Origin of the sequence: Marinobacter bryozoorum (genome assembly GCF_023156245.1) — a bacterium.
GTDB lineage: Bacteria > Pseudomonadota > Gammaproteobacteria > Pseudomonadales > Oleiphilaceae > Marinobacter > Marinobacter bryozoorum.
This window is the reverse complement of sequence record NZ_JAKZAH010000016.1, coordinates 1-95022: the sequence shown is the minus strand read 5'-3', so window position 1 is coordinate 95022 and position 95022 is coordinate 1. Positions and strand designations below refer to the sequence as shown.

Sequence of the window (95022 nt, the reverse complement as noted above, 5' to 3'; positions counted from 1 at the left end):
GGACACTCCTTTGCACTAGGTCTATGCCTAGGCCTTTGCTTCTACCAAGGTGTCCGGTTTAAATGGGGGCCACTACAAGGCCGCAGTTGCCCCTACCATGTCACCGGCCTGGATACTGATTTCCTTGCTGGATGAAATGAGCTTGACCTCGCCGCCTTCCACCCTGGCCTCAATGCCAACGAGCGACTCGTCCTGTCTGCCATTAATCATCGCGGCAAGTTCATCCATGCCCTCACTGCCATCGAACACAAACTCGGCGTCGTTGATCTTTAGCGAGTTGCCGTTTTCAGGATCAAAGCCCGTAATACTGGCCGCTTCCGGCTGTTTCGGGAGGTTATCCAGACCATAAATCAACTTCTCGACAGTGCGGAAGATCGATTGCTTGTCACTGGTGTTAACCCGGAATTCATCCCCGTCGGCAGCCCCCGATATTTCGAACTGCATTCCCTGGTAGCGAATACTGTCTCCACTGACATACTCACCAGTATCCAACACAGGACCGGCAGGATCATTCTTATCGCGGATATCGTACCGGAACCCAGACGCCTGCGACGCGTCCTGCTCGATAGTCACCAGGTAATCCGTGGGTGAAGCATCGGCAACCCGCTCAGGCTCCAGCACCACACCGCTACTGATACGCGCCCCGGATTGAACATTAGGGCCCACCTCAGTAAAGAACGTCGGCTCGCCGGCCGGCACGTTCACAAACAGGTCCTTGCCATGATCGCTGATGGCCACGTTCACACCATCATCGATTTCCAGCTTTCGCTGGCCTTCGTCACCCTGGTACACCCAGTCGCCGTTTATATTCTTTGCGAATGCGGGACTCTCCCCCTGAAAACCGCTGAAGATGTAGGAGCCAGCGCTGTCCTGGGTATTGGCCTGGGACGCGAGTTCCTGCAAGCGCTGCTTGAGCTCAGCGGAGATGGACTGGCGATCGTTGGCACTCAGGGAGCCGTTACCCGCCTGCACCGTCAGCTCACGTACCCGCTGGATAATATCGGTCATACTGGAAAGCGAGCTTTCTTCCAGTTGCAGCCGGTTCTCGGCCAGCCCCACATTGCGCTGGTATGTCTCGATACGCCCCACTTCCTGATCCAGTTTCAGGATACGTGCCGCCGCAACCGGATCATCCGAAGGCCGGTTAACCCGTTTACCGGTGGAAACCTGCTCCTGGGTCTGGTTCAGGTTGACGTTCAGGTCCTGCAGGCGGTTGATGCCACCGGAAAAAATCTGCTGAGAAGAAATTCTGATCATGTCACATCACCTCAAACCCGGCCTATCGGAAAGTGCCAAGCAGTGTGTCAAACAGTTCCTGGGCCACGCCCATAACCCGGGCGGAGGCGTTATAGGCAGCCTGGTACTGAATCAGCTTGCCGGCTTCTTCGTCCAGGTTGACGCCGGATACCGCTTCCCGCTGGTTCACCGACTGATCCAGCAGGGTTTTGCCGGAATCGCTGTCCAGCTGCGCCTGGCGGGTTTTTACCCCCACCTGTTCGACCAGGCCAGCGTAGCCTTCGGTAAAGCTCTGGCTACCGTTGTTCATGGTGTTTTTCGTGGCCAGGGCCGCCATCAGTTCAGCGTTGCGATTGTCGGCGGTACCGTTGCTGTTGTAGCGAATAGTAAAGCTGTCACCGTGCTTCGGGTTGCCACTTATCTCGAACTGGAAGCCGCGATAGTCGGGATCCGAAGGGTTTTCTGAAAACAATTTGTTGCTGATGCCCGGTCGATAGATATTCTGCGGGTCTGCGGTAACGCCATCCTGCACCAGCGCGCCGGTATCAGCGTTATACAGGTCGTAGTACATAACCCCGTCAGAGGTCCCGTCTCCATCAATATCGTCCCTGAACCTCACTTCCAGTGGTGGTGTCAGGTTGTTCCGAACGCTGAACTCTGACAGTGGCGCGTTGGTCAGGGGATTGCGCACATCGAACATCAACCCCTGGTTGATCTTCGCGTCGCCACTGTTACCACTGTCAGCCTCCGCCCGCACCGGGCTGGCAAACGCCAGGTCCTCTTCCCGCTCCACCTTGAGGTCAATATTGGATGCCTCAAAACGGGTCGGCTGGATCTGGAACCTGTCACCCTTGCTGAAGTCCCCGGACTCCACAAACACATTGAAGCCCGGCATAGTGATTTCAGCCGGTAACTCATCCGGCAGGCGCCCCTGGTTCACGACCTTGCCACTTTTCTGGTCGATCAGCTCATAGCTGCGGCCGTTTTCCTCAGTAAACAGCAGGGTCCAGGAGCCGGCAGGCAGTTCCGAGGTATCCGTAATGTCCACGCCCACCACCGAGTTCTGGGGCGGCTGATTGTTGCCACTGGCAATCGCCCGGGCCAGCTGCTTGTCGCGACTGTTGACCTCGCTGAAAAAAAGCCCGCCCAGATCGCCTTCCAGGTCCATACCAATCTGGTGCTGGTGGTTGACCGATCCCTGCAGGGCAATGGCCACCCGGCCCAGCTCATCAAACGCCGGGCCCAGGCCTTCGCTCTCAAAACGCCGCAGGCCGCCTAGTTTGCCGCCGGTCACCTGGTCGTCGATAACCTGTGTGCGATTGCCCACAGTCAGGGTGAACTCCAGTCGTGCAGGGTCATCCGCATTTCGGCGGGTACCCAGCTGGGATGCGTCAGCGCCCACTACCAGGGCCTGGCCATTGGCCAGCGAGACATTCAGCTGACCACCCCCGGCCTGGTTCACTCGTACCTGAAGTATTTCGGACAGCTTGCGGATGGCTTCATCCCGCTGATCCGCCAGGTCGTTGGGCAGGCGCCCCTGGGCCACACCCGGAGACTCGGAAATGGCCAGGTTCAGTTCCGCTACGGTATTCAGCAGGGTATTGGCATCCGCCACGTTCTCGGTCTGTTGGGTCTTGACCAGCTCCCGCTGCTGGACGAACTCCTCATGCAGGGCCTGGAACCGGTTGACCACACTCTGGGCCTCACTCAACACCAACTGGCGCTGAGGTAATGAGCCCGGGTCTTCTGCGGCGTTCTGCATGGCAGCGAAGAAATTGTTCAGGCTTTTGGACAGGCCTGTGTCTTCCCCGCCCAACAGGTCATCGAGACGGGACAGTTCCTTGCGAAGGGTTTCCTGCTCGCTGTAGAGAGCGGTATCCGAACGCACCTGGTCCACGAGGTACTGGTCCGCCAGCCGACGGATATTGGCAACATCCACCCCTGTACCGACAGAACCATTACTGGTGTAACGGGTCGGGCTGGACTCGAACTGCACTTCCTGCCGGCTGTAACCGGGGGTGTTGGCATTGGTGATGTTGTTGCCCGTGGTGTTAAGGGCAGACTGATGCCCCAGAACCCCGCTCAGACCGATACCAATCAGACCTGCCATGGTGGTTACTCCTCACCGACCATGGAAACGGTCGGGAACTGGTTCAGGGCCGCCTCGAAGGGCTCCCCTTCCATAATGCTGCGAATCTTGCGACCGTACGCCGGGTCAGTGGCGTAGCCCGCCTCCTGCAGCCGCTCGGCGAAGACTTCCGGCTGGTCAGCTACTTCCCAGACATCCCGGTAACGGGGGTTGTCCTGGAGGAAGCTGACGTAGTCCCGGAAGCTCTCCCGGTAATCCGGATAGCGACGGAAATCCCAGCGCTCCTTCATGGCCACGCCTTCCCTGAATTCGGTGGTGGCAATGTTCACTGACTCACCCTGCCAGCGGCTGTCCGCCTTGATGCCGAACAGGTTGTAGCTGTGCGCCCCGTCATTGCCGCGGATCATATGCTTGCCCCAGCCGGTTTCCAGCGCGGCCTGGGCCACCATCAGCCGCGGATCAATGCCGGACTCTGCTGCCACGTCCTGTGCCAGGGGCAGCAGGGTGCGGACAAAGTGTTCCGGGCTCTCGAAACGCTCCGGCATCGGCTGGGTGCTCGGGGTGGCCGGCGTTACGCTCGGCCCCTTGCCGACCTCGGCACGGCGCGTTTCCCGGGGCTGCTCGGCCAGCGCCCTGACTTCATCCACCCGTTCAGGCAGCTTCGGAGAAAGCGGTGGCAGGCTGCGGTCGTAGTCCGCCAGGGTGCGACGGGCTCCCGGCATGGTGTTGCCCTCGGTGTCCATGCCCGGAATCTGCCGGCTGAGCTGGCGAACCAGCGCATCCGCCAGCCCGAAACCCTGGTTCTTGCCCAGGGACAGGCTTAACTGGCTGTCGAACATGTCCTGGTAAAACCCGGACTCGTTGCTCTGCAGGTAATTGCCCTCCGACAGAACTTCGTTGGCTGATCGCATGCTCTTGAGCATCTGGTTCAGGAACATGCCCTCAAATTGCCGGGCGACCTCCTCCAGGGCAGCTTTGCGATCAGTACGAGCCTGGGTCTTCAGGGCGTTGAGGCCACTGAATTCGGTGTAATACTGAGCCTGCTGGATTCCGGACTGCTGCATCAGATCACCTATATGACAATCAGCTCGGCGCGAAGGGCGCCCGCCTGCTTGAGGGCTTCAAGCACCGCCATCACATCCCCTGGCGCCGCACCCACCTGGTTCACGGCCTGCACGATCTCGTTCAGGGTGGTCGCCGGGCCGAACTGGAACATCCGGGCCGGGTCTTCGGTGACCGCGATCTGGGTATTGGGAGTAACCACGGTTTCACCACCGGCAAACGGATTGGGCTGGTTTACTTCCGGGTTTTCCTGGATGGTGACCGTCAGGTTGCCGTGGGTCACAGCCGCGGGGCTCACTTCCACATTCTGGCCCACAACGATGGTGCCGGTACGGCTGTTAATGACTACCTTGGCGGCCTCCTCGGCCGGGTCGACTTCCAGGTTTTCCAGGATCGACAGGAAGCTCACCCGCTGGGAAGGATCCCTTGGTGCCTTGACCGAAATCGACGTTGCATCATGGGCATAGGCCATGCCTTCGCCCAGGAAGTCATTAACCGTATCCACCACCCGGCGTGCCGTGGTGAAGTCGGCCCGCAGCAGGTTAAGGGTGATGGTGTCACCCTCGGTGAAGGGACTGGTCACTTCCCGCTCGATGGTGGCGCCGTTTGGTATACGACCGACGCTGGGTACATTGACGGTAATCCGGGAGCCATCCTGGCCCTGGGCACCGAAACCACCCACTACCAGGCTACCCTGGGCCATGGCGTAGACCTGGTCGTCGGCACCCTTGAGCGGCGTCATCAGCAAGGTGCCGCCGCGCAGGCTGTCGGCGTTACCGAGGGACGACACTGTGATATCCAGGGTCTGCCCGTTCTTGGCAAACGGCGGCAATGTGGCGTGGACACTGACAGCTGCCACGTTATCGGTATCCGGGTTTACCCCTTCCGGAATGGTGATGCCAAACCGGTTCATCATGTTGCGGAAGGTCTGGCTGGTAAAAGGTGCGGAATCACCGGTACCGTCCAGGCCGACCACCAGGCCGTAGCCCACCAGCTGGTTGTCACGCACGCCCTTCACCCGGGTCAGGTCCTTCAGGCGGTCCGCCAGCACAGGACCCGCCACAAGGGCCAGTATCAGACTGATCGCAATGGTTCTGAAAGCGCTCACAGGGGCCACCACTCACTGTTGAAGAATCGAGTCAGCCAGCCGGGCTGGTTGGCCTGGTCAAAGTCACCGGTACCGCCGTAGGCGAGTCGCGCATCGGCGATTCGCTGGGATGACACGGTGTTGTTCGGTGAGATGTCCTCCGGGCGGACCAGTCCGCTGACGCGGATGTATTCGTCACCATTGGTAAGCGACAGCCACTTTTCACCGCGAATATGCAGCACGCCATTCGGCAGTACATCCGTCACCGTGACTGTAATGCTGCCTGCCAGGCTGTTGCTCTGGTCCGCCTCGGCCTGGCCTTCAAAATCACGCTCGCTGTTCACACTGCCCCCCAGACGCTCAAAGTTGCGCCCGAAAAAAGACGGGGTGCCAAGGCCGATTTCACTGTCCTTGGTGATACTGCTTTCCGAATTCTTGGTGGCGCTGGTGGATTCCTGCAGTGTGACGGTGAGGATATCCCCCACATTCCGTGCCGTGTTGTCGCCGTAAAGGCTATACCGGCGGCTGTTCTGATAGATGCTGCCGGTGTGGGGACCACGCTGGGACATTGCCTCTGATCGTACGGGGGCGTAGGCCGGATCATTGGGCTCCGGACGCTCGCGGGTCATGGACTGACAGCCCTGCAGCAGGGCCAGCGCCATGACCAGCGACGCCCCGAGGACGCGCCGGGCTGTGCTGCTGGCAGATGTGTTGGTAAGGACTGTCATGATTACTAACCCGTCAACTGTTAACCGATATTGTTTGTGATGAACTGCAGCATCTGGTCGGAAGCCGACACCACCTTGGAGTTCATTTCGTAGGCCCGCTGGGTGGTGATCATGTTGACCAGCTCTTCCACCACTTCCACGTTCGAGGCCTCGGTCATGCCCTGCTGGATGGAGCCCAGGCCGCCAATGCCGGCCTCACCTTCCTGGGGGTCACCGCTGGCGGCGGTTTCCCGGAACAGGTTGCCACCCATGGCCTGCAGCCCCTGGGGGTTAATGAAATCCACCAGCGGAATCTCGCCCAGATTCACCGGGTCTGCCTGGTTCTCGACCACCGCAGACACGGTGCCGTCCTTGCCGATAGTCACGCTGGTGGCGTTCTCGGGGATGTTGATATTGGGCTCCAGCAGGTAACCGTCCGGGTTAACCACGTCACCGTCGGAGTTCACCTGGAACTGGCCATCACGGGTGTAGGCAACTTCGCCATCCGGCATCTGGATCTGGAAGAAGCCGCGGCCATCCACCGCGAGGTCCAGCGGCTGCTCGGTTACCTGAAGGTTGCCCTGGGTAAACTGCTTGGTAGTGCCCACTACCCGCACCCCGGTACCCAGCTGAAGGCCCGACGGAAGTTCGGCGTTCTGGGTATTGAGCCCACCTGGCTGACGGTTTACCTGGTACAGCAGGTCCTGGAAGACGGCATTGTCTCGCTTGAAGCCGGTGGTGTTCACGTTCGCCAGGTTGTTGGAGATGGTGGTCATCTTCGTATCCTGGGCGCTCAGACCGGTTTTACTGACCCATAGTGCTGGATGCATGTCGGTACTCCTTTCAGGCCGGCCGCCAGGCGGCGAGGATTTGCCGCTTTGCGGGCGACGGGGCCATTGTTCGTGTCGTTATCAGAGGTTTTGCAACAGTCGTGCCGTAACCTCGGAATTCTCATCGGCGGTCTGCATCACCTTTACCTGCATTTCGAACTGCCGTGACAGCTCCAGGTTGGCGATCATTTCTTCCACCGCATTGACGTTGGAACTTTCCAGGAAACCCGAAGCGACGCGCATATTGGCGTCCGGCTGCTCCGGGCCATCGATGGCCTGGTCCGGTTTGCGGCGGATGAAGCCGTCCTCACCTTTCATCAGGGAATCTGCCGGCGGATTTACGAGTTTCAGGCGATCGATTTCCACGAGCTGGTCCGGAGGACTGCCTACGGGCTGGATCGAGACTGTGCCGTCGGCGCCGATCAGCATTCGCTCGTATGGAGGGAGAGCCACCGGACCACCGTTGCCAAGCACCATTTCACCGGAACCCAGTCGCATCATTCCGTTGACGTCCACCTGCAGGCTGCCGGAACGGGTGAAGACTTCTTCGCCCTGGTTGTTCTGGATGGCCAGCCAGCCTTCCCCTTCGACGGCCACGTCCAGGTCACGGCCGGTTTCCTGCAGGGCGCCAGGGGCGAAGTCAGTGCCCGGGCGTTCAGTCATGGCGTAGGCGCGGGTCGGATGGTGTTCGCCGAAAACAGGCATGCTGCGGGCCTGGGCGAAATCTTTCTTGAAGCCGGTGGTGTTGACGTTGGCAAGGTTGTTGGCATGGGCCTGCTGCGCCATCATGTTCTGCTTGGCGCCGGACATGCCTATGTAGATGGATCTATCCATGGGAAAACTCCTGCCGGAAATCTGACGTTCATTCGTCGTTTTCCTGGTTCCTGCAGGAGTCGTGCCAAAAACTTAGTTGGCGTTTTTGGCGGGGAAAGGGAATTGTTGTACGGGACCAAAGTTCGGTGCCGAGCCGGAGCGCGGTGGTCCTTTTTCTCCACCGCAATTCACGGTCCATCCCTGGACCGGCCTTGCTCCGCGCCTTCCCTGGCGCTGTTGCGAAAAAGGACCACCACACTCCGTCTCAACGAACTGCTGTGATAACGCCACTGCAACAGCGGCAACAGCTGGCCATGAAGCAAACGCCTTAAGATCCCGCTGGGATCATCAGGCAAGCACGGGGTTCATAAGGTCACGGGGGTAAGGGGCTCTTTCGTAGCAGCGCCATGGATGGCGCGGAGCAAGGCCGGTCCAGGGACGGGCCGTGAATTGCGGCGAAGAAAGAGCCCCTGACCCCCGGGGCCCTCCACCGGGCCCCTCAGACAAGCCCAACTCAAACCAAAGCAGAAACTAATGCGCTACCCCAACCGATCAACCGTTAACGAAGATTGATAATGGTCTGAGTCACCGCATCCGAAGTCTCAATGGTCTTCGCATTGGCCTGGTAGTTACGCTGGGCAATAATCAGGTTAACCAGCTCCTGGGACAGGTCCACGTTGGACTCCTCCACCGAGCTCGGAGAAATTGACCCAAGCGTCCCAGTGCCCGGCTCTCCGTAGATCGGCTGACCGGATTCGAAGGTTTCTACCCAGTTCGTGTCACCTACAGGCGTCAAACCATTGGTGTTTGCAAATGATGCCAGGGCAACCTGCCCCAGGTTCTGGGATTGTCCGTTGGTATAACGGGCGAAAATAATCCCGGAATCAGACACATCGAGGCCAGACAGACGCCCGGTTGTGTAACCGTTCTGACGCTGGTCAACAACCCCGAACGAAGACCCGTACTGGGTCGTCTCATTCACATCGATCATGAAGTTTGAAGAGACGGGCGGGTCAGCTATCGGCAAGTCTGCACCCTCAGACACCAGTAGCGGGCCGTCAGCCCCGTTGGGTTCGCCGCTTCCATCCTTGGGTGCCCAGTTCGAGATCAGCACCTGCCCGTCCGGATTGCCATCAACCGATGCCAGGCTGCCATCACTGTTGAACGTCAGCTCATACCTCGCCCGGGTGGGATCACCGTCTGTGGTCGGAGGATCCCCTACATCTTCATCGTCTATCTGAACATACATAGCCCAGACACTATCGCCACCGGCAATCGGCTCTTTGACGAAATACTGCGTCATCGTGTGCGGATTACCGAGACTGTCGTAAATGGTTGACGACGTCGCGTGGTTATAGGTTCGCTGATCTTGCGGGTCGAAAGTATTGGTACGGGTAACAGAAGGCTCTTCAGACGCCAGGAAGTTGCCCGGCCCGATGGGGTCGCCGTCATCATTGACCGCTTTCGTGACGGAGACCGACCGGTCGAGCACCAACTGATTAACCTGGCCCGCTATCTCGGCCTCATTGAGGACCTCGTTTCCATCTGCATCTACCAGCTGGAGGGAAAGGTTATTCCCGCGGCTATCAATAAGCTGGAGGCTTCCATCTTCGTTACGAGTGGCGTTGATAGAGTTCAGGGGTGACGCATTGATCGCGTCCTGCAGCCAGTCCAGTGCGGCTTCCGGTGAATCTACCTCGGCATTGTCCGGCACAGAAAACTCACTCCCCTGCAGTGTGAAACTGCTACCCGGTGTCACTTCCTCCGCGAGCGCATAGGTCGTCCGGGCGGAGGCAGAGACACCGTCGAGGGCATTCAGCTTCTCTGCGATGGTCCTCGCATCCTCATCTTCACCAATGGTGACATTCACAGTGCGGTTGTCATCGTAGGAAAAGGTCAGTACATCCTCACCACCAACCTCATCTGAAGGAGTCACATCATAGGTCTGCCTGACAACCTCCAGCACAGACTCCCTGGAGTCCAGGTTCACTTCGGAATCGAAACGGGTAGTACGACGGGGAGCAAGGTTATCGGTATCAATCTGCAGGTCCCCCCGAACACCACTGAGGTTGCCATCCTCGTCGGCTTCAAAGCCCTGGACCCGCATACTCTGGTTATTAACGACAAAGCCGTCCTTATCAATACTGAACTGACCCGCCCGGGAATACTGCACTTCGCCGTTGTTGCTCAGGATAAAGAAGCCGTCGCCGTCGATTGCCATATCAAGGGCGTTCTGCGTGCCACTGATCGACCCCTGGGCGAAGCCCTGTTTGACGTCCTGGGTTTTTACCCCGCTCCCAACGGTCGTACGTCCGGCGCTCAGAAAGCCGCTGGAGTAGAGATCGCCGAACTGGGCCTTGCTACCCTTGAAGCCGACGGTACTGGCGTTGGCAATGTTGTTGCCGGTAACGTCCAGATCAACCTGTGAGGCACGAAGCCCGCTGAGTCCGATATTAAATGCCATGGTTCAACCTCACTCAGTTGACTTGTTGTACTTCCGACAGGGGGATGGATCCCATGCCGGCAAGGTTAAGCGTGATGCTGCCGCCCTGCCCCAGGGACACGCTGTCCACATTGGCGCTCATCAGGGTCTGCAGCTGTTCAGTGCCCTGGGGATAGCTGCCCTGGGCGGTCACGTAATAGCGGTCAGGCGGCAAGGGATTGCCGTTACCGTCCTCACCGTCCCAGGTGAAGGCCTGCTGGCCGGCGGAGGCCTGGCCCAGGTCAAGCTGGCGTACCGTCTCACCGGAAGAGTTCTCAATATTGATGCGCAGGCCACCGGTGCTCGAAGGTACGTTCACCACACCTTTCATCACGCCGTCCTGCCCCAGGGTCCCGAAATTGGCCGGTGCCAGGACGCTCTTGCCTACCATGGCGGAGGCCTGCAGGGCCTGGGAGGAGCGGAACTCGCCGACAACGTCACCAACGGTCGAGCTCAGGTTCTGCATTTCCTCCAGCGAACTGAACTGTGCCAGGTCGGCGATGAACTCGCCGTTACCCTTGGGCTCCAGCGGGTTCTGGTTCTTCAGCTGCGCAATCATCAGTTCCATGAACTCGTTCTTGCCCAGCTCCTCACTACCGGCGCCTTTGCTCTCTTGCTTGGTGCGGTACTCTGCCAGCACGTCCGCCGTTGAGGTGGTGTTATTTACAATGCTCATTGGTCATTTCCCCGAACAAGAATCACTGGCCCGTTACTGCTGCCCCAGGGTGAGTACACGCTGCATCATGGTCTTGGCGGCGTTCATCACGTCGACGTTCATCTGGAAGCTCCGGGACGACGACATCATGTCAGCCATTTCTTCCACCACGTTTACATTGGGGTAAAACACGTAGCCTTCTTCGTTGGCGGCGGGATGGTGCGGCTCATAGCGCATCTGCAGCTCTTCCTGGCTTTCCACAATGCCTTCGACAGTCACGCCGGTGCCCTGCTCCTCACCGAAGCGGAAATGCCCGCTGCCCTGGTCCGGGCTCAGAAGCTGTTGCTGGATGGCAGCAAATACCGGCTTGCGGGCCCGGTAGGTCTCATCCACGCTGGAGCTGGCCGTCTCGGCGTTGGCAATATTCGACGCCGTAGTGTTCAGTCGCAGCTGCTGTGCGGTCATGCCGGAGCCGGCGATATCAAAAATGTTTCCCAGGGACATACTGTCTCTCCTCTATTCCGGTGGCCGGCTTACTCGCCCGTGATGGCCTTGCTCAGGCCGGAAAACTTGCTGCTCAAAAACTCGAAGCTGGCCTGGAAGTCCATGGCGTTGCGCATGAACCGGGTCTGCTCCTGCTGGGCGTCTACGGTATTGCCGTCAATGGAGGGCTGGTGCGGCGTGCGGTAGAGCAACTCGGGGCTGCTGCCGGAGCCGGAAACGTCCAGGTGGGCCGGATGGGTGCGAGCCATCGCCTCGCCCCGTGACGCTTCGGTGGCCTGGTTGAGCATGGACTTGAAGTCCACATCGCGGGCCTTGTAGCCAGGGGTGTCCGCATTGGCCAGGTTATTCGCCAGTACCTGGGCCCGCTGACTGCGAGCGGTCAGGGCCTGTTCGTGAATACCCAGTGCCTTGTCGAAGGTGATTGCCATAGTGCCTCCAGTAACTGCATAACCCTGCCGCCTGTTGCCGGTCAGGGCTGTTTGCAGTGATAAAAGCAATGACAGTGCCAGAGTCTCAGGATTGTTATTTATTTGTTTAAATTCAGCAGTCTGGCTTTACTTTTCGAATACAAGAGGCAAAAACCGGGGAAAGCTTGCGGCCGGGGCGGCAACCCCTTTCCCTTGACCGGAATCAGGGTTGCCATGGAGGAAGGGAGGGAGGGAGGGAGGGAGGGAGGGAGGACTACCCGGGCCAGCGGGAGACAAATTCGGAGATTTCCGGGCGAGGTACCGGCGGCTTTTCCGAGTCAACCGTTCCGACGTAGATAAAGCCCACGATGCTCTCGTGCTCTGCCAGGCCCAGCCCCCTGCATACCTGGTCGTTATCCGAAACCTCTCCGGAACGCCACATGGCACCGTAACCTTCCGCCTGTAACGCCAGCACGAGATAGGCGGCGCTGGCAGCAACCGCGTATTCCTGCTCGTAGGCGGGTACCTTGGGGTGCTCTGTCGGCGAGGCAATTGCGACCAGTACCATGGGGGCCCGCAGGGGTGCCTTGCGCAGCTTTTCCCTTTGCGTGTCACTGGCATCGGCCGGCGCACTGGCCTCAAACAACTCTCCCAGGCGCTCAAGGCCCGCTCCCTCAATGACCAGGTAGCGCCAGGGCCGCAGCAAGGCATGGTCTGGTGCCCGGGCGGCACAGGCCAGTGCAAGGTCCAGTACGTCTTCCGGGGGTGCTGGCGCTTTCAGGCGGGGTTCAGAACTACGGTTAAGCAGAGCCTTCGTTATGCTGTGCATGTTCAGCTGTTATCTCCCGCTGGGTGATACGGCGCCGGATTGTCCGCCTGCACCGTTACTGGTAGTCTCATCCGCTGGATTCGGGATACTATCGCTGGAAACCGTAACCGTCGCCGGCAAAAATAACAAGGCTGCCAGGCCAGCCCGGGCTTCGCCCGAATCCGTGATTACGATTCGTATACCACAGGGACGAAGCATGTCAGGGTATTTAAGCACGCCGGATACCAGCCGCAAGCCCCGCGCGGACGCGACCTTGGAAGAGGCACCACAGGCGATCCCGCCGCTACCGGATTTCAACGGCCGGGTACTTGGCGCGGCAGCTTTCTGCGGCATAATCGTTGCCGGCGTTACCGATGATATCTTCCCTGAATCCTTACTGTGGTTGCTGGCCGCCGGCCTTGTCTGGCCCCACACTATCCTTTTCGTCAGCAGAAAGCTGGGCGCAGACCGACAGCCCCGGATCCGTCAGTACCTCCTGCTGGTGGAATGCATCTTCGCTGGCGGCGTGATCGGCCTCACTGGCCTGACCCCGGTACCATCGCTGGCCATGGCGCTGATGCTGATGTTCAGTTGCCTGATCGTGGGTGGCCTGTACCTGTGGTTTTACGGCACCCTCCTGCTCGCTGCTGCGACCGGCCTCGTCGTGGGCCTGCTGGGCGTTACCGATGATTTCAGCACGCCCTTACTGACCAGCTTGGTATCCCTGGCCGGTACCGGCCTGTATATCTGCGTGACCGCTTTCTATACCCATCAGCAGGCCCGCATTCTCCTGGCCGCCAAGACCCAGATCCAGAAGCAGCGGGAGCAGTCTATCGCCCTGTCCGACAAGCTTTCCAAGTACCTGTCGCCCCAGGTCTGGCAGTCCATTTTCACCGGCGAGCGGGATGTGCGACTGGAGACCCGCCGCAAGAAACTGAGCGTCTTCTTCTCGGACATAAAAGGCTTCACCGACCTGTCCGAGGAGATGGAGCCGGAGGCCCTCACCGAGCTCCTCAACAACTATTTCAACGAAATGTCCGAAGTCGCGCTCCGTTACGGCGGTACCATCGACAAGTTTGTTGGCGACTCCATCATGATCTTCTTTGGTGACCCTTCATCCCGGGGGCAGAAAGAAGACGCGCTGGCCTGTGTTTCCATGGCCGTGGACATGAGGAACCATATGAAAATCATGCGCCAGCGCTGGCGTAGCCAGGGCATCCGGACCCCCCTGGAAATCCGCATGGGCATCAGCTCTGGCTTTGTCACTGTCGGTAACTTCGGCGCGGAGAACCGCATGGATTACACCATCATCGGCAAGGAAGTAAACCTGGCCAGCCGACTGGAGCAACTGGCGGAACCCGGCCAGATCCTGGTGTCCTACGAGACCTTCTCGCTGATCAAGGAGCGGATTATGTGCCGGGACAAGGGCGAGATTACGGTGAAGGGCTTCGGCCGCCCGGTCGCCATCTACGAGGTTATCGACTTCCGCCGCGACCTGGGCGCTAACCGCAGCTTCCTTGAGCATGAGCACGCCGGCTTCGCCATGTACCTGGACTCCGGCAAGATTGCTGACAATGACCGCAAGGCCATCCTGGAAGCCCTGGAAGAAGCTGCTGAGCGACTGCGGGGCGAAGAAGAAGCCGAGCAACAGCCCTGAAGCTCGCAGGCGAATGCTCAAAGCCGTCGGGCCGATCCCCTACTGACGCACCAGCCGAAGCCGTGGCGCCTCACCCGGGTTGGTGCTCCGCCAGGGATTGATATCCAGCCCGCCCCGACGGGTGTACCGGGCGCTGACAGTGAGGCGTTCAGGCTGACAAGCCTGCATCAGGTCGGTGAACACCGTTTCCACGCAATGTTCGTGAAAATCCTGCTTCTGGCGAAAACCCACGACGTATTGCAGCAATGCTGACCGGTCAATGGCCGGGCCGGTGTACTCCACCAGCAGTGACCCCCAGTCTGGCTGGCCGGTAACCGGACAGTTACTTTTCAGCAGGTGGGAACACAGGCTTTCCGTCACCACACCACCCTGCGCCTTCAGCACTTCAGGGCAATAGTCATAACCGACGCTGTCTACCGGCTCGTCATCAATCAGGATGCTCCCTGCCGGCCTGCCCTCTGCCGCCATGCTGCGATCCACGCTGTAAAGCGTCACCACCACCTGGGCACCGCAGGCGCTGGACAGGTCGCGCTCAATCGTTTCCCTCACCTGGTCATGGCTGGAGAAAACCTCCTGGTTGAGGGAGTTCAGGTAGAGCTTGAGGGACTTTGACTCAATCAGCGACGGCGAGGCCGCCGGCAACCGGAATTCTCCCCAGGCCACCACTGGTACTCCGCCCGGGCGCAACCAGGACAGCTCCCAGGCTTGCCAGAGGTCATCACCAAACCAGGGCCAGCGACCATCCTCCAGACCGATACGACGCCGGTTATCATCCCGGGGCACCGGGAACAGCAACTCCGGCGCGTAATGCTCCGGGTATTCACTGGACTTGCCCAGCGGGGCGTGGTCAAGGGCCATGACAACTCCTCAGCTACGGATGCCCTTGCCCCGTTGCAACATGCGCAGGGACACCACGGACAGAATAACGATAAACACCAGGATCATGCCCAGCGCCACATAGGGGTTCACATCCGAGACCCCCAGAATGCCATAGCGGAAGGCATTCACCATGTACAGGATCGGGTTGATCATGGACACGCCCTGCCAGAACCCCGGCAGCAGATCGATGGAATAGAATACCCCGCCCAGATAGGTGAGCGGTGTCAGCACGAAGGTGGGCACAATGGAGATGTCATCGAACTTCGTCGCCAGCATCGCGTTAATAAAGCCACCCAGTGCAAACAGCGCCGACGTGAGAAACACCGTCAGTACCATCATCGGCAGGTTGTGGATCTGCAGCCGTGTAAACGCCAGCGACAACAGGGTCACGATAAGGCCGATCCCCAGTCCCCGTGCCATACCCCCAACCACATAGCCGGCCAGGATGGTCCAGTTCGGCGTTGGCGAAACCAGCAACTCCTCGATACTGCGCTGGAACTTCATGCTAAAGAAAGATGACACCACATTGGCGTAGGTGCTTGTAATAACTGACATCATTATCAGGCCAGGAACGATGAACGACATATAGTCGAACCCGCCCATGGTCCCGATCCGGGAGCCGATCAGGTTGCCGAAAATAATGAAGTAGAGGGTCATGGTCACCGCCGGTGGCAACAAGGTCTGCGGCCAGATCCGGGTGAAGCGGCGGATTTCCCGGATGACGATGGTCAGGAACGCGGTCAGGATGGCGTTGGCAGTCACTGGGCCGCCTCCGTTTCACGGGCGTTATCTTCCACCATGCGCAGGAAGAGCTCCTCAAGCCGGTTGGACTTGGTTCGCATACTCAGAACCCGTATGCCCTGCTCGTCCAGCTGGGCAAACACACCGTTGAGCCCCTGGCTCTTTTCCACGTCCACCTCAATGGCGCCCTCGCCGTCCAGGCGGGTCTCGAACCCGTCGAGTGCTGGCGCAACGGAAAGAGCTTGCTCGGTATCCAGCACGAAGGTCTCCACATGCAGCTGGTTCAGCAGTTCTTTCTTGCTGGTATGCCGCAGGATCTCGCCATGGTCGATGATGGCGATATTACGGCAGAGGGCTTCCGCCTCTTCCAGGTAATGGGTGGTCAGGATAATCGTGGTGCCGTTGCGGTTCATTTCTTCGAGGAACGTCCACATGGACCGGCGCAGCTCGATATCCACGCCGGCCGTGGGCTCATCCAGGATAAGCAGCCTGGGTTCATGGACCAGCGCCCGGGCGGTCATCAGCCGGCGCTTCATACCGCCGGAGAGCATCCGGGCCGGCGTGTCCTTTTTGTCCCAGAGGCCAAGCTTTTTCAGGTAGTGCTCCGCCGATGCCCTTGCCTTGCGCAGGGGGATGCCGTAATACCCGGCCTGGGTGGTCACGATATCGAACACTTTCTCGAACTGGTTGAAGTTGAACTCCTGGGGCACTACGCCCAGGTTGAGCTTGGCACCGGCCAGGTCAGTATCAATGTCATGGCCGAACACCCGCACCTTGCCTGCGGACTTGTTCACCAGGGAGCAAACGATACCCAGGGTGGTTGACTTGCCGGCGCCGTTAGGGCCCAGCAGCGCAAAGAAGTCACCTTCCTGCACACGCAGGTCGATGCCTTTGAGGGCCTCGAAGCCGCTGCCATAGCTTTTCCTGAGATCTTCTATTTCAAGGGCCCAGGTTGCAGGCGCCTCCTGGTTCGGTCGGATTGTCATTGCAAATCCCGGAAGGGTGAGTGGCAGAAAGCGCTATATCTTGAGCCATACCGGGGAAAATTCAAGGGTGAGGGTCAGTCGCGGAAGCTCGCCATGAAGAAAACACCAGGCCCGGCGGGCGTGCCGGGCCCGGGGGTCAGACACCGACGAGGCGACGCAGGTTCCAGCGACTTTCGGCGCCGCTGATATTAAACCGGCCTGGATCAAGGCCGTCGGTACCACTGGGCAGGCAGCCTTCCACCCGCAATGACTGGCCCACAGGACGCCCCTCGTTACAGGTGGCAAGGTTAACCATCCTGGCCGCCTTCAGCGGCTGCTGGGCGGTGTCTGTCATCACCATCACCTTTGGCATCAGGCGCCGTTTCGGGGAATGGGAAACGACAATGCCCCGTTGTCCGTTGGTCAGCTGGACCAGGGTGCCGATCGGATAGATTCCAATGGACTGGATAAGCTGCTCCACCAGGTCTTCCTGGAATTCGACGTTGCGCAGTTCAAACAACTGGCTTACCGCCTGCGCAGGCGACAGGGGTTGGTAGCCCTCACGGGGAGTGATCAGGGATTCGTAGTAGTCCACGAGACCGGCAATCCTGGACAGTAAAGGAATGCGATCACCGCGAACACCCGCCGGGAAACCGGAACCATTATGGCGCTCCCGGTGTCCACGGACCACCGCTACCACGCCGCGGGGCTCGCCAGCCTCTTCCAGGCGGCAGGCGCCCAGCTCTACGTAGGTCCGGTACTGCTGATACTGGGCAGCATCCAGCTGGTGTTCATTATGCAGCAATGACCGGGGCAACTCTGCCTTGCCGATGTGGGCCAGCAAGCAGCCTGTCGCCAACGTGGTCAGCAGTTGTTCGTCGAGGCCCAGGTGACGACCAAGCACCAGTGCCCAGACCGCCGTCCTGAGCGAGTGGCAATAGGTGTGATCATCCTGCTCACGGAGCCGGGCCAGCCATAGCAGGGCGTCAGGGTTGCGCAGCACACTGGCCGTCATCTGACGGGCCACCTTTGATACCGGTCGCAGGTCGGGCACCATATCATTGCGCAGACCGCCAACCACTTTCTGGATGGCATCTTCTGCTTCTTCCGGCAGGTTTGCACTGGCGCGCAGTTCACGGTTCAGCGAGCGGGTAACCCGGTGCTTTACCGGGTTCCTGACCTGGATGGGTGGAAGTTCCAGGATATCCTGCTGACGCACCTTGCGACTGGCCCGGCGGGCAAAGCTGGGAGAGCCTGCCTGGTCATATTCCAGGCTGTCGCGGCTTTCAGCCACGTCCACCATCACCCAGCGGCAGTGGGAGATCAAGGCCCGGATATCATCCTGGGAACGGATGTAGAACCCCTGAATGGGAAAGGGCGTCAGGTGCCACGGGCGGTCAAGGTCGGACACAAACATCCCGACCTCGAGGTCCTGCGCGTTAACCTTTTTCTGGGTTACACCCACCTTCCACCTCTGTCCTGGCCGCTTTTCGACAACGTCCATTGTCGTCACCTCCATGTCGCTAATCCGTTACACACGAATGCAAAATCGTTACCAGACGACTGCGTTTGGTTGCCTTTATTGTCCTGCCGCAAGACAGCACATTGCCGTGACGCGGATCACAACCTGTCCACGAAATAGAGGGATATCCGATGAGGGGTGGAATCCGGCGGATCAGTGGTCGGCGAACTGCAGGCCAAACCCGTCAACGGTATGGCGCACCACGACCATGCGCAACTCCGGAGCGGGTACCGGAAGTCCCTGCACCTGGACCGTGACGATATCCCCCAGCGCCGGCATGAAATCGTCTTCCTCGACGACCACGAAAACGCCACCGTCAGAGATATCACGAGTAGCAAAGTGACGCTTGCCAAGACTGTCGTGGGTCACGCTTACCCTGGCATTCAGTGCGGTGCGGATGTGTTCACGTCGATTCGGTTGTGTCATGACTCTCTGACGCCTGCCTGAAGTTTGTCGGATTAGTCATCACACTAAAGCAGAAAAATTGACATAAAACATAGCTCTGAATCGTAACAATAATTTTCAGTATTAAAAGAATGTGAACCTGTTGACAGCACACCAGCAACAAATGAGAATGGTTTTTGTTTTTCACCAGATTAGCAACGGGATTCACAACATGAAAATGAAACTTGCCGCGGCCGTTGCCGCCTGTGCCGTCACCCTCGCTCCCCTGCCCGCTGCCGCCAGTGGCGAAGTCAATATCTACTCCTACCGCCAGGAGTTCCTGCTCAAGCCGCTGCTGGATGCATTTACTGAAGATACCGGCATTGAGACCAATGTGGTCTTTGCCAAGAAAGGCCTGGCAGAGCGCCTGGAACGTGAGGGTCGCAACAGCCCGGCTGACGTGGTCATGACCGTCGACATCTCCCGCATCTCAGAGCTTGTGGACCGTGACCTGACCGCTTCTGTCGATAACGAAACCCTGGAAGCGAACATTCCGGAAAACCTGCGCCACCCTGATGGCAAGTGGTTCGCCCTGACCACCCGCGGCCGCATGATCTTTACCTCCCTTGACCGGGTCGAGGAAGGCGAGATCACCTCCTATGAAGAACTGGCCGATCCCGAGTGGGAAAATCGCATCTGTACCCGCAGCGGCAAGCATCCGTACAACATCGCCCTGATTTCCTCCATGATCGCCCATCACGGCGCCGAAGAAGCGGAGCAGTGGCTTGAAGGCGTCAAGAACAACCTGGCGCGCAAGCCCCAGGGCGGCGACCGTGACCAGATCAAGGCGGTTGCGGAAGGCGTCTGTGACGTCGCCATCGGTAACAGCTACTACTACGGCGTCATGCTGCAGGACGACGAGCAGCGCCCCATTGCCGAGCAGGTACGCATCGTGTTCCCGAACGATGAAGGCCGTGGCACGCACATCAACATCAGCGGCATTGCCCTGACCCAGAGTGCACCCAATCGCGACAACGCCATCAAGCTGATGGAGTACCTGTCCAGCGATGAGGCCCAGCAGATCTATGCCGAGGCCAACAACGAGTTCCCGGCCAACCCGGACGTATCGCCCACCGGTATCGTGGCAGAATGGGGCGAGCTGAATGCTGACACCCTGTCGCTGCAGACCATCGCCGAGAACGCCAATGACGCAGTGCGCATGGTCGACCGCGTGGACTATGACAATCCCTGATCGGGATCAATAAAACCTGCTGCCGGCGGCTCCTGTTGAGCCGCCGGCATTGTTTGTTCGGGGTGCTGTTGGTTAAACTCCTGCCCTTTTCCACCGAACAGGACTTCCATGAACCAGGCCGACGTCATTGAAGAACCGGTAACCCCCTCACCGCTGACGCCGCGCCGTACTTCCAAACGCTGGCTGATGTCAGCCGCGCTGATCACCGCGATCGTCGCACTACCGGTCTTTTCCGTTGCCTGGCTGGCTTTGTTCCCCGAAGAAAACATCTGGCCGCACCTGCTGGACACTACCCTTCCCCGCTACGTTTGGACGACCCTCTTGCTGATGGTGGGCGTGTCTGCCATTACCCTGAGTATCGGCCTGTCCACGGCCTGGGCGGTTACCATGTGCAACTTCCCCGGGCGCAAGATGTTCGAATGGGCGCTGCTGCTGCCCTTTGCCGTGCCGGCCTATGTGATTGCCTACGTTTACACGGATCTCCTCCAGTACGCCGGACCGATACAGGGCGCGCTGCGGGACTGGTTTGGCTGGACTACTGCCCGGGACTACTGGTTTCCGGACATCCGCAGCCTGTGGGGTGCCACCCTGATGCTGGGGCTGGTGCTCTACCCCTACGTCTATCTGCTGGCCCGGGCCGCCTTCCTCGATCAGTCGCCGTCACTGTTCTCTGTCAGCCGCAGCCTCGGCCACTCGGCGCTAAGCACGTTTTTCCGCGTCGTGCTGCCCATTGCCCGTCCAGCCGTGGCGGTGGGCCTGTCACTGGTGCTGATGGAAACCCTTAACGATTTTGGCACCGTGGACTTCTTTGCCGTACAGACCCTAACTGCTGGCCTGTTCGACACCTGGATGAACCTCGGTAATCTGGGCGGTGCTGCCCAGATCGCCATGATCATGCTCACCTTCGTGGTGATCCTGGTAACCCTTGAGCGCTATTCCCGCCGCCGGCAGCAACAGTACGCAGGCCGCGACAGCCGCGCGCCCATCCAGCGCTTTTCCATGAGCCGGCCGCGCCAGTGGATCTGCGTGGCGGTTTGCGCCGCACCCATTATTCTCGGCTTTATCGTGCCAGCGGTGGTTCTGGGTCGCTACGCGGCAATCTACTTCGATCAGAGCTGGACCGGCGACTTCGTGGAAAATACCCTCAACAGTCTGTCACTATCCGGGGCCGCCGCCTTCACCACACTGACCATCGGGCTCATACTGGCCTACAGCCGTCGCTTGCACGACACACGGCCCATGCAAGTGATGATGCGGCTGTCGAGCCTGGGCTATGCAATGCCCGGGGCGGTGCTGGCAGTGGGCGTGATTGTTCCCATGGCGGCCTTTGATAACCAGCTGGACGCCTGGATGCGGGACTGGTTCGGCATCAGCACTGGCCTGCTGTTCAGCGGCACGGCCTTTGCGCTGATCTTCGCCTACACGGTGCGCTTTCTGGCGGTATCCGCCGGCAGCTTGGAGAGCGGCCTGCAGAAAATCACTCCCAGCATGGACATGGCCGCCCGGTCACTGGGGCGAAGTACCACCGCTACCCTGCTTCAGGTACACCTGCCCATGTTGCGGGGCACCATGCTGACCGCCGCCCTGGTGGTATTCGTAGACACCATGAAGGAATTGCCGGCCACGTTGATCCTGAGGCCATTCAACTTCGACACCCTGGCCACCCACGTGTACCAGTATGCCTCGGACGAGATGCTGGGCATCAGCGCCCTGCCCGCCCTTATCATCGTACTGGCCGGCATTGTGCCCATTATCCTGATGAGCCGCTCTATCGGTTCCGCCCGCGCCTACAGCCAGCAGTAACCCTCACGCGCTCGCTGCCCTGACCACAAAGCGACCCTCAAAGGTAGCAACCGGCTCTGTGCCGGGGGTTACCGTGGGCTCGCCGCAGTACACCCGGGAGGTCAACACCAGGCGCCCCCGGCCCTTGCGCTTGAGCATGGTCAGAAAGCGCTGCTGCTGCTCCTCGCCGGGCAGTTCACACAAGGCATAGAAATCGGCATCCACGGGCTTGCCGTAATCCATCTGGCCACTCTGGATGACCACATGGCCATCCACCCCCGCATCCTCCACCACCAGTTCAATCAATCCCCAAGCCGCGAGTACGGCAATGGAATACACCGATCCTCCGAAGCCGGTGCCCTGGTGATTGCTGTTGGGGACCAGGGGCGCCCGCACCAGTAGCCGCTGGCCGTCATAGTTCACCAGCTCCGCCGCCATGGCATCGGTCATCGGTATTACGCGGTGGATACGTTGCTGGAATTCAGACAGGCGGCTCATGACGTCTCCGGATTGGAAATAGCGACTGAAACAACGAAACCGGCCACTTGGCCGGTTTCGTTGACAATGAACAGAAAGATTAACGGAAAGCCGCCGGGCGGCCAACCGCAGCCGTTTATTCCCAGATAACGGTCTTGTCCTGGGCGTACCAGGTCTCTACCTGGTCCCGATAGGCATCTTCCACCACGTTGCGCTTGAGCTTCATGGTCGGCGTCAGGAAGTCGTTCTCGATGGTCCAGGGCTCCTTGACCACCACCATAAAGCGCAGGTGCTCGTGGGGATCCAGGGTCTGGTTGACATCCTTGAGCAGTTCCACGAAGTCCTTTTCCCGTTCTTTGCGGAAGGACGCATCATCCCGCTTCGCCTGGGCGGCTTCAGACAGCATCACCAGGCAGAACGGAGACACCTGGTTCTCACCGGACACGCAAACGGCCTCGATGTGGTCATCCCGCATCAGCTTGTTCTCGATGGGGGCCGGGGCCACATACTTGCCCTTGCTGGTCTTGAAGATTTCCTTCAGGCGGCCGGTGAGCTTCAGGCGGCCAAGTTCGTCAATCTCGCCCACGTCGCCGGTGCGCAGGAAGCCGTCCTCGGTAAAGGCTTCCTTCGTTTTCTCCTCGTCCTTGTAGTAGCCCATCATGGTGGTGGGGCTTTTCACCAGCACTTCGCCGTTCTCGCCGATCTTGCACTCCACGCCCGGCAGGGCTTCGCCCACATAGCCGGTACGGGCACGGCCAGGCTGGGTGGTGTGGGAGTAGGCAATGTTCTCGGACATGCCATAGCCTTCCAGCAGTTCCAGGCCGAGGTTGCGATACCACTCCAGGATATCGTGGGACAGGGGTGCAGACCCGGAACCGGCGTAGCGCACATGCTGAAGGCCAAGACCGGTGAGCACCTTTTTCTTGATTAGGCGGTTGAGCAGCGGGATCTTCAACAGCTTGTCCAGCTTCTCCTTGGGCATTTTTTCGAATACGCCGTGCTGGAACTTGGTCCAGATGCGCGGCACCGCAATGAACAGGGTCGGCTGGCAACGCTGCAGGTCTTCCACAAAGGTATCCAGGGTATTGGCAAAGTAAAGGTGGAAGCCCTTGTTCATGGACACCAGCTCACCCACATAGCGCTCGAACACATGGGCCAGGGGCAGGTAGGACAGGTAACGATCCTCGCTGGTCACCTCCAGCCGGTCTGCCGCACCGGAGGCCGCATAGGCCAGGTTGTGGAAACTCAGCATAACGCCCTTGGGCCGGCCAGTACTGCCGGAGGTGTACACAACGGTGGCCAGCTCTTCCGGATCCCGTGTGGTGTTATCTTCCATGGGCGCATTCTGGGACACGATATCGTCCCAGGTTTCAAAGCTGGTGGGCGGGCTCAGCGGGTAGCTGATGCAGCGTACAGAATCCGGCACCCCCGGCTTCATGGATTCCCAGTCGTCCAGCTTGCCCACGAACATGACTTGGATTTCCGCATGTTCGATGATATAGCTGACGGTATCGGCATTCAGTGTCGGGTAAAGCGGCACAGAGATATGCCCTGCCATCCAGATCGCCCAGTCAGACATGATCCAGTGGGCGCAGTTCTTGGACACAATGCCAATGCGGCTCTTCTCCGGCAGGTTCAGTGACTTGAGATACGTGGCCATGCGCCGGGCCTCACCTACCGCGCGGCGCCAGGTGTAATCCACCACCTTGCCGTCAGCCAGGGGCTGGGTCATGTAGACCTTCTCGGCACGGGCGGTTTCCCAATGGTAAATCAAGTCGAGCGGTAGTTTTTGTTGGTTATTCATGCGTCTTCCCGAAGACCTCTGTCTGTGTCAGGCGCTGCCATGGTGGAGGAAGTGCGCCTGTTTGTTGTTATCCTTGGAATTTCCGACGTGCCTGCCGCCGGTATCTGAAGACTATGGCAAGACCATGGACGCCGTCAAAGTCGTTGACAACAAATTTGCGGCATAACACCGATTTTTATGCCGGCCCCGTCATCACAAGCTGCTCATATCGGCCACGAACGCTGGCGCATAACGCGACACCTTGTGGTAAACTCCCGCCTCGTTTTTTGCCGCTGGCCCGGCCGTTCCGGGCTGCCCAAACGTCAAACTTCTGGAGAGACGGCTCATGGCCAAGACCTTTCTGCGCCTTCTGGCAAGTACCCTCCTGCTGACCAGTTTTACCCTGGCCCAGGCAAATGAAACCAAAACCGTTGCCATCACCCAGATCGTGGAGCACCCGGCACTTGATGCGGTGCACCAGGGCGTCAAGGACGAACTGGCCGAACAGGGCTACAATGAAGGTGATAATCTCGAGCTGATGCATGAAAGCGCCCAGGGCAACTCCGCCATCGCCAGCCAGATTGCCCGCAAGTTCGTGGGTGACCAACCAGACGTCATCGTCGCCATAGCCACACCCTCCGCACAGACCGCAGCGGCCGCCACCCGCAATATCCCGGTGGTTTTCTCTGCCGTCACCGACCCGGTCGCCGCCAAGCTGGTAAAAAGCCTGGACGCCCCCGGGGCCAACATTTCCGGCGTCAGCGACATGCTGCCCCTGGACCGGCACCTGGACATGATGCTGCGTATCGTGCCTGAGGCCGGCACCATCGGAACTGTCTACAACCCGGGTGAGGCCAATGCCGTGGCCCTGGTGGATATGCTCGAAGAGCGACTGGCCGCTCGCGGTCTCAAGCTTGAGAAGGCCGCCGCCACCAAGACCTCGGAAGTACTGGGCGCGGCCCGCTCCCTGTCAGACAAGGTGGACGCCATCTACCTGACCACTGACAACACGGTTATCAGCGCCGCCGAGGCCGTAATCTCTGTGGGCGAGCGCGCAAAGATTCCCGTATTCGCTGCCGATACCGCCACGGTCGAGCGCGGTGCCGTTGCAGCCATGGGCTTCAACTACTACGACCTGGGGCGCCAGACGGGAGCCATGGTTGTTCGGGTTCTCGAAGGCGCTTCCCCGGCTGATATCCCGGTAGAAACCGTCGACAAACTGGAACTCTACGTAAATCCGAAGGCTGCCGAGAAAATGGGCATCACCCTGAGTGACGACCTGATCTCCGAAGCCTCCAAAGTAGTCGGTAACGACTGAACACCCGCCAGGCCCGGCCTTTTGTGCCGGGCCTGCACCAGCCTTGCGAAAGCCCCCTCATGCTTAGTCAGATTGCTTTTTTCGGTGCTGTCGAGACCGGCCTTATCTACGGCCTCGTGGCCTTCGGCATCTACATTTCATTCCGGGTTCTCGATTTCCCGGACCTGACCGTGGACGGCAGCTTCCCCCTCGGGGCCGCTGTTGCCGCCGTGCTGATCATCGCTGGCTGGAACCCCTGGCTAGCGACTGGCATGGCCATTCTTGCCGGTATGGCCGCCGGTGCCGTCACGGCCCTGCTGAACGTCAAGCTGGGCATTCTCAACCTGCTGGCGTCCATCCTCACCATGATCGCCCTGTACTCGGTGAACCTGCGGATCATGGACGGGCCCAACGTGCCCCTGCTGATGCAGGACACGGTCGTCACCTGGTGGGACAGCCTGCTGCCCGCGGAATACTATTTCCTGGCGCCAGTGGCCCTGTTTGTCGTGGTTACCGCCATCGTCCTGGTGCTGCTGTGGCGATTCATGAAGTCTGAACTCGGCCTGTCCATGCGCGCCACCGGCGCCAATCCGCGCATGGCCCGGGCCCAGGGCATCGCCACCGGTGCCATGGTGGTACTGGGCGTCGCCCTGTCCAACGGCCTGGTGGGTCTGGCCGGCGCCCTGGTGGCCCAAAGCCAGGGCGCAGCCGACGTCACCATGGGCGTAGGGGTCATTGTTATCGGCCTGGCCTCACTGATCGGTGGCGAAGCTGTGATCAGCCCGACCACCGTATTGCGGGCACTGCTGGCCTGTGTGGTGGGTGCCATCATCTATCGCCTGGCCATTGCCTTCGCGCTTAACGCAGACGCACTTGGCCTCGGCGCCCAGGACCTGAACCTGATTACGGCCATCCTGGTCACCCTGGCGATCGTTCTTCCCGGGTTCCGCACCAAGGTGCAGGCAAGAATGACCCGTAACAAGGCCTGAGGAGTAACCCCATGATCAGTGCAGACAGCCTCAAGCTGACCTTTGGCAAGGGTACACCGCTGGAAAACCCGGCCCTGCGGGGCATGAGCCTGACCGTGAACCAGGGCGAATTCGTCACGGTGATCGGCAGTAACGGCGCCGGCAAGTCGACCTTTCTCAACGCCTTGGCGGGGGAGGTAATCGTCGATTCCGGTCGTATCGAGGTGGACGGCCAGGACGTCACCCGGCTGCCCACCCACAAACGGGCCCGCCGTGTCGCCCGGGTATTCCAGGACCCGCTGGCAGGCACTTGTGAAGGTCTGTCCATCGAGGAGAACCTGGCCCTGGCCATCAAGCGGGGCCAGCGCCGGGGGCTCACCAGCGCGGTCAAGCGCAGTTACATGGAGCGCTTCCGGGCGGCCCTCGCCAAGCTCAACCTGGGCCTGGAAAGCCGCCTGGGTAACAAGATGGGCCTGCTTTCCGGTGGACAGCGCCAGGCCGTCAGCCTGCTGATGGCCAGCCTGACGCCCTCCTCCATCCTGCTGCTGGACGAGCACACCGCCGCCCTGGACCCGAAAACCGCTGCCTTCGTGCTGGAACTCACCCAGGACATCATCGCCGAGCAGAAACTTACGGCGCTGATGGTCACCCACAGCATGAAACAGGCGCTGGAGGTGGGCGACCGTACCGTGATGTTGCATCAGGGCCAGGTGGTGTTCGACATTGCCGGGCCCGAGCGGGAGGGGCTTGAGGTGAAAGACCTGCTGGACCTGTTCGAGAAGCAACGCGGCCTGGAAGTGGAAGACGACAGCCTGCTGCTGGGCTGACCGCTGATCACCTCCTGGCCAATGTGAGCAGGGCCTGACCAGCACAGTGCCCTGCTTCACAATTTGGAGAATCTGTCGGCCTGGCACTCATAAATACGGGAAGCCTTGCCCCGTCTGGCCTACCGCTGTTGCAAGCTTTTCACGATAATTTTTTTGCACCATCAGCCCTCTTTTAATAGCCCCTCCGTTCTTCACACAACACTATATAGTGTCTATACTCCCGCACATCCCAACTAGATATAGTGTTTGGCCCAAAGCCCCGACAGGCTCGCCAAACCCGCAGTGAGCGCCGTTATGGCGGCGTTCGGACCATAAAAAATCAGGCATAACCGAGGGTGGAGATGAGCGCGAAACTACAGGTAGTAACCACAGATATTCCGATGCAGGATGCCTCACTGGACATCTGGAACAGCAAGTACCAGCTGAAAACCAAGACCGGCGAACCTGTAGACCGCACCATCGACGACACCTACAAACGGGTCGCCAGGGCCCTGTCGGAAGTCGAGTCCAAGGGCAAGCGTGACCACTACATGAAGGAGTTCATCTGGGCCCTTCAGAATGGCGCCATCCCGGCCGGTCGGATCACCTCCAACGCCGGTGCGGAGGCCCACAAGCCGGCCACCTCCACTATCAACTGTACCGTGTCGGGCACCATCCAGGATTCCATGAACGACATCCTGGAAAAGAACCACGAAGCGGGCCTGACCCTCAAGGCCGGCTGTGGCATCGGCTATGAGTTCTCCACCCTGCGCCCCCGTGGCGCCTATGTAGCTGGCGCCGGTGCGACCACCTCCGGCCCGCTGTCGTTCATGGATATCTTCGATCGCATGTGCTTCACCGTGTCCTCCGCCGGTGGCCGCCGTGGCGCCCAGATGGCCACCTTCGACGTGCATCACCCGGACGTCATCGAGTTTATCCAGGCCAAGCGTGAAGACGCCCGCCTGCGTCAGTTCAACCTGTCCCTGCTGATCACCGAAGACTTTATCGAAGCCGTGCGTAACGGCGACGACTGGCACCTGTCCTTCCCGGTCACCGCCAAGGAAGCCGAGGACGAAGGCCTGGACCTGAACGATGCCAGCCAGTTCGTCTATCGTGACTTCCCGGTGCAGGAAGGTTACGTCAGCAACGACGAAGGCAAGGTGGCCTGTCGTATCTACCGTACGGTGAAGGCCCAGTTCATCTGGGACACCATCATGACCTCCACCTACGACTACGCCGAGCCCGGGTTCATCCTCATCGACAAGGTGAACCAGATGAACAACAACTGGTTCTGCGAGGAAATCCGTGCCACCAACCCCTGCGGCGAGCAGCCCCTGCCCCCTTACGGCAGCTGCCTGCTGGGCTCGGTCAACCTGACCAAGTTCGTGGAGAACCCCTTCACCGACAAGGCCAGCTTCAACTACGAGAAGTACCGCCAGGTGGTGGCCATCTTCACCCGCATGCTGGACAACGTGGTAGAGATCAACGGCCTGCCCCTGAAAGAACAGCGCCACGAAATCATGAACAAGCGCCGTCACGGCATGGGCATCCTGGGCCTGGGCTCTACCCTGGCCATGCTGCGCATGCCCTATGGCTCTGACGAATCCGTACAGTTCACCGAGGAAGTGGTCCGCGAAATGGCTGTGGAAGGCTGGCGCCAGTCCCTGGCCCTGGCCGAAGAGAAAGGCCCGGCGCCTATCATGGACGAAGAGTTTGAAATCACCCCCAAGATGATGGCCTGGCGCCCGCAGCTGGCCGACGACGGCTACAAGGTGGGTGACAAGGTCAAAGGCCGTATCCTCCACGCCAAATACAGCAACTACATGAAGCGCATCGCTGACGTGGAGCCGGAACTGGTGGAGAAACTGGCCGAGAAAGGTGGCCGTTTCACCCACCACACCTCTATCGCGCCCACCGGCACCATCAGCCTGTCACTGGCAAACAACGCCAGTAACGGCATCGAGCCGAGCTTCTCCCATCACTACTCCCGCAACATCATCCGGGAGGGTCGCAAGACCAAGGAGAAAGTGGACGTATTCAGTTTCGAACTACTGGCCTACCGTCACCTGATCAACGCCGGGGCGATGCCGTTCTCCGACGATGCCGACAAGAAACTGCCGTCCTACTTCACCACGTCGGACGACGTTACCCCGACCCAGCACGTGGACATCCAGGCCGCGGCCCAGAAGTGGGTGGACTCGTCCATCTCCAAGACCGCCAACGTGCCCACAGACTTCGCGTACCCGGACTTCAAGAACATCTACATGTACGCCTATGAGCAGGGCCTGAAGGGTTGCACTACCTTCCGCTTCAACCCGGAAGCTTTCCAGGGCGTACTGGTGAAGGAATCCGACCTGGAGAGCACGCTGTACGAGTTCACCCTGGACGACGGCAGCAAAGTGACCTTCAAAGGCAACGAACAGATCGAGTACGACGGCGAAATCCACACCGCCGCCAACCTCTTCGACGCCCTCAAAGAAGGGACCTACGGCAAATACTGATCCGGGAACTGACAGGAACTTATGACCATGACTGCAAAGATTACCAACAAGATCGTCGGCTACCGGGTCAAGAAGGCAGACCCGGAGGCCCAGGCACCGGCCCCCGAGCAGAAAGGCCCCAACCCGATCACGATGAACGAGAACATCGAACGGCCGGACTTCCTGCTGGGCACCACTTACAAGATCAAGCCGCCGGTGGCCGAGCACGCGATGTACATCACCATCAATGACATCATCCTCAACGAAGGCACCGACCACGAAAGCCGGCAGCCCTACGAGGTGTTCATCAACTCCAAGTCCATGGAGCACTTCCAGTGGGTGATCGCCCTCACCCGGGTTATCTCCGCCGTGTTCCGCAAGGGCGGCGATGTTACCTTCCTGGTGGAAGAGCTGCGCTCGGTCTATGACCCCAACGGCGGCTACTTCAAGAAAGGCGGCGTGTTCATGCCGTCCCTGGTCGCCGAGATCGGCGCTGTCATCGAGCGGCACCTGAAGGCCATCGGTCTCATCGAAAGTGAAGAGATGAGCGAAGTGACCAAGCGCATCCTGGCGGAGAAGCGGGCGGAGTTTGAAACGGCTCAGAAGACGCCATCCAACGATGAAAGCGCCAGTGAGTACCCGGCCAATTCCACGCTTTGTAACAAGTGTAATACCAAGGCTGTGGTTATTATGGATGGATGTGCTACTTGTCTTTCGTGTGGCGACTCCAAATGCGGTTGAGGGGTTAGTAGACAGGTGACGTAGTGCGAGGAGCCCGGTCGGTATAGCTGATCGGGCTTTTTTGATTGGATCGCCAGTTGGGGCATTGCGTGATGCTGTTTATGGTCGGGCAATGATGTTTAATCTGGATATCTGCCGGATATCCAGCCCGTTTTGTCGGTATATCCGGAATCTACCGACAGTTTGTCGTATTCTTTGGAATGGATATGCTGTTTCGGGGATCGAATGTTATGGCACACCTATGAATTATAAGCGTATTTTTGTGAATACTGGCAGCGGCGACGCCCACGTATATCACCATTTTTGTCGTAGAATAAACTGTTATGGGTAAGGGAGTATCAGTGAAGACCTATAAATTATTGTCCGCAGACGGAACTACCGTCATCAGCAAAACGCCTGGCTCTCTGGGTGGCAACTCCAAAGCGCGAATTTACGGTCGATTGGATTGCTCTGCGGCCAAAGGAGCGCTCTCTAAAGGCTATGCAGAACATCGTGTCTTCTTTGCGAATGAACAAGATGCCATTCACGCGGGCTACAGGCCGTGCGGGCGGTGCATGGTATCGCGTTATAAAGAATGGAAATCTGGGCCAGGGGGGAAGGACGGCTATCCTTGGCAACAGTTGCCCCCTAGTAAATAAATCTGTCCCGGTTTCCAGGAACAAATCGAAGCCTGGAAGACCGCCTGCATGGGTGCCAACGCCCAGTCTGACGAACAAGCCAGGCGTAATCGGAAAGCGGCGACAGACGAGAAAAAGCGCGTCAAAAAGCTTGAACCAAAATTACGGCGCAAGAAAAAAACCCTGGCTGAGACAGCAGCGTTGCTGACGCTGTCAAAAAAAGCCGAGGCGATCTGGGGCCTCAAAGACGAGGACGAATGACCAGCCTCCCGGATCGCCAGCAGGCCGTCGCTCTGATCGAGGAAGCGCAGAGCAACAGAGCCCGGCTGGTCAAGGCCTGTGCCTAGTGTACGCACCTTCCAGCGCTGGACGGTGATCTTCCCACAGGGTATTTTCATCCCATTAGTTCATGCCCATGCTGGGCGTACACCAGTACAGGCAAGGCGACGCCTTTTACATTACGCCTTCGATTCCATTTCAAGGATGCGCATGCTGCAAGCGTTATGTGGTGTACACTGAACTTACAACTCAGAAAGGGGGTTCCAATGGCAAGATGTGCAGAGTGTGGGCGAGATCTCGGATTTATGGCAGCAAAGGGTGACGTTTGTAAAGACTGTGTCGAAAAGCATAATAAAGAGGCTGACGGTCAAGACGTGTTATCGGACACCGAAGCCAGAGTCGTGTTGACTACGGAAAGTGTCATACATTTACCAATTGCTGAGCGCCTGGACATTATTACTGCAGAGTGTGTTCTGGGCATGAATATATTTAAAGATATCTTCTCTGCTGGTAGAGATTTTTTTGGAGGCCGGAGTAAAGCCACTCAAAGTTCCTTGCGAGATGCCAGAATCTACGCTTTGAATGAACTTCGTAGAGAGGCTGCCTCTATTGGTGCTGATGCAGTTGTTGGCATTGATTTAGACTACAGTGAAATATCTGGTGGCAACAAATCAATGTTGTTCCTGGTTGCCTCAGGGACAGCCGTCAAGCTGGAAAAATAACTCTTCAACCTTCTGAGCCTCGGTCTCAACCAAGTCACGAACAAACAAGGACAGGCACGAACAAACAAGGACAGGCACTGCTAAGAAAAGAACCAACAAACCGCGTCCGGAGGCGGCCGCTCCAGTCGTGATCGCACGCAGCCCTGCATCTTTGTCTGTATTTTGACCAGTTTCGCGACAATCAGGCGTAGATCGACGAATTGAGTTCGCGCGGGCCTCCTGGCTGAGGCCAGTTTGGAAAAACAATATCTGGGACTGGAATGAAGTGGACCCCAAATTTTGGACAGGTGCCTAAGCTCTGATTCATCATCTCCACAAGGAGGAGAATCATGAGCAAGAAACGCAAGCAATACAGCGCATCATTCAAGTCCAAAGTTGCTCTGGCCGCCCTCAAGGGTGACCAGACCACATCCGAAATTGCCGCCCGTTTCCAGATTCACCCCACCATGGTCAGTACCTGGAAGCGCGAGCTGCTGGAGAACGCTCCCGACCTCTTCGAAAGCGAAAATGCAGCGAAATGCAGGGACAGGCACTGCCAAGAAAGAAAACCAATAAACCGCGTGCCGAGACTGCCGCTCCAGTCGTGATCGCACTCTGCATAGCATCGTTGGCTATGTTTTGACCAATTTTGCGACAATCAGGCATTAATCGCCGAATTTAACGCACGCGATGGCGCTGGCCATGGCCAGTTCCGATATTTCGACTTAAAGGGTGGGGGGCGTTATACAGCTCGTCGTCGCCTGCCCTGCTCTGCCCGCAGGTTCTGAGCGTAGCGCGCTTCGAATTCGCAGGCCTCCTGAAGCCATTCGTCGAGCGAGAGGCCCAGGCGGTTTAGGATCGGCGGTTTGGTGTCAGGTATATAGCCGCGCTTTGAAGGGCGGATAATCCGGCCGGTGTAATCAACCAGTTCCAGGTAGTCGGAGTCTGTCAACGTAGTTGTCGCGTTTAAGTCATCAGCTCTTTAACAGTTCGCCGCCTTTTCCGGATTCAGGGTCACTGATTCCGGCAAGCTGAAGTTTCGGATATCACCGGACCAGCGCCGCGGGTTCTTGGCCTTCGCAGCCTCGATCACCTGTTTGCGCTGAGCCAGGATCTGACCAGCCTCGCCATCGTGACGCTGCTGAGGTGTTACGTAATTCAAGGCGCTGTGACGGTGCTCGGTGTTGTACCAGCGCACGAAGGCCAGCACCCAGTCACGGGCGTCCTCGATGGTGCTGAAGCCATTGACCGGGAACCCTGGTCGGAACTTCAGGGTTTTGAACAGCGACTCCGAGTAGGCGTTATCATTGCTCACTCGGGGCCGGCTGTTTGAGGGCGTAATGCCCAGGTCGTACAGCTTTTCCAGGAAGGTCGAGGCCTTCATGGGGCTGCCATTGTCCGAGTGCAGCACAAGAGGCTTCTCCCTGACTGCCAGGTGCTCGCGCCAGTACGCCTTTTCGATGAACTCGCTGGCCAGCTCACCCGTTTCACTCTGGTAGACCTCGTGACCAACGATCTTGCGGCTGTAGACGTCCAGCATCAGGTACAGATAGAACCAGGTGCCTCGTGCCGGTCCCGGCAGCCACGAGATATCCCACGACCACAGTTGGTTGGGTTCCGTAGCTTTATGCGTGGTCGCCTGCCGCTTGGGCTGTGGGGCTCTCTGGCGGCCTCTGGGGTTAACCTGACCGTGTTCCCGCAGCACACGGTAGAAGGTCGACTCCGACGCTAGGTAATGCCCCTGATCCATTTGGTCCGCAACGATGAATGCCGGCGGACAGCTCTGGTATTTCTTTTGATTGCTGAGTGACACCACAGCCTGACGCTCCTCGTCCGTCAGCTTGTTCGTCGGCGTCGGTCTGGGCACCACCGGTCTCTGGTCCGCTTTGACGGCCTTGTCCGCCGTCCAGCGCTGGAAGGTGCGCACACTCAGATGTAGCAAGGCACAGGCCTTGACCAGCCGGGCTCCGTTGCTCTGCGCTTCTTCGATCAGAGCGACGGCCTGCTGGCGATCCGGGAGGCTGGTCATTCGTCCTCGTCTTTGGGGCCCCAGATCGCCTCGGCTTTTTTTGACAGCGTCAGTAGCGCTGCTGTTTCAGCCAGGGCTTTTTCCTTACGACGTAATTCGGATTCAAGCTTTTTGACGCGCTTTTTCTCGTCTGTCGCCGCTTTCCGGTTACGCCTGGCTTGTTCGTCAGACTGGGCGTTGGCACCCATGCAGGCGGTCTTCCAGGCTTCGATTTGTTCCGGATACAGACCGTGCTTGCGACAATATTCACCGAGTTCCGCCTCGGTCATCGGGGCGGTCTCCAGAACAATGCGGAACTTCTCTTCGCTACTCCACCTTTCAGGCGTGGCTGAGTTCGACGGCAAAACGGCACCTCGTTCTCTGGCGGCTTTACGCCAATTGTACAAGGTTGCGGTGCTGATGCCTTCCTGCCTGGCCAACTCAGACACAGTCAGGCTATGCGGTGGGGCCATCTTCTGAAGGATGGCTTCCTTTCGTTCCGGTGAGTAATGGGGCATGGTTGTCCTCTGAAATCATCAGGCGGGTGAGTCAGCCAAGGGAACTGCCCCCTCAGCTGCTCTCAGAACCCGGCGTGAACCTCTCGGCTCACCGGGCTCCCATTGCTTCAACCGCAAACGCACCACGTCCACTCCAGTGGACAAACAAATTCGGGTGTTTGCGCTTTATACGATCAAGCCATGAGACTGCTCTCATCTTCTTGCCGCGCAAGCGCTTGTATTTCCGCATCGCCCATCGAATGATGGCTCGATCGATGTGATCTGCTACCGGCTGAAATTCAGACCCTCTGAAGCGACAATAATACCGGATCCAGCCCCGGACTCGTGGAGCCAAAGCTTTGGCAATCTGGTCTATGGATAACTCGCTTCGAAGGTTCAGGTGCCATCGTCTTACCGCCTGCCTCATAGACGTCATCGACTGACGGCTTACTGCTGGCGTGAAACCAAGCGAGCTTCTCCCGCTCCGGTTGACGATGCGCCTCGGCCTGAACGTATATCCAAGAAAATCGAACTTAATGTTTTCATGATTTCCTTGTCGCCGACTATCCTTGCAGTACACAACTTTCGTTTTATCGGGATGCATTTCGAGACCGCATTGTCTTAGCCGCATATCTAACTGCGAATGCAGATACTGAGCCTCACGCTCACTTCGACAATGCAGTATTCCGTCATCTGCATATCGGCAGAATGGGATATCCGGATGATGAACCGTCAGCCAACGATCCAATGCATAATGCAGAAACAGGTTTGCCAGAACTGGCGATAACGGGCCACCTTGTGGTGTGCCAACGTTCCGTCCTTCCTGCTTACCATCTTTCGTCTGCATCGGTGCCGTTAGCCAGCGCCTCACATACAGCAGCACCCAGGATTCAGAGCAATGGTGGTCAAGAGCCTTGAGCAATAGCTCATGATCAATATGATCAAACAAGCCACGGATGTCATACTCCAGCACCCAGTCCCTTTCCCAGCACCGTTTTCGCGTGATCGCAAGCGCATCATGCGCGGATTTCCCGCGCCGATACCCGTACGAGTCCACATGAAAGACAGGTTCCAGGATAGGTTCCAGCGTCATAGTAACCACAGTTTGCGCTATACGATCGCTAACCGTGGGTACCCCGAGCAATCTTTCCCCTCCACTTTTCTTCGGAATTGGAACTGCTTTGACGGCCGGCGGGAAATAGCTGCCGGACGATATCCGATTCCAAATCAGATAGAGGTTCTTGCTCAAGTCTCGATCAAAGTCCTGAATCGTCTGGCCATCTACACCGGCCGCACCTCGATTTGATTTAACGCGCTGATACGCCTCCCATACCTGGCGCTTGGAAATATCAAACGGTTTCGCTGAGTTCACAGGCTCATCCTAAAATAAAGTTGGCCATGGAATCAGCCGAAGCAACTCGGCTCCTTCGCTCCGAGCCCATTACAGGCCCATCATCGCTACTACGAACCAATCCGTCCTCGAACCATGCATCGGTACTCTGCATCTTGCTTTTCTTCACTTGATGCTCTCCCTTGGCATCATGGATTCGAGTTCCCACAGTTCCGCTGAAACGCCTGAACCGAGCTCGCGCCATCTCTATGCCGGACACCACCCACCCAGTAAGCAGGTTTCCGATGGATTTATCCCGGGGATAGTTGTGGCCCCCGGTTTTGATGTCCGTTTTCAATTTCGACACCTGAACGATGATTCGCTTGTGCTCGCCTTCTCGGTCCCTACCTGACACACCACATGGGTGAGCCTTTTCTCCTGACGCTTACGACAACGGTCTTCAGCCAATGCCGCTCAGGATGGTTTGAAGCCAGCCCCTGCAGGCAGACTCCGGAGGGTCGATTCCTCCATCATTTCAACAGCTTCTCATGCTACACATATGACTCCTGTCTTACTGTGCGCACTGCTGTGGCACACACAACTACCTTGACACATAGGGTAGTCCCGCAGGCTGAACATAATGCCGCGTCGGAGGTCATTCCGCTCGTTTCCCTCAAAGTTCAGTAGCGGCTTCAGGGAAACCGGAAACTGGCGCAGGTAGCCGGAGTCCAGCTGGTTCTGGATCGCCTGCACAAGATCAAACTGTGGCGCCAGCCTTTCCTTGATGCTGGTGTGGTCCGAGGATTCCGGTGTTTCGGCCATGGCGGCTCTAACCGGGTTGAGGTCCACATAGGCCATGCAGCTCAGGACGGCCTGCTCGGTTAGCAGCGCCTGCGATTTAAAACGGGATTCCCAGAAGTGGCCAGTGCAGTCATCTTCCCGGTTCGCTTCACGGGCAATGGGCTCGTTCAGGCATTTCATGAACCAGCTGAGTTCCGTAAGCCGCTTTCGGTAGACGGCGACAGTGCGCTCCAGGAACCGGCGCTCGGCACTGGCCAGCGACTCACCTTTGAGGTAACGCTGAATAATCAGCGGTCCTTTGTACAGGCTGCTCCAACGAGCCAGGACCTCGTCGTCATCCCACTCCGCCGCCGACTCCGGAGACAGCTTTGCAACCAGATGATAGTGGTTGCTCATCACCGCATACGAGCAGATATCGATCGAAAACAGGGATGACAGAATTCGAATCCGGTCTTCAATCCATTGCCGACGGTGTTCGTAGTTCCTGCCGGTGTCCCGGTCGTAGCCACACAGGAAGGTGCGACGTACGCACCGAGATACAACATGGTAGTACGGTGTGTCGGCGATCGAAACGAGTTGTTCCCTTGGACGTGTCATGGAAATCCTTTCCACTCTGTTGTCGGTGTTACTCTCTTACGGGTCGCTCAAATTTCATCGGGACGCACTGGGCACCAAACCTCTAACGGCAATTCCCCCGCCTGCTCAAAGAGAGCTATCTCTACGGCCCTGATCTTTTTTGCTCCCTGCTCATCCACATACTCAATACCAGCGCTTATCGGGTCGCCATCAACAGAAATACCGTTCACGGTCAGGCACTGTCTTCCATCGCGGATTCCTTCATAGAAGTTTTGTACCTCTTCATACCAGAACGGAGGTGCAAGGAACTCAATTTGATCATCACGATCGGGGCCTAGGTCCGCTTCCATGTCTTTGCGCAGTTCGCGAGACAAATGCTTTTCGTAGGTTGCCAAGCTGGGATCTGCATTCAAATCGGCTGCCATTTCCTGATACGCAACCTGTAACGGGGAGGCACTTGTCAGCTTCTGCCCTGGATTTCCTGCACAGCCTGCGATCACAAACGCCAGCCCAAGCGTTGAGCCACGGACGAATTGAGCCAGATTCATTTGAGCGCCCTCTCAATTTCCCGGTCGGTACTGGCTGTCCGGGACCTCAGAGCCCTGGCAGCCCTGCACAGAAGGCCCGAGCATGAGAGGATGAGCTCTTCTACGTCGATCGTACCGCGGGCAGATAATGCGAGGGCGCCAGCGAACATAAACCTCGCTGTATATTCGAGTTCGCCGTCTTCTGTCACCTCCATGTTGACGCCTATCCGCCGAATCTGAAAACCAATTGACTGCACCACTTCACTAGCGGAAAACGTGACGTTACCCGCCTTGCCCCTCAATGTTGCTGTGCCGTCACTTGCGACGGAGACTGATGCTGGACCGACCTCACGCAAATTCGAGCTGTAAGACCTTCATTGCGAGCGTATGAGAGTTCCAGCAACCGGGCAACGGTCACTTTCAGAGTGTATGTATCGGGACGGGCAGACATAAGAATCCTCCTTGGGCCCAAAATGAATATGGGCAAATCAATCCATTAATGATGTGGCGGCGAGGAAACAAAACCGGTGGAGTCAATCTCCCGCGCCGTAGACCAACTTTCAGATCAGAAAAACCACCTACAAGGCGGTGTAAGATTACCACTCTCAGTAACATGGGAAAATGACGCACACCACGGCAGGTACACTTGGACGCAGCTTGTCAGAAGACGTAAGCCCACCTAGGTTTAGAGGTATTCAATACGTTCAACGTCTCCCGAACTTGCCCGGACCAGCATACTGGGGAATAACCTATGCCAGAGATGGTTTTCAGCGGTTGATCCGGGCTGGCGCGCACGCTCATCGCAGGCGTGCTGGCGTACGTGTTCCTGGTGTTTTCCTACGACCCTCAGGGAGGCGCACTCAGTCAGAACTGAACGCCTTTGGCCTGATTCTCACTGTGGCACTGGGCTCCACCCTGGCTACCGTGCTATTGAGCCGGAATATATCCCTGACCAACGGGCTAGTGGCTTTTGCGCTCCTTATCGGGCTTCAGCTTGTCGTTACCTGGTCCAGTTTCGCTTGCGCTGGGTACGCAAGGTGCTGACCGGCGAGCCGACCCTCCTGCTCTACCGGGGACAGTTTGTGGACCAGGCGCTTCGCCAGGCCCGGGTGACCCGGGATGAAGTGCGCTCGGCGGGCAGGTCATCGGGCATTCTGGCCCTGGACGATGTGGAAGCTGTCGTGCTGGAGACCGATGGATCCCTGAGCGTGGTTCGCCGCAGCTCATGCGGCGGGCCTTCCAGCCTGGAGGACGTTCGACGGTACGGTAGGAACGGTACCGGGTAAGACTCGGAGCGTCGGGCCCGGAAACCGGGACAGACCTTCTTTCGATGCCTGTCCACGCTTAACGGTCACGCTTACCACCGGAGTATCAGCCAACCTTCACTACCTCCGTCGGGCCTTTCGCCCAAACCCGTGAGTTCGAGGTTCGGTCAGCACCCGGGTCCATCCCGCCGTGGAAGCGCCCCACATGCAGTGTACCGCCAGCATCAAAAGGTTTCGTCGGACCGGGTGTTGCGTTGCCGGGCGCAGCACTTTTGCAGCGGGAATCCAGCCAAGATAACCTGCCGCCCAGACAGCGGCCCCAAATGCCGCACCACCGACCGCCGGACGGGAACTCTTGTCTGCGACCGCTCCCCAGAGACTTCCCGCAGCGGCACCGTAGAGAAAGTGCGCCCCCAGGGTAAGTAGCGTCATGGATGTGTCACTACGGGGCTTATGGACGGGTAACCGGTCAGTTATGTCTTCGGTCACTTCCCGCGGGGGCAACGGGTATTGCTCTTCCCTGGGCAATTTGCGGTGTCCCTTTTCCATTTTGATGGTCATTGGCACGGTGGCGAGCAACCCGCCAAGCGCACCCGCGAGATATCGATTCATGCAAAGACCTCCTCCCCTGAAACATGGTGGTGCTGAATTTGAACCAGCACCTGCCTGTAAACATAGTTTAGTTTCTGCTAAAGCAAGGGGTGGAATCTGGACGGGCACTCCCGGGGGTGAAAAACTGCCCCCGACCCCGGTTCAAAGGGGTCACGGGCAATGATCCGCAGGTTGCCTTTTACCTGGGCTCGCCCTTGCGGCGAGTAGCTAAAGGTCAGCTCTGTGGCTTGATCATAAACTTCTGACCGGTCGCCATTTTGCCGTACTCCGAGATGGCATCCAGTTGTAACGCACCGGCCAGGGAGACTTCGTGGGTGTAGTGACTGGCGAACGTAGTCTTGATTTCGGCCGCTACGCGTTTGCGCATGGCGATGTTGGTTTCCTTACCCAGTTTTCCCAGCGCATTGAACAACAGAAAGCCGTTCACACCCCAGGCAAAGCCAAAGTTGCGGCTCAGCGTGATGGGGCCGCGATCAAGGCCGCCATAGATATAAACCTGTTTGTAGATGTCAGATCCATACACGCTGTACTCCGTCATGTCGCGAGAGACGGCGGCTTCCATGCAGGTGAGGATATCGCTCGCCAGGCGTCCGCCACCGATCGGGTCGAAAGCTACCGTGGCGCCGGTGTCGATCAGTGCCTGGGTCAGGTCTGCCATGAAGCTGTCGCTACTGGAGTTGACCACGTACTTGGCGCCCTGGTCGCGCAGGAGTGCTTCCTGTTCCGGTTTGCGGACGATATTGACCAGGTCGATGCCGTCAGCGATGCAGATGCGATTGAGCATTTGCCCGAGGTTAGAGGCGGCGGCCGCGTGGACGATAGCCTTGTGGCCCTCAGCGCGCATGGTTTCTACCATCGCCAATGCCGTCAGCGGATTCACGAAGCTTGAAGCGCCTTCGACAGCGGTCGTACCCGGTTCCAGTTCCAGACAGCTTTGCACATTGGCACAGAGGTATTTGCGGTAGCTACCGCCGCCAATGAACGCAACGGTTTTGCCCATCAGGTTTTGCGCTGCGGCGGAGGAGCCTGCCGCGACGACGGTACCGGCGCCTTCATTGCCCACGGGTATCGCCTTGCCAACACGCTTTTTAACCGCGCCCATGAACTTGGCCGGAACATCGGCATTGATAACTGGACGATCAGCGCTACCGGACTGGCTGGCAGTTGTCATATCAGCCGTGCTGAACATCACGCCCAGGTCAGACGGGTTGATAGGGGCGGCTTCGACGCGGATAACCACCTGGTTTTCGCCCGGCTGCGGGATCTCGATCTCACGCAGGGCAAGTTCCAGTTTGTTGTCGTCGCTGATGGTGGAAGTAAGTTCGATGTTGTTATCTGACACTTTTTTCTCCTGCAAAGTTTGCGGGGTATGGCTCGTCGCTGACCGATGTTACCCCATAAAGTGGGGCAGGTATCCAGCACATGCCGGCCTGGCAGTAGCCACACTATCCGATACCAAACCCAAGTACTACAGCCGCCACCACCTGGTCGATACCGTAGCGACCGGGTGTATCATTGCTTTATCGGCTCACGTACGCCATGGCTTACCTCCCCCGGATCAACGCGGGAGCCTAGAAAACGTAAATGAACCCGACACCTACTTCGGCTTCATAATCGTTGCGTGCGATCGGGCTATCGGCAATATCGCTGCTATAGTGCTCATAGAGCACTTCGCCGAAAACCTGCCAGTTGTCGTTGATGTAGGCACGATAATTATAGTTGGCCCCAATGGAGCGGAATCCGCCGCTCAGATCGGTTTCGCTCAGGCCTGACGCAGCAGCCTGGGACGGGTCTACGCCAAACTGCTCATTGGCAAGGTCGCTGTCGTGAAAAACCGCCACGATTGATAACTCGGAGCCGGTTCCGTCCTTTTGCTCGCCGAAGCGGCGACCCACGCCCACAATACCCAGGTTTCCATTTTCACTGGCTACAATTCGACCATCCAGCCAGTAACGCCAGTCAGCATCGAACGCACGACGTGCCTGCAGTACGAATTCAGCACCCTCATCTGTGTCGCCAAGTCCATCCAGCCGGCCGTCATCAGAGTCGCTCTCTTCACGCCCTTCTTCAAAGCCCACTGAAGCCTGTAAAAGCCAGGTGTCAGAACGCAGGCCACGCCACCCCAGCGCTTCACCAGCCCAATAGAAGATGTTATCACCCCTGCGCCATTGCACAGCGCCGGCGGGACTGGCTTCGAAGCCGAACTCATCCGACCCTTCGTAGGCAGATTCATATTCAACACCCAGGCCCAGCCCGAAGCCCCAGCCGTCTTCACCCCGAGTGAAGTCTTCCAGCGAGGGTAACGGCACCAGCGCCGTTTTCTCGTCCTGTGCTAACGCTGTTTGAGCAAACAATGCCGGAGTGCACATTGCCAAAACTACGCCCGTGAATTTTTTCATTTTAGTTCTGCTCGGTTATAAATTGTTGGAAAACAACCTGGCAGAAAGTACGTGGGCGGCGAAAGAACAGATCAAATATGTCATTCGACATCCGCGACGAATGACAAGGTCAGAGGCTGTGTACCGAACGGGAGCGTATAGGGGGCGATCAACGGGTCGCGGGAGGAGGGCCAAGCAGCGCACAGAAGGCGTCTTCGCTAACCGCCTGGCTGAAGTAGAAGCCCTGATAGGTATGGCACTCCTGCTGCTGCAGGAAGGCAAGCTGCTCAGCGGTCTCCACGCCCTCGGCGATCAACTCCATGTTCAGGCTGCGGGCCATGACGATGATGGCACGGACGATCTCGGCATCGTTGCTGTCCCGGGTGCAGTCGTTGATGAACGACTGGTCGATCTTGAGCAGGTCGACCGGTAGCCGTTTGAGATAGCTCAGCGACGAGTAGCCGGTGCCAAAATCATCGATCGCGAAACGCACGCCCATGTCCCGCAGCTCATTCATCTTTTTCACCGTGTCGGATATGTTGTGGATCATGATGCTTTCGGTGATTTCCAGTTTCAGGCACTGCACGGGGATCTGCTGTCGGGCAATGATGGCGGCTACCTGCGCGACAAAGTCGGCCTGGCGAAACTGTCGGGGGCTTATGTTGATACTGAGGCTGAACTGGTCTGCGCTAACCAGCTCCCGGTCCAGAAGGCGGGCCAGGAAGTCGCAGGCCTGCTCCAGGATCCAGTGGCCGGCTTCGAGGATCATGCCACTCTCTTCGAGCGCATGCATAAAGGCAGCCGGGCCGATCAGCCCTGTCTCGGGATGCTGCCAGCGCAACAGGGCCTCCGCACCGGTGATGCGTTGCGTGCGGGCATCCACCTGTGGCTGGTAGTGCAACCGGAATTCCCCCGCCTGCAGTGCCTGGCGCAGTTCGGCTTCCAGTTGCAGGCGCTGGCTGACAACCACCTGCATCTGCGGTTCAAAAAACGCGATGTTGTTGCGTCCACTGGCCTTGACCCCATACAGAGCGGTATCGGCATGTTTGAGCAGGTCCTCCGGCGTATTGCCGTGCTCGGATGACAGGGCAATACCAATGCTGCAGCTCAGCTGTAGCCCGTGACCCTCGATATTCATAGGTGCAGACACGGCCTCGAGGAGTTCGGCAGCGTTGACTCGCGCCCGCTCGGCACTCTGCTCCGGATTGCCGGACAGGCCGGTCAGCAGAATGACAAACTCGTCGCCACCCAGGCGGGCGACCGTGTCGGCCTTACGTACCCGTGCCTGCAGGCGGCGACTTACCTCCTGCAGTACTGCATCACCGCAGGTGTGGCCCAGGGAGTCGTTGACGCGCTTGAAATGGTCCAGGTCGAAGAAGAGCAAGGCGCAACTCAGGCCATGGCGTTCACCCAATGCCAGATGCTGTTGCAGCCGGTCGTGCAGCAACAGGCGGTTGGGGAGATCGGTCAGCGCATCGTGATAGGCCTGGTACTTAACCCGCGCCTCGATGCTTCTCTGCTCAGTGACATCCTTGAAGCAGGACAGCGTGCAGGGCTCGTTGCCGATCAGTATAAAGTTGCTGGACACCTCGCAATTCAGCACGCGTCCGTCCCTGGCAATAAGGTCAACCGACTCATTGCGCAGACAGCCATCCCGTAACAGCTTGTTTATGACTGCCGGACGTTTACTTGGATAGCGCCAGAAACCGAATTCGGCCGCAGTCTTTCCAATCACCTCCTGGGGCTGGTAGCCGAACACCTCGGTAAACCGGTGGTTGACCTCGGTTATTTGCGCACTGCGTTTGTCAAACAGCACATAGGGTTCGGGAGAGTCGATGAACAGGGCCGCAAACTTGGCTTCGCTCTGCCTCAGTTCCCGGTCGGCGTTGCTGCGTTCGGAAATGTCATGGACCATGGCCAGCCGGTAGGACTGGTCACCGATCCGGACCTGCTCCACATAGATCAGGCAGGGTTTGGACTGACCGTCATGGCACTGGAAGCGGGCCTCATGTTGCTGAATGCTGCCGCTGGTGAACAGTAGCTGGAGAACGCCGTCCCGCTGTTTCGGGCTGGCCCAGAGTGGCAACTCGGCGGAATGGTGACCGATTAGTCCGGATGCACTCCAACCCAGTAAATGCTCGAGTGCCGGGTTGACGGCCACCACGATATCGTCGGTCGCGCTCACGAGCATGCAGGCCACGGGAAGTTGCCCCAACAGGGCGATCAGATCTTGCTCCCGCGTTCCTTCCGGGCTCGTTAGCGAGTCAGCCATAGTGTACAGCCAGGCAATGCGCATTCATGTGATGGGCTCTTTTTGTTTCTGGCAAAGTTAACGCTTTGGAGTTATCGATACAAGATCCAGGGGTTTGCTCCACCGCACGAAACCAGCAAACAGCCAGCGCCTTTACATCTCAATGACGCTGCCCGGTCAGCTGCAAACGCTGATCCGCTCGAGACCGGAGAGAGGTACACCCAGGGCCCAGGCACCCGCAGTGATGTCTGGGCCCTTCCGGTCCGAAATAATGTAGCCACACCTGGTCTCGGTTATGGCCCCCTGTATTTTGACTGACATTGCTATAACCGAGGCTACGAAAACCCCACCCCTACGCAAGGCGTTCGCCGCCTTAGAACATATAGTCCAGCAATATTTTCCCGTTTCAGATAAGATGGTCGTTTGACGGTGGCAAAAGGCAGCCGTTAACCTGGAGAATAAAATGAGCAAGAAACCGGTAAAAGCCACATTAACTAGGGAAATGATCGAGGAGCAGACCGCTGCTTTTTTGAAATCAGGCGGTGCTGTTGAGTATGTAAACAAGGGCAAAAGTGGACAGCTTTACCCTACAGGTTCAAAACACATTAACCTGAAAGCTAATAAATAATAACGGCAAACTCTCTGGCTTCCTGCAGCCAGCTACCCGTTGTGAAGCCTGGCGAAGTTAGACAGTATGGCCCCGGGCTTCTGGTAGTCCGGCTCCGGAAACCTGGACAGCGCCAGCCTCGGGCGCCGGTTGTGCCTCGCCCTTGCCGATCACCCTATCCTGCCTGATCCCTCCTTGGTTACCGCGCCTTGCCGGTGGCGTTCTGTGATCCGAAAACCCTATACTACAAAGCCTCCAGACCAGACCACCAACTGCGGATACAACAATGATCAAACTCCACGGCTTTTCTGCCAGTAACTACTACAACGTGCCCAAGCTCGCGCTTCTGGAAAAAGGTATCGAGTTTGAGGAAGTGCTTTCCTACACTGGCGTCGGTCCGAAATACAAGCCCGAATACCTGGACAAAAGCCCCCTCGGCAAAGTACCTGCCCTGGAGACACCTGAAGGCTTTATCAGCGAGTCCCGAGCTATCCTGGAATACATCGAACGGGCCTACCCTGAGCCTTCCCTGCTGCCCGAGTCGCCGTTTGACGTGGCCAAGGTCCAGGAGCTGTCGCAATTCATCGAGCTCTATTTCGAACTGGTGGCCCGACGCCTGATCCCGAACCTTATCGGCGGCACCCAACCTGATCCTGCCGTGCTGAAAGAGGTTGAGAGCGGACTCAACAAGGCCGTAGCGGCATTGCCCAAACTTTCGTCCTTTGACCAGTTTGCCTATGGCGACAAATTCACCGTGGCGGATATCGGCGCGATTCTGAACCTTCCGATTGTACGTAATGTTGGCAAGGTCTTCCTGGACCGTGACCCGCTGGCCGAAGTGCCAGGACTGCTCGCCTATCTCAAGCGCATGGCAGAAAGACCGGCTGTGCAGAAAGTCCAGGCCGATGCTGCCGAGAACAGGCCACAGTTCATGGCTCACCTGAAGGCACTCTACGGCTCCTGATCCGCCCTGCCCCAACACTTCTTCACCGCTGAAACACACCGGCGCCCGGAGCACTTTGCCCGGGCCCTGAGGCCACCCTCGATACGGGGGCAGTGGACCTTTCATCAGATGTGATCGGCCTGATTGGCGCACTGCCGCCTATCAGTTTCGTATTGGGGGGCCTTCAGGCGGCTTATGACTATCAGTTACCGGACGAAAACGGCGAGCCCTTCAGGCCCATGACGCCAGCCCCGACAGTCAACGAAGCTGCGCTTGATGACTTCGACAAGAACCGGGGTTGACGGCATGTTGCCTCGCGGCTGAAAATCTCGCATCAATTGATCGCCCATCACCCGGCGTCGCATGGAACATAGGTCCGGAACACCGGAGCCTTGTTGAATCGGAGCCCCTTGCCGGTGGATCGATGGTACTTGACTCTAAAGGGAACCCCTTCATGAAACCCAAAGATCTCGTGGCTGATTTTATTGCCCGCATTCATGCCCAGCATTTTGATGAGGCAAAAGAGTTGTTGGCCACCGACGGCTTCGAATATGTTGGCCCCAATATGCGCTTCCTCAGTCGCGACGACATGCTGGCTTACCAGTTTGGCATGGCGGCCATACAGAAGGACCTGATTGTCCGCCAGCTTAGCGCCGACGGCGAGCATGTCTTCGCCATCCTCGATTACCAGACTCACTTCGAGCCGATCGGGGATGTAAGGCTTGCCCTCTGGTTCCGTGTTCGGGGTGACCGGATTCACACAGTGGAAGCGTTCTATAACGCCGCTGTTGTGGAAAACATGCTGGGCGGCAACCTCCCCACCGCTGTTGATACCAGCCAGTAAACGCTACAGGCCAGCAAGGCCCTGGCCCTACCCCCACTCATCGTTGATTTCCTCCCAATTCGGCCCCGGGCAGACTAGGCTGAAGGGAGATAATCCAACATTTGGGAAGGGAAAGCCCCGTGATAGGCGATCGAACTGTCAGTGTCTTTTATGATGAGGTCATGCTGGGACACAACCCCCAGGTTGACCTGCCGTTCATTCCGAGCCGGGTTGAGAAACGTGTTCGGTCGATTCTTCAGAACCTGGAGTTCAAGTGGAGTTACCCGGAGCATCCGGGCCGGTTGTCTGCAATCAAGGCCTGGCTGGACAACTACCCGGTGCCCGGCGTGCGAATTGAGCAGGGTGCTGCTCCGGCAACCTATGAACAGCTCTCCCGGGTTCATACCACCTCCTACCTGGACCACCTTTTCTCTCTGGAGGGCCAACGCGCCTGGCTGGACAGGGACACAACCGCCGTATCACCGGACAGCATCCATGCCGCTACCACGGCTGCAGGCAATGCCATTGCCGCCGTAGAGAGCGTCATGGCCGGGAAGTCTGACAGTGCGTTTGCCCTGGTGCGACCACCAGGCCACCATGCCGAGCCGGTACGTGCCCGAGGCTTCTGCTTGCTCAATAACGTCGCCATAGCAGCGGCCCATGCCCATGCGAAACTCGGCTGCGAGCGCATTCTGATCGTCGACTGGGATGCCCACCATGGCAACGGCACCCAGGAAATCTTCTGGGCAGACCCCGATGTGCTGTTCTTTGACACCCACTGCGCGGCACCCTTCTATCCCGGCTCCGGACTGTTACAGGACGTGGGTGAGGGTATGGGGGAAGGCTACACCATCAACGTTCCCCTGCCGGAGGCGGCGGGTGACATCGCTTTTGAAAAGGTTTTCCGGGAGATCCTGGTACCTGCCGCTGATTACTTCAAGCCAGACCTGGTATTGGTCTCAGCCGGGTTCGACCCCCACCGCAACGATATGGCTTTCAACGTGTCCTATGACGGTTTCAGAATGATGGCCAGCATTGTCCGGGACATCGCGGACCGGCACTGCCAGGGGCGGGTCGCCTGCGTTCTGGAGGGCGGTTATAACCTGACCTCCCTGGGCCGTGGTGTCCATGCCGTTCTGGAAGTTCTCGCCGGCGGCGAGGCGCCCGTTCTGAAGGAACCCGGTATTGCGGAGGCTGAGGAGGCCCTGGCGTTCCATCGCTCGGCCTTCGGTGAAGAAACCTGATACCCGGATATCAAGCACACCGGCAAGCTGCTACAGTCTAACGGCACGGGAGCCAGAACAGCGGCTTTTATTTCAGACACAAAGCAAAAAGGCAGCCGAAGCTGCCTTTTTCAGATCATGTAGTTGGCTATATCAGATAGCGACTACATTGTCCGCCTGCGGGCCTTTCTGGCCGTCGCTGACGTTGAACTCAACCTGCTGGCCTTCGGCCAGGGTTTTGAAACCGCTGCCCTGGATGGCGCTGAAGTGAACAAAAACGTCCGGGCCGCTTTCACGAGTGATAAAACCAAAACCCTTTGCTTCGTTGAAGAACTTGACTGTGCCGGTAGTAAGAGACATATAAGATTATCCTGTAATCATTAATTTTGGTTGCCGCCAGCACATTTGAATAATGACTGGTCAGCGGTATGCGGAAAAAATATGAAGACTCGAAAACAGGACGGTGGACTACCAGTAATAACCAGAGAAACGTCTTATTCTTGAAGTTCGAAACAAATCTTTTCTACCCACCCACAGTACCGCATAAAGTCCCCATTACCTAATTTATTTTATAAGTACAAACCCCTGAACCCGGATTGCCGTTACCAGGCTATCAACACTCGGCGACTACCTGTACACTACGCACCCAATTTTTCGGGCAGTCCCCCTCCTGCCGGGTCGCCCTCTTCCTCCCAGGAATGTTTCTTTTGATTTCTACCGCAAACCTCACCATGCAGTTCGGGGCCAAGCCCCTGTTCGAAAACGTTTCCGTCAAGTTCGGCGGCGGCAACCGCTACGGCCTGATCGGCGCCAATGGTAGCGGCAAGTCCACCTTCATGAAGATTCTTGGCGGTGAACTGGAGCCCTCCAGCGGCCAGGTCATGCTTGCACCGGATGTGCGTCTGGGCAAACTGCGCCAGGACCAGTTCGCCTATGAAGACTATTCGGTACTGGACACGGTCATCATGGGCCATGAGCGCCTCTGGCAGGTGCACGCCGAGCGGGAGCGTATCTACGGCCAGGCAGAAATGACCGAAGCAGACGGCATGGCCGTGGGTGAGCTGGAGAATGAATACGCGGAACTCGATGGCTATACCGCCGAGTCCCGTGCAGGGGAACTCCTGCTTGGCCTGGGCATTCCGCTCGAGCAGCACAACGGCCCCATGAGTGAGATCGCTCCCGGCTGGAAACTGCGTGTACTGCTGGCCCAGGCGCTGTTCTCCGACCCCGATGTATTGCTGCTGGATGAGCCAACCAACCACCTGGACATCAACACCATCGGCTGGCTGGAGCAGATTCTCATCGCCCGTGACAGCACGATTATCATCATCTCCCACGACCGTCATTTCCTGAATAGCGTTTGTACGCATATGGCTGACCTGGACTATGGTGAGCTGCGCCAGTTCCCGGGCAACTACGACGAGTACATGACCGCCGCTACCCAGGCCCGGGAGCGCATCCAGGCAGACAACGCCAAGAAGAAGGCCCAGATTGCGGAGCTGCAGACCTTCGTCAGCCGGTTTTCCGCCAATGCGTCCAAGGCCAAGCAGGCCACCAGCCGGGCCCGACAGATCGACAAGATCCAGCTGGAAGAAATCCGGCCGTCCAGCCGGATGAGTCCCTTTATCCGCTTTGAACAGCACCGCAAACTGCACCGCCAGGCCGTGGTGGCAGAGAAGGTCAGCCAGGGCTTTGACGACGAGATGTTGTTCCGCAACCTGGACCTGCAGATCGAAGCCGGTGAACGTGTCGCCATTATCGGCCCCAATGGCATTGGCAAGACCACCCTGCTGCGCACCCTGGTCGGTGACCTGCCCCCCCGTGAAGGCACTGTCAAATGGGCGGATGCGGCCCAGGTGGGTTACTTTGCCCAGGAACACGGCGATGACTTTGCCAGCGAAGACAACCTCTATGACTGGATGTCACAGTGGACCGACGGAGGTGAACAGCTAGTCCGCGGCACGCTTGGTCGCATGCTGTTCTCCAACGATGACATCGGTAAGTCGGTCCAGGTAATTTCTGGTGGTGAGCAGGGGCGCATGCTGTTCGGCAAACTCATCCTGCAAAAACCCAACGTACTGGTGATGGACGAGCCGACTAACCACCTGGACATGGAATCTATCGAAGCCCTGAACCTGGCCCTTGAGCACTACCCGGGCACGCTGATCTTCGTCAGCCATGATCGGGCATTCGTTTCCAGCCTGGCCACCCGCATCATTGAACTGTCAGCAGACGGAGTCACCGACTTCAGCGGCACCTACGACGACTACCTCCGGAATCTGGGCGTCGCAGTGTAGGGAGTTCATACGGTTGTCTGGACAAGGGCACCGATCTGACCGACACTGCAAAAAATCACAGACTGGGGCCTTTCCCCGGCTTTGCGCCGGGATAACGCGTGCCCCGGTCATCATTTAAAAGGAAAACCCCATGCCCTTTTCCAACGATCACCTCAGCGAGATTAACCTGCTGGCCCTGTTCGATTCATCTTCTTCACAGGAAGGCATCAAGGTACACCAACACTCCGCTGACCCGGCGGTGGTAGCGGCAGCCGAACGCCTGTACCAGAAAGGCCTGATCTCCCAGAAGGATGGTGGCTACCTGACGCCACTCGGTGCGGAAGTGGCCGAACTTGTACAGAAAACACTTGCTGTACTGACCAGCGACGCCAGCGACCCGGTTTCCTGAACAAGTAACCTGTGGTAACCGTCAGGCCCTGCAAGAGGGTCTGACCCAGGCTGCCAGCCCCCCCTTTCTGTCTTTTAACCCGATTCCCGGTTTGCCGCAGAGCGGTTTTGTCGTACTGTGTTCATCAGTAACAGACCTGATGGATTCGCCAATGCCGCTCGACAGTAATATCAGTATCCGTAAATACCAGATCCAGGACCTGAGTCCGCTGGTTCGGGTGTTTACCGAGTCGGTGCATGAGCTGACTGCAACCGCCTATGACGAAACCCAGCGCTACGCCTGGGCATCCCGGACACCTCACCTGGACTCCTGGCAGCAGCGCCTGGACTCCCTGGAAACCCTGGTAGCGGAAGAAGAGAACCAGCTCGCCGGCTTCATTTCCTATGAGCTCACCGGCCAGATTGACCTGATCTACACAGCACCCAACTACGCTCGCAAGGGGGTCGCGTCCGCCCTGCTGCGCAGGGCCGAGGAGCATCTCAAGAAGCTCGGGGTGAAGGAGCTGTTCACCGAAGCCAGCGTGGTTGCCCGCCCGTTCTTCCTGCGTCACGGTTTCGAGGTCGAGGAGGAATACCAGACCACCGTCCGCGGCGCCCACTTTCTCCGATACAACATGCGCAAGTCCTTGTAGGCCCCATGCCCTGACCACTGACGACTGCGGGCAGGGCCTTCAGCGCATCGGGGTAATCCACCAAGACGGGGCCCGGCAAAATCTGGATAATGGCGACCATTCATTCTGTAAGCCCGCCATTTTCCCGAATCCGGTAGCCTCGCCATGGAAATCAACGTTAACTTTCTCGATAACCTGAGACTGGAAGCGAAGTTCGACGACTTCACCGTTCTCACCGACCAGCCCATTCGTTACAAGGGTGACGGGTCCGCCCCCAGCCCGTTCGACTATTTCCTGGCCTCCTCTGCGCTGTGCGCGGCCTACTTTGTGCGGGTTTACTGCCTGGCGCGGGACATCCCCACCGACAATATCCGATTGTCCCAGAACAATATTGTCGACCCGGAGGACCGCTATAACCAGGTCTTCAAGATCCAGGTAGAACTGCCAGAAGACCTTCCGGAGAAGCACCGCCAGGGTATCCTGCGCTCTATCGATCGCTGTACCGTCAAGAAAGTGGTCCAGACCGGCCCTACCTTCGAGATAGAAACGGTGGACAACCTGGACGAAGACGCCCAGGCCCTGCTGATGGCAACGCCCGGAGACGGCCGCACCTATATCGAAGGCAAGGACCTGCCACTGGAAGAGACCATCGCCAACATGTCCGGCCTCCTGCGGGACCTGGGCATGAAGATCGAGATTGCCTCCTGGCGCAATATCGTGCCCCATGTATGGTCGCTGCACGTTCGGGATGCGTCCTCTCCCATGTGTTTTACCAACGGCAAGGGTTCCACCAAGGAAAGCGCGCTGTGTTCCGCACTGGGTGAGTTCATTGAGCGGCTGAGCTGCAACTTCTTCTACAACGACCAGTATTTCGGCGAGGAGATCGCCAACCGGGAATTCGTCCACTACCCCAATGAACAGTGGTTCAAACCCGGACCGGATGATGAACTGCCTGCAGGCATCCTGGACGACCATTGCCTGGCCATCTACAACCCGGAAGGCGAGCTGCAGGGGTCCAACCTGATTGACACCAATTCCGGTCGCGTGGACCGGGGCATCTGCTCCCTGCCCTTTGTGCGGCGCTCTGACGGCGAAGTGGTGTACTTCCCTTCCAACCTGATCGAGAACCTCTTCCTCAGCAACGGCATGAGTGCCGGCAACACCCTGCAGGAGGCCCAGGTTCAGTGTCTGTCAGAGATCTTCGAGCGGGCGATCAAGAAACAGATCATTGAACAGGAAGTTGCCCTGCCAGACGTACCCCTGTCCGTACTGGAGCAATACCCCCATATCCTCGAAGGTGTGCAGGCACTTGAGAAGCAGGGCTTCCCCATCCTGGTGAAAGACGCCTCCCTCGGCGGTCAGTACCCGGTCATGTGTGTCACGCTGATGAATCCGAAAACCGGCGGCGTCTATGCCTCGTTCGGTGCCCACCCGAATTTCCAGGTGGCGCTGGAACGCAGCCTGACTGAATTGATGCAGGGCCGCAGCTTTGAAGGGTTGAACGACATGCCTGCCCCCACCTTCAACAGCCTGGCCGTCACCGAGCCCAACAATTATGTGGAGCACTTTATCGACTCCACCGGCGTGGTCTCCTGGCGCTTCTTCAGTGCCCGTTCTGACTACGAGTTCAGTCACTGGGACTTCTCCGGCACCAACCAGGAAGAGGCGGACCGGTTGTTCGGCATCCTGGAAGACCTGGGCAAAGAGGTTTACATGACCATTCACGAGGACCTGGGGGCCCCGGTCTGCCGCATCCTCGTGCCCGGCTTTTCAGAAGTCTATCCGGTAGAAGACCTGGTGTGGGACAACACCAACATGGCCCTGGACTACCGGGAAGATATCCTCAATATCCACCGGCTGGATGACGACCAGCTGGCCGACCTGGTGGAGCGCCTGGAAGAAAGCCAGCTGGACAACTACATGAAGATCATCAATCTGATCGGCGTGGAGTTTGACGAGAACACCATCTGGGGCCAGCTCACCATCCTCGAGCTGAAACTGATGATCTACCTGGCCCTGCAGCAGCATGAAGAAGCCATGGACACGGTCGAGGCGTTCCTGCAGTTCAACGACAACACCGTTGAGCGCAACCTCTACTACCAGGCCATGAATGCGGTACTGGAAATCGTGCTGGACGATGAGCTGGAACTGGACGACTTCATCGTCAACCTGCGCCGTATGTTCGGCGACGATACCATGGATGCTGTGGTGGGCTCCGTAGAAGGCACTGTCCGCTTCCAGGGTCTGACACCCACCAACATGCAGCTGGAGGGCCTTGACCGGCACCTGCGGCTACTGGAGAGCTACAACAAGCTGCATGCAGCACGGGCGGCCCGTGAACAGGCGTCGAATAGTCAGTCCGCCTAGTGTCCCGTCGGAGGGCTCTTCGGCACCAGTCCCTGGTTGGGGCTGGCGGTCATAACCGAGCAACCGCTCGATTCTTTTTTGATCTCAGGTTATGCTATCGCGATCTAAAGAACCGATAAAAGGATAGCATTCATGACTGAAACCCCCACCGCTCTGCAGGACCTGGCCAGCCCCGATGGTATCTGTTTCGGCTGTGGCAGCGTCCATCCCACTGGCCTGCAACTGAAAAGTTACTGGTCGGAAGACGGCACCCATGTCATTGCCAGGCACACGCCAGCCCCTGAATATACCGGCTGGCCTGAGCTGGTCTACGGCGGCTTGCTTGCCATGCTGGTTGACTGCCATTCCAACTGGACCGCCATGGCATGGCATTACCGGGCTGAGGGCCGCGAAGCTGATACCCTGCCACGTATTGGCTGCGTAACCGGTAAGCTCAACCTTACCTATCTGAAGCCAACACCCATGGGGGTTGAGCTTATCCTTAAGGCCCGGGTCGAAGGCGAGGCAGGTCGCAAGAGCCGGGTGATCTGTGAGGTCTGGGCCGGAGATGTGATGACGGTGGTGGCTGATTCGGTGTTCGTGCGGGTCGACACGGGACAACTCACCGAGCAGGCCCATGGCAGAGAGGACGCCGAAGCTACGGTGTGAGTACCAAGCCAGGCTGAACAAGACAAGGCCAGCCGCCTTGACCATAATGTCAGTTGTCCATGCCACTGTCAGGTTTCTGTACGCCGCTTGGCACATCAGTAAAGGCCGCCAGGCATGACAGGGCAAATATCGCCCTATCGATTCGGCCCGAGGGAAACTTGAGAAACAGGGGAAGTAGTGATGGACTTATCGGAGGGGTTGTATCTCACAACCCCATGGCTTGCCAGCCACGAGAAAAGCCTGACATTTATAGAGGTAGCTATCTATGAAAAATAACCTGCAAGACCATACGAGCCGCCTGGCCACGTTGCCTCTGGCCTGTTTTTTCATACTCAGCCTTATCGTCCCCGCACTCGTGCAGGCTGCTCCGCTAACCGAACAGCGGGTTCAGTCATTTATCGAAACCATGGAGGATACCGAGTCACTGGAGGATGAATTCCCCGAGCTTGCCGAAATGGATGATAACGAAGTCGAGGATATGAGCCAGATATTTACCAGCTCCGTACAAAAACTCGACAAACATCCGGAAGCCCTGGAAAGGCTGAATGAGCTTACCCAGCAGTATGGATTTTCCAACGCCCGGGATTGGGCGGACACCGGAGACCGGATATTTTCTGCAATGATGGCCATCAACCTGCAGGAGATGCCGGCCAACCAGCGGGCGAGGATGGAACAGCAAAGCTCTCCCGAGAACATGCCGAGAAATCTCAGCGAAGCCCAGAAAGCCGAGATCCAACAGATGTTCAGTGCCATGCAGAGCATGCTCAAAGCGGCCGAAAACGCTCCACAATCCGATATCGACGCCGTCAGGCCCCATATGGATCAACTGAAATCCATGTAAGCCAGCCACCTTTCCGGTACACAAAGCAACCTAATGGTCGAATCCCCGACAAACTTATCGTCAGGGATTCGACCCAGGAGTCTGCGCGACTTTCTGCCGCGCAGACTCCTGGTGCCCCGTCCGGGACACTATCCGATCAGCTGACCGTTCTCACCCGCACCGGCAGTCCCTGCCGGATAGATGCTCCTGAGACGTTTTCCAGCCAGGTCGCTGCGCCATCGCGGGTCGGATCCGCAAAGCCCAGGTCGTTCAGGTTAACGCCCGCCCCCAGGAATTTCTGCCCCGGGTGGAGCTCGCCGTCGATAACATGGTCTGAGGCACCCAGTTCCCGGTGACCGTAGCCATGCTCGATGCCAATGGCACCCCGCTGCACCCCTTCGCACACCAGCGCGACGCCGGTCACTGAGCCCCCGGGGCTTTCAATGGCGATGGTATCACCGTGCCCTACCCCGAACCGTTCAGCGTCTGCACTGTGGAGCAATACCGGGTTGTAGGGCTTGATCATCCGCAGGCGCTCGAGGCCAATGGCATACGGGTTCATCAGGTTTGACTTGAAGGAGAAGGCCAGCAACGGCCAGTCGTTCTCCGGGAAGTGCTCCCGCATGGCCGTGCCGTTCCAGAACTTTGCCTCCTGAAAGCAGGGTGTGCCGGACAGCCGCTCACCGGTGTAACTGTCGCGGGTGGTCCCCACCTGCTCGTTATACACGCACAGGGGCTTCTTCCAGCCGTGGGTCAGCTTGTCGCCCTGGTAGGCGGCACTGTGCTTCTCGAAGCGACCGCCCCGGGAGTACAGGTGCGCCACCGGACCCACCTCTTCCGGTTTCAGGTACGTGTGGAGTCGCTCCATCAAGGGCTCAACGCCGCCTGCGAGGATATCTTCATCACTGGCGGCGGGCAGGGGTTCACCACTGAGTGCGATATTGGCAGCGGCACGCAGGTAATAATCCTCGGCCCGGTTCAGGGGGTAGGTGTTGCCTTCCTTGTCGGAAATTGCCCCTTCACCGAATCCGGGTAGTCCCAACCGCCTGGCCACCCCGATAAAGAAGGTTTCCAGGCTCACCGGGTCACCATCAGCGGTTTTTACCTGACGGGGCTCAACCACTGGCCAGCAGGCGGTGGTCATTTTGGTCAGTGTGCCGCTCCAGGCGCCGGTAAAGCCCCAGACTTCATACATGACCGAATCCGGCACGATGTAGTCGGCGAAGCGGTTGGTTTCGTTAATAAACCCGTCAACTGCGACGAACAGGCCGATCCGCTTCGGATCTTTCAGCTTGTCCTCGATCAGCGCACTGAGACCCGCCTGGCCATACAGGGGGTTGGCCATACAACTGATCAGCGCCTTGGCCTGGTAGGGGTAGCCCTCAAGGCCGGACATCAGGTGCTCGGTCAACAGCGGGGGTGCCAGGGTCCGCCAGGGCGCCGGCGCCGGGTACGGAGACTCACCGTTGGCCACACGCCGCTTGTACTCGGCGGTCTTTTCGTAGGGGAACCGTGACCGGGACAGGAATACACCCTTGGGCCCACGCTTGCCCGGAAAGTTCGCCAGGTCGTACCGTGGGCCCGCACCAGTCCCGTTGAAGGAGCCGCCACCCAGGGCCATGCCTCCCTTCTGGTTCACACTGCCCGCCAGCAGGTTGAGCATGTTGATGCCAAACGAAGCATAGAATCCGGTGCCGGACATCATGCCGCCGTGGGTATCCGCCACGGATTCCCGGCCATGGGAGGCAAACTTTGCTGCCAGCTTGCGGATCGTGTCCGCAGGAATGCCACAGTTCCTGGCGTATTCCTCAATGGTGTGGCGCTGGGCCTGTTCACGGAGTTTGAACAGGGCACTTTTCACCCGTGTGGTGCCCGTTGCGGTCTCGACCTTGGTTTCCACGAAAAGCTCGGCACGGTCGAGGGCCTCGGAGCTTTTCAGGTTACCTTCGATGGACATCACCACGGGCACATCATCGTCGGCGCCTGCCTCGGCACGGCCCAGGTCGGACAGCCGCAGAAAACGACCCACATTGGGGTGGTCGTCGTTTTCGATCACCAGGTGAGTGGCGTTGGTGTGGACGGTTTCGCCCGCGGCCTGGGCACCCTTCTGCCCCGGGATTGACAGGTAATCCGCCGCAAAGCCCTCGTTCTCCAGCATCCAGCGGATCAGGCCCATGGCCATCGCCGTATCCGTGCCCGGTGTGATGGGAATCCAGCGGCTGCGGTCACCGGCGGAGTGGGACGCGGTCGCGTTCAACGCAGGATCAACAACGACGTACTCCAGCTTGCCGGTGGCGCGGGCCTCTGCCAGCAGGCGACCTTGCCGCTTGAACGGGTTGCCGGCCTGGCTCGGTGCGGTGCCGATAAACAGCGCAAACCGGGCGTTGTTGTAGTCCGGCTTGGTGTGGGTATTGGTGGCCAGGTTGTCGTACATGGCCCCGGAGCCCATACGGAAGGCCAGGCCACAATAGGAACCGTGGTGCCCGTAGTTGCGGGTACCGAAGGCATTCATGGCGAACCGTTTCAGCACCGAGGAACGGCCGTAGTCGGTGGCCTCCATGACCAGCAGCTGGTTGGCCTTGGGGCCGAATTCCGGGTTTTCCGGGTCAAGCGGGGTTTCGTGGTCATAGAGGTCTTTCAGGCCTTCTACGGCACCCTCTCCAAACAGGTCACCACCTTCAACCACCTCGTCCAGCATCTGCTCGAAGGAGATGCTCTGCCACTGGTTGGCGCCCCGGGGACCTACCCGCTTGAGAACATTCGTTACCCGTTTCTCGCTGGTGAGCTGGGCCATGGCCGCGTTACCCCGGGCACAGGCCGTGGAGCGGTTGAGCTGGCCCTGGTCCCTGAAGTTACTCAGTTGCTTCAGCGCGTCCAGGACAGGGGTCTGCTCGTCCAGGTGGTCGTCCGCCGACAGGGGGTGGTATGGATTACCCGCTACCCGAAGCACCTGCTCGGTGTTGTTGTCGATACGAACCCGTACCCCACACTTGGTGGTACAGCCATAGCAGACGGTGAAGGCAATGCGCTGGTCCGGGTTCAGGCTGACATCACCGGTCACCGGATCGACGGTGTATTCCGGTGCCAGGGAGTTGCCGTGAATCCGGTGATTGGTGTCTGCACCGGCAGTTCCGTTGACCAGGCCCTTGCCAATTTTTTCCAGGGGGCCGGAATAACCGGCGGCGAAGGTGGCGACACCACCCGCTGCGGCGGCACCCTTCAGGAAATTACGGCGATTCTTGTCCATGGTAAAACTCCGGCTTCAATCAGTAGGTGGCACTTCTGGCGTTGTTTACATCACGCCAGGGCACCAGGATGTCGATAATCAGCAGCACCGCCAGCCACAGCCCGAAGGTGCCGATAATGCCCAGCAGGCCATAGGACCCCGCTTCCACCGCCAGGTGGTAGTAACCGGCGGTGTTCTTGGCCACGGTCTGCACTTCCATCAGCACCAGCCAGCGGAACGCCCAGCCCATATGGATGGCCAGCAGGCCCAGCAGCCAGGCCCAGCGTTGCCACTTCGGCGCCCGTAGCATGGCAACGGTGACCAGGAACAACACCACGCCGGCACTGAGTGCCCAGGCTGCTATGGCGGTCCAGTCCGGGTTATGGCGCACCGATTCCAGCGCCGCCTGCACAGAGGGGCTGTAGCCGGTCATGCCCTGGATAAACCAGGTAGCGGCCACGACGGCTGCGCCGAGAATGGCGACCAGGATCACTTTGAGGCCCTGACGGTAGACGTCAGCATTGGCACCGGCCATCAGACGATTGAGCAGCATCACCAGGCCAGAGGCGGCGATCAGTCCGGTGAGCACGAACATGACCGGCAGCCAGTTGGTATTCCACAGCGGCCTGGAGGCAAGGATGGCAATCTCGGCGCCGGTGTAGAGCATGATGCCGCAGGCAAAGAGCGCCGCCAGGGCACCGAATACAATCACCGCCAGCTGTGGTGTCTGCCAGTTTCCCAGGCACAGCAGCCGGGCGAGCTTCGCGTCCCAGCCCTGCCCCTCGGCGCCCCGGGTCACCAGCGCCGGGCGCCAGGCAAAGTAACCATAGAGGATGGTCAGCACCACATAAGGCGGCAGCAGCACGGCACCAATAGACATCCAGGACCAGGGCGCCGGGCTGGCGTAGAAGTGCCAGAAGCGGGCCGGCTGGTGCAGGTCGGCGAGCAAGGCCACTGGCCCCACCAGCGTGCAGGTGACCGCCACCAGGAGGGCCAGCCGGGCCAGGGGCAGGAACCGCTCCCGACGGAACACCAGCCCGGGCAGCGACAGCATCAGCGCCGAGTAGGAAATGGCGATCATGAAGAAGTACTGCACCGCCCAGGGATACCAGGCCAGCTCATAACGCGGTGTGAGTATTTCAGTGGCCAGCAAACTCATACCCTATCTCCTTACCCTCATTATCCCGGACATCCCAGATTGCGGGGTCCGCCAGCGGACGGGTGACAAAGCGCTCGTCCATACCCAGGTAGAACACGTGGGGTGATGTGCCCTGCTCCGGCTTCAGCACCATCAGGTCGTCATGGTGCTCGGCCATCATCCGGCTGATCTGGCTGTCCGGATCGCGGATATCCCCGATGATCCGCGCCCCACCGACACAGGATTCCACGCACGCGGGCAGCAGCCCCACGTCCAGCCGGTGAGCACAGAAGGTGCACTTGTCAGCGGTCTGGGTTTTCTCGTTGATGAACCGCGCATCATAGGGACAGGCCTGCACACAGTAGGCGCAGCCCACGCAGGCCTCGTTGTTCACGACCACGATGCCATCCTCCCGCTGGTAGGTGGCCTGCACCGGGCACACCGGCACGCAGGGGGGCGCTTCGCAGTGGTTACACAGCCGGGGCAGCATCATGGTGGCGATGTCACCGGTATCCTCGTTCTCCACCTCATATTGGGAGACAATGGTGCGGAAGCTGCCCAGGGGCGCTTCGTTCTCGATGTGGCAGGAGACGGTACAGGCCTGGCAGCCAATACACTGGCGCAGGTCGATCAGCATGGCATAGCGCTTCGAGCTGTCACCTTCACGTCTGGGTGGCTGGTCATTGATGCCGGCGTTGGCCAGGCTGCTTAGCGGAACCAGTGCTGCGCCAGCGGTGAGGCGTGCCATCTGGCCCAGCAGCGTGCGTCGGGCGAAATCCATGGCTCCTCCTGATGGGAACGTTTATCAATAAGGTTTGCAGGCGATTGATTAGGTCTGAATACAGTTTATGGGCCTACCCGACGCGGTAATTGACGCCCATCAACTGTTGGTTCGACGGACGACCAGACTAGTGGTTTTTACCCATCTCTCGGGTCAAGGACTCATGAGGCGCTCATTGAACGTCATCCGCCGTCCCCGAGCGGACGTAACATTGGCCGGAACATAACTGGAGGCCGACATGCTCAATATGAATTTTGAAGAACGGGTGGTCATCAACACCAACGACCAGCAGTGGGTACCAAGCCCCTCCGGCGGTGTCCTGCGCAAGCCCCTGGCCCGTGAGGAGGCTGAGCGCGGCCATGCCACCTCGGTGGTGCGCTATGAGCCCGGCGCCCGTTTCAGCCGCCACGAGCATCCGCTGGGTGAGGAAATACTGGTCCTTGACGGGGTGTTCTCTGACGAAACTGGTGATTACCCCGCAGGCACCTATCTGCGCAACCCACCCGGCAGTGGCCACGCGCCCTTCTCCCGTGAGGGCTGCACCCTGCTGGTCAAGCTGCATCAGTTTGACCCCAGGGACCTGGAAACCGTCCGGGTGGATACGCACAAGGCACCATGGCTGCCCGGTCAGGGCGGCCTGCAGGTCATGCCGCTGCACCACTTCGAGCACGAGCACGTGGCCCTGGTGAAATGGCCTGCCGGGGAGCGTTTCCAGCCCCACCGGCACTTTGGCGGCGAGGAAATCTTCGTGCTGACTGGTGAATTCCGGGACGAAAACGGTCAGTATCCGGCCGGCACCTGGCTGCGCAGCCCGCACCTGAGCCAGCATCACCCATTTGTAGAGCAGGAGACGGTGATCTGGGTAAAGACCGGTCATCTTCCGGTGGTGCACCCGCCCTCATAAATCAACAACTTCTCATCCAGTCCGGAAAACGTCAGAATGGGTGCGCTATGTTGCCAAACCGTGCAGTCAGCCATGCCTTGACCGGCAGGGCTGACCCCGGCACGGTCACTTATCCATAACGACAATCCGGAGCAACTTTGATGTTTGAGAACCTGTTTTCACTTGAAGGCCGTACGGCACTGGTCACTGGCGGTTCCCGCGGTATCGGCAAGATGATTGCCGCCGGTTTTATCGCTCAGGGCGCCAAGGTCTATATCTCCTCCCGCAAGGCCGATCAGTGTGATGCCGCCGCCGAGGAGCTTTCCCAGGGCAATGGCCGCTGCTTCTCGCTGCCACAGGACCTGTCCACGGTAGAAGGCTGCCGGGAACTGACCCGCAAGCTGCAGGAGCGGGAAGATCACCTGGACATCCTGGTCAACAACGCCGGCGCCGCCTGGGGCGCTGACTTTGACGAGTTTCCTGAGCACGGCTGGGACAAGGTGATGGACCTGAACCTGAAATCGCCGTTCTTCCTGACCCAGTCCCTGCACGATATGCTGAAGGCCGGCGCATCCGACCAGAAGCCCGCCAAGGTGATCAACATCGCCTCCATTGACGGCATCCGTCTGAACCCGTGGGAAACCTACTCGTACCACGCGTCCAAGTCCGGCCTGATCTTCCTGACCCGCCGCATCGCTGCGCGCCTGGTACAGGACCGCATCGTGGTCAGCGGCATTGCCCCGGGCCCCTTCCCGTCAGAAATGAACCGGGATGCCCGTGATAACGGTGACGAAGTCGCCAACAAGACCCCTCTGGGGCGGGTCGGCAACGACGAGGACATGGCTGGCGCCGCGATATTCCTGGCCTCCCGTGCCGGTGACTATGTCGTAGGCGACACCATTGCCGTAGACGGCGGCCACGCCTACGCCAAGCTGCCTTACAACGACTGAACACCTGGCTTGATCCCTGTCAGTCGTGGGGGACGTTAACTGGTCTATCCTTGATGTGATTACCTGTTGCTGCCGCAGCAGTACACACAACACAGGAGGACCGGATGACGTCGCCCACCGCGCTGACAGAGGACCAGATCTACCATCGCTGCCCCCCTGACAAGCTGTCTTTCGAAACCACGGAAACGCTGGAAGACCTGGACCAGCCCCTTGGCCAGGAGCGTGTGCTCCGTGCCCTGGAGTTCGGCGCCGGCATGGCGGCGCGAGGCTTTAACCTGTTCGTTCTCGGCCCCTCCGGTGCGGGCAAGAATGAGCTGGTTGAGCGCTTCCTGGCGAAGCATTCCTCCAGCCAACCCGTGCCACCGGACTGGTGCCACGTCTATAACTTCGAATCGTCTGACAAGCCCCGTGTGCTGGAATTGCCCGCCGGTAAAGGCCGGGAATTCCGTAAGGACATGCAGGAACTGACCAACGAACTGAAAACCGCTGTCCCCGCTACTTTCGAAAGTGAGGAATACCAGGCAAGGCTGCAGGAACTGCAGGAGGAAGTCGCCCGACGTCAGCACCAGGGTCTCTTTGAAATCCAGGAAGAGGCCAACCGCAGCAATATTGCCATGATTACCACGCAGGCGGGTTTTACCTTCGCGCCCATGCGGGATGGCGAGGTCATTGAACCGGACGAGTACAAGAAATTCTCCGATGAGGAGAAGGAACTCGTCGAATCCAAGGTAGAGGATCTGCAAAAAAAACTGCAGCAGGCCATCCAGCAGATTCCCCGGCTGCGCAAGGAAGTTCGCGAACGCATCCATGCCCTTAACGAGGAAATGGTCCAGCTCACCCTCGGCAGTCCTTTCGGAGAGTTACGGGAAAAATGGGCCGGTGTACCCCCGGTGCTTGAGCACCTGAATACCGTGCGTAACGACATCGTGGAGCACGCCGAGGCCTTCCAGGATGATGGCAACGGACCGCCTGCGGGCCTGCTCAACCGCTACCGGGTAAACCTGATGGTCGACAATGCGTGCACCGAAGGCGCGCCAGTGATCTATGAAGACCTGCCCAATCACCAGCACCTGGCGGGACAGATCGAGCACCGGTCCCATCAGGGCAACCTGTACACGGACTTCACCCTGATCAAGGGCGGTTCCCTGCACCGGGCCAACGGCGGCTACCTGATCGTTGATGCCCGCCGGATTCTCACCCACCCCATGGCCTGGGAAAGCCTCAAACGGGTGCTGTTCTCCGGCGAGATCCGTATCGAGTCCCTGGAACGCCTTTATGGCCTGGTCAGTACCGTCAGCCTGCAACCCGAGCCAATACCGGTGAACGTCAAGGTCGTGCTGCTGGGCGACCGGATGCTTTATTACCTGCTCTCCCACTACGACCCTGACTTCCTCGACCTGTTCAAGGTGGAGGCGGACTTCGAGGATGACGTGGACCGGGACGACGGCAGCTACGAACTCTACGCGCGCATGATTGCCACCATGGCCCGGTCGGCGAAGACCCGACACCTGGACCGGGGGGCCGTTGCACGCCTGATCGAACACGCCAGCCGCCTGGCCAGTGACCAGAAAAAGCTCACCGCCCATGACCGGGTGCTCAAGGACCTGCTCAGTGAGGCTGACCACTGGGCTGCCCGGTCCGACAGCGACCTCATCACCGACAGCCACATCCAGCAGGCCATTGATGAGCGGGACTACCGGGCCAGCCGGGTCCGCGAGCGTAGCCTGGAGCAGATCCGCCGTGGCGTGGTAATGATCGATACCAGCGGCGACGTTACCGGCCAGGTCAACGGGCTGTCCGTATTGCGTCTGGGGGCTGTGATGTTTGGCCAACCCACCCGTATTACTGCCACCGCGCGGCCGGGCAAGGGCCAGGTCGTGGATATCGAACGGGAAGTCAAACTGGGAGGCCCGATTCACAGCAAGGCGGTGATGATCCTGTCCCGCTTCCTCGCTAACCGGTACGCCCCCATGAGCGAACTGTCCCTGTCTGCCAGCCTGGCGTTCGAGCAGTCCTACGGGGGCGTTGAAGGCGACTCTGCTTCGGTGGCCGAAACCTGCGTACTGCTGTCGGCCATCAGCGGCGTGCCCCTGCGCCAGTCCCTGGCGGTTACCGGCTCCATGAATCAGCACGGCGAGGTACAGGCCGTAGGCGGCGTCAACGAAAAGATCGAAGGTTTCTTCAATGTCTGTAAACAGGCCGGGGATGTTGACGGCCAGGGTATCCTGCTACCCGCGAGTAATGTTGAGCATCTCATGCTCAACACCGACGTTCGTACTGCCGTGCGTGAGGGCCGTTTTTCCATCTATCCGGTCCGCCATATCAACGAAGCCATTGCCCTGATGACCGGCATGGATCCGGGTGAGCCGGACGAAGATGGCGCCTTCCCCGAGGGTAGCTTCAACCGCCGGGTTGCTGACCGCCTGGCGGAGTTTGCCGAAGTCGGACGCAAGAAAGACGACAACGGGGACAATGGTGAAAACGGCAATGGAGCAAAGGACGATGACCAGTAAACCGGACACCGCCAACCAGCCCGCGGGACGGGTGCTGGTGCTGCTGGATGGCTCCCGCCTGAGCCTCGATGCCCTCGAAGCCGCAGCGGACATTGCCCATGCCCGTGGCGCCGAGGTTCTCGGCATATTTGTGGAGGAAGTGAACCTGCTGCGTTCCGCGGGCTATGGCTGGTCCCGGGAAGTCGGGGCCAGTTCCGGCCAGGCCCGGCCGCTGGATGCTGCCCGGGTGCATGCCCGCATGCAGGCGCTTGCCGAGCAGGCCAGGCGGTCCCTGAGCCTGGCCATGGCGCGCCGGGGTATACCCCAGGACCTTAAGCTCTGCCGTGGCCAGGTGGTGTCCGAAGTGCTGAACCTGGCCAGCCCCGGCGACCTGCTTGTGCTTGGTCGCGTGGGGTGGTCTGGCATACCGGGTGCACGTATCGGCTCCACGGCCCGTGCGCTGGTTCTCCAGGCCCCGGGCGACGTTCTGTTATGGACCCGCTCCCGGCCACGACCACAGGGCCGTGTGGTGGTTCTGCTCAACCATGACCAGGGCGCCAACCATCGGGCTGTTCGTGTCGGTGCTGACCTCGCCCTGCAGTACCACCAGCCCCTGTCGGTTCTGGTGCGCACCACCGACAGCGACCCTCAGCGCATCACCGAGGACCTGCTGGGCTACCTGCAACAGGAAGGCATTGCAGCCCGTGTGCGACTGCTCCCCATGGCATCCGCCAGCGCCGCAGCACGGGCACTGAAGGAGGAAGGCGCATCGCAACTGGTCATCAGCCGCAGCTGCAGCCTGTTCACGGAACCGGGGGCAGACAGCCTGCTGATGGAGCTCAATCTTCCGCTGACGGTAACACCCTGATCTTCGGGCGATGGATCCACCGTCAATTGATCTGACACCGCTATAGCGATGACCTGATGTGATAGCGTAGGTTCAGCAGGCAATCACCTGCCCACTCATTTCTTATGTTCACGGAGGCGATTGTGTTAGAGCGGCTGCAACGCCGGCTTGGCCTGCAAACCATCCCCGGGGTGTTCTTTACATCGGCAGGCATCGCCATATTATTTGCGGCGCTGGCCATTCCCTTCGACCATCAGGTGGCCACCTGGTTCGGTGCACTGACCGGCTGGGTCGCGCGGAACCTGGGCTGGTTCTATATCCTGTCGGTCAGCTCACTACTGGTGTTCCTGCTGACCCTGGCCCTCAGTCGCTACGGTCGCATTCGCCTGGGGGCGGACGACAGCCGGCCGGACTACTCCAACCTCACCTGGTTCACCATGTTGTTCGCCGCCGGCATTGGCACGATCCTGATGTTCTGGGGCGTAGCAGAGCCGGTGTCGCACTTTGCCAGTCCGCCGTTTGACGGTGTCGAGGCCCGCTCCGAACAAGCCGCCAGCGACGCCATGACCCTGGCGCTTTACCATTTTGGTCTGCACACCTGGACCATCTTCGCCATGCCGGGGCTGGCCATCGGCTATTTCGCCTACCGCCATAACCTTCCGATGCGAATCAGCAGCCTGTTCTACCCGATCCTGGGTGAGAAAACCTTCGGCCCCTGGGGCTGGACTGTTGATGTCATTGCCGTTCTTGGCACCCTGTTTGGCGTCGCCACATCCCTGGGACTGGGGACCTTGCAGCTGAACAGTGGCCTCAATTACCTGTTTGGCGTACCGGTCAGTGGCTTCGTCCAGGTTTTGTTGATCACGGTAATCGCCAGTATCGCTGCCACATCCGTGGCACTGGGCCTGGACAAGGGCGTTCGCCGCCTGTCCCAGCTCAATATCCTTCTTGCGATCCTGCTGGTCGGGTTTGTGGTAGCGATCGGGCCGTCCGTATTCATTGCCGAAGGTATGGTGCAGAGCATCGGGGACTACCTGCATGCCCTGCCCTGGCTGGCCTTCTGGACCGAAACCTTCCGTGAGACCGACTGGCAACGGCAATGGACCCTGTTCTACTGGGCGTGGACCATTTCCTGGGCGCCCTATGTCGGTATCTTTATCGCGAGGATTTCCCGGGGACGCACCATCCGTGAGTTTGTGGCAGGGGTACTCTTTGCCCCGACCATTTTCACCCTGGTCTGGTTTGGTGTGTTCGGACTGTCGGCCATACAGGTGGAAGCCAGCGGCCAGATTGCCCTTGCGCAGCAGGTGCAACAGGACCCTTCCGTCGCCATCTTCGCCTTCCTGGAAGCCTTCCCCCTGGCCGGATTCGCGTCCGCCCTCAGCGTGGTGATTATTGTCATCTTCTTTACCACATCATCTGACTCCGCCTCGCTGGTCATCGACCTGCTTACCCGGAGAGAGGACCAGCCCTCCCTGGTGCGTCAGCGTATTTTCTGGGCGGCCGCCCAGGGCGTGATTGCGGCCACACTGCTCCTGGCCGGTGGCCTGGATGCCCTGCAGAACGTGATTACCTCGCTGGGTCTGCCGTTCTGTATCCTTTTGATTTTCATGGCCGTTGCCCTCTATCGCGCCCTGCATGCGGACTACCGGGGCTACAGTATGGACGAACTGGTGCAAGGCCAGGCCTTCCCTGAAGTGGAAGCCACCCCGACTCAACCCAAGGAGACAGAGTATGTACCGGAAGCTGTTGATCGCGATTGACCCGGACGATGATGGCGAAGGCAAGCGGGCGCTGGAAGCTGCCCTGGAGTTACTGGACGACAGCGGTGAGCTGCACCTGGCCAGCGTATTCCGCCCTGACAGTGGCGGCTTCTTTCCCCATGTCACCGAAGAAGCCCCGGAAGAACGGGAAAATGAAGTCACGGAAAGGCTGGACCTGCTGGTCCGCAAGTACCTGCCACTGAACCGCGATGCCAGCCTTCACGTGGTTGCCGGCAATGCCGGCGAAAAACTGGTAGCCCTGGCGGGACAACTTTGCGTGGACCTGCTCATCCTCGTCTCGAGGGGGAGTAGCGGGCACTGGCCGCTGCGCAAGGCAACCGTGGAGTATGTGGCAGTAAACGCTAGCTGTGCCGTTCTGGTGCTGCCCGCAACGGAGAAGGAACAGGAGCCCGCGGAGTCCTGAATCCGGCTTGCGCGAAAACGACGGGGAGCCGTTCTGCCGGCTCCCACGGAGCCTTCCATGCCCGAATACCGGCGGGGCTGTCAGCGCACCACGAAAACCGAGACATCGGTATCCTTGACCAGGTTAGCGGCATTGGAATGAATAAAGTGCAGCTTGTCTCCAATACCGGGCACATGGGAAGCCATGACGATCAGGTCGGCGCCGGTTTCCCTGACGGCGGACACCAGCCTTTTCTCCAGTTCAACCGCGGTATCCGGTGTGGTGATCATCGAGCAGGAGGTCTCGATGCCATGATCCTTGCCCTGTTCCTCGGCGAAGCGCTCGAGTTCCTGTTCCAGTTCACGGGTATTGTGGGCAACGGATGAAGGCGTGGTGTTGGTGACCGTCACATAGTGAAGCCTGGCGTTGTAGTGCCGGGCAATGTCGATGGCAGTGTTAAGGGCCTTGGACAATTTGTCCAGATGCCCCAGATCCACGGGTACCAGAATCTTGCTGTACATGATCGGCCTCCTTTTGCTGGCCGGATGAATGGCGTGATCTGTCAATCAGTCTGGCAGGCTGTCGGACGGCAGTTGGCCAGGTGCGACCTGGTTGGTAACCCAGGGGACCATCACAGATCCGATAGCCTGCATGACCAAGGGTACGCCTTGTACCAGCAGCAGCAAGTGATCCGAATCAATCATTAAGTATCCGTTGTCCGGATTGGCAACATCAGTAAGGCCATGGCCTCCGCTGTATGTATCGCAGCGACCACCGGAAGGTGCTTTCTTCCGGCCCCGGGAATCGACTAAAGTTAGCTTTCCAATAACTTCCGGTGTCAGGCGCTGGCACCAGTTCCCGATCATCCACAACAAGGACAAGCCATGACATTCGAAACTCCCCTCTACCTGTGCGGTCCCCTGCGCGAACCCAGGCAGATGCTGGCTGACCAGGAATACAGCGGGCATACCTCCATCCATGACGACAGCATGGCCGAGAAGCTGGGTTTCCAGGCAGGCCCCATCGAAGGGCCGACTCACTTCAGCCAGTTTGTCCCGCTGCTGGCCGAGGTCTGGGGACAGGACTGGTTCGAGCGCGGCTGCTTTTCTGCGCACTTCCAGAATATGGTAGTGGAAGGTGAGCAGGTCCGTGCCTTCATTGAGCGTCCGGCACCCGGCGCTACCCGCATCAGGGCCTGGGCCGAGAAGGCCGATGGCACCCCGGTTCTTGAAGCGAGCGCCAGCCTCGGGCCGGATGATGGCGATACCCTGCTGGACCAGCGCATGGCGAAACTTCGTGAGCCGGAAAAGCTGGTCATACTGTCAGACCTGCATGTCGGCATGGCCGGTAAAAAAGATGAACAGGTCCGTATGGGCCCGGACCAGAACATGGGCAAGCTGTACCCTTTCTCTCTGAACCAGAAACTCGAGCGCATTACCGAGAACACCCCCTGGTACAGCGATGGCAGCTCAACTCCCTGGGGGCGAGCGATTATTCCCCTTGAGATGGTCAGCGTGCTGGCTGAATACTCCAGCAAGGAGGCAGGCTTCCCGGTAAAGCAGCCCGCCGTTGGCCTGTTTGCCGACCAGGAAATCCGCATGGTGGACGGTCCGCTCTTTGTCGATGAAGACTACCTGATTCGCCGGGAAATCGTTGCCCTGTCAGAGAGCAAGCGCACCGAGTCCTACTGGGTGCGGTCCCGCATCTATGATGCCAGTGGCGAGACCCTCAAGGCGGAAATGCTGCTCAACCACGCCACCCTGAAGCACTCCTATCCACACTACGACGAAGAAGCCGCTGGCTAAGTCTGTGGAGGCCCCTGCGGGGGTCTCCCTTTGATGCCGCGCAACAACGGGCTTCCAATTCTTGCAAATCCTTTGCAAACTACCCTCTTTACTGGTGCCGACACGCCGCGCACCTGACCACAAGAACAATAACCCCAATAACAGGCTGAAAACCCATCATGAAACACCCTTTCCCCGACCTGATCGACATGGTTATGGATGAAAGCGAGCCGGGCTGGAGTGTCAACAGCATCCAGATTGGCGAGAAGCACAAGAACACCAATAACGTGGCTCACGGCGCCGTGCTATACGCCCTGGCCGATACCGGCATGGGCTCCGCCCTGTTCCCCACCCTGGACGAAGGTCAGGTGTGTGCGACCATCGAGATCAAGATGACGTATTTCAAGCCGGTGTTCGCCGGGCGGGTGGTCTGCCGCACCGAAATGGTCAACCGGGGCAAGACCATTGCCAACCTGGAGTCCCGGCTGTATGTGGATGATGTGCTGGTGGCCCAGGCTAACGGCAATTACGCCATATTCCGGATCAAGGCCAGTAACGGAAACCCGGGACCGTCGAAAAACGAATCAGACGGATAGTGCCGGGCCCGTCCCGGACACGCTACCTCAGGTAATAGTCGAAGGTGGAGACCACCCTCACCGTCTTCACAGGCTGCTGCTCAGCCATGACGCCCGGCGCCTGGTCCCGGGCCAGGATCTGGAACACGCCCTGGTTGGCTCGGCGCAGGCCACCCAGCTCGGCGTCAGCATCACGGGCAAACTGGCGCGCCGACTCGCGAGCCGCAGCCGTGGCCTCGGCGATCATGTCGGGTTTGATATCGTTCAGGCGAGTAAACAGATAGGTCGGCCCGGTGGGGCCGTAGTCAGAGGACAATATAACGCCGGAGTCCACCAGGTCGCTGACGCTCTGGGCTGCCTGGCGCACCTTTGCCACTTCATCTGTGCGCACCATCAGCACCTGGTTGATAATGAACTTGCGGGTCCCGCTCTCGGGCTGGTAAGGGTTCGCCCCGGTATCCACCACATCGAGTCGTTGCAGCTCCACCGAATCGTCAGAGATAGCCTGCAGCTTCAGGAAGGCCATCACCCCCTCCCTGCTTTTGCGGGCCTGCTCCCGGGCTTCATCCAGTGTGTCGCCGGTGGCCGCAAAGCGGATCGGCCACAGGGCCAGGTCCGCAGTAACCTCCTGTTCGGCCACGCCCTTGACGGTGACATAGCGGTCACCGGTGCGCATTTCCGTGAGGCCATCCTTCAGCAGGGACGCGGAGAAAATCATGCTGATACCAAGTACCAGAGCAACCAGGAATTTCATCGGATAGTCCTTTACAGTCAGATTATCGAAGGTTTCACGCCGCCTGTACTTCTCCGGCAGCGCTGGCCAGGCAGGCAAGCATAGCATCCACCTCTTTCAGTTTGCGTGCACGGGACCATACCTGTTCCGCCTCGGAAAAACCCTGGCGCAGGTAGTTCAGCCACTGCTTGATGCGCCCGGTTACATAGCGGTCTTCCAGCCGGGTCTGCAACGCGGTGGCATACTCGTCAATGAGCGGAATCACCTCGAGCCAGGTCATTTCCGGCGCGACCTCTCCATCCTGGCTGGCCTTGATGCGCCGGGCCAGGTCCGGACGTGCGATCAGGCCACGACCGATCATCACATCGTCACAGCCAGATACCCTGCGGCAACGCCAGTAGTCATCGACGGTCCAGATCTCTCCATTGGCAATCACACGGGTGTTGACCGCCTCCCTTACCCGGGCAATTTCCTCCCAGTAGGCCGGCGGTTTGTAACCATCGACCTTGCTGCGGGCGTGGATAACGATTTCCGCCGCGCCTGCGGCCTCAAGGGCCTGGCCGCAGGCGACGCCCATGGACCGGTCATCGTAGCCCAGGCGCATCTTGGCGGTCACCGGGATCTCAGCCGGCACCGCCCTGCGCACAGCAGCGGCAATCTCGTACATCAGCTCGGGTTCGCGCATCAACACACAACCGCCCTTGTGTTTGTTGACGGTCTTGGCGGGACAACCGAAGTTGATATCCACCTGCCCTGCACCCAGCTCGGCGGCTTTGGCACCATGGCGGCCCATCATTTCGGGGTCAGACCCCAACAGCTGGACGGCAACCGGTGTCCCGGCCCCGGTGACAGCCTGGTTGTGAAGTTCCGGTGCGTACTTGTAGAAAATCCTTGGCGGCAACATGCCGTGGGTCACGCGAATGAACTCGGTGACACACCGGTCAATACCGCCAACCCGGGTCAGGGTTTCGCGGATAGGTGCGTCCACCAGCCCCTCCATAGGGGCAAGGATAATTCGCATGGGAGCTCCAGGGGCTGAACGAAGTGGGTCAGGTTGCTGCTGATCAAAAATCAGGCGGGGAGGATTGTAAGGAATCAGGCGGGAAGATGGTAGCCGGGCACCCTGAAATCAGGATGCCCGGCCGATTTTTTACGACACTACTGGCGGATCAGGCCTGTACGTCGAAGCGGTCGTTATTCATGACCTTGGCCCAGGCTGAGACGAAGTCACGAACGAACTTCTCGTCGTTGTCGTCCTGGGCATACACCTCGGCGTAGGACCGGAGGATGGAGTGGGAACCGAATACCAGGTCTACCCGGGTAGCGGTCCACTTCTTCGCGCCAGTCTTGCGATCGCATACCTCGTAGAGGCTGTCTCCCGCAGACTTCCAGCTGTAGGCCATGTCGGTCAGGTTGACGAAGAAGTCGTTCGTCAGCTGGCCTTCCCGGTCGGTGAACACACCGTGCTTGCTGCCACCGTGGTTGGTACCCAGCACCCGCATACCACCGATCAAGGCGGTCATCTGTGCGGCGGTCAGGCCCATCAGCTGGGCACGATCCAGCAGCAGCTCTTCGGGTTTGACCACGTAGTCCTTCTTCTGCCAGTTGCGGAAGCCATCGGCCACCGGCTCCAGCACATCGAAGGAAGCCGCATCCGTCATGTCGTCGGTAGCATCACCGCGACCTTTCAGGAACGGCACGTGCACATCGTAGCCGGCCGCCTTCGCGGCTTTCTCGATACCCACGCTGCCGCCGAGTACAATCACGTCGGCAATGCTGGCGCCGGTGTCGGCAGAGATCTGCTCGTAAACTTTCAGCACCCTGGCCAGGCGGTCTGGCTCGTTGCCTTCCCAGTCCTTCTGGGGCGCAAGGCGGATACGGGCGCCGTTGGCACCACCACGCATATCGGAGCCACGGTAAGTCCGGGCGCTGTCCCAGGCGGTGCTGACCATGTCACTTATGGACAGGCCGGCATCGGCGATCTTTTCCTTGACCACTTCTTCAATGTAGTCAGTGGCGCCAGCCGGGATCGGATCCTGCCAGATCAGGTCTTCAGCCGGCACTTCCGGGCCGATGTAACGGGACTTGGGGCCCAGGTCACGGTGGGTGAGCTTGAACCAGGCCCGTGCGAAGGCATCCTGGAACCGCTGCGGATCCTTGCGGAAGTCTTCGAGGATCTTGCGGTAGGTCGGGTCCACCTTCATGCCCATGTCGGCGTCGGTCATGATCGGGTTGTGGCGAATGGACGGGTCGGTGGCGTCTACCGGCTTGTCCTCTTCCCTGATATCCACCGGCTCCCACTGATTGGCGCCGGCAGGGCTCTTCGTCAGCTCCCACTCGTGGTCCAGCAACATGTCGAAGTAGCCCATATCGAACTTGGTGGGCTCAGTCGTCCAGGCACCTTCAATACCGGAGGTAAATGCGTTGGAAGCACGGCCCTGCATGTTGGGGTTATCCCAGCCAAGGCCCTGGCCGACGACATCGGAACCTTCCGGCTCCGCACCGATGGTGCTTGCGTCGCCATTACCGTGACACTTGCCCACCGTATGGCCGCCCACGGTGAGGGCTGCGGTCTCTTCGTCATCCATGGCCATCCGGGCGAAGGTTTCACGTACCTGGGCGGCGGTCTTCATGGGGTCCGGCTGACCGTTAACACCTTCCGGGTTCACATAGATAAGCCCCATCTGCACCGCGGCCAGCGGGTTTTCCATGGTGTCGGGCTTCTCGACGTCCCCGTAACGTTCATCGGAGGGTGCCAGCCACTCTTTTTCGGCCCCCCAATAGATGTCTTTCTCCGGGTGCCAGATATCTTCACGGCCAAAGGAGAAACCGAAGGTCTTCAGGCCCATGGACTCATAGGCGATGTTGCCGGCCAGGATCATCAGGTCTGCCCAGCTGATCTTGTTGCCGTACTTTTTCTTGATTGGCCACAGCAGTCGGCGGGCCTTGTCGAGGCTGGCGTTGTCCGGCCAGGACGCGATCGGGGCAAAACGCTGGTTGCCTGAACCACCGCCCCCGCGGCCGTCCGCCATACGGTAGGTGCCTGCAGAGTGCCAGGCCATACGGATCATGAAGCCGCCATAATGGCCCCAGTCGGCCGGCCACCAGTCCTGGCTGTCTGTCATCAGGGCGTGAAGATCCTGTTTGATGGCATCGAAGTCCAGCTTGCGAACTTCTTCCCGATAGTCGAAGCCCTCGTCCATCGGGTTGGTTTTGACGTCGTGTTGATGGAGGATGTCGAGGTTGAGGGATTCAGGCCACCAGCCGGTCACGCTCTGGCTGCTGGCGGTATTGGCGCCATGCATGACCGGGCACTTTCCACCTGTACTGTTATTCTGACTCATCGTTCACTCCTGTTGTTACCACTTGGGCAAGGAACACGTTGTTGAAGGGGCATCACTTAACATAGGTCAAGTGGGCCACCCCTGCTTGAAACTTTCCTAACGTCGGGATAGCGAATCGCTATGACCAGTGAGGCTTTGGGCGCTGGCATAGTCACCGTAGTATTCGGCGAGGATTCCGAGCGTCTCTTGCCATGCTATCGGTGTGATTTCGAACAACACTGACATGGGACAACTCCTGCGTTATCAGCGACAGGATCACTGTACCCCGGGGATCAGACTGGGCGACAATTAATTAAAAGAACTTTTTTGAAAGATTTTTACTATCGAAAAAAGAACAGGTAGTCAGGTTCGAGGGACAACGGTTATATCAGCAGGCTATAACCGCTCGATGGACAGGAACTTGCCGGCGTCGTCAAACAGGATGCGGAAGCTGCCGCGAATGCCATCGCGGAGGAAAAAACGGGAGAGGATACGGGCCGGGAAGCGGACGGAACGTCCGTCCCGGGCCGTGGTGTGGACATCCGTGGCAACGCCCTGGTAGAGCTTGATCCACTCGTCCGGACTGATCTGGATGTCCACAATAATTTGCTGCATTCGGATTTCTGACTTTGGGTGGCTAGCGTCGCCCGAGACCTTGTTTGCGGGACACGCCGTGAATACGTCCCTGTAGGCTCTTCAAAAACTTCCCTGTTTTTGAAGGTCCCGCAAACAAGGCCACGGACCACGCTCTCATACCGACGGGAAAACGCTTACGCAAACGCGAAGCGGATCAGTTCGACAGCTCCAGCAGCAACCGGTTAAGGCGGCTGACGTAGGCACCCGGATCCTTCAGCTGTTCGCCACTGGCCAGGGTGGCCTGGTCCAACAGGACTGCGGACAGTTCCTTGAAGCGCTCTTCGCCCTGCTCGGTTTCCAGTCGCTGTACCAGCGGGTGGTCCACGTTGATTTCGAAGATGGGTTTGCTGTCCGGCACTTTCTGCCCGGCAGCTTCCATGATCTTCTTCATCTGGGCGCCCATATCGAATTGCCCGACCACCAGACAGGCTGGTGAGTCAGTCAGGCGGTTGGTCACGCGCACTTCCTGCACCTGGTCGCTCAGGGCGGTCTTGATCCGCTCAAGCAGGTCCTTGTGCTCCTGGGCGGCCTCTTCCTGGTGCTTCTTGTCTTCCTCGGTCTCGACTTCGCCAAGGTCCAGGTCGCCACGGGCCACGTCCTGGAACTGCTTGCCGTCGTACTCGCTGAGGTAACCCATCATCCACTCATCGATACGGTCAGAGAGGATCAGTACCTCAACTCCTTTCTTGCGGAAGACTTCCAGGTGCGGGCTGCTGCTGGCCGCCTGGAAGCTGTCGCCGGTGATGTAGTAGATCTTGTTCTGGCCGTCTTTCATGCGGCCGATGTAGTCGTCGAGGGAGACGTTCTGGGTGCTCTCGCCAGTCTGGGTCGAGGCAAACCGCAGCAGGCCGGCGATCTTCTCCCGGTTGCTGAAGTCTTCCGCCGGACCTTCCTTGAGGACCGTGCCGAACTCGTTCCAGAAGCCCTGGTAGTCCTCGGGCTGCTTCTTGGCGAGCTTGGACAGCATATCCAGAACCCGCTTGGTCATGGCGTTGCGGATGGACTCCACGGTGCTGTCGTTCTGCAGGATCTCCCGGGAGACGTTCAGGGACAGGTCGTTGGAGTCGATGACGCCCTTGGCAAAGCGCAGGTACAGGGGCAGGAACTGCTCGGCGTCGTCCATGATGAACACTCGCTGTACGTACAGCTTCAGCCCACGGGGCGCTTCCCGGTTATAGAGGTCAAACGGTGCACGCTTGGGGATGTACAGCAGGCTGGTGTAGTCCAGCTTGCCTTCCACCTTGTTATGGGACCAGGTGAGCGGGTCCTCGAAGTCGTGGGCGATATGCTTGTAGAACTCCTTGTACTCCTCGTCCTTGATCTCGGTACGGGGCAGGGTCCACAAGGCGGTGGCGTCGTTGACGGTCTCGTCCTCGCCTTTCTTGTCCTCTTCCTCGGATTCGGACTTCATGACCACCGGGAAGGAGATGTGGTCGGAGTATTTCTTGACCAGGCTGCGCAGGCGCCAGCCGTCGGCGAACTCCTTCTCGTCTTTTTTCAGGTGCAGGACGATGCGGGTACCACGGTTGTCCAGTTCGAGGTTCTCGATGGTGAATTCACCATCACCCCGGGACTCCCAGTGCACGCCCTCGGATTTGGGCGCACCGGCACGACGGGTGTACACCTCGACCTTGTCGGCCACGATAAACGCGGAATAGAAGCCAACACCGAACTGGCCGATCAGCTTGCTGTCTTTCTTCTCATCACCGGACAGCTGTTGCAGGAACTCGGCGGTACCTGACCTGGCGATGGTGCCGAGGTTCTCGATCACATCGTCCCGGGACATACCGATACCGTTATCGGCCAGGGTGACGGTGCCTGCGTCGGCGTCGTAGTCCAGTCGGATTCTCAGCTCCGGGTCGTCCTCGTACAGGCTGTCGTCCTTGAGGGCAGCAAAGCGCAGCTTGTCTTCTGCGTCAGAGGCGTTGGAGATCAGCTCCCGCAGGAAGATTTCCTTGTTGGAATAAAGGGAGTGAATCATCAGGTGAAGCAGCTGCTTCACTTCGGTCTGAAAACCTAGCGTTTCTTTACCGGTATCAACCGTCATGGCGCGGTGTCTCCTGCTGTATGTCTGACAAAAGGTCGGCGCCTGCCCGGCAACCACCACCGGCCAGGCGCACTTGTTCAAAGCGTGAGGACAATTTGGGGGCCGTTACGGTCATTTCAAGTCCCGGGAACGGGCTCATTTTTCAAGCAGGAAGTGGGCCCGGGCGGTCGCGATGGGTTCGTTACGGGATTTCTGCCAGGCGCTGATCATCACGTTGGCTACCCGGTTACCCTGACGGGTCAGATGACATTCGGCGTAGGTTTCCCGGTCCAGGCCCGCACGCAGGTAATCCAGTGAAAAGTCCACGATCTTGGGCATGCGGAAGGTGTCCTGGGACATCATCAGGTAGATGGCGGCGGAAACTTCCATAAAGCCCCCGATCACCCCGCCATGTATTGCCGGCAGCATGGGGTTGCCCAGGTTGGAGTCCTTGCGGGGCAGCCGGAAGATCAGGTCGTCCCCGAACCGATCGCATTGCAGGCCAATGTAGCCGGCGTAGGGAATGCTTTCCAGAAGCCGGGTGAAGTCACCGGTTTGCTGGGTTTCCCGGAGAATATCTGCAGTGGTCACTGGTCCACCCCCATGATCATGTCGCGGTATGCCTTGGGTGTCGCATCCTTGCCGATGCGCATGAAGGTGCCCACACAGGTGGCCACGATTTCGCCATCGTCCTGGAACGCCTCGCAACGGGTGAACACGATATTACGGGACATCTTGCGGATCTCCGCGCGGGCATACACCGGCTTGCTCGGTTCCGCCGGGCGCATGTAGTCCACCCGCAGGTCCAGCGTGGGGCATAACTCGAACTCGTCGAGCGCGCAGATCATGACCGAGCCTGAGGTGGTGTCCATCAGCGTGGTGATCGCGCCACCGTGGATCACACCTGTTTCCGGGTTGCCAATGATTTTCTCACTGTAGGGCAGGCACAGGGTCAGCTGCTGCGGATCTGCATCCGCCACGGTCAATCCCAGGTCACGGGCCTGGTTAAGAATATTGATGAACCGGTCAACCCGGTCCACGAGTACTTTATCGGTCATAGCGATCCTGTCGTCAGGCAGAAAACGCGCGGATCATACCCCATTTTGGCACTGGATTCAGCGGTCGCTGCCCGGTTCAGGGGGCTGCTGTCTGTCGCGCCAGTTTCCGCTATTATAACCCCGGTGCGAACCGTATTTTCCGCACACCAACTTCAACCACAGGCAAGGAGACCTACGTGAGGAAACTGTCTTTTACCCGGGCCCGGACGGCTCTCGCTCCCGCGATAGCGGCACTGGCAGTTCTGGCCGGTGGCTGCGCCGTAAACCCGGTAACCGGGGAATCGCAGCTTTCGCTGATCGGAGAGAACGAGGAACGTCAGCTCGGTCAGGAGAATTACACGCCCACCATCCAGTCTCAGGGAGGCCGGTTCTACCTGGACCCGGAACTCACCGTTTACGTTCAGGAAGTGGGCAACAAGATGGCACAGGTCAGTGACCGCCCTGACCTGCCCTACGAGTTTGCAGTACTGAACAGTAGCGTCCCCAACGCATGGGCGCTCCCCGGCGGCAAGATTGCCATTAACCGGGGGTTGCTGGTAAAGCTCGACGATGAAGCTCAACTGGCCTCTGTTTTGGGCCACGAGATTGTCCACGCAGCGGCCCGCCACAGTGTGCAGCGCATGCAACAGGGCATGCTGCTGAGCGCCGGTATGGCCGGGCTGGGCCTGGCCCTGGGAGATAACGAATGGGGCGGCCTGATCATGGGCGGAGCCGCCATCGGCAGCCAGTTGGCCCTGGCCCAGTACAGCCAGTCCCACGAGCTGGAATCCGACCGCTTCGGTATCGAGTACATGGTGGAGGCCGGTTACGATCCCCAGGCAGCGGTAGAGCTGCAGGAACTGTTCCTGGAACTGTCTGAGGGACGCTCGTCCGGCTTCCTCGACGGCCTGTTCGCCACCCACCCACCCTCACAGAAGCGGGTAGAGGAAAATCATCGCCTGGCGCGGGAGCTGGGTACCGGTGGCATTCGCAACCGGGATAGATACCAGCGAATGATTGCGGAAGCGAAGCGACTGCAACCAGCCTATGACCTGCACGATGAAGGTCTCAAGCTGGCCGGAGAGAAGAACTACCAGGCCGCCCTGGCCAAGGTTAACCAGGCGGTGAAGATGGCACCCCGTGAGGCGGCCTTCCACGCCACCCGGGCCCGTCTGCACGAGGCAATGAACAACCCGGAAAAAGCCGAGGCGGACTTTAACCGAGCGGTTGAACTGTATCCGGAAATGTTCAGCTATCGCCTGTACCGTGGCCTCTATCGCCTGGACAAGGGCAACCTGCAGGGCGCCCAGGCGGACCTGGAAGCCTCTGCGCAAGTGGTTCCCACAACCATCGCCTATCTGCGACTGGGTGATATTGCCGCTCACCAGGGTGATCGTAACAAGGCAGCCGCCTACTACAACGAAGTGGCCAAGACGGAAGGCAAGTTGGCTGAAGAAGCCAGGCGCAAGTTGTCGAACCTGCAGCGATGACAGATCGACCGGAGGGTGGTTCGCCGCCTTCCGGTCATACCTCCCTTTCCTGGTCCAGGGCATTGACTTGGCAGGGCAATCCCGCAGAAACTCATGGGAGCCCCCCATCAAGGTGCATAGGTACCCCCATGCTGGACAGCTTTTCCCGCTCAGCCGCCCGACGGGCGCGCCGACAGTACGTCGGCCTGATGTTCCGCTTCATGGGCCATGCCCTTGAGGCCATCTCCCGCTTCGACAAAACCGTTATTGACGAGGCCCGGGGTATGCCCGACGGCCTGGTATTCCAGATGACCGTGCTGCCATCGGGCCCGGCGCTGGCGATTGAACACACCGGTGACGGTGTGCTCCGCTACCTTGGCAGTCGCTATGACGGACCAGTGGACCTTTCGATACGCTTCAAGCACCTTGCCCATGCGTTCCTTGTCCTTTCGTTCCAGGAGAAAACCGTGGAAGCCTTCGCCAATGACCGCATGGTGGTGGATGGCGACATTGCCCTGGCGGTACGGATGACAAGGATACTGAACCGCCTGGAAGCCATTATCCTTCCCCGGCTGATTGCACGCCGGGCCATCAAGGAATACCCAGCTGAGCTGGGCCTGCTGGAAAAGCTACCCGGAGCCATTGGTGTGTATCGCCGGGTGGCATTCTCGATGATCCGTGATTTGCGCAAAGAGGCCCTGTCCCAATGAGTCGTTATTACGAGTTTTTCTGCCCGGTGAAGGTAATCGCCGGTGAAGCCGCCCTCGAGCACCTGCCCTATGAACTCACCAGTATCGCCTCGGTACGCCCCATGATCGTCACCGATGCCGGGGTACGGGCAGCGGGCCTGCTCGAGCCGGTCATCGCTGCCTGTACGGAAAGCGATGTCACCTTCGCGGCCATCTACGATGAAGTGCCGCCGGACTCTTCCACAACGACGGTCCGTGAAATCGCGAATCTCTATAGACAGCAACAGTGCGATGCCATTATCGCGATCGGCGGGGGCTCTTCCATCGATACGGCAAAGGCGGTGAACATCCTGGTGTCAGAGGGTGGTGATGACATTGCGGCGTACAGCGGTGCGGGTGTGCTGACGCGGCCATTGCGACCTTTTTTCGTGGTTCCGACGACGGCGGGTACCGGATCAGAGGTCACGTCCGTTGCGGTCATTGCAGATACGGAACGGTCTGTGAAGCTGCCTTTCACATCGTCGTTCCTGTTACCCAACGCGGCCATTATCGATCCAAGAATGACGCTCACGCTGCCGCCCCACATTACCGCTGCAACCGCCATGGACGCGCTGACCCATGCGACGGAAGCCTACACCTGCCTGGCCAGGAACCCGCTCAGCGACGCCTATGCAACGGCTGCGATCAAGAAAATCGGGCGCTCATTACTGGCCGTCATGGACAACCCCGACGATGTCCAGGGCCGGCTCGACCTTGCGGAAGCCTCGACCATGGCCGGTATTGCCTTCTCCAATTCCATGGTAGGCCTGGTCCACTCCCTGGGCCACGCCACGGGCGCAATCTGTCACCTGCCACATGGGCTTTGTATGAGCCTGTACCTGCCCTATGTACTGGAGTACAACCTGGAGGATATCCGCGAACCCCTGTCGGAATTGCTGCTGTACCTCGAAGGCCCGGAAGTCTGGGCGGCAACGCCCGCCTCCCGTCGCGCAGAGACGACCATATCCGCTGTCCGTCACCTGCGGGACGAACTTCACCATCGCTGTGAACTGCCGCGGACCCTTCGGGAAACCGGCAAGGTAAAGCAAAGCCAGTTGGATAATATTGCGCGCCAGGCGCTGGACGACGGCTCCATTATCTATAACCCGAGAGAGGCAAGCCTCAAAGACGTCCGATCCTTGCTTGAGAAGGCCTGGGGCTGAATACTACTCCGACTTTCCGCTGATTGAATCGCAGAGCGAAACGAGTGACAATCCCCGCTGCGCCCCACGGTGACACCACAAACCGTGTAAAGCCGCCTCCAAAGGGTATCTTCACCATGTTACTCCCGCGCCTGCGCTGGCTTGCCCCGGCTGTCATGTCACTGGTTTCTGCGTTCACCAGCGCCAGTGAGCCGGTCACACCTGCAGAACCGTTGAACGGTGAAAACCCGATCCTGCATTTCAACGTTTCGACCAGCGGCTACCCCCCCTATATCATTCACCATGATGACGACCGTTATCATGGTATCGCCTACGAGGTGGTCAGCCGGATTTCCGAACGCCTCGGTTACCGCGTGGAGCCCCATAAAATCCCCCGCAAGCGAGTGGATGCGATGCTGCAGGATGGCTATATTGACGCCACGCCAAGGGCCAGGGAGTGGACAGAGAGACCCGGGAACTTCCTGTTCACCGATGCCATTGTCTCCATCCGGGAAGTCTTCTTTACACCGGTGGAGTCCGGGTTCCGGTTCGAGGGCCTGGACACACTGCAGGATGTGACCCTGGTGACACCGCTCGGTTACCACTACCCTGAACTGAAACCACTGTTCGAAAACGGCACCATTGAACGTTACGAGGTCTCAGAGGACCGGGATATCTTCACCTACCTGCTCCACGGCCGGGGGCTGGACGCGGCGGTTGCCGATCTGGGTGTGGGCCAGTGGATCATTCGCCAGAACGACTGGCAGGGCCAATTCCGCCATAGCGAGAAGGCACTCAGCGACTACGGCTATCGCCTGATGTTGCGCCCGGACTGGGCCGCGTTTGCCGAAGCCTTCAACGAAGAGCTGGCCGACATGAAAGCCAGTGGCGAGTTGGAGCAGATCCTCAATCAGTACCGCTGAGCAAATGCACCCGCCCCGGTTGTTTCGGCTGCCGAGGCATCCTTAGCCAAGCCCCGATCGTTATTCCAGCCGTCGTAACAGCAACATCGGGCTGACCTGCAACACAGGCCGCAGCTGCCAACGCCCCAGCAATGCCAGTACGAACCCGCTGATCAGGGGAATTGGCAGGGCTACCTGCCAGTGCCAACGGAACTCGCCCCCAAACATCCGGTATTGCAGCGCCCATACGGCCGTTTCTGCCGCCAGCACCCCCAGTATACCGGCCAGCAACCCAGCCAGGCCGAACTCCAGCATGGTGCTGTTCACCAGCAATGACTGACGCCCACCCAGGGTCCGCAGCAAGGCACCCTCCCTCTGCCTGTCCTGCAGCGTAGCACTGACGACGGCCGCCATGACCACCAGGGAAGCCGCCAGGATCAGGGCCAGGATCGCCTCAATGGCCTGGGTCACCTGCCGCACAATCGCCTGGATTCGCTCGATGATATGGTCAACTTCCAGCAGGGATACCGTCGGGAACATACGGGTAAAGTCGTTGAGGGCGTCCTTGCGGTGCTCTGGCAGATAGAAACTGGTAATCCAGGTCGCAGGCAACCCCTCCAGCGCGCCCCCCGGAGGAAAGGCCATATAGAAGTTGGGCTTCATGCTTTCCCACTGCACCGTACGGATACTGGTCACCGGTTCGGCGATGGTCTGCGAGCCGATGGTAAAGCCGAGCACATCACCGAGTTCCACGCCCAGCTCCGCCGCGAGTTCCGCTTCCACCGACACGCCTTCGGCCTGGTCGTTTGCAAACCAGTCACCGTCAACGATGCGATTGTCCTCCGGCAGGCTTTCCATCCACGTCAGGTTCAGTTCGCGGTTAAGGGCGTTAACGCTGTCATCCTTGCTGACCACCTGCCTTACCGGCTGGCCATTTATCTCGGTTAGCCGGCCGCGCACCATGGGATAAAGCGTGTCCAGGCCCTGCCCTTGCTGATCCCAGAAGGCCTCGACTTCATCCACTGTCTCTGGAGCAATGTTGATCAGGAAATGGTTCGGGGTCTGTTCAGGCAATTGTGCCTGCCAGTCCGCCAGCAGCGACGAGCGCACCAGGATCAGCGTGCTGGCCAGCATCAGCGTCATGGCGAACACGGCAATCTGGGAGAGGCTGGCGCGACGGTGCCGGTAAAGGCCTACCAGGGCCAGGCGCCAGGCGTTTCCGCCGCCGGTGACGCGGCGCAGTGCGAGCAGCAACAGCCAGCCCAGCAGGGCCAGAATACCCAATAGCGCAACCAGCCCGCCAATCAGCGCCACGACCAGCATCACTTCACGGGCGTAAAGCCACACCAGGCCGAAAACGGCCACCACGGCAATGGCGATATCACCCCACGCCCGACTGTCCGCTTCGCCAGGCTGACTGCGCAGCACCCGCATGGCAGGCACATGGCGCAGCCTGCGAATGGGTGGATAGGCAAAGGCGAACAGCGACACCACCGCCGTAGCCAGGGCTGGCGCCAGGGAAGGCAGGTCCACCGTGAAGGGAACCTCCTGCTCCAGCACCCTGGCCATCAGGCCGTTGAGAAAAGCATAGACCGGCAGTGCCACCAGCAATCCCCCGGCCATCCCAACGATGCCCCACACTGACAGGCGTACCAGGTACATCTGTCCGATGCGCCGGCTGGAAAGGCCAAGGGTCTTGAGCAGGGCAACCGTATCCCGCTGGCCAACGGCAAACTGGCGACTTGCCACGGCTACCGCCACCGATGCAAGCAAGACGGCGATGCTGCCACCGAGCAGTAAAAAGCGCTCTGCACGCTGCAGAGATTCAGACAGGGCTTCCCCGTCCCGGATGCTTTCCCACTCATGGGAGGGTTCAAGTCGAGGTTCCAGCCATTGATAGAAACCTTCAAGGGCGGCCTCATCGCCGGCGAACAGGTTCACATACTCGACCCGGCTACCCTCCTGAATGACACCCGTGGCAGCCACGTCATCCGCGTGCATCATTACCCTGGGTGCCAGGCCGCCAAGATTGAAGCCGCCATCCGGCTCGCGAACCAGCAGGCCGGACACGGTCAGCTGCAGGTTACCCACGTCAACGGTGTCTCCCACTTGCACCTCGAGCAACCGCATCAAACGGGGATTCAGCCAGGCTTGCCCCGGCCGCGGGCCGCGCTCGAGCAGTTGCCGGTCACTGTCGGTATCCTGCTGGACTTCGACCTGCCCCCTCAGCGGGTATTCATCACTCACCGCCTTGATGGACACCAGCTGGAAGCGATCGCCGCCACTGAGCATGGTGGAAAATTCGACCATTCGCGCGGTTTCCAGCCCCCGGTTGCGGGCTTCCTCCCGCCACTCGGCGGGAATAGGCTTGCCATGCTCAGCCTCCAGCTGGCGGTCTGCCGCCAGGAAAGAGCTGGCAGAGGTAATCAGGGTGCGCTGCAACTGGTTGGCAAACAGGGCAATAATGGCGACCGTTGCCACCGCGATGATCAAGGCACTGAGTACTACCTTGACGTCCCGCTGACGCCAGTCTCGCCTGACCGATCCCAGTTTCTGACTGGCGGACATCAGGCAGTCTCCTCACCGGCGGCTTCCAGGTGCCCGGCCTCAATGGTCAGTCGGCGCTGACATCGGGACGCCAGGTTTTCATCATGGGTCACCATCACCAGCGTGGTGCCCTGCTCCCGGTTCAGGGCCATCAGCAGATCCTGGATGTCCTGTCCGGTCTGGTTATCCAGGTTACCGGTAGGCTCGTCAGCAAACAGGATGACAGGCTCACAGGCGAATGCCCGGGCAATGGCCACCCGCTGCTGCTCGCCGCCCGAGAGCTGGCGCGGGGTGTGGGTAAGGCGATCACAAAGCCCTACCCGCTCCAGCAGTTCCCGGGCGCGGCCCTGCGGATCCGGGAAGTCCGCCAGCTCCAGCGGGAGCATCACGTTTTCCAGGGCACTGAGGGCCGGCAGCAGCTGGAAAGACTGGAATACGAAGCCAACACGCCTGGCCCGCAAGGCAGCCCTTTCATCTTCACCAAGGCGGCTGATGGCCTTGCCTTCCAGCACCACCTCACCTTCCGTCGGTGTATCCAGCCCGGCCAGAAGGCCCAGCAGGGTCGTTTTGCCGGAACCGGAACGGCCCACGATAGCGACGGACTCCCCCCGCTTGATTTCAAGACTGACCCCTTGCAGGATGGTGAGCGTATCTCTGCCCAGGTCTACCCGCTGTGTCAGGTCGGTTACTGTGAGAATGGCTTCGGAAGTCTGTCGGGGTCCACTGGAAAGGTCTGTCACGTATGCTCCGGGAACTGATTCAGTATTCGCCACTCTATCCTGCCTGAAGGAAAGAAAAGAGGACGCTTCATGGTCGTTAACTCTGTGGTTACTTCTATAACTACGGTATTTTCACGTCAGAGATCAACGGTTCTGATTTTCTGGTTGCTGGCCTGCCTGGCCATGCCCGGCGCCGCTGCCGCCAGCACTATCCTGGTCATGGGCGACAGCCTGAGCGCCGCCTATGGCGTTGAGACAGAAACCGCCTGGGTCAACCTGCTGCGTGAACGCCTGTCAGAAGAGGACCACGATCAATGGCAGGTGGTCAATGCCAGTATCAGTGGCGAAACGACCGACGGCGGTGCCCGCCGCCTGCCAGCACTGCTGGACAGGCACCAGCCGGATATCGTCATAATCGAGCTCGGTGGTAACGACGGCCTGCGGGGCTTTCAGCCTCCGGTGATCCGCGACAACCTGTCAGCCATGATCGAAGCCTCCCGCGAAGGGGGCGCCAGCGTGCTGCTGGTAGGTATGCAGATCCCTCCCAACTACGGCCCTCGTTATACGCGAATGTTTGCGGATATGTTCCCGGACCTTTCCGACCAGTACAACACCGGCCTGGTTCCCTTTTTCCTTGAGGGCATCTATAACGGTGACGGGATGATGCAGGACGATGGCATCCACCCTACCGGCGAGGCCCAGCCGCTGCTGCTCGACAACGTCTGGCCCCACCTGGTGCCGCTGCTTCAGGAAACCACGGCCGCAAGCCGGTAGCACACCTGTGGCGATCAGCGCTGACCGGTGATCGCCGCAAGGAAGTCGGCGGCCCGCTGCTCTGACCAGTACCGACCCCGGAGGCCGCGTTGCACGAAACCCACATGGCCGCCATACCGGGTAACCTCCAGCTGCGTCCACGCCCCCCGCACTGCCGGGTCCTCGGGGAAGCAGTCGGCGGACAGGAACGGATCGTCAGCCGCATTTACAACCAGGGCCGGCACACGGATATCCCTGAGCCGGAACAGGGACGACGCCCTGTACCAGTAATCCTCCGCACTGGCGAAACCGTGCAGCGGTGCCGTGTAGCGTTCATCAAACTGATGGAAGCTGCGAATTCCGTCGTAGCCCTCCATGGTGATCAGGTTGGGGAACCGCCGGGCCTTTTCGGCCATCTTGGGCTTCAGATCCCGGATAAAGCGGGACATATAGAGTCGCCGGCTGGGCAGGGCCAGCACATCGGCGCCGCCAGCCAGGTCACAGGGTACTGAAAAGGTCACTGCACCGGCGATCCGGCTGTCCACTCCCTCACCCTGCTCACCAAGGTATTGCAGGGCGAGGTTTCCGCCCATACTGAAGCCAGTCAACGCCATCGCCCGGTAACCCTGGCCGAGACCATGGCGAACGATCACATCCAGGTCATCTGTGGCGCCACTATGGTAGAACCGGGGCTGATGGTTCATCACGCCACCGCAGGAGCGGTAGTTCCAGGCCAGCACATCCCACCCCTCCGCCAGGAGGGCACGGGCAAGCCCCAGTACATAGGGCCGGCGACTGTGTCCCTCGAGCCCGTGGCAGATAACCACCACCCGGTCCGAGCCCTGCCGGTACCAGTCCAGCCAGAGCTCATCGTTATCGGGCGTGGCAATGGTCTCTGTTGCCGGCGCCCTCAGGTCAACCCGCCGGAAAATACTCGGCCAGATGGATTGGGCATGGCCATTACGGAGCCAAATCGGGGCCCGGTAAGGAGGCGTGGACGATAACGCCCCTGGCGCCTGCCGGGGCCTTGCAGATAACGCTGTATCAGACATATAAAAATATTTGAATCCTGTGTTTTCAGGGGCTTGACCCCAACCCGCAAAGACCTTAATATGCGCGCCATCTCGACGCCAATCCCCGATAGCTCAGTTGGTAGAGCAACGGACTGTTAATCCGTTTGTCGCTGGTTCGAGCCCAGCTCGGGGAGCCATATTCTGAAAAGCCGCCACCTGTAGCCAGGTAGGCGGCTTTTTTCTGTTTACATCTATATTTCTGTTCCGAAGCGGCCCACTTCGGCAGCAAACGGTTCTGCACTTTCAGCTGTACAGACCGGGGCGGGCGTGCTGGCACCACCCCACAGAAATCGGGGCGCTGCACAGCAACCCGCCGAAGCTCAATTAACCTCTGGCCACCCCATAAACGCGCTGAGCACCTGGTACAGCGTATAACCATCCCGGGTACCGCAAAGCTCTCGAATGGAATGCATCCCCAACTGGGGCACACCGATATCCAGGGTGGTCACCCCAAGGTTACCCGCTGTAATAGGCCCGATGGTGCTGCCACAGCCCATGTCACTGCGCACCACAAAGGTCTGGTGCGGCAGCCCCAGCTCGTCACTGATATGCCGGTACAGGGCCGCTGAGCGGCTGCTGGTGGCGTAGCGCTGGTTGTGGTTGACCTTGATCACCGGTCCCTGGTTCAGCAGCGGACCATGGTTTTCGTCATGCCGGTCAATGTAGTTGGGGTGGACGCCGTGGGCGTTGTCCGCAGAGATCATCATGGAACGGGCGATCACCCGGCTACGGTTCTCCGCCCCGCACCAGCGATCCAGAACCGACGACAGGAAAGGCCCCTGGGCCCCTTCTGCTGACATACTGCCTACTTCCTCATGGTCATTACACACCAGCAGTGCCGGCTCATCTCCATTGGAGTCCAGCAGCGACTGCAGGCCGATGTAGCAACTGAGCAGATTATCCAGGCGCGCCGAGGCAATAAACTCGTCCCGAAGACCCGACAAACTGGCCGGCTGGGCATCGTAGAAACTCAACTCGTAACCCAGAACCTTGCCGATGGACTGCTCCGGGTACTCCTTGAGTACCTGCGCCTCGAGCAGGTCGTTGAACGCCGTCTTGTCATCATCTGGAGCCTGCATTAACACCGGGGGCAGATCCGTCTGGGCATTGATGGAACGGTTGCTGTTGGCGTCCCGGTCCAGGTGAATCGCCAGGCTGGGAATAAACGCCACCGGCCGCCGGAAATCCACCAACCGGTCCTGAACCCGGCCCTGCCCGTCCAGCAAGGTTACCCGCCCTGCCAGTGACAGATCCCGGTCAAACCAGGGATTGAGCAGTACACCACCGTAGACTTCCACCCCCAACTGGTAGAACCCTTTCCGACGCAGTTCCGGGTTGGGCTTCACCTTCAGGCAGGGGCTGTCGGTATGCGCCCCAACCATACGGACACCCGCCTCCAGCGGCGACCGGTTACCGGTCCGGAAGGCGACAATGGATGAGCCGTTTCGGATGACGTAGTAGCCCTGTCCTTGCTGCAGGTTCCACTCTTCCCGTTCATCCAGGGCCTGGAACCCGGCATCGTCCAGGGTCTGGGCCATGTTGCGGGTTGCGTGCCAGGGAGTTGGTGAAGTGGAAAGGAATTCGAGCAGGTTCTGGTTAAAGCTGGTGTGTTCCATAGGTTCTCAAAGACTCGCACGAAAATTCAGTTGAAGTGAGTATCTCATGGGGACCGGGGTGTACTCTACTGAGGGGTTAAGCGTACCCAACACCGCGCCTTACTTCTCGGGTAGACTGGTATCTTGCAGTCGCTGATCATCGAATACTTAGGAGCAAATATGCCGCAGGGCATCCCACACTTTCTGGACATCGAATACTTCCAGAACGACGACCTCTTCTTCCCCACCGCCATCGCCTGGAGCCTGGCCGATGGCCGCATGAAAACCATCGTCATCGAGCCAGACGACAGCTGGCTGCCCCAGGGCGCTGAGCTGGCCGAGGATGAACTCCGGTACCTGCGGGAACAGGGCGTCCCACTGATCGAACTGGCCCGGGCACTCCATGAAGACCTGCCCGACCAGCAGGTCTACACCGACGGCCTTGACCCGGACGAAACCCTGATTGACCTTATCTTCGATGCCGTCGCCATGCCCGTACCCTTCGAACTGGCACCGCTGGACGACCTGATACCGGGCCTGGACCGGGATGCCCTCGAAGACCACCGGCGGGACCTTATGTTCGAACAGGGCCTGGAACCCCAGCTGCCGGAAAACGGCGTCTATGCCCTGCTCCTGCTGGCCCGCCAGGAAGGCCTGATCGAGGCCCCGGACGCAGACCAGCACAACGATGAGTGGTGACCGTCACACCTTGTGACGGATGTGCCAGCACTGATGGATCCGGGGGTTGCGCTGGAAGTCCCGGTCCAGGGTGGCCGGGGTAACATCCTCCACCTCGAACAACTCCGCCAGCCCCTCATCCAGCCGGAAACGGCGGAAATTATTGGAGAAGATCAGCACGCCGTCGGCGGTCAGACGTGACATGGCCTGACGGATCAGTGTGCCGTGGTCCCTCTGGATATCCAGCACCCCCTGCATACGGGCGGAGTTCGAGAAGGTGGGCGGGTCCATGAAAATCAGATCAAAACGCTGATCCGGTGACGGCTTCTCCGCCAGCCACTTCAGACAGTCCGCCTGCTCCACCAGGTGCTTCTTCGGGTCGGCGCCATTGAGCGCCAGATTGTCACGGGCCCAGTCCACATAGGTGTTGGACATATCCAGGCTCAATGACCGGCTGGCACCGCCAGCGACCGCCTGCACAGTGGCAGCACCGGTATAGCAGAACAGATTCAGGAAGCGTTTGTTTCGGGCATGGTCGCGAATCCAGCGTCGTACCGGGCGATGATCCAGGAACAGGCCGGTATCCAGGTAGTCCCTGAGATTTACCTTCAGGCGACTGCCCAGCTCATCCACCTCCATGAATTCGCCGGTGGCATCCTGTTTCTCGTACTGGCGGGTTCCTGCCTGGCGCTGGCGTTGCTTGCATACTACCTGGTCCGGCGATACACCCAATGCCTCGGGTATCACCGCCAGTGCTTCCGACAGCCGCTCCCTGGCACTTTTCTCGTCTACCGATTTCGGGGCAGCGTACTCCTGAACATGAACCCGGTCGCCGTAGATATCGATCGCCATGGAAAATTCCGGCATATCCGCGTCGTACAAGCGATAACACTGGATATTCTGCTTGCGGGCCCACTGACCAAGGGCTTTCAGGTTTTTCTTCAGCCGGTTCGCCAGCATCTGCGCCCGTTCGGGGTGAGTGATTCGGGCACGAACCTCGCCGGGGGCGGTCATCTCCCGGGGACGGACGGCATTGTCCTCATTAATATCGAATAACAGCAGCTGCGCCGGAATCTTGCCATTGAAGAAACGGTATTGCTTGTGGCTGCGCAGGCCAATGGCGTGGCCCAGTTCCGGTACACCGGTAAAAACGCCCAGCCGCCAGCCAGGCAGGTGCTCACGGACAGCCTCCCCAAGGGACTGGTATAGCGTACCTAACTGTTGCCGCTCGCTGAGGCGCTCACCATAGGGCGGGTTGACCAGTACAAGACCCTCGGAGGCCCATTGCCCGTCACGATGGAAATCTTCCACGCCCCGGGATTCCACATGGATGAGCCCTTCCAGGCCGGCACGGCCGATATTGCGCCAGGCGGTGGCGATAACCCGGCTGTCCTGGTCGTAGCCAATAAATCGTGGCATCCGACCCTGCTTGCCTTCCCAGGCCCTTCGCTCCGCCTCCTGGCGCAGTTCCATCCAGATTTCCGGCTGGTGACCCAGCCAGCGCTCAAAACCAAAGGCCTTGCGCAACCTTCCCGGCGCCTGGTCCAGGGCCATCAGGGCTGCCTCGATCACCAGCGTGCCAGAACCGCACATGGGATCGATGAAGTCTCCTCCCTCGGCGGCGATCTCCGGCCAGCCGGCACGCATCAAAAGCGCCGCCGCGAGGTTCTCCCTCACCGGCGCAATGCCCTTCTCGGTGCGATAGCCCCGCATGTGCAGGCTGTCGCCACTCAGGTCAATGGCAATATCCAGCTCTCCACGATGAAGTCGGGCGGAGACGGTAATGTCCGGGTCCTTCGCATCCACACTGGGCCTCACAGTACCCTTGCCCCGCAGGTGGTCCACCACGGCATCCTTCACTTTCTGAGCGCCATACTGGGTATTGCGGATCAGTTCATTGGTACCGGTAAAGACCACGCGGAACTTGCCGGTTACCGCCAGGTGGGACTCCCAGGGTATTTCGTGGACCCCCTGATAGATGGATTCGTTGGTGCGGGCATCCACCGTCGCCAGGTGCAACAGCACGCGGTTAGCCAGCCGGGACCAGAGACAGGCTCGATAGCCTTCGGCCAGCCCACCCCGAACCCATACGCCGGCAGGGGCCGTTTTCAACGGTTCCAGTCCGAAAGAGACCAGCTCCGCCTGCAGCAGGTTATCCATGCCTCTGGGACAGGTCACAAAGAATTCGTATTGCTCGGTCACTGGAACCTCCGGGTCAGCGCCTGCGTGGGTAATGCGGGCGCCAGTGCTGGAATTGGGTGTCAGGAGTCAGGGTAGCGCATGGTACCCGACCCTGGTTATTTCACATAAACATAACGGAGCAGTCACATAGATGAAATAAGTACTGTACTCCGCCACCAGATTCATCATAGGGTGTCATTGACGCGTCAAATAAAGGGGAGTCCCAGAGGGCCCCCTGATTTCAGGATCCTGACTGCCTTGTCGGGAAGTAACCCGGACCTTGAGGGTCTTGTTATGAAAGGGTTTCTTCTATCGTACACTGGCAGACGTGTACACGCTTGTTCTGTAAATCCATGTAGGTGAGGAACGGCATGAAAAGACAGAAAAGAGACATGTACGCTCGCGCATTCAAGCGGGGATACCAGGCCGGCGTGTCCGGAAAATCCAAGGACAGCTGCCCGCTGGACCAGCCAGAAGTCAGACAGGAATGGCTGAACGGGTGGCGGGAAGGACGCACCGACAACTGGGAGGGTATGACCGGCGTTTCCGGCATCCACAGGCTTGCCGTCAACGGGACGACTTGACGGTCACCCTGGTTAACTCCGCGTGCTCCGGGCTGAGAGTGTCTCTGACTGATGTTTTTTCTGTACTTGATAGTACAACCAGAGACTTGCCGCTTTCAGGCGGACACATAACACAGAACGATATTTTGACGTCGTCAAACTGACGAGATTCACAAACTGACAATCTGGTTTTTACAGGGGCGTACCGGCTCCCCTCAACAACCGCCGGAACCTGAAATCGGGTCCACCCGACCCGAACCAGACATAACCATGTCGCCACGGGGTTTATTCCCCGCACGGGCCCGCTCAGCGGGCCCTTTATTTTTGCAGGATGAAAACACCACCCTGCGCCTGTTACTGCCCCGCCTTCAACGCCCGAATCGCTTCTACCGACTCTTTAACCAGGGCCGGCCCCCGGTAGATAAACCCGGTATAAACCTGAACCAGGCTCGCACCGGCCCGGATTTTCTCTGCCGCACTCACTCCATCCCGGATACCCCCCACTCCGATGATCGGCACCTCGCCGCCCAGGGCATCAGACAGGCCACGGATTACCCGCAACGAAGGTTCACGCACCGGATCACCACTCAGACCACCAGGCTCCGCCTCATGCCGGTGGCCCTTTACAGCCTCCCGGGATACGGTGGTATTAGTGGCTACAACCCCGTCGATACCGGCTTCACGGAGCGCACTGGCCACGAAGCGGATTTCATCGTCGTCCATGTCCGGCGCGATCTTTACCGCTAGCGGTACGTACCGGCCGGTGGCCTGCTGCTGGGCTTGCTGCTCCTTTTTAATAGCTTCGAGCAACTGTTTCAGCGAGTCACCAAACTGAAGGTCCCGCAACCCTGGCGTGTTAGGGGATGAGACGTTAACGGTGATGTAGTCAGCGTAATCATAGACGGCAGCAATGCCCTTACGATAATCCTGTTCAGCTTCTTCCGCCGGAGTCACCTTGTTCTTGCCCACGTTGATACCGAGCACACCGCTGTATCGACGCTTTGCCACCTGGGCCACCAGGTGATCCAGGCCTTCGTTATTGAAGCCCATGCGATTGATGATCGCGTTGTGTTCTGGCAAACGGAACATTCGCGGAGCCGGATTGCCTGGCTGGGGCTGCGGCGTTACGGTGCCCACCTCGATAAAGCCAAATCCCAGGGCACCCAGGCCCTGGAGGTGATCAGCGTTCTTGTCCAGGCCGGCAGCAAGGCCAACAGGGTTGGGGAAGTCCAGCCCCATAACCCGGACCGGCAAGTTAGCCGGCGGCGGTACCAGCGCCTTCAGCAGGCCACTGCCGGCAGCGACGTCCAGGCCAGTCAATGCGACCCGGTGGGCCATTTCCGGGGGCAAGGTGAACAAAATCCTGCGAAGCAACGTATACATAAATAACCCTGGTCAAAATTCCGATTTCAGAACCGGCCAAAAACACAGCAAAACAACGTGACCTTGTGAAATCTTCTGGTATTATTCTGCGCGCTAATTATGGGCTGCGAGTATAACGGAAGTTTTCCACAGTGGCTTCTGTTGCACGGCAATGACCTCTAAATGACTGTCTCGTTAAGGTCTTGTGACCTTTTCCACGAATTCTGTGGATAACTCTGTTGAAAATCGCCTTTCAACCGGGCTGATCCCTTGCCTCAAGCCGCCCCCTGCAAATTGATCAAATTTTGATCAGTTATTTTTTCCTTTATTTTCATTATTTTATATTAGTCAAAGCATTGATTCAGGCTTTACGCTACGCTTTACCAATCGAATATCCGCACACCGTTCTTGTGCATAAAACGAACGCGGATTTGTGACCCAGACCCCAAAAACCAGCCCATTTTACAGGAGTTGACATGTCCGCCAGCCACCAGCACCGCCTGGATGGTGAGTTCCGCGCCGCCTCCCGGGTAACCCTTATCGGTATGCTACTGGATGCCGTACTGGGCCTTTTGAAGTGTATCGTTGGCTTGCTGTTCAACTCCCAGGCCCTGTTCGTGGATGGCGTACACTCGTTTACGGATGTGGCGTCAGACCTGGTAGTCCTGGTCGTTATGAAGCTCTCCAGGCGTGGACCGGATGCGGACCACCCGTACGGGCACCAGCGCTTTGAAACCCTCGGCACGATGATTCTGGGCAGCTTCCTGATTGCCATTGGCGGTGCCCTCGCCTGGGATAATCTGTGGCGCGTGATGACCACCGCAGAACTGGCTATACCGGGCTGGCCAGTGCTGGTGATCGCCATACTCTCGATTCTGGGAAAAGAGTGGATTTTCCGCTACACCCGCCGGGTGGGGGAGCAAATTCGCTCTGACCTGATCATAGCCAACGCCTGGCACAGCCGCACTGACGCCTTCTCATCCGTGGTGGTGCTGGTCGGCGCTGTTGGCGCGATGGCAGGCTTCCCCTGGCTGGACGCCATCGCGGCCATCATTATCGCCATCATCATCGCCCATGTGGGTTGGCAGTTTACCTGGAGCAGCGTGCGGGAACTCGTAGACACCGGGCTATCCGACGAGGATACGCAGCGCCTGCGCTCGGCGGCTATGGCTACCGAAGGGGTCCGCAATGTCCATGACCTGCGAAGCCGGCGTATGGGCAGTGATATCCTGGTGGATGTTCACCTGGTAGTGAAGCCTGAAATCAGCGTATCGGAAGGACACCAGGTCGGCATGCAGGTCATTCGCCGGATGCGGGATGCCCTGCCCGACATCCGCGATATCAACTTTCATATCGATGCAGAAAACGATCAACAGGGCACCGTTACCACCCCCGAGCTGCCATCTCGCAAGACCATCCGTGACTGGCTGCACAGCCAGCTGCCGGAGCTTGACGATGCCCGGCACCACCTGCGCCTGCATTATCTCGGCAACCAGGTGCACGTAGAGCTGTTCCTGGACGAACCCCTGCCATTGGCCAGTGGCACCGTGGAGGTCAGAGTCGACACCCCTGAGTGGCTGGGCAGCCTGCGCGTCTGGCAGCCCGGCTGATACCCGAACACGCCTTACCAACCCCGGGCTTGAGTGCCGGGCGCCTAGTGTCCCGTTTGGTTAATTCGCTGACCTACTGCGTGACGCTGGGGCCTCTGGCCAAGGCGCCAGTCCGAAGGTG

At 59.2% G+C, this 95022-nt stretch carries 86 protein-coding genes and 1 tRNA gene; 41 read left to right on the top strand and 46 right to left on the bottom strand.

All coding sequences use genetic code 11. The features are described 5' to 3' along the window. Window positions 1–72: 72 nt before the first annotated feature. From flgL to MLC59_RS10795, 12 genes are all read right to left on the bottom strand, one after another. Complete coding sequence (gene flgL / locus MLC59_RS10850; RefSeq protein ID WP_248234201.1) at window positions 73–1257, bottom strand: flagellar hook-associated protein FlgL; 1185 nt, start codon at window positions 1255–1257, stop codon at window positions 73–75. Window positions 1258–1279: 22 nt separating this feature from the next. Next, window positions 1280–3346, bottom strand: a complete 2067-nt coding sequence (gene flgK, locus MLC59_RS10845) for a flagellar hook-associated protein FlgK (RefSeq protein WP_248234198.1) — start codon at window positions 3344–3346, stop codon at window positions 1280–1282. A gap of 5 nt (window positions 3347–3351) precedes the next feature. Next, window positions 3352–4389: a flagellar assembly peptidoglycan hydrolase FlgJ gene (flgJ, locus tag MLC59_RS10840; RefSeq protein ID WP_248234196.1), complete on the bottom strand. Its 1038-nt coding sequence runs from the start codon at window positions 4387–4389 to the stop codon at window positions 3352–3354. Between the two features lie 8 nt (window positions 4390–4397). Next, window positions 4398–5504, bottom strand: a complete 1107-nt coding sequence (locus tag MLC59_RS10835) for a flagellar basal body P-ring protein FlgI (protein WP_427901720.1) — start codon at window positions 5502–5504, stop codon at window positions 4398–4400. Continuing rightward, window positions 5492–6202, bottom strand: a complete 711-nt coding sequence (gene flgH, locus MLC59_RS10830) for a flagellar basal body L-ring protein FlgH (RefSeq protein WP_248234193.1) — start codon at window positions 6200–6202, stop codon at window positions 5492–5494. The genes MLC59_RS10835 and flgH overlap by 13 nt, the downstream gene beginning before the upstream one ends. A 20-nt stretch (window positions 6203–6222) precedes the next feature. Further along, the gene (gene flgG / locus MLC59_RS10825) at window positions 6223–7011 is read right to left on the bottom strand and encodes a flagellar basal-body rod protein FlgG (protein WP_248234192.1); all 789 of its coding nucleotides are present in this window, start codon (window positions 7009–7011) and stop codon (window positions 6223–6225) included. 81 nt (window positions 7012–7092) lie between these two features. After that, on the bottom strand, window positions 7093–7845 hold the full coding sequence (locus MLC59_RS10820) for a flagellar basal body rod protein FlgF (protein WP_248234191.1): 753 nt from the start codon (window positions 7843–7845) through the stop codon (window positions 7093–7095). Window positions 7846–8383: 538 nt separating this feature from the next. Further along, window positions 8384–10288, bottom strand: a complete 1905-nt coding sequence (locus tag MLC59_RS10815; protein ID WP_248234190.1) for a flagellar hook protein FlgE — start codon at window positions 10286–10288, stop codon at window positions 8384–8386. A 13-nt stretch (window positions 10289–10301) separates the two neighbouring features. Next, window positions 10302–10982: a flagellar hook assembly protein FlgD gene (locus tag MLC59_RS10810; protein ID WP_248234189.1), complete on the bottom strand. Its 681-nt coding sequence runs from the start codon at window positions 10980–10982 to the stop codon at window positions 10302–10304. Between the two features lie 33 nt (window positions 10983–11015). Continuing rightward, on the bottom strand, window positions 11016–11465 hold the full coding sequence (flgC, locus tag MLC59_RS10805; protein ID WP_248234187.1) for a flagellar basal body rod protein FlgC: 450 nt from the start codon (window positions 11463–11465) through the stop codon (window positions 11016–11018). Between the two features lie 29 nt (window positions 11466–11494). Continuing rightward, window positions 11495–11893 (bottom strand): flagellar basal body rod protein FlgB, encoded by a 399-nt coding sequence (gene flgB / locus MLC59_RS10800; protein WP_248234186.1) that lies wholly within the window; start codon window positions 11891–11893, stop codon window positions 11495–11497. A 253-nt stretch (window positions 11894–12146) separates the two neighbouring features. Further along, window positions 12147–12701, bottom strand: coding sequence for a nitroreductase family protein (locus MLC59_RS10795; RefSeq protein WP_248234184.1), 555 nt, complete (start codon window positions 12699–12701; stop codon window positions 12147–12149). 196 nt (window positions 12702–12897) lie between these two features. Between MLC59_RS10795 and MLC59_RS10790 the strand changes: the two genes are divergently transcribed. Beyond that, window positions 12898–14337: an adenylate/guanylate cyclase domain-containing protein gene (locus MLC59_RS10790; RefSeq protein WP_248234183.1), complete on the top strand. Its 1440-nt coding sequence runs from the start codon at window positions 12898–12900 to the stop codon at window positions 14335–14337. A gap of 39 nt (window positions 14338–14376) precedes the next feature. Here MLC59_RS10790 and queF read toward each other — a convergent pair whose 3' ends face one another. The 5 genes from queF to MLC59_RS10765 all read right to left on the bottom strand — a co-directional run bounded on the left by queF (window position 14377) and on the right by MLC59_RS10765 (window position 18870). Continuing rightward, window positions 14377–15195, bottom strand: coding sequence for an NADPH-dependent 7-cyano-7-deazaguanine reductase QueF (queF, locus tag MLC59_RS10785; RefSeq protein WP_248234182.1), 819 nt, complete (start codon window positions 15193–15195; stop codon window positions 14377–14379). Window positions 15196–15204: 9 nt separating this feature from the next. Beyond that, entirely contained in the window at window positions 15205–15978 is a 774-nt protein-coding gene (locus MLC59_RS10780; RefSeq protein WP_248234181.1) for an ABC transporter permease, read from the bottom strand. After that, window positions 15975–16943, bottom strand: a complete 969-nt coding sequence (locus MLC59_RS10775; protein WP_248234179.1) for an ABC transporter ATP-binding protein — start codon at window positions 16941–16943, stop codon at window positions 15975–15977. The genes MLC59_RS10780 and MLC59_RS10775 overlap by 4 nt, the downstream gene beginning before the upstream one ends. A 136-nt stretch (window positions 16944–17079) precedes the next feature. Continuing rightward, window positions 17080–18441: an HD-GYP domain-containing protein gene (locus MLC59_RS10770; protein ID WP_248234176.1), complete on the bottom strand. Its 1362-nt coding sequence runs from the start codon at window positions 18439–18441 to the stop codon at window positions 17080–17082. Between the two features lie 156 nt (window positions 18442–18597). Next, the gene (locus MLC59_RS10765; RefSeq protein ID WP_248234174.1) at window positions 18598–18870 is read right to left on the bottom strand and encodes a PilZ domain-containing protein; all 273 of its coding nucleotides are present in this window, start codon (window positions 18868–18870) and stop codon (window positions 18598–18600) included. A gap of 190 nt (window positions 18871–19060) precedes the next feature. Between MLC59_RS10765 and MLC59_RS10760 the strand changes: the two genes are divergently transcribed. Continuing rightward, a complete protein-coding gene (locus tag MLC59_RS10760; protein ID WP_248234172.1) occupies window positions 19061–20080 on the top strand; it encodes a Fe(3+) ABC transporter substrate-binding protein in 1020 nt (339 codons plus the stop codon). 108 nt (window positions 20081–20188) lie between these two features. Then, window positions 20189–21883 (top strand): ABC transporter permease, encoded by a 1695-nt coding sequence (locus tag MLC59_RS10755; protein WP_248234170.1) that lies wholly within the window; start codon window positions 20189–20191, stop codon window positions 21881–21883. A 3-nt stretch (window positions 21884–21886) separates the two neighbouring features. On the opposite strand, the gene MLC59_RS10750 is transcribed toward MLC59_RS10755, so the two are convergent. Both MLC59_RS10750 and MLC59_RS10745 read right to left on the bottom strand, forming a co-directional pair. After that, the gene (locus MLC59_RS10750; RefSeq protein ID WP_248234169.1) at window positions 21887–22360 is read right to left on the bottom strand and encodes a thioesterase domain-containing protein; all 474 of its coding nucleotides are present in this window, start codon (window positions 22358–22360) and stop codon (window positions 21887–21889) included. A gap of 115 nt (window positions 22361–22475) precedes the next feature. After that, the gene (locus MLC59_RS10745) at window positions 22476–24143 is read right to left on the bottom strand and encodes an AMP-binding protein (protein ID WP_248234167.1); all 1668 of its coding nucleotides are present in this window, start codon (window positions 24141–24143) and stop codon (window positions 22476–22478) included. Between the two features lie 325 nt (window positions 24144–24468). Here MLC59_RS10745 and MLC59_RS10740 point away from each other — a divergent pair, with 325 nt between their 5' ends. The 9 genes from MLC59_RS10740 to MLC59_RS10700 all read left to right on the top strand — a co-directional run bounded on the left by MLC59_RS10740 (window position 24469) and on the right by MLC59_RS10700 (window position 32619). Beyond that, window positions 24469–25440 (top strand): ABC transporter substrate-binding protein, encoded by a 972-nt coding sequence (locus MLC59_RS10740; RefSeq protein WP_248234164.1) that lies wholly within the window; start codon window positions 24469–24471, stop codon window positions 25438–25440. Window positions 25441–25499: 59 nt separating this feature from the next. Then, window positions 25500–26408, top strand: coding sequence for an ABC transporter permease (locus tag MLC59_RS10735; RefSeq protein WP_248234163.1), 909 nt, complete (start codon window positions 25500–25502; stop codon window positions 26406–26408). An 11-nt stretch (window positions 26409–26419) separates the two neighbouring features. Further along, window positions 26420–27214, top strand: a complete 795-nt coding sequence (locus tag MLC59_RS10730) for an ABC transporter ATP-binding protein (RefSeq protein WP_248234162.1) — start codon at window positions 26420–26422, stop codon at window positions 27212–27214. Between the two features lie 341 nt (window positions 27215–27555). Beyond that, a complete protein-coding gene (locus MLC59_RS10725) occupies window positions 27556–29694 on the top strand; it encodes an adenosylcobalamin-dependent ribonucleoside-diphosphate reductase (protein ID WP_248234161.1) in 2139 nt (712 codons plus the stop codon). A 27-nt stretch (window positions 29695–29721) separates the two neighbouring features. Further along, entirely contained in the window at window positions 29722–30414 is a 693-nt protein-coding gene (locus MLC59_RS10720; RefSeq protein ID WP_248234159.1) for a TSCPD domain-containing protein, read from the top strand. A 323-nt stretch (window positions 30415–30737) separates the two neighbouring features. Beyond that, the gene (locus MLC59_RS10715; protein WP_248234157.1) at window positions 30738–31052 is read left to right on the top strand and encodes an Ada metal-binding domain-containing protein; all 315 of its coding nucleotides are present in this window, start codon (window positions 30738–30740) and stop codon (window positions 31050–31052) included. A 48-nt stretch (window positions 31053–31100) separates the two neighbouring features. Continuing rightward, window positions 31101–31292 carry a hypothetical protein gene (locus tag MLC59_RS10710; protein WP_248234155.1) on the top strand — a complete coding sequence of 64 codons (192 nt, stop codon included), beginning with the start codon at window positions 31101–31103 and terminating at the stop codon, window positions 31290–31292. A 323-nt stretch (window positions 31293–31615) separates the two neighbouring features. Continuing rightward, window positions 31616–32032 (top strand): YbjQ family protein, encoded by a 417-nt coding sequence (locus tag MLC59_RS10705; RefSeq protein ID WP_248234154.1) that lies wholly within the window; start codon window positions 31616–31618, stop codon window positions 32030–32032. A gap of 329 nt (window positions 32033–32361) precedes the next feature. Next, complete coding sequence (locus MLC59_RS10700; RefSeq protein ID WP_248234153.1) at window positions 32362–32619, top strand: transposase; 258 nt, start codon at window positions 32362–32364, stop codon at window positions 32617–32619. 374 nt (window positions 32620–32993) lie between these two features. Here the strand turns inward: MLC59_RS10700 and MLC59_RS10695 are convergent. From MLC59_RS10695 to MLC59_RS10680, 4 genes are all read right to left on the bottom strand, one after another. Continuing rightward, a protein-coding gene (locus tag MLC59_RS10695) for an IS3 family transposase (protein WP_248234152.1) occupies window positions 32994–34537 on the bottom strand; the annotation gives its coding sequence in 2 pieces (ribosomal slippage) (window positions 32994–34066 and window positions 34066–34537; 1545 coding nt in all). Between the two features lie 88 nt (window positions 34538–34625). Continuing rightward, window positions 34626–35888 carry a group II intron reverse transcriptase/maturase gene (ltrA, locus tag MLC59_RS10690; RefSeq protein WP_248234150.1) on the bottom strand — a complete coding sequence of 421 codons (1263 nt, stop codon included), beginning with the start codon at window positions 35886–35888 and terminating at the stop codon, window positions 34626–34628. Window positions 35889–36392: 504 nt separating this feature from the next. Next, entirely contained in the window at window positions 36393–37244 is an 852-nt protein-coding gene (locus tag MLC59_RS10685; protein WP_248234149.1) for a transposase, read from the bottom strand. A 47-nt stretch (window positions 37245–37291) separates the two neighbouring features. Next, window positions 37292–37771: a hypothetical protein gene (locus tag MLC59_RS10680; protein WP_248234147.1), complete on the bottom strand. Its 480-nt coding sequence runs from the start codon at window positions 37769–37771 to the stop codon at window positions 37292–37294. Between the two features lie 998 nt (window positions 37772–38769). Between MLC59_RS10680 and MLC59_RS20125 the strand changes: the two genes are divergently transcribed. After that, a complete protein-coding gene (locus MLC59_RS20125) occupies window positions 38770–39036 on the top strand; it encodes a YetF domain-containing protein (RefSeq protein WP_427901719.1) in 267 nt (88 codons plus the stop codon). 99 nt (window positions 39037–39135) lie between these two features. On the opposite strand, the gene MLC59_RS10670 is transcribed toward MLC59_RS20125, so the two are convergent. From MLC59_RS10670 to MLC59_RS10655, 4 genes are all read right to left on the bottom strand, one after another. After that, window positions 39136–39627, bottom strand: a complete 492-nt coding sequence (locus tag MLC59_RS10670; RefSeq protein WP_248234146.1) for a hypothetical protein — start codon at window positions 39625–39627, stop codon at window positions 39136–39138. A 214-nt stretch (window positions 39628–39841) separates the two neighbouring features. Beyond that, window positions 39842–40969, bottom strand: coding sequence for a zinc-binding dehydrogenase (locus MLC59_RS10665; RefSeq protein ID WP_248234145.1), 1128 nt, complete (start codon window positions 40967–40969; stop codon window positions 39842–39844). 229 nt (window positions 40970–41198) lie between these two features. After that, window positions 41199–42026 carry a MipA/OmpV family protein gene (locus MLC59_RS10660; protein ID WP_248234141.1) on the bottom strand — a complete coding sequence of 276 codons (828 nt, stop codon included), beginning with the start codon at window positions 42024–42026 and terminating at the stop codon, window positions 41199–41201. Between the two features lie 148 nt (window positions 42027–42174). Beyond that, window positions 42175–44301 carry a putative bifunctional diguanylate cyclase/phosphodiesterase gene (locus MLC59_RS10655; protein ID WP_248234139.1) on the bottom strand — a complete coding sequence of 709 codons (2127 nt, stop codon included), beginning with the start codon at window positions 44299–44301 and terminating at the stop codon, window positions 42175–42177. A 418-nt stretch (window positions 44302–44719) separates the two neighbouring features. Between MLC59_RS10655 and MLC59_RS10650 the strand changes: the two genes are divergently transcribed. The 5 genes from MLC59_RS10650 (at window position 44720) to MLC59_RS10630 (ending at window position 47873) form a co-directional block, all read left to right on the top strand. After that, window positions 44720–44884, top strand: coding sequence for a hypothetical protein (locus MLC59_RS10650; protein WP_248234137.1), 165 nt, complete (start codon window positions 44720–44722; stop codon window positions 44882–44884). A 265-nt stretch (window positions 44885–45149) separates the two neighbouring features. Next, window positions 45150–45827 carry a glutathione S-transferase family protein gene (locus MLC59_RS10645; protein WP_248234136.1) on the top strand — a complete coding sequence of 226 codons (678 nt, stop codon included), beginning with the start codon at window positions 45150–45152 and terminating at the stop codon, window positions 45825–45827. Between the two features lie 92 nt (window positions 45828–45919). Next, window positions 45920–46108, top strand: coding sequence for a hypothetical protein (locus MLC59_RS10640; RefSeq protein WP_248234135.1), 189 nt, complete (start codon window positions 45920–45922; stop codon window positions 46106–46108). Between the two features lie 152 nt (window positions 46109–46260). After that, window positions 46261–46650 carry a nuclear transport factor 2 family protein gene (locus MLC59_RS10635; RefSeq protein WP_248234134.1) on the top strand — a complete coding sequence of 130 codons (390 nt, stop codon included), beginning with the start codon at window positions 46261–46263 and terminating at the stop codon, window positions 46648–46650. Between the two features lie 119 nt (window positions 46651–46769). After that, the gene (locus tag MLC59_RS10630) at window positions 46770–47873 is read left to right on the top strand and encodes a histone deacetylase family protein (protein WP_248234133.1); all 1104 of its coding nucleotides are present in this window, start codon (window positions 46770–46772) and stop codon (window positions 47871–47873) included. A gap of 132 nt (window positions 47874–48005) precedes the next feature. On the opposite strand, the gene MLC59_RS10625 is transcribed toward MLC59_RS10630, so the two are convergent. Beyond that, the gene (locus tag MLC59_RS10625) at window positions 48006–48212 is read right to left on the bottom strand and encodes a cold-shock protein (protein WP_248234132.1); all 207 of its coding nucleotides are present in this window, start codon (window positions 48210–48212) and stop codon (window positions 48006–48008) included. A gap of 347 nt (window positions 48213–48559) precedes the next feature. On the opposite strand from MLC59_RS10625, the gene MLC59_RS10620 reads away from it, so the two are divergent. The 6 genes from MLC59_RS10620 to MLC59_RS10595 all read left to right on the top strand — a co-directional run bounded on the left by MLC59_RS10620 (window position 48560) and on the right by MLC59_RS10595 (window position 55003). Further along, window positions 48560–50149, top strand: coding sequence for an ABC-F family ATPase (locus tag MLC59_RS10620; RefSeq protein WP_248234130.1), 1590 nt, complete (start codon window positions 48560–48562; stop codon window positions 50147–50149). Between the two features lie 130 nt (window positions 50150–50279). Next, window positions 50280–50537 (top strand): TIGR02647 family protein, encoded by a 258-nt coding sequence (locus MLC59_RS10615; RefSeq protein ID WP_248234128.1) that lies wholly within the window; start codon window positions 50280–50282, stop codon window positions 50535–50537. 151 nt (window positions 50538–50688) lie between these two features. Further along, a complete protein-coding gene (locus tag MLC59_RS10610) occupies window positions 50689–51168 on the top strand; it encodes a GNAT family N-acetyltransferase (protein ID WP_248234127.1) in 480 nt (159 codons plus the stop codon). Between the two features lie 144 nt (window positions 51169–51312). After that, window positions 51313–53514, top strand: a complete 2202-nt coding sequence (locus MLC59_RS10605; RefSeq protein WP_248234125.1) for an OsmC domain/YcaO domain-containing protein — start codon at window positions 51313–51315, stop codon at window positions 53512–53514. Window positions 53515–53646: 132 nt separating this feature from the next. Further along, window positions 53647–54162 carry a PaaI family thioesterase gene (locus tag MLC59_RS10600; protein WP_248234124.1) on the top strand — a complete coding sequence of 172 codons (516 nt, stop codon included), beginning with the start codon at window positions 53647–53649 and terminating at the stop codon, window positions 54160–54162. A 265-nt stretch (window positions 54163–54427) separates the two neighbouring features. Next, window positions 54428–55003: a hypothetical protein gene (locus tag MLC59_RS10595; RefSeq protein ID WP_248234123.1), complete on the top strand. Its 576-nt coding sequence runs from the start codon at window positions 54428–54430 to the stop codon at window positions 55001–55003. 136 nt (window positions 55004–55139) lie between these two features. On the opposite strand, the gene MLC59_RS10590 is transcribed toward MLC59_RS10595, so the two are convergent. From MLC59_RS10590 to ttrB, 3 genes are read right to left on the bottom strand one after another with little or no spacing between them, the layout of a single operon-like run. Continuing rightward, window positions 55140–58229, bottom strand: a complete 3090-nt coding sequence (locus tag MLC59_RS10590) for a molybdopterin dinucleotide binding domain-containing protein (protein ID WP_248234121.1) — start codon at window positions 58227–58229, stop codon at window positions 55140–55142. A gap of 19 nt (window positions 58230–58248) precedes the next feature. After that, a complete protein-coding gene (gene nrfD, locus MLC59_RS10585) occupies window positions 58249–59367 on the bottom strand; it encodes an NrfD/PsrC family molybdoenzyme membrane anchor subunit (RefSeq protein WP_248234120.1) in 1119 nt (372 codons plus the stop codon). Next, entirely contained in the window at window positions 59348–60127 is a 780-nt protein-coding gene (gene ttrB, locus MLC59_RS10580; RefSeq protein WP_248234119.1) for a tetrathionate reductase subunit TtrB, read from the bottom strand. Before ttrB ends, nrfD begins: the two co-directional genes overlap by 20 nt. A gap of 238 nt (window positions 60128–60365) precedes the next feature. Between ttrB and MLC59_RS10575 the strand changes: the two genes are divergently transcribed. From MLC59_RS10575 to MLC59_RS10550, 6 genes are all read left to right on the top strand, one after another. After that, window positions 60366–61031 carry a cupin domain-containing protein gene (locus tag MLC59_RS10575; protein WP_248234118.1) on the top strand — a complete coding sequence of 222 codons (666 nt, stop codon included), beginning with the start codon at window positions 60366–60368 and terminating at the stop codon, window positions 61029–61031. 140 nt (window positions 61032–61171) lie between these two features. After that, on the top strand, window positions 61172–61960 hold the full coding sequence (locus tag MLC59_RS10570) for an SDR family oxidoreductase (RefSeq protein WP_248234116.1): 789 nt from the start codon (window positions 61172–61174) through the stop codon (window positions 61958–61960). 104 nt (window positions 61961–62064) lie between these two features. Continuing rightward, entirely contained in the window at window positions 62065–64473 is a 2409-nt protein-coding gene (locus tag MLC59_RS10565; protein WP_248234115.1) for a Lon protease family protein, read from the top strand. Continuing rightward, window positions 64463–65320, top strand: coding sequence for a universal stress protein (locus tag MLC59_RS10560; RefSeq protein WP_248234114.1), 858 nt, complete (start codon window positions 64463–64465; stop codon window positions 65318–65320). Before MLC59_RS10565 ends, MLC59_RS10560 begins: the two co-directional genes overlap by 11 nt. Window positions 65321–65442: 122 nt before the next feature. Beyond that, complete coding sequence (locus tag MLC59_RS10555; RefSeq protein WP_248234113.1) at window positions 65443–67062, top strand: BCCT family transporter; 1620 nt, start codon at window positions 65443–65445, stop codon at window positions 67060–67062. Continuing rightward, entirely contained in the window at window positions 67034–67486 is a 453-nt protein-coding gene (locus tag MLC59_RS10550; RefSeq protein ID WP_248234112.1) for a universal stress protein, read from the top strand. The genes MLC59_RS10555 and MLC59_RS10550 overlap by 29 nt, the downstream gene beginning before the upstream one ends. An 80-nt stretch (window positions 67487–67566) precedes the next feature. Here MLC59_RS10550 and MLC59_RS10545 read toward each other — a convergent pair whose 3' ends face one another. Together MLC59_RS10545 and MLC59_RS10540 are read right to left on the bottom strand one after the other, a co-directional pair. Then, window positions 67567–67986 (bottom strand): universal stress protein, encoded by a 420-nt coding sequence (locus MLC59_RS10545; RefSeq protein WP_248234111.1) that lies wholly within the window; start codon window positions 67984–67986, stop codon window positions 67567–67569. Between the two features lie 45 nt (window positions 67987–68031). Next, on the bottom strand, window positions 68032–68169 hold the full coding sequence (locus tag MLC59_RS10540) for a hypothetical protein (RefSeq protein WP_248234110.1): 138 nt from the start codon (window positions 68167–68169) through the stop codon (window positions 68032–68034). A 180-nt stretch (window positions 68170–68349) separates the two neighbouring features. Between MLC59_RS10540 and MLC59_RS10535 the strand changes: the two genes are divergently transcribed. Both MLC59_RS10535 and MLC59_RS10530 read left to right on the top strand, forming a co-directional pair. Next, a complete protein-coding gene (locus MLC59_RS10535; protein ID WP_248234108.1) occupies window positions 68350–69270 on the top strand; it encodes a hypothetical protein in 921 nt (306 codons plus the stop codon). 158 nt (window positions 69271–69428) lie between these two features. After that, the gene (locus MLC59_RS10530) at window positions 69429–69845 is read left to right on the top strand and encodes a PaaI family thioesterase (RefSeq protein WP_248234106.1); all 417 of its coding nucleotides are present in this window, start codon (window positions 69429–69431) and stop codon (window positions 69843–69845) included. A 22-nt stretch (window positions 69846–69867) separates the two neighbouring features. Here the strand turns inward: MLC59_RS10530 and MLC59_RS10525 are convergent, their stop codons facing one another. From MLC59_RS10525 to MLC59_RS10495, 7 genes are all read right to left on the bottom strand, one after another. Then, complete coding sequence (locus tag MLC59_RS10525; protein WP_248234104.1) at window positions 69868–70578, bottom strand: SIMPL domain-containing protein; 711 nt, start codon at window positions 70576–70578, stop codon at window positions 69868–69870. 34 nt (window positions 70579–70612) lie between these two features. After that, a complete protein-coding gene (locus MLC59_RS10520) occupies window positions 70613–71578 on the bottom strand; it encodes a tRNA dihydrouridine synthase (protein ID WP_248234103.1) in 966 nt (321 codons plus the stop codon). A 148-nt stretch (window positions 71579–71726) separates the two neighbouring features. Further along, the gene (gene katG / locus MLC59_RS10515; protein ID WP_248234101.1) at window positions 71727–73901 is read right to left on the bottom strand and encodes a catalase/peroxidase HPI; all 2175 of its coding nucleotides are present in this window, start codon (window positions 73899–73901) and stop codon (window positions 71727–71729) included. Window positions 73902–74276: 375 nt separating this feature from the next. Beyond that, window positions 74277–74495: a DUF2835 domain-containing protein gene (locus MLC59_RS10510; protein ID WP_091848345.1), complete on the bottom strand. Its 219-nt coding sequence runs from the start codon at window positions 74493–74495 to the stop codon at window positions 74277–74279. 175 nt (window positions 74496–74670) lie between these two features. Then, window positions 74671–76563: a molecular chaperone HtpG gene (htpG, locus tag MLC59_RS10505; protein WP_248234098.1), complete on the bottom strand. Its 1893-nt coding sequence runs from the start codon at window positions 76561–76563 to the stop codon at window positions 74671–74673. A 135-nt stretch (window positions 76564–76698) separates the two neighbouring features. Beyond that, window positions 76699–77133: a PaaI family thioesterase gene (locus MLC59_RS10500; RefSeq protein WP_091848347.1), complete on the bottom strand. Its 435-nt coding sequence runs from the start codon at window positions 77131–77133 to the stop codon at window positions 76699–76701. Beyond that, a complete protein-coding gene (locus tag MLC59_RS10495; RefSeq protein WP_248234097.1) occupies window positions 77130–77600 on the bottom strand; it encodes a PaaI family thioesterase in 471 nt (156 codons plus the stop codon). Before MLC59_RS10495 ends, MLC59_RS10500 begins: the two co-directional genes overlap by 4 nt. A gap of 176 nt (window positions 77601–77776) precedes the next feature. Here MLC59_RS10495 and MLC59_RS10490 point away from each other — a divergent pair, with 176 nt between their 5' ends. From MLC59_RS10490 to MLC59_RS10475, 4 genes are all read left to right on the top strand, one after another. Continuing rightward, window positions 77777–79069, top strand: a complete 1293-nt coding sequence (locus tag MLC59_RS10490; RefSeq protein ID WP_427901718.1) for a M48 family metalloprotease — start codon at window positions 77777–77779, stop codon at window positions 79067–79069. A 128-nt stretch (window positions 79070–79197) separates the two neighbouring features. Continuing rightward, window positions 79198–79758 (top strand): SCP2 sterol-binding domain-containing protein, encoded by a 561-nt coding sequence (locus MLC59_RS10485; RefSeq protein WP_248234096.1) that lies wholly within the window; start codon window positions 79198–79200, stop codon window positions 79756–79758. Beyond that, entirely contained in the window at window positions 79755–80939 is a 1185-nt protein-coding gene (locus tag MLC59_RS10480) for an iron-containing alcohol dehydrogenase (RefSeq protein WP_248234094.1), read from the top strand. The genes MLC59_RS10485 and MLC59_RS10480 overlap by 4 nt, the downstream gene beginning before the upstream one ends. A 116-nt stretch (window positions 80940–81055) precedes the next feature. Further along, complete coding sequence (locus MLC59_RS10475; protein ID WP_248234092.1) at window positions 81056–81841, top strand: substrate-binding periplasmic protein; 786 nt, start codon at window positions 81056–81058, stop codon at window positions 81839–81841. Window positions 81842–81901: 60 nt separating this feature from the next. On the opposite strand, the gene MLC59_RS10470 is transcribed toward MLC59_RS10475, so the two are convergent. Next, window positions 81902–84388, bottom strand: coding sequence for an ABC transporter permease (locus MLC59_RS10470; RefSeq protein WP_248234089.1), 2487 nt, complete (start codon window positions 84386–84388; stop codon window positions 81902–81904). After that, window positions 84388–85107, bottom strand: coding sequence for an ABC transporter ATP-binding protein (locus tag MLC59_RS10465; protein ID WP_248234087.1), 720 nt, complete (start codon window positions 85105–85107; stop codon window positions 84388–84390). Before MLC59_RS10465 ends, MLC59_RS10470 begins: the two co-directional genes overlap by 1 nt. A 162-nt stretch (window positions 85108–85269) precedes the next feature. On the opposite strand from MLC59_RS10465, the gene MLC59_RS10460 reads away from it, so the two are divergent. Next, a complete protein-coding gene (locus tag MLC59_RS10460) occupies window positions 85270–85860 on the top strand; it encodes an arylesterase (RefSeq protein WP_248234203.1) in 591 nt (196 codons plus the stop codon). Window positions 85861–85874: 14 nt separating this feature from the next. Here the strand turns inward: MLC59_RS10460 and MLC59_RS10455 are convergent, their stop codons facing one another. Beyond that, window positions 85875–86891: a YheT family hydrolase gene (locus MLC59_RS10455; RefSeq protein WP_248234085.1), complete on the bottom strand. Its 1017-nt coding sequence runs from the start codon at window positions 86889–86891 to the stop codon at window positions 85875–85877. An 82-nt stretch (window positions 86892–86973) separates the two neighbouring features. Here MLC59_RS10455 and MLC59_RS10450 point away from each other — a divergent pair. Beyond that, window positions 86974–87049: transfer RNA gene (locus MLC59_RS10450), tRNA-Asn, on the top strand. Window positions 87050–87232: 183 nt separating this feature from the next. Here the strand turns inward: MLC59_RS10450 and MLC59_RS10445 are convergent. After that, window positions 87233–88528, bottom strand: coding sequence for a M18 family aminopeptidase (locus MLC59_RS10445; protein ID WP_248234084.1), 1296 nt, complete (start codon window positions 88526–88528; stop codon window positions 87233–87235). 159 nt (window positions 88529–88687) lie between these two features. On the opposite strand from MLC59_RS10445, the gene MLC59_RS10440 reads away from it, so the two are divergent. Continuing rightward, window positions 88688–89206 (top strand): hypothetical protein, encoded by a 519-nt coding sequence (locus tag MLC59_RS10440; RefSeq protein WP_248234082.1) that lies wholly within the window; start codon window positions 88688–88690, stop codon window positions 89204–89206. 3 nt (window positions 89207–89209) lie between these two features. On the opposite strand, the gene rlmKL is transcribed toward MLC59_RS10440, so the two are convergent. Beyond that, the gene (rlmKL, locus tag MLC59_RS10435; protein ID WP_345799768.1) at window positions 89210–91387 is read right to left on the bottom strand and encodes a bifunctional 23S rRNA (guanine(2069)-N(7))-methyltransferase RlmK/23S rRNA (guanine(2445)-N(2))-methyltransferase RlmL; all 2178 of its coding nucleotides are present in this window, start codon (window positions 91385–91387) and stop codon (window positions 89210–89212) included. Between the two features lie 350 nt (window positions 91388–91737). Here rlmKL and rmf point away from each other — a divergent pair, with 350 nt between their 5' ends. Next, complete coding sequence (gene rmf, locus MLC59_RS10430) at window positions 91738–91950, top strand: ribosome modulation factor (protein ID WP_248234080.1); 213 nt, start codon at window positions 91738–91740, stop codon at window positions 91948–91950. A gap of 333 nt (window positions 91951–92283) precedes the next feature. Here rmf and MLC59_RS10425 read toward each other — a convergent pair whose 3' ends face one another. Continuing rightward, window positions 92284–93312 carry a quinone-dependent dihydroorotate dehydrogenase gene (locus tag MLC59_RS10425; protein WP_248234078.1) on the bottom strand — a complete coding sequence of 343 codons (1029 nt, stop codon included), beginning with the start codon at window positions 93310–93312 and terminating at the stop codon, window positions 92284–92286. A 455-nt stretch (window positions 93313–93767) separates the two neighbouring features. Between MLC59_RS10425 and MLC59_RS10420 the strand changes: the two genes are divergently transcribed. Further along, the gene (locus tag MLC59_RS10420) at window positions 93768–94901 is read left to right on the top strand and encodes a cation diffusion facilitator family transporter (protein ID WP_248234077.1); all 1134 of its coding nucleotides are present in this window, start codon (window positions 93768–93770) and stop codon (window positions 94899–94901) included. Window positions 94902–95022 lie beyond the last annotated feature (121 nt).

Bases quoted from the DNA above. Each gene is read 5' to 3' on its own strand.
- flgL (WP_248234201.1), bottom strand. From the start codon at position 1,257: ATGATCAGAATTTCTTCTCAGCAGATTTTTTCCGGTGGCATCAACCGC.
- flgK (WP_248234198.1), bottom strand. From the start codon at position 3,346: ATGGCAGGTCTGATTGGTATCGGTCTGAGCGGGGTTCTGGGGCATCAG.
- flgJ (WP_248234196.1), bottom strand. From the start codon at position 4,389: ATGCAGCAGTCCGGAATCCAGCAGGCTCAGTATTACACCGAATTCAGT.
- flgH (WP_248234193.1), bottom strand. From the start codon at position 6,202: ATGACAGTCCTTACCAACACATCTGCCAGCAGCACAGCCCGGCGCGTC.
- flgG (WP_248234192.1), bottom strand. From the start codon at position 7,011: ATGCATCCAGCACTATGGGTCAGTAAAACCGGTCTGAGCGCCCAGGAT.
- MLC59_RS10820 (WP_248234191.1), bottom strand. From the start codon at position 7,845: ATGGATAGATCCATCTACATAGGCATGTCCGGCGCCAAGCAGAACATG.
- MLC59_RS10815 (WP_248234190.1), bottom strand. From the start codon at position 10,288: ATGGCATTTAATATCGGACTCAGCGGGCTTCGTGCCTCACAGGTTGAT.
- MLC59_RS10810 (WP_248234189.1), bottom strand. From the start codon at position 10,982: ATGAGCATTGTAAATAACACCACCTCAACGGCGGACGTGCTGGCAGAG.
- flgC (WP_248234187.1), bottom strand. From the start codon at position 11,465: ATGTCCCTGGGAAACATTTTTGATATCGCCGGCTCCGGCATGACCGCA.
- flgB (WP_248234186.1), bottom strand. From the start codon at position 11,893: ATGGCAATCACCTTCGACAAGGCACTGGGTATTCACGAACAGGCCCTG.
- MLC59_RS10795 (WP_248234184.1), bottom strand. From the start codon at position 12,701: ATGCACAGCATAACGAAGGCTCTGCTTAACCGTAGTTCTGAACCCCGC.
- MLC59_RS10790 (WP_248234183.1), top strand. From the start codon at position 12,898: ATGTCAGGGTATTTAAGCACGCCGGATACCAGCCGCAAGCCCCGCGCG.
- queF (WP_248234182.1), bottom strand. From the start codon at position 15,195: ATGGCCCTTGACCACGCCCCGCTGGGCAAGTCCAGTGAATACCCGGAG.
- MLC59_RS10775 (WP_248234179.1), bottom strand. From the start codon at position 16,943: ATGACAATCCGACCGAACCAGGAGGCGCCTGCAACCTGGGCCCTTGAA.
- MLC59_RS10770 (WP_248234176.1), bottom strand. From the start codon at position 18,441: ATGGAGGTGACGACAATGGACGTTGTCGAAAAGCGGCCAGGACAGAGG.
- MLC59_RS10765 (WP_248234174.1), bottom strand. From the start codon at position 18,870: ATGACACAACCGAATCGACGTGAACACATCCGCACCGCACTGAATGCC.
- MLC59_RS10760 (WP_248234172.1), top strand. From the start codon at position 19,061: ATGAAAATGAAACTTGCCGCGGCCGTTGCCGCCTGTGCCGTCACCCTC.
- MLC59_RS10755 (WP_248234170.1), top strand. From the start codon at position 20,189: ATGAACCAGGCCGACGTCATTGAAGAACCGGTAACCCCCTCACCGCTG.
- MLC59_RS10750 (WP_248234169.1), bottom strand. From the start codon at position 22,360: ATGAGCCGCCTGTCTGAATTCCAGCAACGTATCCACCGCGTAATACCG.
- MLC59_RS10745 (WP_248234167.1), bottom strand. From the start codon at position 24,143: ATGAATAACCAACAAAAACTACCGCTCGACTTGATTTACCATTGGGAA.
- MLC59_RS10740 (WP_248234164.1), top strand. From the start codon at position 24,469: ATGGCCAAGACCTTTCTGCGCCTTCTGGCAAGTACCCTCCTGCTGACC.
- MLC59_RS10735 (WP_248234163.1), top strand. From the start codon at position 25,500: ATGCTTAGTCAGATTGCTTTTTTCGGTGCTGTCGAGACCGGCCTTATC.
- MLC59_RS10730 (WP_248234162.1), top strand. From the start codon at position 26,420: ATGATCAGTGCAGACAGCCTCAAGCTGACCTTTGGCAAGGGTACACCG.
- MLC59_RS10725 (WP_248234161.1), top strand. From the start codon at position 27,556: ATGAGCGCGAAACTACAGGTAGTAACCACAGATATTCCGATGCAGGAT.
- MLC59_RS10720 (WP_248234159.1), top strand. From the start codon at position 29,722: ATGACTGCAAAGATTACCAACAAGATCGTCGGCTACCGGGTCAAGAAG.
- MLC59_RS10715 (WP_248234157.1), top strand. From the start codon at position 30,738: ATGGGTAAGGGAGTATCAGTGAAGACCTATAAATTATTGTCCGCAGAC.
- MLC59_RS10710 (WP_248234155.1), top strand. From the start codon at position 31,101: ATGGGTGCCAACGCCCAGTCTGACGAACAAGCCAGGCGTAATCGGAAA.
- MLC59_RS10705 (WP_248234154.1), top strand. From the start codon at position 31,616: ATGGCAGCAAAGGGTGACGTTTGTAAAGACTGTGTCGAAAAGCATAAT.
- MLC59_RS10700 (WP_248234153.1), top strand. From the start codon at position 32,362: ATGAGCAAGAAACGCAAGCAATACAGCGCATCATTCAAGTCCAAAGTT.
- MLC59_RS10685 (WP_248234149.1), bottom strand. From the start codon at position 37,244: ATGACACGTCCAAGGGAACAACTCGTTTCGATCGCCGACACACCGTAC.
- MLC59_RS10680 (WP_248234147.1), bottom strand. From the start codon at position 37,771: ATGAATCTGGCTCAATTCGTCCGTGGCTCAACGCTTGGGCTGGCGTTT.
- MLC59_RS10670 (WP_248234146.1), bottom strand. From the start codon at position 39,627: ATGAATCGATATCTCGCGGGTGCGCTTGGCGGGTTGCTCGCCACCGTG.
- MLC59_RS10660 (WP_248234141.1), bottom strand. From the start codon at position 42,026: ATGAAAAAATTCACGGGCGTAGTTTTGGCAATGTGCACTCCGGCATTG.
- MLC59_RS10655 (WP_248234139.1), bottom strand. From the start codon at position 44,301: ATGCGCATTGCCTGGCTGTACACTATGGCTGACTCGCTAACGAGCCCG.
- MLC59_RS10650 (WP_248234137.1), top strand. From the start codon at position 44,720: ATGAGCAAGAAACCGGTAAAAGCCACATTAACTAGGGAAATGATCGAG.
- MLC59_RS10645 (WP_248234136.1), top strand. From the start codon at position 45,150: ATGATCAAACTCCACGGCTTTTCTGCCAGTAACTACTACAACGTGCCC.
- MLC59_RS10635 (WP_248234134.1), top strand. From the start codon at position 46,261: ATGAAACCCAAAGATCTCGTGGCTGATTTTATTGCCCGCATTCATGCC.
- MLC59_RS10625 (WP_248234132.1), bottom strand. From the start codon at position 48,212: ATGTCTCTTACTACCGGCACAGTCAAGTTCTTCAACGAAGCAAAGGGT.
- MLC59_RS10615 (WP_248234128.1), top strand. From the start codon at position 50,280: ATGCCCTTTTCCAACGATCACCTCAGCGAGATTAACCTGCTGGCCCTG.
- MLC59_RS10610 (WP_248234127.1), top strand. From the start codon at position 50,689: ATGCCGCTCGACAGTAATATCAGTATCCGTAAATACCAGATCCAGGAC.
- MLC59_RS10605 (WP_248234125.1), top strand. From the start codon at position 51,313: ATGGAAATCAACGTTAACTTTCTCGATAACCTGAGACTGGAAGCGAAG.
- MLC59_RS10600 (WP_248234124.1), top strand. From the start codon at position 53,647: ATGACTGAAACCCCCACCGCTCTGCAGGACCTGGCCAGCCCCGATGGT.
- MLC59_RS10595 (WP_248234123.1), top strand. From the start codon at position 54,428: ATGAAAAATAACCTGCAAGACCATACGAGCCGCCTGGCCACGTTGCCT.
- MLC59_RS10590 (WP_248234121.1), bottom strand. From the start codon at position 58,229: ATGGACAAGAATCGCCGTAATTTCCTGAAGGGTGCCGCCGCAGCGGGT.
- nrfD (WP_248234120.1), bottom strand. From the start codon at position 59,367: ATGAGTTTGCTGGCCACTGAAATACTCACACCGCGTTATGAGCTGGCC.
- ttrB (WP_248234119.1), bottom strand. From the start codon at position 60,127: ATGGATTTCGCCCGACGCACGCTGCTGGGCCAGATGGCACGCCTCACC.
- MLC59_RS10575 (WP_248234118.1), top strand. From the start codon at position 60,366: ATGCTCAATATGAATTTTGAAGAACGGGTGGTCATCAACACCAACGAC.
- MLC59_RS10570 (WP_248234116.1), top strand. From the start codon at position 61,172: ATGTTTGAGAACCTGTTTTCACTTGAAGGCCGTACGGCACTGGTCACT.
- MLC59_RS10565 (WP_248234115.1), top strand. From the start codon at position 62,065: ATGACGTCGCCCACCGCGCTGACAGAGGACCAGATCTACCATCGCTGC.
- MLC59_RS10560 (WP_248234114.1), top strand. From the start codon at position 64,463: ATGACCAGTAAACCGGACACCGCCAACCAGCCCGCGGGACGGGTGCTG.
- MLC59_RS10550 (WP_248234112.1), top strand. From the start codon at position 67,034: ATGTACCGGAAGCTGTTGATCGCGATTGACCCGGACGATGATGGCGAA.
- MLC59_RS10545 (WP_248234111.1), bottom strand. From the start codon at position 67,986: ATGTACAGCAAGATTCTGGTACCCGTGGATCTGGGGCATCTGGACAAA.
- MLC59_RS10540 (WP_248234110.1), bottom strand. From the start codon at position 68,169: ATGATTGATTCGGATCACTTGCTGCTGCTGGTACAAGGCGTACCCTTG.
- MLC59_RS10535 (WP_248234108.1), top strand. From the start codon at position 68,350: ATGACATTCGAAACTCCCCTCTACCTGTGCGGTCCCCTGCGCGAACCC.
- MLC59_RS10530 (WP_248234106.1), top strand. From the start codon at position 69,429: ATGAAACACCCTTTCCCCGACCTGATCGACATGGTTATGGATGAAAGC.
- MLC59_RS10525 (WP_248234104.1), bottom strand. From the start codon at position 70,578: ATGAAATTCCTGGTTGCTCTGGTACTTGGTATCAGCATGATTTTCTCC.
- MLC59_RS10520 (WP_248234103.1), bottom strand. From the start codon at position 71,578: ATGCGAATTATCCTTGCCCCTATGGAGGGGCTGGTGGACGCACCTATC.
- katG (WP_248234101.1), bottom strand. From the start codon at position 73,901: ATGAGTCAGAATAACAGTACAGGTGGAAAGTGCCCGGTCATGCATGGC.
- MLC59_RS10510 (WP_091848345.1), bottom strand. From the start codon at position 74,495: ATGCAGCAAATTATTGTGGACATCCAGATCAGTCCGGACGAGTGGATC.
- htpG (WP_248234098.1), bottom strand. From the start codon at position 76,563: ATGACGGTTGATACCGGTAAAGAAACGCTAGGTTTTCAGACCGAAGTG.
- MLC59_RS10495 (WP_248234097.1), bottom strand. From the start codon at position 77,600: ATGACCGATAAAGTACTCGTGGACCGGGTTGACCGGTTCATCAATATT.
- MLC59_RS10485 (WP_248234096.1), top strand. From the start codon at position 79,198: ATGCTGGACAGCTTTTCCCGCTCAGCCGCCCGACGGGCGCGCCGACAG.
- MLC59_RS10480 (WP_248234094.1), top strand. From the start codon at position 79,755: ATGAGTCGTTATTACGAGTTTTTCTGCCCGGTGAAGGTAATCGCCGGT.
- MLC59_RS10475 (WP_248234092.1), top strand. From the start codon at position 81,056: ATGTTACTCCCGCGCCTGCGCTGGCTTGCCCCGGCTGTCATGTCACTG.
- MLC59_RS10470 (WP_248234089.1), bottom strand. From the start codon at position 84,388: ATGTCCGCCAGTCAGAAACTGGGATCGGTCAGGCGAGACTGGCGTCAG.
- MLC59_RS10460 (WP_248234203.1), top strand. From the start codon at position 85,270: ATGCCCGGCGCCGCTGCCGCCAGCACTATCCTGGTCATGGGCGACAGC.
- MLC59_RS10455 (WP_248234085.1), bottom strand. From the start codon at position 86,891: ATGTCTGATACAGCGTTATCTGCAAGGCCCCGGCAGGCGCCAGGGGCG.
- MLC59_RS10445 (WP_248234084.1), bottom strand. From the start codon at position 88,528: ATGGAACACACCAGCTTTAACCAGAACCTGCTCGAATTCCTTTCCACT.
- MLC59_RS10440 (WP_248234082.1), top strand. From the start codon at position 88,688: ATGCCGCAGGGCATCCCACACTTTCTGGACATCGAATACTTCCAGAAC.
- rmf (WP_248234080.1), top strand. From the start codon at position 91,738: ATGAAAAGACAGAAAAGAGACATGTACGCTCGCGCATTCAAGCGGGGA.
- MLC59_RS10425 (WP_248234078.1), bottom strand. From the start codon at position 93,312: ATGTATACGTTGCTTCGCAGGATTTTGTTCACCTTGCCCCCGGAAATG.
- MLC59_RS10420 (WP_248234077.1), top strand. From the start codon at position 93,768: ATGTCCGCCAGCCACCAGCACCGCCTGGATGGTGAGTTCCGCGCCGCC.